At 47.6% G+C, this 104064-nt stretch carries 95 protein-coding genes (1 of these 95 only partly in view); 54 read left to right on the plus strand and 41 right to left on the minus strand.

Annotated elements, in window-relative coordinates; translation table 11 throughout:
* Nucleotides 1–541 carry the 3' portion of an FUSC family protein gene (locus ACFS7Z_RS02485; RefSeq protein WP_377480360.1) on the plus strand. The gene continues 545 nt to the left of window position 1, outside the view, so the window shows 541 of its 1086 coding nt (coding positions 546–1086); its start codon lies beyond the left edge, outside the window; its stop codon occupies nt 539–541.
* An 81-nt stretch (nt 542–622) separates the two neighbouring features.
* Here the strand turns inward: ACFS7Z_RS02485 and ACFS7Z_RS02490 are convergent, their stop codons facing one another.
* Nucleotides 623–1825, minus strand: coding sequence for a GAF domain-containing sensor histidine kinase (locus ACFS7Z_RS02490; RefSeq protein ID WP_377480363.1), 1203 nt, complete (start codon nt 1823–1825; stop codon nt 623–625).
* 535 nt (nt 1826–2360) lie between these two features.
* Here ACFS7Z_RS02490 and ACFS7Z_RS02495 point away from each other — a divergent pair.
* On the plus strand, nt 2361–2675 hold the full coding sequence (locus ACFS7Z_RS02495; RefSeq protein WP_377480365.1) for an antibiotic biosynthesis monooxygenase family protein: 315 nt from the start codon (nt 2361–2363) through the stop codon (nt 2673–2675).
* Nucleotides 2676–2922: 247 nt separating this feature from the next.
* Here the strand turns inward: ACFS7Z_RS02495 and ACFS7Z_RS02500 are convergent, their stop codons facing one another.
* The 3 genes from ACFS7Z_RS02500 to ACFS7Z_RS02510 form a co-directional block, all read right to left on the minus strand.
* The gene (locus ACFS7Z_RS02500) at nt 2923–3513 is read right to left on the minus strand and encodes a dioxygenase family protein (RefSeq protein WP_377480368.1); all 591 of its coding nucleotides are present in this window, start codon (nt 3511–3513) and stop codon (nt 2923–2925) included.
* A gap of 79 nt (nt 3514–3592) precedes the next feature.
* Nucleotides 3593–4267, minus strand: coding sequence for a YceI family protein (locus ACFS7Z_RS02505; protein ID WP_377480371.1), 675 nt, complete (start codon nt 4265–4267; stop codon nt 3593–3595).
* 93 nt (nt 4268–4360) lie between these two features.
* Nucleotides 4361–7327: a TonB-dependent receptor domain-containing protein gene (locus tag ACFS7Z_RS02510; protein WP_377480374.1), complete on the minus strand. Its 2967-nt coding sequence runs from the start codon at nt 7325–7327 to the stop codon at nt 4361–4363.
* A gap of 266 nt (nt 7328–7593) precedes the next feature.
* Between ACFS7Z_RS02510 and ACFS7Z_RS02515 the strand changes: the two genes are divergently transcribed.
* From ACFS7Z_RS02515 to ACFS7Z_RS02535, 5 genes are all read left to right on the plus strand, one after another.
* Nucleotides 7594–8661, plus strand: coding sequence for a sensor histidine kinase (locus tag ACFS7Z_RS02515; protein ID WP_377480377.1), 1068 nt, complete (start codon nt 7594–7596; stop codon nt 8659–8661).
* Entirely contained in the window at nt 8658–9404 is a 747-nt protein-coding gene (locus tag ACFS7Z_RS02520; RefSeq protein ID WP_377480380.1) for a LytR/AlgR family response regulator transcription factor, read from the plus strand. The genes ACFS7Z_RS02515 and ACFS7Z_RS02520 overlap by 4 nt, the downstream gene beginning before the upstream one ends.
* Nucleotides 9405–9711: 307 nt before the next feature.
* Nucleotides 9712–10746, plus strand: coding sequence for an N-acetylmuramoyl-L-alanine amidase family protein (locus ACFS7Z_RS02525; RefSeq protein WP_377480382.1), 1035 nt, complete (start codon nt 9712–9714; stop codon nt 10744–10746).
* Nucleotides 10747–11079: 333 nt separating this feature from the next.
* Nucleotides 11080–12468: an MBL fold metallo-hydrolase gene (locus ACFS7Z_RS02530; protein WP_377480385.1), complete on the plus strand. Its 1389-nt coding sequence runs from the start codon at nt 11080–11082 to the stop codon at nt 12466–12468.
* Nucleotides 12469–12917: 449 nt separating this feature from the next.
* Complete coding sequence (locus ACFS7Z_RS02535; protein ID WP_377480388.1) at nt 12918–13520, plus strand: hypothetical protein; 603 nt, start codon at nt 12918–12920, stop codon at nt 13518–13520.
* Between the two features lie 89 nt (nt 13521–13609).
* On the opposite strand, the gene ACFS7Z_RS02540 is transcribed toward ACFS7Z_RS02535, so the two are convergent.
* The 3 genes from ACFS7Z_RS02540 to parS all read right to left on the minus strand — a co-directional run bounded on the left by ACFS7Z_RS02540 (nt 13610) and on the right by parS (nt 15940).
* Entirely contained in the window at nt 13610–14869 is a 1260-nt protein-coding gene (locus tag ACFS7Z_RS02540; RefSeq protein WP_377480391.1) for an alkaline phosphatase family protein, read from the minus strand.
* Nucleotides 14870–15035: 166 nt separating this feature from the next.
* The gene (locus tag ACFS7Z_RS02545; protein ID WP_377480394.1) at nt 15036–15503 is read right to left on the minus strand and encodes an RES family NAD+ phosphorylase; all 468 of its coding nucleotides are present in this window, start codon (nt 15501–15503) and stop codon (nt 15036–15038) included.
* Nucleotides 15500–15940 (minus strand): type II RES/Xre toxin-antitoxin system antitoxin, encoded by a 441-nt coding sequence (gene parS / locus ACFS7Z_RS02550; RefSeq protein WP_377480396.1) that lies wholly within the window; start codon nt 15938–15940, stop codon nt 15500–15502. The genes ACFS7Z_RS02545 and parS overlap by 4 nt, the downstream gene beginning before the upstream one ends.
* Nucleotides 15941–16106: 166 nt before the next feature.
* On the opposite strand from parS, the gene ACFS7Z_RS02555 reads away from it, so the two are divergent.
* From ACFS7Z_RS02555 to ACFS7Z_RS02570, 4 genes are all read left to right on the plus strand, one after another.
* Nucleotides 16107–16835, plus strand: coding sequence for a tetratricopeptide repeat protein (locus tag ACFS7Z_RS02555; RefSeq protein WP_377480399.1), 729 nt, complete (start codon nt 16107–16109; stop codon nt 16833–16835).
* A 79-nt stretch (nt 16836–16914) separates the two neighbouring features.
* On the plus strand, nt 16915–17634 hold the full coding sequence (locus ACFS7Z_RS02560; RefSeq protein ID WP_377480402.1) for a tetratricopeptide repeat protein: 720 nt from the start codon (nt 16915–16917) through the stop codon (nt 17632–17634).
* A 101-nt stretch (nt 17635–17735) separates the two neighbouring features.
* A complete protein-coding gene (locus tag ACFS7Z_RS02565; protein WP_377480405.1) occupies nt 17736–18608 on the plus strand; it encodes a bifunctional transcriptional activator/DNA repair enzyme AdaA in 873 nt (290 codons plus the stop codon).
* 181 nt (nt 18609–18789) lie between these two features.
* On the plus strand, nt 18790–19668 hold the full coding sequence (locus ACFS7Z_RS02570) for an OmpA family protein (protein ID WP_377480408.1): 879 nt from the start codon (nt 18790–18792) through the stop codon (nt 19666–19668).
* A gap of 131 nt (nt 19669–19799) precedes the next feature.
* Here the strand turns inward: ACFS7Z_RS02570 and ACFS7Z_RS02575 are convergent, their stop codons facing one another.
* Complete coding sequence (locus ACFS7Z_RS02575) at nt 19800–20273, minus strand: DUF2062 domain-containing protein (RefSeq protein ID WP_377480411.1); 474 nt, start codon at nt 20271–20273, stop codon at nt 19800–19802.
* Nucleotides 20274–20781: 508 nt separating this feature from the next.
* Between ACFS7Z_RS02575 and ACFS7Z_RS02580 the strand changes: the two genes are divergently transcribed.
* The gene (locus ACFS7Z_RS02580; RefSeq protein ID WP_377480414.1) at nt 20782–23574 is read left to right on the plus strand and encodes an outer membrane beta-barrel protein; all 2793 of its coding nucleotides are present in this window, start codon (nt 20782–20784) and stop codon (nt 23572–23574) included.
* Between the two features lie 323 nt (nt 23575–23897).
* Complete coding sequence (locus tag ACFS7Z_RS02585; RefSeq protein WP_377480417.1) at nt 23898–24683, plus strand: hypothetical protein; 786 nt, start codon at nt 23898–23900, stop codon at nt 24681–24683.
* Nucleotides 24684–24691: 8 nt separating this feature from the next.
* On the opposite strand, the gene ACFS7Z_RS02590 is transcribed toward ACFS7Z_RS02585, so the two are convergent.
* Nucleotides 24692–25795 carry an AI-2E family transporter gene (locus tag ACFS7Z_RS02590; RefSeq protein WP_377480420.1) on the minus strand — a complete coding sequence of 368 codons (1104 nt, stop codon included), beginning with the start codon at nt 25793–25795 and terminating at the stop codon, nt 24692–24694.
* 230 nt (nt 25796–26025) lie between these two features.
* On the opposite strand from ACFS7Z_RS02590, the gene ACFS7Z_RS02595 reads away from it, so the two are divergent.
* From ACFS7Z_RS02595 to ACFS7Z_RS02610, 4 genes are all read left to right on the plus strand, one after another.
* The gene (locus ACFS7Z_RS02595; RefSeq protein WP_377480423.1) at nt 26026–27405 is read left to right on the plus strand and encodes a DEAD/DEAH box helicase; all 1380 of its coding nucleotides are present in this window, start codon (nt 26026–26028) and stop codon (nt 27403–27405) included.
* Nucleotides 27406–27493: 88 nt separating this feature from the next.
* Nucleotides 27494–28486 carry a zinc dependent phospholipase C family protein gene (locus ACFS7Z_RS02600; RefSeq protein ID WP_377480426.1) on the plus strand — a complete coding sequence of 331 codons (993 nt, stop codon included), beginning with the start codon at nt 27494–27496 and terminating at the stop codon, nt 28484–28486.
* Nucleotides 28487–28719: 233 nt separating this feature from the next.
* Entirely contained in the window at nt 28720–30054 is a 1335-nt protein-coding gene (gene rmuC, locus ACFS7Z_RS02605; protein WP_377480429.1) for a DNA recombination protein RmuC, read from the plus strand.
* Nucleotides 30055–30269: 215 nt separating this feature from the next.
* Nucleotides 30270–32099 carry a M2 family metallopeptidase gene (locus ACFS7Z_RS02610; RefSeq protein ID WP_377480432.1) on the plus strand — a complete coding sequence of 610 codons (1830 nt, stop codon included), beginning with the start codon at nt 30270–30272 and terminating at the stop codon, nt 32097–32099.
* A gap of 105 nt (nt 32100–32204) precedes the next feature.
* Here the strand turns inward: ACFS7Z_RS02610 and ACFS7Z_RS02615 are convergent, their stop codons facing one another.
* From ACFS7Z_RS02615 to ACFS7Z_RS02660, 10 genes are all read right to left on the minus strand, one after another.
* Nucleotides 32205–33464: a pyridoxal phosphate-dependent aminotransferase gene (locus ACFS7Z_RS02615; RefSeq protein WP_377480435.1), complete on the minus strand. Its 1260-nt coding sequence runs from the start codon at nt 33462–33464 to the stop codon at nt 32205–32207.
* A 126-nt stretch (nt 33465–33590) separates the two neighbouring features.
* Entirely contained in the window at nt 33591–34034 is a 444-nt protein-coding gene (locus ACFS7Z_RS02620; RefSeq protein WP_377480438.1) for an AAA family ATPase, read from the minus strand.
* A gap of 184 nt (nt 34035–34218) precedes the next feature.
* Nucleotides 34219–34563: a 50S ribosomal protein L20 gene (gene rplT, locus ACFS7Z_RS02625; RefSeq protein WP_115566742.1), complete on the minus strand. Its 345-nt coding sequence runs from the start codon at nt 34561–34563 to the stop codon at nt 34219–34221.
* An 88-nt stretch (nt 34564–34651) separates the two neighbouring features.
* Nucleotides 34652–34846: a 50S ribosomal protein L35 gene (gene rpmI, locus ACFS7Z_RS02630; protein WP_377480441.1), complete on the minus strand. Its 195-nt coding sequence runs from the start codon at nt 34844–34846 to the stop codon at nt 34652–34654.
* Between the two features lie 24 nt (nt 34847–34870).
* On the minus strand, nt 34871–35395 hold the full coding sequence (gene infC / locus ACFS7Z_RS02635; RefSeq protein WP_377480444.1) for a translation initiation factor IF-3: 525 nt from the start codon (nt 35393–35395) through the stop codon (nt 34871–34873).
* A 119-nt stretch (nt 35396–35514) separates the two neighbouring features.
* Nucleotides 35515–37452 (minus strand): threonine--tRNA ligase, encoded by a 1938-nt coding sequence (thrS, locus tag ACFS7Z_RS02640; RefSeq protein WP_377480447.1) that lies wholly within the window; start codon nt 37450–37452, stop codon nt 35515–35517.
* 2 nt (nt 37453–37454) lie between these two features.
* Entirely contained in the window at nt 37455–38537 is a 1083-nt protein-coding gene (locus ACFS7Z_RS02645) for a tetratricopeptide repeat protein (protein ID WP_377480450.1), read from the minus strand.
* 154 nt (nt 38538–38691) lie between these two features.
* Nucleotides 38692–39438, minus strand: coding sequence for a hypothetical protein (locus ACFS7Z_RS02650; protein WP_377480452.1), 747 nt, complete (start codon nt 39436–39438; stop codon nt 38692–38694).
* A gap of 113 nt (nt 39439–39551) precedes the next feature.
* Nucleotides 39552–42314, minus strand: a complete 2763-nt coding sequence (locus tag ACFS7Z_RS02655; RefSeq protein WP_377480455.1) for a DNA gyrase/topoisomerase IV subunit A — start codon at nt 42312–42314, stop codon at nt 39552–39554.
* Nucleotides 42307–44172: a DNA topoisomerase IV subunit B gene (locus ACFS7Z_RS02660; protein WP_377480458.1), complete on the minus strand. Its 1866-nt coding sequence runs from the start codon at nt 44170–44172 to the stop codon at nt 42307–42309. The genes ACFS7Z_RS02655 and ACFS7Z_RS02660 overlap by 8 nt, the downstream gene beginning before the upstream one ends.
* A 345-nt stretch (nt 44173–44517) precedes the next feature.
* Between ACFS7Z_RS02660 and ACFS7Z_RS02665 the strand changes: the two genes are divergently transcribed.
* From ACFS7Z_RS02665 to fbaA, 5 genes are all read left to right on the plus strand, one after another.
* The gene (locus tag ACFS7Z_RS02665) at nt 44518–45657 is read left to right on the plus strand and encodes an AI-2E family transporter (RefSeq protein ID WP_377480461.1); all 1140 of its coding nucleotides are present in this window, start codon (nt 44518–44520) and stop codon (nt 45655–45657) included.
* 137 nt (nt 45658–45794) lie between these two features.
* Nucleotides 45795–47210 (plus strand): exonuclease domain-containing protein, encoded by a 1416-nt coding sequence (locus tag ACFS7Z_RS02670; protein WP_377480464.1) that lies wholly within the window; start codon nt 45795–45797, stop codon nt 47208–47210.
* A 96-nt stretch (nt 47211–47306) separates the two neighbouring features.
* Nucleotides 47307–48284, plus strand: coding sequence for an ABC transporter ATP-binding protein (locus ACFS7Z_RS02675; RefSeq protein ID WP_377480466.1), 978 nt, complete (start codon nt 47307–47309; stop codon nt 48282–48284).
* On the plus strand, nt 48281–49849 hold the full coding sequence (locus ACFS7Z_RS02680; protein WP_377480470.1) for an ABC transporter permease/substrate-binding protein: 1569 nt from the start codon (nt 48281–48283) through the stop codon (nt 49847–49849). Before ACFS7Z_RS02675 ends, ACFS7Z_RS02680 begins: the two co-directional genes overlap by 4 nt.
* A 196-nt stretch (nt 49850–50045) precedes the next feature.
* A complete protein-coding gene (gene fbaA / locus ACFS7Z_RS02685) occupies nt 50046–51125 on the plus strand; it encodes a class II fructose-bisphosphate aldolase (protein WP_377480473.1) in 1080 nt (359 codons plus the stop codon).
* Nucleotides 51126–51211: 86 nt separating this feature from the next.
* On the opposite strand, the gene ACFS7Z_RS02690 is transcribed toward fbaA, so the two are convergent.
* From ACFS7Z_RS02690 to ACFS7Z_RS02715, 6 genes are all read right to left on the minus strand, one after another.
* The gene (locus tag ACFS7Z_RS02690; RefSeq protein WP_377480477.1) at nt 51212–52171 is read right to left on the minus strand and encodes a 1-phosphofructokinase family hexose kinase; all 960 of its coding nucleotides are present in this window, start codon (nt 52169–52171) and stop codon (nt 51212–51214) included.
* Between the two features lie 69 nt (nt 52172–52240).
* Nucleotides 52241–54643: a glycoside hydrolase family 65 protein gene (locus tag ACFS7Z_RS02695; protein WP_377480481.1), complete on the minus strand. Its 2403-nt coding sequence runs from the start codon at nt 54641–54643 to the stop codon at nt 52241–52243.
* Nucleotides 54636–55469, minus strand: a complete 834-nt coding sequence (gene otsB / locus ACFS7Z_RS02700; protein WP_377480484.1) for a trehalose-phosphatase — start codon at nt 55467–55469, stop codon at nt 54636–54638. The genes ACFS7Z_RS02695 and otsB overlap by 8 nt, the downstream gene beginning before the upstream one ends.
* 6 nt (nt 55470–55475) lie before the next feature.
* The gene (locus ACFS7Z_RS02705; protein WP_377480487.1) at nt 55476–56228 is read right to left on the minus strand and encodes a beta-phosphoglucomutase family hydrolase; all 753 of its coding nucleotides are present in this window, start codon (nt 56226–56228) and stop codon (nt 55476–55478) included.
* Nucleotides 56229–56463: 235 nt separating this feature from the next.
* A complete protein-coding gene (locus tag ACFS7Z_RS02710; RefSeq protein ID WP_377480490.1) occupies nt 56464–57243 on the minus strand; it encodes a beta-phosphoglucomutase family hydrolase in 780 nt (259 codons plus the stop codon).
* A gap of 500 nt (nt 57244–57743) precedes the next feature.
* The gene (locus ACFS7Z_RS02715; protein ID WP_377480493.1) at nt 57744–57920 is read right to left on the minus strand and encodes a hypothetical protein; all 177 of its coding nucleotides are present in this window, start codon (nt 57918–57920) and stop codon (nt 57744–57746) included.
* A gap of 262 nt (nt 57921–58182) precedes the next feature.
* On the opposite strand from ACFS7Z_RS02715, the gene pgi reads away from it, so the two are divergent.
* Together pgi and ACFS7Z_RS02725 are read left to right on the plus strand one after the other, a co-directional pair.
* Nucleotides 58183–59829 (plus strand): glucose-6-phosphate isomerase, encoded by a 1647-nt coding sequence (pgi, locus tag ACFS7Z_RS02720; RefSeq protein ID WP_377480495.1) that lies wholly within the window; start codon nt 58183–58185, stop codon nt 59827–59829.
* Nucleotides 59830–59891: 62 nt separating this feature from the next.
* Nucleotides 59892–61532, plus strand: coding sequence for a hypothetical protein (locus ACFS7Z_RS02725; RefSeq protein WP_377480498.1), 1641 nt, complete (start codon nt 59892–59894; stop codon nt 61530–61532).
* 173 nt (nt 61533–61705) lie between these two features.
* Here ACFS7Z_RS02725 and ACFS7Z_RS02730 read toward each other — a convergent pair whose 3' ends face one another.
* Nucleotides 61706–62788, minus strand: a complete 1083-nt coding sequence (locus ACFS7Z_RS02730) for a DNA topoisomerase IB (protein WP_377480501.1) — start codon at nt 62786–62788, stop codon at nt 61706–61708.
* Between the two features lie 157 nt (nt 62789–62945).
* Between ACFS7Z_RS02730 and ACFS7Z_RS02735 the strand changes: the two genes are divergently transcribed.
* The 5 genes from ACFS7Z_RS02735 to lepB all read left to right on the plus strand — a co-directional run bounded on the left by ACFS7Z_RS02735 (nt 62946) and on the right by lepB (nt 69736).
* Complete coding sequence (locus ACFS7Z_RS02735; protein WP_377480504.1) at nt 62946–63350, plus strand: hypothetical protein; 405 nt, start codon at nt 62946–62948, stop codon at nt 63348–63350.
* A gap of 81 nt (nt 63351–63431) precedes the next feature.
* Complete coding sequence (locus tag ACFS7Z_RS02740) at nt 63432–66281, plus strand: M16 family metallopeptidase (RefSeq protein ID WP_377480507.1); 2850 nt, start codon at nt 63432–63434, stop codon at nt 66279–66281.
* A gap of 220 nt (nt 66282–66501) precedes the next feature.
* The gene (locus tag ACFS7Z_RS02745) at nt 66502–67329 is read left to right on the plus strand and encodes a M48 family metalloprotease (RefSeq protein ID WP_377480510.1); all 828 of its coding nucleotides are present in this window, start codon (nt 66502–66504) and stop codon (nt 67327–67329) included.
* Between the two features lie 52 nt (nt 67330–67381).
* Nucleotides 67382–68512 carry an App1 family protein gene (locus tag ACFS7Z_RS02750; protein ID WP_377480513.1) on the plus strand — a complete coding sequence of 377 codons (1131 nt, stop codon included), beginning with the start codon at nt 67382–67384 and terminating at the stop codon, nt 68510–68512.
* A gap of 123 nt (nt 68513–68635) precedes the next feature.
* Entirely contained in the window at nt 68636–69736 is a 1101-nt protein-coding gene (lepB, locus tag ACFS7Z_RS02755; protein ID WP_377480517.1) for a signal peptidase I, read from the plus strand.
* A gap of 15 nt (nt 69737–69751) precedes the next feature.
* Here lepB and ACFS7Z_RS02760 read toward each other — a convergent pair whose 3' ends face one another.
* Nucleotides 69752–70204 (minus strand): YybH family protein, encoded by a 453-nt coding sequence (locus ACFS7Z_RS02760; protein WP_377480519.1) that lies wholly within the window; start codon nt 70202–70204, stop codon nt 69752–69754.
* The gene (gene mtgA / locus ACFS7Z_RS02765; protein WP_377480522.1) at nt 70194–70928 is read right to left on the minus strand and encodes a monofunctional biosynthetic peptidoglycan transglycosylase; all 735 of its coding nucleotides are present in this window, start codon (nt 70926–70928) and stop codon (nt 70194–70196) included. The genes ACFS7Z_RS02760 and mtgA overlap by 11 nt, the downstream gene beginning before the upstream one ends.
* A gap of 177 nt (nt 70929–71105) precedes the next feature.
* On the opposite strand from mtgA, the gene ACFS7Z_RS02770 reads away from it, so the two are divergent.
* Together ACFS7Z_RS02770 and ACFS7Z_RS02775 are read left to right on the plus strand one after the other, a co-directional pair.
* Entirely contained in the window at nt 71106–71741 is a 636-nt protein-coding gene (locus ACFS7Z_RS02770; RefSeq protein WP_377480525.1) for an LON peptidase substrate-binding domain-containing protein, read from the plus strand.
* 109 nt (nt 71742–71850) lie between these two features.
* Nucleotides 71851–73071, plus strand: coding sequence for a metallophosphoesterase (locus tag ACFS7Z_RS02775; RefSeq protein WP_377480529.1), 1221 nt, complete (start codon nt 71851–71853; stop codon nt 73069–73071).
* 3 nt (nt 73072–73074) lie between these two features.
* On the opposite strand, the gene ACFS7Z_RS02780 is transcribed toward ACFS7Z_RS02775, so the two are convergent.
* The gene (locus tag ACFS7Z_RS02780; RefSeq protein ID WP_377480532.1) at nt 73075–73986 is read right to left on the minus strand and encodes a diacylglycerol/lipid kinase family protein; all 912 of its coding nucleotides are present in this window, start codon (nt 73984–73986) and stop codon (nt 73075–73077) included.
* A 224-nt stretch (nt 73987–74210) separates the two neighbouring features.
* Entirely contained in the window at nt 74211–75020 is an 810-nt protein-coding gene (locus tag ACFS7Z_RS02785) for a M48 family metalloprotease (RefSeq protein WP_377480535.1), read from the minus strand.
* A gap of 293 nt (nt 75021–75313) precedes the next feature.
* Between ACFS7Z_RS02785 and ACFS7Z_RS02790 the strand changes: the two genes are divergently transcribed.
* Nucleotides 75314–75511: a hypothetical protein gene (locus ACFS7Z_RS02790; RefSeq protein ID WP_377480538.1), complete on the plus strand. Its 198-nt coding sequence runs from the start codon at nt 75314–75316 to the stop codon at nt 75509–75511.
* 81 nt (nt 75512–75592) lie between these two features.
* Here the strand turns inward: ACFS7Z_RS02790 and ACFS7Z_RS02795 are convergent, their stop codons facing one another.
* On the minus strand, nt 75593–76408 hold the full coding sequence (locus tag ACFS7Z_RS02795; protein WP_377480541.1) for a murein L,D-transpeptidase catalytic domain family protein: 816 nt from the start codon (nt 76406–76408) through the stop codon (nt 75593–75595).
* A gap of 341 nt (nt 76409–76749) precedes the next feature.
* Here ACFS7Z_RS02795 and ACFS7Z_RS02800 point away from each other — a divergent pair, with 341 nt between their 5' ends.
* Nucleotides 76750–77154 (plus strand): hypothetical protein, encoded by a 405-nt coding sequence (locus tag ACFS7Z_RS02800; RefSeq protein WP_377480544.1) that lies wholly within the window; start codon nt 76750–76752, stop codon nt 77152–77154.
* Nucleotides 77155–77186: 32 nt separating this feature from the next.
* Here the strand turns inward: ACFS7Z_RS02800 and ACFS7Z_RS02805 are convergent, their stop codons facing one another.
* Nucleotides 77187–77585 (minus strand): hypothetical protein, encoded by a 399-nt coding sequence (locus ACFS7Z_RS02805; RefSeq protein WP_377480547.1) that lies wholly within the window; start codon nt 77583–77585, stop codon nt 77187–77189.
* Nucleotides 77586–77901: 316 nt separating this feature from the next.
* Here ACFS7Z_RS02805 and ACFS7Z_RS02810 point away from each other — a divergent pair, with 316 nt between their 5' ends.
* Nucleotides 77902–78135, plus strand: a complete 234-nt coding sequence (locus ACFS7Z_RS02810; RefSeq protein WP_377480549.1) for a hypothetical protein — start codon at nt 77902–77904, stop codon at nt 78133–78135.
* Nucleotides 78136–78222: 87 nt separating this feature from the next.
* On the opposite strand, the gene ACFS7Z_RS02815 is transcribed toward ACFS7Z_RS02810, so the two are convergent.
* Both ACFS7Z_RS02815 and ACFS7Z_RS02820 read right to left on the minus strand, forming a co-directional pair.
* On the minus strand, nt 78223–78681 hold the full coding sequence (locus tag ACFS7Z_RS02815) for a DUF4199 domain-containing protein (protein WP_377480552.1): 459 nt from the start codon (nt 78679–78681) through the stop codon (nt 78223–78225).
* Nucleotides 78682–78735: 54 nt separating this feature from the next.
* Complete coding sequence (locus ACFS7Z_RS02820; protein WP_377480554.1) at nt 78736–79221, minus strand: DUF4199 domain-containing protein; 486 nt, start codon at nt 79219–79221, stop codon at nt 78736–78738.
* Nucleotides 79222–79545: 324 nt separating this feature from the next.
* Here ACFS7Z_RS02820 and ACFS7Z_RS02825 point away from each other — a divergent pair, with 324 nt between their 5' ends.
* On the plus strand, nt 79546–81171 hold the full coding sequence (locus tag ACFS7Z_RS02825) for an ABC-F family ATP-binding cassette domain-containing protein (RefSeq protein WP_377480557.1): 1626 nt from the start codon (nt 79546–79548) through the stop codon (nt 81169–81171).
* A 31-nt stretch (nt 81172–81202) separates the two neighbouring features.
* Nucleotides 81203–81910 (plus strand): SPOR domain-containing protein, encoded by a 708-nt coding sequence (locus ACFS7Z_RS02830; protein WP_377480560.1) that lies wholly within the window; start codon nt 81203–81205, stop codon nt 81908–81910.
* A gap of 73 nt (nt 81911–81983) precedes the next feature.
* On the opposite strand, the gene ACFS7Z_RS02835 is transcribed toward ACFS7Z_RS02830, so the two are convergent.
* Both ACFS7Z_RS02835 and ACFS7Z_RS02840 read right to left on the minus strand, forming a co-directional pair.
* Nucleotides 81984–82133, minus strand: coding sequence for a lmo0937 family membrane protein (locus ACFS7Z_RS02835; RefSeq protein WP_377480564.1), 150 nt, complete (start codon nt 82131–82133; stop codon nt 81984–81986).
* 75 nt (nt 82134–82208) lie between these two features.
* Complete coding sequence (locus ACFS7Z_RS02840; RefSeq protein WP_377480568.1) at nt 82209–82361, minus strand: lmo0937 family membrane protein; 153 nt, start codon at nt 82359–82361, stop codon at nt 82209–82211.
* A gap of 413 nt (nt 82362–82774) precedes the next feature.
* Here ACFS7Z_RS02840 and ACFS7Z_RS02845 point away from each other — a divergent pair, with 413 nt between their 5' ends.
* On the plus strand, nt 82775–83665 hold the full coding sequence (locus tag ACFS7Z_RS02845) for a 3-hydroxybutyryl-CoA dehydrogenase (protein WP_377480571.1): 891 nt from the start codon (nt 82775–82777) through the stop codon (nt 83663–83665).
* Between the two features lie 211 nt (nt 83666–83876).
* On the opposite strand, the gene ACFS7Z_RS02850 is transcribed toward ACFS7Z_RS02845, so the two are convergent.
* Nucleotides 83877–84689, minus strand: coding sequence for a 2,3,4,5-tetrahydropyridine-2,6-dicarboxylate N-succinyltransferase (locus tag ACFS7Z_RS02850; protein WP_377480574.1), 813 nt, complete (start codon nt 84687–84689; stop codon nt 83877–83879).
* Between the two features lie 51 nt (nt 84690–84740).
* Here ACFS7Z_RS02850 and ACFS7Z_RS02855 point away from each other — a divergent pair, with 51 nt between their 5' ends.
* From ACFS7Z_RS02855 to ACFS7Z_RS02925, 15 genes are all read left to right on the plus strand, one after another.
* Entirely contained in the window at nt 84741–85868 is a 1128-nt protein-coding gene (locus ACFS7Z_RS02855; protein WP_377480576.1) for a glycosyltransferase, read from the plus strand.
* Between the two features lie 83 nt (nt 85869–85951).
* Complete coding sequence (locus tag ACFS7Z_RS02860) at nt 85952–86950, plus strand: 3-oxoacyl-ACP synthase III family protein (RefSeq protein WP_377480579.1); 999 nt, start codon at nt 85952–85954, stop codon at nt 86948–86950.
* Nucleotides 86951–87067: 117 nt separating this feature from the next.
* Entirely contained in the window at nt 87068–87724 is a 657-nt protein-coding gene (locus ACFS7Z_RS02865; protein WP_377480652.1) for a metal-dependent transcriptional regulator, read from the plus strand.
* Nucleotides 87725–87795: 71 nt separating this feature from the next.
* Nucleotides 87796–88725 (plus strand): metal ABC transporter solute-binding protein, Zn/Mn family, encoded by a 930-nt coding sequence (locus ACFS7Z_RS02870; protein ID WP_377480581.1) that lies wholly within the window; start codon nt 87796–87798, stop codon nt 88723–88725.
* 12 nt (nt 88726–88737) lie between these two features.
* The gene (locus ACFS7Z_RS02875) at nt 88738–89532 is read left to right on the plus strand and encodes a metal ABC transporter ATP-binding protein (protein ID WP_377480584.1); all 795 of its coding nucleotides are present in this window, start codon (nt 88738–88740) and stop codon (nt 89530–89532) included.
* 7 nt (nt 89533–89539) lie between these two features.
* Entirely contained in the window at nt 89540–90823 is a 1284-nt protein-coding gene (locus ACFS7Z_RS02880) for a metal ABC transporter permease (RefSeq protein WP_377480587.1), read from the plus strand.
* Between the two features lie 107 nt (nt 90824–90930).
* Nucleotides 90931–91803: a metal ABC transporter permease gene (locus tag ACFS7Z_RS02885; RefSeq protein WP_377480589.1), complete on the plus strand. Its 873-nt coding sequence runs from the start codon at nt 90931–90933 to the stop codon at nt 91801–91803.
* 170 nt (nt 91804–91973) lie between these two features.
* Nucleotides 91974–92573: a thioredoxin family protein gene (locus ACFS7Z_RS02890; protein ID WP_377480592.1), complete on the plus strand. Its 600-nt coding sequence runs from the start codon at nt 91974–91976 to the stop codon at nt 92571–92573.
* A 244-nt stretch (nt 92574–92817) separates the two neighbouring features.
* On the plus strand, nt 92818–94197 hold the full coding sequence (gene mnmE / locus ACFS7Z_RS02895) for a tRNA uridine-5-carboxymethylaminomethyl(34) synthesis GTPase MnmE (RefSeq protein ID WP_377480595.1): 1380 nt from the start codon (nt 92818–92820) through the stop codon (nt 94195–94197).
* A 241-nt stretch (nt 94198–94438) separates the two neighbouring features.
* On the plus strand, nt 94439–95029 hold the full coding sequence (locus ACFS7Z_RS02900) for a helix-turn-helix domain-containing protein (RefSeq protein WP_377480598.1): 591 nt from the start codon (nt 94439–94441) through the stop codon (nt 95027–95029).
* A complete protein-coding gene (locus ACFS7Z_RS02905) occupies nt 95026–96144 on the plus strand; it encodes a site-specific integrase (protein WP_377480601.1) in 1119 nt (372 codons plus the stop codon). The genes ACFS7Z_RS02900 and ACFS7Z_RS02905 overlap by 4 nt, the downstream gene beginning before the upstream one ends.
* 259 nt (nt 96145–96403) lie before the next feature.
* Nucleotides 96404–96745, plus strand: a complete 342-nt coding sequence (locus ACFS7Z_RS02910; protein ID WP_377480604.1) for a helix-turn-helix domain-containing protein — start codon at nt 96404–96406, stop codon at nt 96743–96745.
* A gap of 495 nt (nt 96746–97240) precedes the next feature.
* Nucleotides 97241–98251, plus strand: coding sequence for a transposase (locus tag ACFS7Z_RS02915; RefSeq protein ID WP_377480607.1), 1011 nt, complete (start codon nt 97241–97243; stop codon nt 98249–98251).
* On the plus strand, nt 98217–98777 hold the full coding sequence (locus tag ACFS7Z_RS02920) for a transposase (RefSeq protein WP_377480655.1): 561 nt from the start codon (nt 98217–98219) through the stop codon (nt 98775–98777). Before ACFS7Z_RS02915 ends, ACFS7Z_RS02920 begins: the two co-directional genes overlap by 35 nt.
* Nucleotides 98778–99199: 422 nt before the next feature.
* Nucleotides 99200–99982, plus strand: coding sequence for a LuxR C-terminal-related transcriptional regulator (locus tag ACFS7Z_RS02925; RefSeq protein WP_377480609.1), 783 nt, complete (start codon nt 99200–99202; stop codon nt 99980–99982).
* A gap of 318 nt (nt 99983–100300) precedes the next feature.
* Here the strand turns inward: ACFS7Z_RS02925 and ACFS7Z_RS02930 are convergent, their stop codons facing one another.
* On the minus strand, nt 100301–101209 hold the full coding sequence (locus ACFS7Z_RS02930) for an IS3 family transposase (RefSeq protein WP_377480657.1): 909 nt from the start codon (nt 101207–101209) through the stop codon (nt 100301–100303).
* Nucleotides 101206–101583 carry a transposase gene (locus ACFS7Z_RS02935; protein WP_377480612.1) on the minus strand — a complete coding sequence of 126 codons (378 nt, stop codon included), beginning with the start codon at nt 101581–101583 and terminating at the stop codon, nt 101206–101208. The genes ACFS7Z_RS02930 and ACFS7Z_RS02935 overlap by 4 nt, the downstream gene beginning before the upstream one ends.
* 121 nt (nt 101584–101704) lie before the next feature.
* On the opposite strand from ACFS7Z_RS02935, the gene ACFS7Z_RS02940 reads away from it, so the two are divergent.
* Nucleotides 101705–102778: a sensor histidine kinase gene (locus ACFS7Z_RS02940; RefSeq protein WP_377480615.1), complete on the plus strand. Its 1074-nt coding sequence runs from the start codon at nt 101705–101707 to the stop codon at nt 102776–102778.
* Nucleotides 102779–102789: 11 nt separating this feature from the next.
* Nucleotides 102790–103185, plus strand: coding sequence for a response regulator (locus ACFS7Z_RS02945; protein WP_377480619.1), 396 nt, complete (start codon nt 102790–102792; stop codon nt 103183–103185).
* Between the two features lie 121 nt (nt 103186–103306).
* On the opposite strand, the gene ACFS7Z_RS02950 is transcribed toward ACFS7Z_RS02945, so the two are convergent.
* Both ACFS7Z_RS02950 and ACFS7Z_RS02955 read right to left on the minus strand, forming a co-directional pair.
* Nucleotides 103307–103534 (minus strand): hypothetical protein, encoded by a 228-nt coding sequence (locus ACFS7Z_RS02950; protein WP_377480622.1) that lies wholly within the window; start codon nt 103532–103534, stop codon nt 103307–103309.
* 186 nt (nt 103535–103720) lie between these two features.
* On the minus strand, nt 103721–104064 hold a 344-nt coding region (locus ACFS7Z_RS02955; RefSeq protein WP_377480624.1), incomplete at its 5' end, for a hypothetical protein.

Below are 104064 nucleotides of genomic sequence, written 5' to 3' on the forward strand. Positions count from 1 at the left end.
ACTGTTGGATAACCACGGTACAAACAGGAAAACAGGACGCTCCGAAGTGGATGCTCTTATCAAACAAAGGGAGGAAACCCATCAGACACTGGGGCTGGCGGAGCAAAGCCTGAAGTATAACCTGTTCCTGGCGCACAAACGCACCAGGCTGAGCCGCCTTGCCGTCAGTATCAGTAAACTGGAGCACATTGTAGTTCAGATTAGAGGTATACGCAGAGGCCTGGCAGATTTGCAGTTAAACGAGGTATTTCAGCCGGAGTATCAGAATATACTGCAACTCAAAAGAGCCATGGAGGCGACAGCAGACTGTGTGGCAGCATTTGGCGAAACAATGGTCGATCCCTCTGACACTAACCTCCTGCTGCTGAATAAAAAAATACAGCGCGCACGTGTGGAACAGGCATTATGCTTACAGGATATTAAGCGCATTTCTTCGCTGGAGACACTCCGCGACGTAGGAAGCATTCTGACGGACTTAAACCGTATAATTGCTGAAACAGAAAGGCAAAATCCTGAAAAAGAAACTAAGCTGGCTCCATGATAGCATTAGGGAACAACAACTGTCCGCTTTGTAAGGCATAACGGTTCCTTAAGCCACTCTTCAACTTGCTGGTCTGCTCACCTAATCTACGTTGAAAGCTATGACAAATTTTTTGCCGTTCTCTTTCCCCAGGTGTTCAGCCCATATCTTTCCCTGATGAAGCTCAATAATTTTCTTTGCCCTTGGCAACTCTAAACCAGATGCTTCTTCGTTTCCGGTTGGCTTGCCTGAAAGAATAGCATATTTGAGAAAGATTTTACGCAGATCCTGTGTCGTTAGCTCAGAAGCCTCCGTACTGACTTCGATTTTATAGAGGCCATCACTTTCATAGATATCCAAACCTACAGCACTGCCTTTTGGAGTGAACTTTATGGAAGTGCTTACAAGATTGCTGATTGCTTCCCGAATCAGGTCAGGGTCCACGAACAGCTCGCGCCTGCTGGCCACAGTAAAGAACAGTTCCTGGTTCTTTGCCTTGGCAACAGGTTCATACTCAGCTGCAATGGAACGGGCAATTTTTGAGATCGCTACCTGCTGAGGATGTGCCACTATCTCCTCATCCTGTAGTGTAGCCCCCAGCATCGTTTCCAGATTTTCCTGCAGAGCATGTACAGTAGCATGGGCCTTTCTGATGATGTTCGTCCTTTCTGGAGACTTCACTGCTTCACTTAACAGAACATGCTGCTCTTTTATAGGCTCGGCGATGTTGTGGGCAAGATTCGTATAGAGCTCATCATGCCTTCTGGTTGCTTTTCGTGCCAGGGCTCTCAGCTCAATTTGCTCTACTACCAGCGTGGCCAGATCCTTTAGTATGTCTTTCTCCTCATCCAGTATTCTCCGTGGCTCTGTATCTATCACGCACACAGTACCAATATTAAAATTGTCGCGGGTGATTAGGGGTGCTCCGGCATAAAACCGGATACCTTCGGGCGCACTAACATAGGGGCTGTCCGTCAGGCCTGGTATAAGGTGGGTATCCTCAAACACAGTTACGTCAACGTTGTTGATAATTGTTAGCGAGCAAAGACTGTCGTTCCGGTCAACACAAGAAACCTCAAGCGTACTGAAATTCGACTTGTACCAAACCCGTTCCTTATCTACCAGCGATACAAAAGCACTGGGAGCCCGGAGTAACTTAGAGGCAAGCCGGGTGATCTTATCAAAAAAAGCCTCTGGAGGTGTATCCAGAATCTCGTACCGAAATAAAGCTGCCAGGCGATCTTTATCATTTAAGGGGATAATGGACTGGGGTTTGCCGGTGAGCGCGATGTTGTTAGTCTCCAAAATAAGTGCGATATAAAGAAAATAATATCTATCATGACTTTGTCTACTTCCTAATTTAAGAAAAAATATGTTTAGTTAAAACAAATTGGTTATTAACACATGATTTTGCTGTTTCTTATGAGTCCGAAGGCTAAAAAGAGATTGATACCTCTTTTTTTAGCAGATTTCGTCACCTATGTGTCTAATTCAAATAAACTAGGGTTCTGGTATTTTAGCAAGGCTAAAGAAGAAAGGTGCAGATGCATTCAGCACTGCCTCTAAGGCCAGATCTAAGAATTAATGTGGTTACCTTACTCAGCCGAAAGCAAAATCAAGTACCATCATCAGCACAAATCAACCAATAAGCCCAAGAACAGATGAATCTGTATTCTTATCTCGCTGCGTCTCCGGTATTACCTCCTCCACTACTACAAAAACCTTGGCGTACGCTGCAAAAGCTGTAGTCTTGATTTTTTGGCTATTGTACCTGCTGAACATCACAGGACACGCCTCCTTCCGTACAATAGAAGCAGGTACAACATCTTTATAGCTGATTATGATATCCAGACAATGGGCAGGTGTTCTCAAAGCAAAACACGCAGAAGAGTACATGCAGCATCTCAAGGAAGAATTGTTTCCGAAGCTGTCTTCTATCAGTGGTTTCTGTGGAGCATCTATTTTAAGAAAGGACATGGAGGACGCGGTAGAGTTTCTTATCATCACAAACTGGGAATCGATGGAAGCCATCAGGAAATTCGCGGGAGAAAACCCTGACCTTGCGGTTGTTCCTGAGGAGGTGCAGCGCATGGCACTGCAGTATGATAAGCAAGTCCGCCACTACGAAGTTGCTTACTCCTATCCGGATAAATAAAACAGTTGGGTATAAATTCCACCATCAAATGTTGAATGGAATTTATGCTATTTGGTGCAAGCTCAAAACTTGAACAAATTTACACAGCAGAAACATCCTGAAATCTGCAGGTTAAAACCAAAGACTGATAAAGTATATTCTGCTGATATACTTAAAAAGAAAAACCTGACCACAGGTCAGGCTTCTCGTTTAGGAATGTATGAAATAGAAATTCTTTAACAGGTGATAAAATTTTTATCTGCGTCTGTTATGCTTTTAGAACAAATGTAAAGCTGGCATTTGTGATTTCCTTACCTTCAGATACTTTCATCAACAGCGCCTGCTTGAAAATGTAATCCTGCGCATTGCCGGGTTCTCCCGGGAAATAAAGCTGCGTGGTGAGCACGGGCTTATCAGGCCCCTTCACTTTTACATGGAAATGGCGGGTACGACCGGGGTACAGGCCCGGTACTATCGTTTCCAGGCGAAAATTCCCCTGCTTGTCCGTGTACTGGTGACCGCGCAGTTTATTGCCATCATTATCATATTTTCCTGCATCATCAGCATGCCACCAATCCAGCAAAGCCCCACTTACGGGCTGGCACTTTGTATTCAGCACCTGGCCCGTTAGCACCAACGCGGTGCCCTGCATCCCTTTTTCACGCAGATTGCTTCTTTCAGGTGAGCTTGTGGTGTAAAAAGGCCCTTCGGTCTGGGGAGGAGTGGGTTCATCATGGTCATCACACTCCGGTGTAGGCTCCAGCACTTTCCTGCGTTCGAAGAAAGGATATGCAGGTACCAAACCGAAAAGTGGCAAAGCAGCAAAAAAAGAGAAGAAGCGGCGCCTTGTGATGTTCATTTTGAGTTTCGGATAAGGTTAAAAAATAGAACGTTCTACTATAGTTTACGTGCTATTTCCCTACAGGTGCAGAATGCTGTTACTTGCTCTCTACCATTTGCTTACCAGCACCTGCTACTAATTTCAGGTTGATGGTAAAGGTGTCTTCTATCACCTTATCAGCTGCGGTGCCCAGCATACCAGAACGATACTTAATATCCCACTTGGTGCGGTCCAGTTCAATTTTTGCTGCTGCTTCAGCTGACTTGCCATCTATGGCAACTGTAGCCGGGAAAGTAATAGCGTTTGTGATGCCTTTAATCGTAAGGTCGCCTGTAATGGAATAGTTGGGCTCTCCTGCCTTTGGCTTAGAAACAGGAGTAACTTTGGTTATTTTGAATGTAGCGTTTGGATGCTTTTCCACCGAAAAGAAATCTTCAGACTTCAGGTGGTCCGTCAGCTTTTTATTGAAGTTCTCATTGGTGATGTCTGTATCTGTAATAGAAGTCATGTCTATTACGAAGGTGCCTCCAACCAGTTTGCGCCCGCTAACTTCGAGGCTGCCGTTTGCTAATTTCACATTGCCTGAGTGCTCCCCGCCAAACTTCTTCGCATTCCATGTCATGGTGCTGCTGGCAGTGTTTACAGGTAAAGTGGTGGCGGCTACCTCGGCGGTAACTTCTTTTTTGGAAGGAATATCAGCTGCTGCTACGTTAGAGCTGAAAAGCAGTGTGGCCATCGCCAACGCGCTAAAATGTACGTGATACTTTTTCATACAGAATACATATTAAGGTTTAGAATTCTTTATCTGCTACAGATTTCGCCAGCGCACCCCGGGTAACGTTCCAGGGTACACTGGCTCTTTTCTCTACTGTACTTTTATGAATGTTCCTTCCATCACACGTCCCTGATAGTGTGAGGTAATTTTTAAAGTATCGCCAGCTTTTGTTCCTTTTAAAGGTACTGCATTCCCTTCAAACAAAACCGTAAACGTTATTTCATCACCTGTAACAATGCCTTCTGATATAGGCAGTTGGCCCATAGGTGTCTGTACAAAGCCGGTTAAATCAGTGCCATCTGCTACCAGGTCCAGCGTCAGGTCCCGCTCTCCCATTTTCCCTTGCCAGCGGCCAGTCAGGCTTCCTTGCTCTGCTGTCACTGAGGTACTGTCTGTGCCTGCTGCCTTTGTTTCTGGTGCTGGTGCCGTTGTCTGTACTGGCCGCTGTCCTCCGAGCTGCGCTGGTCTTGCACCCTGCGCGCCTGATCCTACAGGCATAGCACCCTGTGGAGCTCCCCCACCCTGTGTTGCACCGGCATCCTGCACACCTCCACCTTCACCGCCACCTTTCAGGTCATCGTTGCTAACAGACTTCTTTTTTCTGCGTGGAGCATCTGACGTCAGTTTACCAATGCGGTAGCTGAAGTTAACCTTAAAGTTCATATTATGCATCACGTTGGTGCTTGTCTGGCTGAATGATGGCGAATTAAGTTCGTTACGAACCTTAATGGTAGGTGACAGGAAGTTTTCTGCTCCAAAGCCAATGCTTCCTCTTCGCTCATTAAACTCTTTCTTCAGGTTCAGGCTGTAGATGCCGAAACCACCCTGCACACCCTGTAGCTGTACCTGGCGACCGCGATAGAAGCCAAAGCCCTGAATGCCCCAGCCCTGGCCCAGGTTATAGTTACCCATCGCACGGATGTTGTAAACAAAGCCGCTGTTACTAGCGCTTTGGTTCGGGTCATTATTACTCAGTACCGCGTAGTAAATGTCTGTACCACCATTCAGCGTCAATTTGTTGTTCAGGTTTATGCTTCCAAACACGCTTCCGCCATAAGCCTCTTCCTGGCCAATATTAAAGTAAGATGTTACCAGCACACCATCTTCTACCGGTACCCTCACCGCCTGAATAGAGTTATTGGTGTTCCGGACGAAAGCCGAGAAATTCAGGGATGTTGTCTTGAAATAAGTACTGTAAGATAATTCATAGTTGTTGGTATACTCCGGGTCCAGTTCCGGGTTACCCACCGTTGGTAAGACTTGGTTCGGATTCTGCACGTTCGGGTTCAGGAACTGTAAAGAAGGCCTTTGAATGCGGCGGTTATACGCCAGTTTGATGGTATTGCCATCCTTCAGCCTTTTAGAAAGGTTCACACTCGGCACCAGCACACCATACGAAGGAATGCTCACCTCATTCTCACTGTTCTCAAAATCAGCATTAATGGTAGTATACTCGTAGCGGGTACCGGCTTTCACGCTATAATTGTTGGCAGTAGTAAGGGTATAAGAGAAATAACCAGCTGATATATTCTGATTATAGTTGAACACATTGCTCAGGTTGGTGCCTTCCACCAGCGTAAAAGGACCTGTCCCATCAGCAGCATATGTCTCATAGTCGCTGATAACCTGGCGCATGATCTGCTTTCCGCCAAACTCAACCATCTGGTTCTTTCCTATCGGGTTTGTATAGTCCAGTTGTATGGTCGACTCCTGGTTAAAGCTTTCGTTGATGTTTTTCAACCTGCTTTCCAGGCTGTTCTCATCGCTGTTGAAGATCTCGTTCAGAAAATTATTTGTGCGGTTGTTGCGGCTGAACTGTGTCAGGATACTAAACTCCTGCTGTGGCCGGAAGGTGTGGGTATAATTCAGGTTTACATCTACTGTTCCTGAATTATCCATTACTTCCACATCCCGGAGGGATCTGCTAAATAAAGAACCTGCCTGGTAGCGCTGCGTGAGCAGGCCATCCTGAAAGTTATGCCCGTTCCGCAAGCCATACTGCACGGAGGCGTTGATATAGTTCTTCTCGTTTATATCATAGTCCCAGCCAAAGGTGTAGCGCCCGAACATCATGTTATTACGCGTATCAGCTTCCTGCCTGATCACGTTCTGCCCCTCATTTGCAGTAGCAGTAGTCTGTGTGTTCTCGAAGCTTCCGGGCATGTTATAGCCTGCTCGACCAAACCCTCCCAACGAGAAGCCCATCTTTCCAATACGGTAACTGCCATTCAGGCCTAAGTTAGAGCCCCTCAAACCAATACCGGTGTCAATGTTCAGGGTACCGCCCTGCAGGGTGTTCTTTTTAGTGACAATGTTGATGATACCGGCAGATCCTTCCGCATCATATTTTGCCGAAGGAGACGTAATCACCTCTACTGACCTGATCATATCGGCAGGAATCTGCTTCAGGGCATCGGCTACGCTGCCGGCTGTGATAGTGGACGGTCGGTTATTGATCAGAACCCGGATGTTCTGGCTGCCGCGCATGGATACATTACCGTCTAAGTCTACAGAAAGCATGGGCACTTTTCGCAATACATCTGCAGCATCCCCTCCTCTGTTCGATTCATCGTTCTCAGCATTATACACCGTACGGTCCACTTTCTCCTCTATCATAGCCCGCTGCCCCTCCACCACTACCTCCTGTAGCGCTTTTGCAGTGGAGCTGATGCCTATCTTACCTAAGTCTATGGAGGCGTTTCTGTCAGTTACCTCTATGTCCAGTGTTTTCGCCTCATAGCCTATGAAGGATATGGCCACTCTGTAAGCACCATTTGCTACTTTCTCGAGCATGAACCTGCCCTGGTCGTCAGCCATGGTACCATCTACCGGTTTGCTTGTAGCTGGGTTAACCAGGGCAATGGTGGCGTAAGGCACAGGCTGCCTGGTGGCAGCGTCTATCACGGTACCAGATATTCGGGCGGCAACATTCATTTGTGCTGTTGCACCAGTAACCTGAGTAGTGGCGTATAAGCTTCCACTCCCGGATGGAGCCTGTGCAACGGCAACCTGGCACAAGCAGGCAAGCACTATGGAAGAAAGGTATGTATTTTTCATGGCGTCGGTTTTTCAATAAGAACTGAACAAAGCAAATCTTTCCTCTCCGGATAAAAAAATGGAATAGATTGTCTGCGGGTAAACACCGACGAGTTGCCTCTGTCAGCCGATGGTTTCAATCCTGCAGAAAACGCCCTCACTTAAACCCAATCTATAGGTAAAAATGCTCAAAACGGTCGGTAAAAATGCCTGAACGGCCGATATATCGGGCTTAACCTGTACATTAATTTTATGTTTGTCTATATTATGATAACTTAACCATTGCAATGGCAAACACCTTTATAAATCGCCACGGTTACCTGCTGATTCAACTGCTGGTATTGTTTGGACTGCTGCTGCTCCTGTGCCAGCCCCTCGCCTGGGACATTGAGCTGCCTGTCCAGTTCTGGGTAAAGCAGGGTATTCTGTTTGCCTTATGGGTGGGCCTGTTTTACCTGAACTCGCACCTGCTGGTGCCCCGGCTCCTGTTTCAGAACAGTATAGGAGGGTTTGCAGCGGCGGCGCTTGGTGCCGTAGTGTTTGTGGTGCTGGCAGTTGTGCTGGTCGATTCGTGGCTTAACCTGCCGGAACTGATGCACCAGGCTTTTAATCCCGACGAGGAGGTGTCGCCGACACATAAACACAAATCCAGTATTAACCCAGTCATCATACTGGCTACCCTTTTAGTGTTAGGCATCAGCACCACCATCAGTGTGGTACAGAAATGGCAGATAGACACGGAGGTCAGGCAGCGCCTGGAGCGACAGAAGATAAGCACCGAACTCTCGTTTCTGAAGGCGCAGATAAATCCGCACTTCTTCTTTAACACCCTGCACAGCATCTACGCCCTCACGATGATCAACATTGAGTCATCGCGCGAAGCACTCCATACCCTTTCCAGAATGATGCGGTATGTGCTGTACGAGACGCAATCAGGCACCACCCTTCTCAGCAAGGAAATAGAGTTTATGCAGGACTACGTGAACCTGATGAAGCTGCGGCTGACTGAGAAAGTAACAGTTACGTTCGATAAACCGACTCCTATACGGGATGTGCCGGTAGCCCCTATGTTGTTTCTCCCGTATGTTGAAAATGCTTTCAAACATGGCGTAAGCGCCCTGTTGCCCAGCAGCATCTACATAGGCATACAGCAGCAGGGGCATGTAGTGGAGCTGGATGTACGTAATACCCTGCTGCCAGAGAAGCGAATGGTGCTGGAGGAGAGCAGCGGCATTGGGCTTGCCAACACCAGCAGGCGGCTCGACCTGCTCTACCCTGGGCAATATACGCTGGCAGTAACAGAAAGAACACCTGAAAACGAGTACCGGGTACAACTTAAGCTGAACGTATCATGACGCTGAAATGCATTGCCGTAGACGATGAACCACTGGCGCTCGGATTGATTGCCGCTTTCATAGAACAGACACCGTTCCTGGAGCTCGTCGGCCGCTATTCCAGTGCGGTGGAAGCGCTGCAGGGGCTTCACAGGCAGCCTGTGGACGTGGTGTTTCTGGATATACAGATGCCCGACCTGAGCGGCATCGAGCTGGCGCGGGTGCTGGATAAAGGGGAGTATGGAATCGGGCCGCGCATCATCTTCACAACTGCTTTCAGCCAGTATGCGCTGGAAGGGTATAAAGTGGATGCACTGGATTATTTGGTAAAGCCTTTCAACTACGCCGATTTTCTGAAGGCAGCCAGCAAGGCACAGGCCTTTGCTGAACTGATACATAAGCCTGAAGCCCCTGCACTACCCGCCTCCAACCAGTTACCTGAAGAACAATACCTGTTTCTAAAAGTGGAGTATCAGCTGGTGCGCATTGCCTTTAGTGACATTCTGTACATTGAGGGACTGAAAGATTATGTAAAGGTGCACCTGGAGAGTGAGTCTAAACCTATCCTGTCACTAACCAGCCTGAAGGCGCTGGAGGAGAAGCTGCCGGCAAGAAAGTTCATGCGTATTCACCGCTCCTATATTGTGGCCCTGGATAAAATAACCGCAGTATCCCGCAACAAGGTACAGATAGGCGAGACAAACATCGCCGTAAGCGATCAATACAAAGAACCTTTTAACCAGTTTCTCAGCCGCTGGGTATAATCCTGCAAGTATTTTTAATTTCAGACACTCCATTTTTTCCCGGCCATGTAGCGAAAGTTCAATAACTGATGCTTTTTATGATTGAATCCTTAAAGCTATCGTCGCTTATTATTAAGCACTCATTTCATGTGTTCATTTGCTGAGCAGCAACGGTAGCTATCCTGCTGATAGCCAAACCCTTCCTTTATGTGATGAGCTACTCCTACGCCTGGTTCAGAAGTCTGTTCAGGGGGAGACGTATTTTACTACCTTGTTTTTTTTTAGTATTATCGCCGGAAATATGTCGTGTGCCGATAACTAAGAAGTTTTGAAAACATATTTAACACTGCTACTCCTGCTCCTTTCCAGCCTGACGACCTTTGGCCAGGATGCTTACCTGAAGGTTATTGCTAAAAAAGGCGATGGAATCTATACCCTGCTCCGCCGGCATGGGCTGGATTACGCAACGCATCTGAATACATTTCTGGAGCTTAATAAAGATAATTTAGGAAAAGATAACAGCCTGTTCACCGGCAGAACCTATGTGCTCCCTTCAGGTTCCTCAGGAACAGAAAGCAGTAGTAAAGCAATTGTTGCAACCGCAAGTAAAACAGCAGCTGCTACAAAAGGAATGGATGTGTCGCTTTTCGGTGAAAAATACGCCCGGGTAGAAATTAGAAACCAGCAACTGAAGGGGGCCGTTTACTATCTGACCTCAGGCCATGGCGGTCCTGATCCGGGTGCTATCGGAAAATTCGGTTCCTATGAGCTAGCCGAGGACGAGTATGCCTATGACGTGACCCTCCGGCTGGCCCGTAGGTTGATGGAGCATGGCGCTACCGTTTATATGATTATACAGGATCCAAATGATGGCATCCGTGATGAACACGTGCTGGTTATGGACTACGATGAGGTAAACCATCCAAACACACCCGTTTCCCGCAGCCAGAGAGAGCGGCTCCGCCAGCGCACCAGGGCCATCAATAACCTGTACGCGCAGCACACAGGCGCCTACCAGCGCATGCTAGCCATACATGTCGACAGCCGCAGTAAAGGCCAGAACATAGATGTATTCTTTTATCACCACGAAAACAGCGCACCGGGAAAAAAAATGGCAGAGACCATTCATCAGACTTTTACCTCGAAGTACAAGCGCAACCAGCCAAACCGCGATTATTCCGGAAACGTATCGCAGCGCAGCAGTCTCTACGTCATCAAATACACCCATCCTCCCACCGTATTCATTGAGCTTGGCAATATCCGGAATGACTTAGACCAAAAGCGTTTTGTGATAGCCAACAACCGGCAGGCACTGGCCAACTGGATTTGCGATGGTATCATTTCTGATTATAAGTCCCGGTAAAGCAGGTGGGCAAGGCTTCGAGCTTTGCCCTTTTTCTTCCTTCACCTTGTAGAGCCTCTTTACCAGTTGCCAATAAAGGCTCTTAGCTAATTGTAGCGCTTAAGATCGTCATCATACGTTTCAACCTTTCTCTTTCTGCTTCCCTTTTATCCTGTCCCTTATAGTGCAACAGCCGCCCTGGCTGTCAGGCCAGAGCCTCAGTTTCAGTTCCAGCACTTTATGAAAAGCAGGAAAAAATTGTCCTGCAGCGGCAGCGGCACGTAAGTATGCATCATACCATCCTGTATGTGAAAGCACCTCTTTAGCATACTTTTTCAATTTTTAACAGCTTCTATGGCAAAAGGACATACCCGCGTGCAGCTGCAGTTTTTAGGTGCGGCTGGCACAGTGACAGGCTCAAAATCGTTGTTACAAACAGATAAACACAAGCTGCTCATTGACTGTGGCCTCTTTCAGGGCAACGAGTCAGAGCGTAAACTTAACAAGCTTAAAATGCTTCCGTTCAGTCCCTCTGAACTTGACGCCATCATTCTCACACACGGGCACCTTGACCACAGCGGTTACCTGCCGGTGATGGTGAAGAAAGGATTTAAAGGCCCTATCTATGCCACCACCCCCACCCGTGCTATTACAGAAGTGATTCTGTTTGACAGTGCGCATATACAGGAAGAAGAAGCCAAAGAGGCAAATAAAAATCGTAGCGAAAGCAAAAAGCCACTCAAGCCGCTTTACAAGGAGAACCATGTGCACCGCACCATGAGCCTTTTCAAGACCTACAGCGACAATGAATGGGTCCGGTTGGATGATGACCTGCAGTTCCGGTTTCAGAAAAGCGGGCATATCTTAGGTTCTGCTATGGTAGAGCTGGAAGTGGCAGGTCGGCGTATTGTTTTCTCTGGAGATGTGGGCCAGCGGGCGCCTCTTATCTTAGATCCCCCCAGTTCTATAGATAAAACCGATTACCTTATACTAGAGGCTACTTATGGCGATAAGTTGCACGATGATATGGTGTCGCCTTATCAGGCTTTAGAAGAAGTGGTGAATAAAACCTTTGAGAAAGGCGGCAACTTAATTATACCCAGTTTTGCCGTGGAGCGTGCCCAAGAGATCATCCTGATTCTGAACACCCTTATGGAAGAGAAAAGCATACCCTCCTTTCCTATCTACCTGGACTCCCCTATGGGAGCCGACGTAACCAGAATATTTCAGCAGCACCGCGACTGGCACAACCTCTCCGACGCAGAATGTGATAAACTGACCAAAAATGTGAACATTGTGAGCGACTTTGAAGAGACGCTGACGGTGCTCGACGAAGACGGTCCTAAAAGCAAGATCATTATAGCAGGCAGTGGCATGATTACGGGCGGCCGTATTTTGTACTATCTCAAACACCTGGTTGGGGATAATAAAAACACGGTGCTACTGGTGGGGCATCAGGCTTCCGGTACCCGCGGCCACCAGTTAAGCGCTGGGGCAAAAGAAATAGAAATTGACGGCGAGAAATATGAGGTAGCTGCTGAAACCAGCCAGATTGGCTCCCTTTCAGCACATGCAGACCAGGGGGACTTGCTCTGGTGGTTAGGGCACTTTAGCAAAACTCCAAAACAGATCTTTTTAAATCATGGAGAGGTAGAGGCTGTAGAAGCGCTGAAAAAGAAAGTAGAGGATATCTACAAGTGCACTGTTACTGCCACAGCGCTCAATAAGGTGTATGAATTATAGTTTCTATTAGCCACAGCAAGAGCAATCCTCCAGCCCATGATCGTATGCGTTTTACTTCTGCATTTCATACGCATCAGCCGCACTTCTACTACCTGTTGTGCCTGCAGCTGTTGCCAGAAAAAAGTATATGCTGAAGCCAATAAAGCCATTTTCCAGAAGATACGTATACGTTGATTACTTTAAATACTAAAGCCCACTCCTGCTATAACAAATTAGCTGCCCTTACCTCCTGTTATTTCACTCCTTATCTACAACAGTAGCAGCAATGATTTAATACAATTCTAATCTTAAATCCCTTCCACTTTATCTCACCATTTATCTATACAACTTGCTCATTATTAAGCTTATCAGCTACAAAATAAAACAATTATGTATGTATGGCGTTTAAAAGGTGTAGTGCAAGACATAAAATATAATACAATTTTTTTTAAACTATGAAACACACAACTATGAAACGACTTTTTTTACTACCAGCATTATTACTAGCATTTACGTTTGGTGCAAACGCGCAAGTTTTAGAAGATGTACAGCGGCCGCAGACTACAGCACCTGTTTCAAGCGATGCAGTGCGTCAGGGAAATTGGCTTGTAGGAGCAGATATTGGTAATATCGGCATGAACTTTAAGTCTGAGACTTTTAGCTTTGACGTTTCTCCTAGAGCAGGTTATTTTATAAGTGACAATGCTGCTCTTGGCGCCTCTGCTCAACTTGGTCTTTCGATTTATGACGGCGGCGAATCATTTCGCTATGGCCTGTACCCTTTTATCCGTTACTACTTCCCGGAGGGAGCTGCCCCCACGCACAGATGGTTTGGTGAGGCTGTTATTGGTTTGGGCGGAAGTTCAGAGGAAGACAGTGAAGGTGATGCCGTACTTTCCAGGGTTTATGGCGTAAGAGCAGGATATGCGCACTTCGTAGCCAGTAATATTGCCTTAGAAGGTACCCTTAACCTGTTAAGAAGTAATGCCAACGTAGATATAGATGATAACGCGCAGACAGGGTTGTCTGTAGCGCTTGGCCTTCAGATTTACCTCCCTGGCAGAAATAACTAATATTGTATCATAAATTAAGCTAAAAAGGGCTCTACTATAAAGTAGAGCCCTTTTTTATATCTGGTCAACACTCTGTTGCAGGTATGGCTTTACCTCAACACCTCTTTTGCCAGCTTCATCTCACCATCAATCTTGTGGTTGTACCTCAAACCCAATATTTCCGTTACCACCGGATACACGTGTACGTTCTGGAAGGTCTGGATCTTTGTCTCCTTTTTGAAAGCTGGTCCCCAGGCGTAAAAGGTGGCATGCATATCTTTCACCCTAGCCGGGTCATAGCCATGTGCTCCCGGAGATGGCTTGCGCTTTGAAAAATGAAATACTTTTGGCGCTTTCGACAGCAGCAGGATATCACCAACGCGTTTAAACGCATCGTCTTTGGCACCATAATGCAGGCGTGTTGGCATATCGGACCTAAGGTAAACATCATACCCGTTTGCCTCTTTCTTCAGCTTTTTGTAGGTGCTTTTGATTACGCTTTTGTCTTTAGCGTGTAACTCCACCACCATACCTCCACCGGACACCAGGAACTTAGCCGTGTCTACAGCAGCTGGTAAAGGAAGTGTGTTTTCTGTATCGATTTGTGTCATTCCATGGTCTGACACAAAAATGTAATTGACCGGGAGCCCTGTTGTAGCCACCGCTTCTGTTAGCTTTTTGATATTTTCGTCCAGTTCCTGCACGGCTGCTTTTGTTTCAGGGGCGTCAGGGCCATAGCTGTGGCCAGCGTGGTCCACCTCCGGCATGTAAAAGGTTATCAGGTGCGGCCGTTGCGCCTCCGGCAGGTTCAGCCAGTTAACCACAGTCTGCACCCGCTCTTCAAAAGGAATGGACTCGTTGTACTGGTAATAATATGTTGGCAGCACACCTTTGATCGGAGCTTCGGAACCGACCCAGTAGAAACTCGCCGTCAGCATCTGCTGTTGCTCCGCCAGTACCCATAGTGGCACACCACCATACCAACTGGCATCCTCTACCTTTTTCCTGTCCCGCATAGTATAACTCTCCTTTCGCTGGGGGTCATAAAAGTAATTGTTGATGAGACCATGCCGGGCAGGATACATGCCTGTGACGAGGGTATAATGATTCGGGAATGTCTTGGAAGGGAAAGACGGCAGCATGGATTCTGCCTGCACGCCCTGCTCCCGCAGCGAAAGCAGGTGCTTTGCCTGGTACTTTTCGGCATAGTCGTAACGGAAGCCATCTGCCGAAATCATGATCACATAAGGCTTCTGCTGTTGCTCCGGGCTGTTCCGCCGGTTAGCTACAACCTGCTGTGTGGTGTCTGCCTGTGCGAAGGCCGTGGCTGCCCCGATGACTATGTATAAAAGAAGAAAGTACTTTTTCATAGAGCAAAGGTAATTTCAAAATTTATCACAAAACCGGGACAAGTGTTAATCTTGAATTAAGAAGCATTTATTAATTGTATACTTTTCTGTAATTTGTTTGATAACCAGATAATGTAACCTGTTTACAGGCAGCTACTCAAGCTATTTCTTCCTGAATGCCACTGTATCAGGACTCTTTCACAAAAAGGCGCTTATCGAATTCAAACGGCACCGCCTCTAAGGCAGCTACTTTGTTAAATTCCGGGTGACGGGGATTCACCAGGTAATTATAATTCCCCTGTACAGTGGCAGAAGGTACTTTCATAATCAGGTATTCGCTCTCCATCACAAAAGCATCCCCTATCTCCTGCGTACTGTTAGCATGTGGAAAGCTTTTCCAGTCAGCAGGTAATTCTTCGTCAGCAAGTTCCTGGAGGGGTACCTCATCCGGGAGGTATATGCGCACGAGAAAGTAATCGGCGGGTACAATGCCCAAAGGCATGTGCACGGCTATTTCAACGGTACAAAGTGCAATGGATTCGCTGGTATAGAGGATAGCGATGCCTTTGCTGTTCCAGCGGCCTCCGGCCAGTTCAGCCCCACGGCCAGACAGATCATTTCTGTATTTCCCCCTGCTGAGGCGGTATACAATCATGCCAGTACGCCGTGCTCAATACGCGTCAGTTCGTCCTTTAGCAGCCCGATGCCAAAGGTGCTATCAAGAAGTTCTTTTGGTCTGATGCCTCCTAAAGCCACATTCTTCGCACCAAGCCAGGCATCAAAGTTTCCTTTATCGCCAAACACTTCCACCCCCTTGTTATATACCAGCGTTATCTCCAGTATCTTTTCTGAGTGCAGCGGGTCGAAAGTGCGCTTGTCTTTTTTATAGCGCTGGAACGTTCGCTCAGACAGGTGCAGGAAGTTAGACCACTCCGTTGTGCTGAAAGGGCTTTTGTCAGCGATGTATTGAAACAAGGCATACTTTATCCCCTCCCGTACCGTGCTGATGAGCATAAACACATCCCGATCATCAATTTGCTTATAGCTAAGGTCGCTGCTGATTGCCTGTCCCATGGTTAAAGTAGTTTGCATGTCAAATATAAGAAACTTGTCATAATTAAAACGCCAATTGTCGCAAAATAGTTTTAGAGCCTCAGAATCAGAAGCTGCACATCTTAAAAGTGAAGAGCATTTTTATGCGCAGCAGCACTTTTTTTGTGAATCAGGCGTTAGGTAAGCCAAACAGTAAAAGAGTCCCATGCGAAATTATATGGTGATGGCAGTTGGCCTAATGTTAGGATCAAGTGCCTGCAACACCCAAAATGCCATTACAGAAAGTAACTTATCACCCACACACCCCAGAATTACCATGGCCGACGTAGTGCCGGTAATAGAGCCACAAACAGCGGAAGACAAAGCAAAGCAGGAGAAACTGCTGCAAAAGCAAGCCTCCCGGTTTAAGAGCAGGGACTTGGCCAGTAAATATTATGTGCTGCAGGCCAAGCGGGCATTCAATGAAGAAAAACTGGATTCTGCCTCTTATCTCTTTGGCCTGGCTTACCAGATGGACAGCACCAACAGCGACATCTACTGGGGCTACGGCATGGTGTATGGCCGGGAACAAAAATATGATGAGGCATTGTTCCTGCTGTATCGTGCGCTGGAGAAGGACACTGAAAACCCACACCTGCTCAACGACGTTGCTACCAGCCATCTGAGCCGCTTTTATTTAAATGCAGACCCGGAAGATTTATTGCAAAGCAAAAAGTTGCTGGAACAGGCGGTAAAGCTATCCCCGAATGAGGCCGATACTTATTATAAGTTAGCCATCAACTGCTATTACCTTCGGGAGTACGGCAACGCCTGGAGTTACCTGCACAAAAGCGTGCGGCGGAACAAAGAAATAGCTGATAAAGCCTTTATAACTGCACTGTTGGAAAAGGAACAGGACCCACAGGGGCTGTATAAACCGCAGCAAGTGCAGTAACTTGCGAAATAGTAGACATTAACTTACTTTTATAGTTCAGCAGCCTTATAAACTGCATCACATCGAATTTGATTTGAAGATGAAGAAATTATTAGTAGCCGTTGTGGCCGTTTTTTGTGCCACCTCCCTGAGTTTTGCACAAGAAAAGCCAGCGGAGCAGAACCCGCAGGTGCTGCCAATGTTTGGTGGAAAAGGGAAAACAGAAGAGCAGCAGAAAAAGGATGAGAAATTCCTGACCAGCTGCGACAAGAGCTTTGCCAGCCGCCAGGAAGCCAGCAGCTTCTTTATGGAGCGCGGCTGGGAATATTTAAACGAAGGACAGTTGGATACGGCAGTATATCGCTTTAACCTGGCGTGGCTTCTGAACCCGGACAACAAGGATACTCATTGGGCTTTTGGGTTGGTTACCTCAGCCAAAGGGCAAAATAACGAGGCCATCAAACATTACGAGAAGGCGCTTAGCTATGATCCGAAGAACTCCCTGCTGCTATCTGACTTAGCTTCCACTTACCTGAAAGTATACAAGGAAGGCAAACAGAAAAAGAAAGACCTTAAAAAAGCAACGGCTTATCTTACAGAGGCTGTGAAGGCAGATACTGCCAATGCTTTCGCGCTTTACAATCTGTCGAAGGTGAAATTCTACGAAAAGAAATACAGCGATGCCTGGGACTACCTCCACAAGAGCCGCTCTATCAACCTGACACAAATCGATTATGATTTTATAGCGGAGTTGACAGCCCAGATGCCAGACCCGAAAGGCTTCTTCCGGTCAGGGGTACCAACCAGCAGCAACGAATAAAAATCAAAGCCTCTGCCTAAAAGCAGGGGCTTTTTTTGTGACATACAGAATCCAGCAAGAATCGGGTTGATAGAGAGGCTTCGTTTTCGGTAATTCACAGCATGAACCACTTTGAAACAGTCGCCAAAGCTTTAAGCTATATCCGGGAACAGGCAAAGCAGCAGCCTGACCTGGAGCAAATCGCGGAGCATGTCTGCATGAGCCCCTTCCATTTTCAGCGCGTGTTCACGGAGTGGGCCGGCGTAAGTCCTAAAAAGTTTCTGCAGTACCTCACACTGCAGCATGCTAAAAGGGCCCTCGCACAAACAGCAACACTTTCAGAGGCGGCAGACGACAGCGGCCTTTCTGGCACCAGCCGCCTGCACGACCTGTTCCTTTCTATAGAAGGCATTACCCCAGGACATTTCAAGAGGCAGGGCGAGGCCTTGCAAATCAGCTACAGCCTGGGAAACTGTCAGTTCGGGAACTACCTGGTGGCCTCCACAGCAAAAGGCATTTGCTATCTGCACTTCTACAAGGCCGCAGACCAGACACTGGCAGAGCTGCAGGCGCAGTGGCCTAAAGCAACGTTAATACACCGGCAGGAGGTCTTGCACCAGCAGGTTTATCAATTCTTCCAGCATCAGCTGCAACCGCAGCAGAAACTAACATTGCATCTGCAGGGCACTCCTTTTCAACTGAAAGTATGGGAAGCACTGCTTCGCATTCCGGAAGGGCATCTCACCTCCTACTCTTCCCTCGCCCACAACATTGGTAATCCTGCAGCTAGCAGAGCGGTTGGTACCGCTATTGGCAGTAACCCGATTGCTTTTCTGATACCTTGCCACCGCGTCATAAAGAATGTTGGCGGTATTGGGGAATACCGTTGGGGCAGCGAGCGCAAAATGGCGATGATAGGCTGGGAAGCCGCACAACGAAAATTTGAACTTCCTGATACCACAGCAGCACTGCAACTGCCTTTGTTTCAAAGATGAGCGAACATATTCTTCATAGTTTCTTTAGTTCCTCTGGTCCTACTGCGCATTACCTTTAGCCTGAGTTGCTGCCTCTACAATTGCTGGAAAGCGAGGCAAAAATGTTGAGGCCATCTCTCCGGGTATATCATATTTTACTATATTTGTTCATCAGCCTTTGATAAACTTTTAGCCAAAATATATGAAACAGAATCTACTGAGAGTATCCGTTTACCTGCTGGCGGGTAGCATGGCACTATCCTCTTGTGTGGTATCCAAAAAGAAGTACGAGGACCTGATGGCCCGTAAAAACGCCCTGGAGGTAGACAAGTCAGGTTTGGAGAAGCAAAAGTCTTCGCTGGAGCAGGAAAAAGCTTCTCTTGAGCAGGCGAAGGCAAGCCTGGAGCAGGAACGTGCGAAGCTGGAACAGGAAAAGGCAGAGTACCAGCAGAGCCTGGCGCAGGCTTTGAAAGAAGGAAAGACGCTGGGTGAGAACCTGAACATGAGCAAGTCTCAGATTGAGCGGCTGAATGCAGACCTGAAAGCACGCGAGCAGCGCCTGGCAGAGTTACAACGCATCCTGGATGAAAAGGAAAAAGCCGTAGCTAACCTTCGCAACAAAGTAAGCAATGCGCTCCTTGGCTTCAACGACAAAGATCTGACCATCGATGTGCGCAATGGAAAAGTATACGTGTCGCTGGCAGAGCAATTGCTGTTTAACTCCGGCTCTACCAAAGTAGATCCTAAAGGGGTGGATGCCCTTAAGAAACTGGCTGCTGTATTGAGAGAGCAGAAAGACGTAAATGTACTGGTGGAAGGACACACAGACGATGTTCCGATCTCGAGAGGTACCGTGGGGATGCAGGATAACTGGGACCTGAGCGTACTTCGTGCTACCGAAATTACACGTATCCTGGCAAACGCTGGTGTTGATCCGCAGCGTGTCACACCTTCCGGCCGCTCTAAATATATACCGGTAGATGAAGGAAACACAAAGGAGGCCCGTCAGAAAAACAGACGCACAGAAATTATCCTGACTCCTAAGTTGGATGAACTCTTCCAGATTCTGGAAACAACCTGATTTCATCAGGAAATTATATCAGTATAAGCACAAAAGGCAGTTCCGACATAGGAGCTGCCTTTTGTATTTAGCATGAGATGAAAACAAGATAAAAATCTCCATTAAAGCGATACCAGAGGCCGCCAGAGATGTTAATCTAAGTGAGAAGGCTCTGTAACAATTACCTCAGCAACGATCATTGCTGGCTTCGGCAGCACGCGGTTAAAAATTGGCCGTAGCAACAGATATAGCATTCCGCCTATAGGCAAGGACAATAAAGCCCACACTGAAATACCTGCTAAGGTGGCCAACCAAAGCTTGTTGAGGGCCTCTACCCAGTCAGCCATAAACATGGCCTGCATTTCTGATAAAGACAAGCGAAGTTCAGAAAGACCGAACAAGCTGATACCCATCCGGATAAAGGGGAGCGCAAGAAGCAACTGCAACGGCTGCACGAGGTAACTTACCAGCACAGTGGCAGCTATATTTAACCGAAAGCGCGCAGCTATGGCTGTACTTAGCACAGTAGTAAGGCCTAATATGGGCATGATACCTACTACAGTGCCTACTGCTACAGTGGCGGCCAGTTTACCAGGCGTCATGCCCTGCTTTAGCAGGTTGAGCACAGGCTGAACCACCCGCCTCTTAAAAAAATCTGAAATGACGCCTAAAATGGACAAAGGGTTATGGGATAAAAAGATATTACTTATAAACGGCAATCTTCTACATTCATTTTAAAGAAGAACGTGGAAATTATACCGAACCGGTACAACAATGTTTATACCTTATCTGCTCAAAAGTAACCTTTCAGCAGCTACTTTGTTTATTACCGGCCGCATACTTTGTGGAAGTAGCAGAATATCAGTTGAAGTGAGTCAATAAGTAACACTGCTGCAAAGGCCTCCTGCGACACGCAAAGAAAAAAACTACTTTTTCATCAGTAGCACGAACAGAATCTGCTCTTTCAAAATAAGGTTAATAAGCCCCTACTACCTTGTAATCAATCACTTAAAGTGTATCGGAGAAAATAGTCAACGTTGAAACAAATATTTTTTTCAAATATTTAGGAACCATTTTAAACTATTGCGAAAATGGCAGGTCTAAACCTCAATCAACTACTAAACTTCAATCTGGATGAAGAAATTATTACTTACACTGGCAATTCTGTTCTCCATACTTAATGCGTATGCACAGAGTGCCGCCGTATTCGGGACAGTAAAGGGAGGATCTGACGCAACAGTTCTACCTGGAGCTACTGTTATTCTGGAGAACAGTGCCGGAAATCCGAATGCTACTGCCACAGACTCTGAAGGAAAATTCCGTTTTGAGCGTGTTGCGCCGGGGCAGTATACGCTGAGGGTAAACTACCTCGGCTTTCAGTCACTAGCGCGGCCTGTGCAGTTGCAGGGGACCTCGCTTGATTTAGGCACCCTGACGTTGCAGGAAGAAGCGACCGCCATAAAAGAGGTACAGGTGATAGGCCGTGTTCCGTTGGGAACCCAGAAAGGCGATACAACACAATATAACGCCGGAGCCTTTAAAACAACTCCCGATGCCAGCGCAGAGGATCTTGTGACCAAAATGCCAGGCGTGACCATTCAGGATGGTAAGGTACAGGCGCAGGGAGAAGATGTAAAACAGGTTTTTGTAGACGGAAAGCGTTTCTTCGGCCAGGACGCAGACGCGGCATTACGAAACCTCCCGGCTGAAGTAATAGAAAGCGTGCAGATATTTGACAGAAGAAGCGACCAATCCCAGATGAGTGGCTTTGACGACGGCAACCGCGAAAAGACAATGAACATTGTCACGAAGAAAGACAAGAGAAGCGGACAATTCGGCAAAATCTCTGCCGGTTACGGCACCGATGACAGATACATGGTGGGTGCCGCTGTCAACTTCTTCAATGGCGACCGGCGCTTAACGGTAACAGCCCTATCCAACAACATCAACATGCTTGACTTCTCGGTGGGTGAAACACCGGGTGGTGGTATGCGGGGCAGAAGAGGCGGCTGGGGTGGCCGTACACCAACGGGCATCATTTCCACTAACATGATAGGCGTGAACTACAGCGACATGTGGGGAGAGAAGATGGAGGTAAGCGGAAATTATTCTTTTATGAACAGGGAGTATGATGAAAGACGCTATAGCTTCCAGGAATTTACACAGCCCACTTTCCCGGGTCAGACATATAACGAGAACAGGAGCAGCATCAACGTCGAGAATGTTCACCGCTTTAACATGCGCCTCGACTATAAAATAAACGAAAAGAACAGGTTGCTCATCACACCAAACATCTCGGTGCAGCAGAACGAGGCAAATGCCAACCTCTTTGGGCAAACAAGGTGGAACGAAGGCCTTCTGAACGAGACAAGTGATGTATCTAACTCAGAAAATGCAAGCATCAATTTCGATAACAGCATTTTCTACAGCCATTCCTTCACTAAGCCAGGCCGCGTATTTTCAACAAGGCTTAACACTGGCTACAACTCTAACAACGGTGACTACTACAGAGTCTCAAACACCATCTACTTCAATGATGAGAGCAGAAACGTTGACCTGAGGCAATACTCTGATACAGACAGAACAGGTTATTCCTGGGAAGGTAACGTTTCTTACACAGAGCCTATCAGCGAGCACGGCCGGGTTCAGTTAGAGTACGAAATCGGAAACCGCGACAATGACTCTGACCGAAGAACTTACAGCTATGCAGAGCAGACAGGCAGATACAGCGAATTGGATACTATCTTTACCAGTACTTTCAGAAGCCAATACCTGACACAGGAGGCCGAAATTGGCTACCAGTATGATACTGAGAAAATCAGGTTACAGGCAGAAGTGGAATACCAGCACGCACAGCTGCAAAACGATCAGCAGTTCCCACGCCTTCTGAACTTTGACCGTACTTTCCACAGTATTCTGCCATCGGCGCAACTGGAGTATAAGTTCTCTAAAACCAGGACACTCTTTTTAGACTATCGCGCGGATACAGACGCACCCTCTGTGGAGCAACTGCAGGATGTGTATGATCCTTCTAACTCTGTGAATGCTCGCATCGGTAATCCTAACCTGGACCAGTCGTCTGAGAACCGGTTTATGATGCGCTACAGAAACTTTGACCCGGAAACGAACAAAGTCTTCTTTGTATTCCTGATGAGTTCTATGACCCAGAACTATATTGCCAACAGCACCTTTACCTTACAGGAAGAGATTAGACTAAGTGATGATTTTGCCTTGGGACAAGGTGCACGCTTAACCCGTCCGGTTAACTTAAATGGATACTGGAATATCCGTTCCTTCTTTAACTATGGCCAGCCGGTGAGCTTCATCAATGCCAACGTGAATGTGAATGGTGGAGTGGGTTATGCCAGAATACCTGGTTTAAACAACGACAGACTAAATTATGCCAACTCTACCAACATGCGTTTAGGACTTGGCTTTAGCAGCAACATCAGCGAGAAGCTTGACTTTAACCTGTCCACCACCTCCAGTTATAACCTGATAGAGAACACGCAGCTAACGAACCAGAACAGTAACTACTTCAACCAGTCCACGCAACTGCGCTACAACTGGATTTTCTGGAAAGGTTTGGTTTACCGCACAGAGCTGAACCACCAGTATAACTCCGGTTTATCTGCCGGACTGGATGCAAACTACCTGCTCTGGAACATGAGCATCAGTAAGAAAGTATTCAAGAATCAGAAAGGCGAGGTTAGCCTGAGCGTAAACGACCTGCTGAACCAGAATGTGAGCGTACAGCGTAACGTCCGCTCAGATTATATAGAGGATGTGCAGACGAACGTGTTGCAACGCTACTTCATGCTGACGTTTACATACAACATCCGTAGTTTTACAGGAAAAGCACCTGAGGGTACGGATGGAAATGAGCAACGACGTGAGTGGGGTGGCGACAGACGCCGTGGCTGGTAATTGTATTATATTGCACTTAAGCAGCAAAAACCTGGCCTGATAAGCCGGGCTTTTGCTGCTTAAGGCCAACCATGCTTACTAAAAACGAGCTTCCATAACCATTGATAATGAGAATGATTTTAACTAAATTAGGTTAACGATGGTCGCAATTAAGGAGGAATTGATTGTTTTGTTTGAGGACAGGACATGTATGACAGTCTTCCTCTTCAGGCAGGATAAGGTGGTATGGTAGGAAGCCGCTGTTCATAAAAAACAAAGCCATTCCGTACGTGTCCTTTTAAAAGTGCAGGTTTAGTTCAATGGTAAATTAAACATGTAAAACAATGGAATCCACCTATTACTTCATTGCAAAGGCAGGCTTTGTTATACTCACCGTGCTCTGCCTAGCATTTGTTCTTTTTGGCGTCAGGCACACGCTCCTCCGTGTGGGCTGGAATGCCAGGCGCAGCAATAAACGAACGTTGCTGGTGACTGCTGCGCTCCTTGGATGGTTAGCATTTGCCAGCATACTGGCGCTACAGGGTGTGCTAAGTAATTTTTCCGCTACTCCTCCCCGTCTGCTACTTATCATTTTGCCCCCGCTCATCGCCATTGTCTGGATAACATTCAGTCCTTCCTTTAAAGCTTTTCTGGCACATGTTCCTGCATCATGGCTCATCAGCCTGCAGTTCTTCCGGGTGCCGGTCGAAATTTTTCTATGGCTGCAGTTTATGGCAGGACTTACACCTGTTCAGATGACTTTTGAAGGCCGAAATTGGGATGTGCTAACTGGTTTATCAGCACCACTTATTGCCTGGCTCTGTTTCAGAGGGGGCCGTAATCTGAAAGGGATTGCCGTGACTTGGAATTTTATTGGCCTGGCTTTGCTGCTCAATATCGTAGTCACTGCTATTCTGTCCGCGCCCACCCCTTTCAGGGTATTTATGAATGAGCCCGCTAACACACTTGTAGCGCTATTTCCTATTGTCTTTTTACCGGCAGTGCTGGTGCCGCTGGCTTACGCGCTGCATTTATTCTCTCTTCGCAAAGCGTACCTGAGCAGCGAAAGCAATGTTACATCTGAACCCATTCCGGCAGCAGCCATTCAGCCAACCTCACCTGCGGTATAGGAGCAGAATCAAAACTTATCCTTTAACCAATTCTTAATCTTCTGAAAGGTAATAGCATGCTCTTCAGTTCCTTCTGATCCGAGCAGAAAAGACCATGCCCTCATATCGTCCTGGTTATCGCAGTATACCTTGAACATGCCTAGAAAGGGAACAACTACAAACATACCGGGTAAGCCCCATATAATGCCACCCACCACAATGCTCAGGATGGTGAACATGGGGTTTATGTTTACCTGACTGCCTGTTATGTTTGGTGTAAGTATATTGTTCTCCGTGAATTGCACCAGCAGGAAAAACAGCAATACCCAAAGTGCTTTCTGAGGAGAGCCTTGCACCAGTAAGGTATAGGTTAAGGGTATGGCTCCTCCTATAAGCGTACCGAAATAAGGTATAAAATTCATCAGAGCCGACATAATCCCCAGCATCACGGCGTACTCAATCCCTATAAGCAGCAGCCCGGAGGTGTTAATAACGCAAAGAATCAGAATAACGATGACTATACCGCGCATGTAGTGCTTTGTTACATCTGAAATTTCATCTATTATCTTCTTAGCTTTTGAATGCTTGTATGAGGGCAACTGGCGGTATATAACATTCTCAAATTTGTTACGGTAATAAAGCAGCAGGAAAATGTACACTGGCATAAGTCCGATTACGGTGAGGGTGCTCGTCATCGTCATCAGCAGGTTGGCAATAAAGCCCCCGCTGACTTCAATCGCATTGTTCACCTGGTGCCGGAGCCACTGCTCATCTTCCGTGTCACTTGCTCCAAACTTTTCTTCTATGGCTTGCTGTAGCCTGTCCACGTTTTTCATGGCGTTCTGCTGCAGCGCCGGGAAATCGCTTAGAAAGGTTGTTAGCTGCTTGTAGAGGAGCAAAACCACGCCTATGAAAAGCGCCATGGCAGTAATAATAGTGATAAAGTTTGCCAGAACCCGGGGTACTCCCCAATCCTCCAGTTTTTTTACCACCGGGTAAAGCAGGTACGAAAACAACACAGCCATAAACACCGGATAAAGGAAATTCCTGGCCTCCACCAGGACATATACGAATAGGATACCAAACAATAAAATTAAGGTGAATTGCTGCAGCCGGCTTTGCTTTTTTTCCATATCCTTTACTACTGCGATTAGGAGTGCTTTTGTTCTATGTTTTGATTTTCCAGGCATTTAAAAGCAGCAGAAATGGTTTCCGGTGCCAGAATTGAGGTCCGATACGTAAATAAGATTGTCACTACGGTAACATTAGAACAACACGCTGCGCTTAAAGTATAGAGCCCGAAATCCTGTATCAGGGAATTAGCCGCTTAAAAGCGTACCTTTGTGCTGAAAAAATCTTACCTATGGCCACTTTTAAAGATCTAAAGCTTAAACCGGAGCTGCTGCAAAGCCTGCAGGACCTTGGTTTTAGTACCCCTACTCCCATACAAGCCAGCGCCATACCCGTGCTACTGCAGGGGCAGGACGTAGTAGGTCAAGCAGAAACAGGCAGCGGTAAGACAGCGGCATTCGGGTTACCCTTACTTCATAACATCGACACAAACCTGCAGCAGGTTCAGGCACTAGTAGTAGTGCCCACACGTGAGCTGGCTGTGCAGGTACGAAAGGAACTGAAGCAGTACGGGAAACAAATAGACAACATGAAGATTGGCGCTTTCTACGGCGGGCATGCTTTTTCTGAGGAGCGTGCATCACTGGCACATCCGCCACAGCTTTTGATTGGAACTCCCGGACGGCTGACGGACCATCTCAACCGCAGAACCTTAGATTTAACCTTTACTAAACAACTGGTTATGGATGAGGGGGATAAACTACTGGAGATGGGCTTTGAAGAAGAGATAGATCAGTTGGTTGCTGCTTTACCATCTCAGCGCCAGACAATCCTTTTTTCAGCTACCATGCCCGAGGGGGTGAAAAAACTAATAGCTGACTCTCTTCACAACCCCCGGTTTATACAGGCCACTTCCACCACCATACCCGACCAGGTAAAGCTGATCGGTATCAGGGCGGACCATGGGCAGCGCCAGGAAATGGTGTTGAAGCTGTTGCGAAGTATAAAAGCAGGGGGCACCGTTGTTTTCGTGAATACCCGTGCCACCGCCGATGAGCTAACCGCTCTGTTACAGGCAAAAGGCTTTTCGGCAAAGCCGCTGCATGGGGGCATGGAACAACCGGAGCGCGACAAAGCCATGACATTGTTCCGAAACGGGACTACCCAGATTCTGGTAGCCACTGATCTGGCAGCCAGAGGACTGGACATAGATGCTCTCCGGAACATTATTCATGTAGAGCTTCCTGATGATGCTGCCTCCTACCTGCACCGGAGCGGGCGCACAGGCCGGGCCGGTAACAGTGGCACTGTTTATACCATTATCTCCTCCCGTGATGAACAGAAACTTCGCGAGTGGAACCTGCAGCATCTGGACGAGTGGCTATTGGTGGCAGCACTTGAAAAAGCAGCTGCAAAGTCTTCTCCGGATAAAGCAGCAGCCTTTGCTACGCTTTACATCAACGGCGGGCGCAAGGACAAGATCAGCCCGAAGGACATAGTAGGTGCTCTGATAGCTGAAGCCAGGCTCAAAGCTGACCAGATTGGCAAAATTGAGGTACAGGACCGGCAGAGCTTTGTAGCTGTTCCTCTTCAAGCTGCCAAGACTGCTGTTGAAAGCTTAAGCAACGGCAAGATCAAAGGCCGCAAGTACAAGGTGGGCCTTGTGAAATAAGGGTGTCTTAGCAATAGTTTTGCACGGCTTTTGCAAAGTATTTCAGCGGATGCACTAAGTTTGCACCCGATTTATCTAATCAAGCATCATGAAAAAGATTTCACTTCTTGCTGTAGCCCTTCTGTTTTGTAGTGCCCTGTCCTATGGTTGGGGATTTTTTGGCCACAAGCTGGTACACCAGCTGGCTATCTACAACCTGCCAAAGCAGCTACAGGGCTTTTATTTCAAACACCAGAACTATATCATCTCCAAATCCATCCGCCCTGATGAGCGCCGCAACAGCGACCCCACGGAGGCACCACGCCATTACATTGATATTGATGTGTATGGAGAAGAAGCAGTAAACACAATGCCTGAAGCCTGGGAAGCAGCGGCCGCACATTACACAGCAGATACGCTATTGAAGTATGGCATTGTGCCGTGGCATGTGGTCGTGATGCAGGAGCGACTGACAAATGCGTTCAAGCAAAAGAATGTAGACAGCATCCTGTACTATTCTGCCGATTTAGGCCATTATATTGCAGATGCCCACGTGCCGCTGCATACTACTTTGAACTATGATGGCCAACTGACAGAGCAAAAGGGCATGCACAGCCTCTGGGAGTCCAAGCTGCCTGAGCTGTTTGCCCAGACCTATAAGCTGAGCGCAAAGCCGGCAGAGTATTTGCCTGATGCCGAAAAGCAGATCTGGAAGGTAGTGCGCAATACCTACTCGCTGATTCCGAACACGCTTGAGTATGAGCGGGAGGTCAGCAAGAACTTCACCGATGAAACAAAGTACGACCGGGTGGAGCGTAACGGTAAAGTACGCCAGTACTATTCAGATGCCTTTGCCAAAGCGTATCAGGAGAAACTGGGAACTATGGTAGAGCAGCAGATGAGTGTTGCCGCACAGCAGGTAGCCAACTTCTGGTACACCGCCTGGGTAGACGGAGGAAAGCCAGACATGGACAAGCTCATGTACCAGCAACTCACTAAAACTGAGAAGAAACAACTGAAGAAGGAAAAGAAGGCCTTTAAGAAAGGTGAACTGTTCCAGAAAGAAATGGTGATAGCTGCAAAGAAAGCAGAACAGGAGTAATTTTTTTTAGGAAAGCTAAAAAGCGGCTATACTTAAAGAAGTATAGCCGCTTTTTCTTGCAACTATACATACCAAACGAATACCACAAGTTAGGTTGCTACTGCCTTTCTTTCTCTCTTATATACCTAAAGGTTTTGTTGTCACGAAATTTTCCTCCGCGAAGAGATATACTTTAAACTAATTTCATTAGCAAAACAGAAGCAGTCTATGCTAAAATCTCTTACCTTTACCTTATGGAAATACTCATTGGAATAGCCGCGTTTTTAGGAGGACTGGTGGTAGCCTTTGTGGTGCTGAAGGGGAAGCAGCATGCACTGCAGCAATCAGCAAACCAGGCAGCAGTAACGCAGGGTGTGCTGGAGGTGCAGGTAAAGCAGAAGGCGGAAGAGTTGGATAGCTTGAAAGTGCTGTTGCGCGAAGCACAGACCGAGACGCTGGAGCTCACGAATGCCCTTACTAAAACGGAAACAGACTATGAGCACCTGAAATCCCGCCTTCAGGAACAGGGCCGCGAGTTGGAACAGCTTCGTGAAAAATTCCTGCAGCAGTTCCAGAGCATTTCAAACCAGGTGCTCATGACGAACGCCGAGCACTTCAACAAAGCCTCCTCCGAAAACCTGGAGCGTATCCTGATGCCGCTGAAAGAACGCATAAAAGACTTTGAAGCAAAGGTTGACCAGACCTACGAGAAATCCCTGAAAGACAGCATTTCCCTGAAAGAACAGATTACGCAGCTCGCTTCCCTGAATCAGCAAATGAGCCAGGATGCTATCAACCTGACGCGTGCACTGAAGGGCGAAAGCAAAACACAGGGAAACTGGGGAGAATACCTTCTGGAGAGCCTGCTGGAGAAGTCCGGCCTGCGCAAAGGTGTGCACTACGAGCGCGAGGAAGTGCGGCAGAATGACGACAGCAAAGTATACCGACCTGACGTTATCGTGCGCCTTCCCGACAGCAAGCACCTCATCATCGACTCCAAAATGTCGCTGGTGGCGTACGAGGCGTATTGCAGCTGTGAAAACGAACATCAGCAGGAAGTATACCTGCGCAGCCACATCAACTCCGTGCGCACACACTTTACTGATCTGGGCCGGAAGAACTACCACCGCCTCAGCGGCATCAACTCTCCCGATTTCGTGATGATGTATATTCCGCTGGAGCCCGCCTTTAGCCTGGCCCTGCAGCACGACCACGATTTGTTTACAGACGCTTTCGACCGGAACATTGTTTTAGTTACTACCTCTACCCTGCTGGCTACCTTACGCACAGTGGCAGGCGTATGGCGCCAGGAAGACCAGAAGCGCAATGTCATCAGGATAGCAGAAGAGAGCGGCAAACTGTACGATAAATTTGTTGGATTTGTAGATGACCTGAAGACTATTGGAAAGCACCTGGATAACAGCCAAAGCTCCTACAATGCCGCCATGAACAAACTCACAGAAGGTAAAGGCAATTTGGTGCGGCGTGTAGAGATTCTGCGCGAGTTAGGCGCGAAGACGAGCAAAACCATAGATGATAATCTACTGCAGGAAGCGCAGGTAACAGAATTGCCCACTGCAATAGAATAACATATCTCGCCCACGCAGCAAGCCAGAAAATGGCGCTGGCGAATAAGCTTTTCGCATAAGTTACCCTGCTACTCTACGCATGCCTGCGGCTGTTAGCCTGAAATAAAACCACAGCTGCAGTGTCGGCGTATGCCCTTCGCCAGGCACAACAGCCGAGCATGATTTTTGCACGACCTCTGCTATCTTTGTAAACGAATTGAACCTTAACATCCTATATGAAAAAGCTTGTTTTCACCGGTCTCACCGCCGCCATACTATTCTCTTCCTGCTCCAGCCAGAAGACAGAAACAGCTGGCACAGAACAAACAGCCGAAGCAACTGCCGTACAGCAGGAGGCACAGGTCTTCCTGGACCAGTACTCTCAGACTTATCAGGATCTGTATACTAAATCTGCGGAGGCAGAGTGGGCATCCAATACCAGGATTGTAGAAGGAGACACCACGAATGCAGCCGCCACACGGCGTGCCAACGAAGCGTTTGCCGCCTTTACAGGAAGTGCCGAAAATATTGAGAAAGCCAAAGCATTTTTGGAGCAGAAAGACCGGCTGACAGACCTGCAGGTAAAACAGTTGGAGGCTGTCCTGTACACCGGTGCCAATAACCCGCAGATAATACCGGATGTAGTGAAGGCCCGCATCAAAGCAGAGACAGAGCAGACAGAAAAGCTGTACGGCTTCAACTACAGGATTTTTGAAAAAGATGTTACTACGAACGACATCGACAACATGCTGCGCACAGAGAAGGACGTGAAGAGACGCCAGGCTGCCTGGGAGGCCAGCAAGGCAGTAGGCCCCGGTCTGAAAGAAGGCCTGCTGGACCTGCGCAAGCTGCGCAACCAAACCGTACAGAGCCTGGGCTACGACGACTACTTCTCTTACCAGGCTTCCGACTATGGCATGACGCGTGAAGAGATGATGGACCTGATGAAGCAGATCAACGAAGAGTTGCGCCCACTTTACCGCGAACTGCATACCTACGCCCGTTACGAGCTGGCAAAGCAGTATGGGGTGAAAGAGGTACCGGATTACCTGCCGGCCCACTGGCTGCCGAACCGCTGGGGCCAGGACTGGAGTTCTATGGTGAATATAGAAGGCATTGACCTGGATGCAGCCCTGAAGCCGAAAGGGTCTGAATGGCTGGTGCAGCAGGGAGAGCGCTTCTATACCAGCTTAGGCTTTCCTGCCTTGCCTCAGACCTTCTACACCAAATCTAGCCTTTACCCGCTGCCGGAGGGAGCAAACTACAAAAAGAACAACCATGCATCTGCCTGGCACATGGACCTGGACAAGGACGTACGCAGCCTGATGAGCGTAGAGCCGAACTCGGAATGGTATGAGACGACACACCATGAGTTAGGCCATATCTACTACTACATGACGTACACGAACCCTGATGTGCCGGTACTCCTGCGTGCAGGTGCCAATCGCGCATACCACGAAGCAATCGGAAGCCTGATGGGACTGGCAGCCATGCAGAAACCGTTCCTGGCGGAGCTGAACCTGATTGATAAAGACGCTAAGACAGATGAAGTGCAGACGCTGCTGAAAGAAGCGCTGAGTTACGTAACGTTTATACCCTTCTCTGCCGGTGTAATGAGCGAGTGGGAGCATGATTTTTATGCCCAGAATCTGCCGGCCGACCAGTTGAACAGTCGCTGGTGGAAACTGGCGAAAAAATATCAGGGAATTGTCCCTCCTACGGAGCGTGGAGAGCAGTTTCTGGACCCTGCTACTAAAACACATATCAACGATGACGCTGCGCAGTACTATGACTATGCCCTGAGCTATGTTATCCTGTTCCAGTTACACGACCACATCGCCAGGAACATCCTGAAGCAGGACCCGCACGCCACAAATTACTATGGCAAGAAAGAGGTAGGTGATTTCCTCCGCGACATCATGTACCCTGGTGCGTCAGCAGATTGGCGGCAGATGCTGAAGGAGAAAACAGGTGAGGAGTTGAGCGCCCGCGCCATGATTGACTATTTTCAACCGCTGATGGACTACTTAAAAGAGCAGAACAAAGGAAGGAAGTACACCATCTAAGAGTATATGCTGTTACATTAACTTGTTCGGCAGAAAAGAGAAGCTCCAGCGCAATTCGCGCCGGGGCTTCTCTTTTGTTTATTCATGTAGCAACAGCGGGCTGCATCACTGCACCGATAAGCTGAGCACCGGCTCCTTTTCCTGAGGTGATTTCGGGGCTTGTTTGTAGGTAGAAAAAAACACAGCCATTTTGTCTATCGTTTTTCTTAATACCTCTACCTCCGGAAGGTACACGATCCGGAAATGGTCCGGCTTATGCCAGTTAAAGCCGCTTCCCTGTACTACGAACACATGTTGTGCAGCCAGCAGATCCAGCACAAACTGTTGGTCGTTATGTACATCAAACTTTTTAATGTCTATTTTCGGAAACATGTAAAAGGCACCCATGGGCTTCACACAAGTTACACCAGGTATAGCAACCAGATTCTCGTAACACACATCGCGCTGCTTCCCCAACCTTCCTGTTGGCAGCACCAGGTCCTGTACCGATGGAACACCCTCCAGTGCTACTTTTATGGCATATTGCGCGGGCACGTTGCTACACACTCGCAGGCTGGCGAGGGTATTCAGACCATTGATATAATCTGCCGCCTTGGACTTGGCTCCGCTTATCAGCATCCATCCGGCACGGAATCCCGCAGCCAGGTAATTTTTGGAAAGACCGCTCATGGTAATGCAAAGCGCCCTATCTGAGAGAGTGGCAGTCGGAACATGCTCTACTCCATCGTATAAAATTTTATCGTAGATCTCATCTGAAAAGATGATTAACTCATGCGCTTCGGCCAGCGCCACAATTTCCTGTAGAATCTCTTTTGGGTAAACAGCACCTGTTGGATTGTTGGGGTTTATGAGAACAATAGCACGTGTCTTTGAAGTAATCTTGCTTTTAATATCAGCTACATCAGGATGCCAACCTGACTCCTCATCGCACAGGTAATGCACAGCTTTACCGCCTGAAAAATTAACCGCAGCCGTCCATAACGGATAGTCCGGAGAGGGCACCAGCATCTCATCCCCATTATTCACAAGCGCCTGCACCGACTGCATGATTAATTCACTCAGACCATTTCCTAAGAAAATATCATCTACATGGATATTATGTACTCCTGCTTTCTCATAGTAATCTTTTACAGCCTCTCTTGCATTTAACAGTCCCTTATGGTCTGAATATCCCTGTGCCAGGCTCAGGTTCTCTATAATATGCTGCAACACCGCCTGTGGCGCATTAAAACCAAAAGGTGCCGGGTTTCCAATATTCAATTTTGTTACCGTGTGCCCTTGTAACTCAAGCTCCTTCGACTTCTCATACACCGGCCCCCGCAGTTCATAAGAAACATTGTGGAGCCTGTCGCTTCGTAGTATCATACTCTTAAAATTTGCACAATATAACATTGCCGCCGTTAAACATTACATGCCGCAACGAATCAATTTTTAAAAAAATTACAATTTCCAAGGAAAGAGAGCACATGTAAACAGTTTTGACAAGGTAACTTACTCCTCCATCAATTGCATGCTATAGGTGCCATCCGGCTTCAGCGCAACATAATACAGCACATCAAATCCCTCTGCCATGGTTGGCTTCTGCATTCTCTTACTGGTACTATATATTCCCTTTTCAGGTACTAAAAAACGCCCACTACGCTGGCTGTTCCGGGAGATGGCATCTTTTGTGTCAGAGTGAAAGTAGTAGCCTACCACCTCATAACGTGCTGCCTTTGCTGTTTCAATATACTTCTGACGCTCTGCTGCTGTAGGGTTGGTGTTGTCTACTACAAAGCGCATCTGCGTACGGAAGCATGATTCCAAAAACAGCCTCTCCCGGTTCCGCGTACGCAGCAGATCCATACTGATGCGCACATGGCTGTTAAAGAAGTGTTCTTTGTAAAAGGTAGACTTACCACTGGCCTGTATACCGCATAAGATAATGGCTTGCATGTGGGTTGATTAATGATTAAGACTATGCAAGTGCGAACGAAAGCAACATCAAATACAGTGAGGTATAAACCGGAATGTCAGGTTCATCAGGAATACCATAAAAAACAACCTTCCTGAGGTAGGTAAAAAAACAAAAAGGGCTTAGCGTCTAGCCAAGCCCTTTCGTTCTATATGTTCAGGTAAATTACTTTACTTTCTCAACAATTGATCTGAACGCTTCCGGGTGGTTCATTGCTAAATCAGCAAGTACCTTGCGGTTAAGGTCGATGTTAGCCTTTTTCAGGGCACCCATCAGCACAGAGTAAGACAAACCGTGCTCACGTGCACCAGCGTTAATACGCTGAATCCAAAGCGCTCTGAAGTCTCTCTTCTTTGCTTTTCTGTCGCGGTACGCGTAGGTTAAACCTTTTTCAACTGCGTTTTTCGCAACTGTCCAAACGTTCTTTCGACGGCCAAAGTAACCTTTGGCCATTTTCATTATTTTTTTTCTTCTGTGTCGTGCTGCTACGACATTGACCGATCTAGGCATTTCTTTTGAGTTTTAGCGACTGGTGATTGTATAATGCTTTTAAAAAGACCAGGCGCCGGGTTCGTACTAAATAATTAACCTTGAATAATTAAATGTTGAGCATAAGTTTTACTCTGTCCGTATCAGCTGAGCTAACAAGGCCTGTTTGAGTAAGGTTACGCTTCTGCTTCGTCGTTTTCTTAGTCAGGATGTGGCTCTTGAAAGCGTGCTTACGCTTTATTTTGCCAGTGCCTGTCAAAGAAAAACGCTTCTTTGCACCAGATTTAGTTTTTACTTTTGGCATGGTTATATAATTGAATAAAAAAAATTACTTCTTAGCTGGCGCAGCAGCTTTAGGAGAAAGAATCAGGAACATTCGCTTTCCTTCTAACTTTGGCAATTGCTCCACCTTTGCTACTTCTTCCAATGCTTGTGCAAACTTAAGAAGCAGGATCTCCCCTCTTTCTTTAAAGACAATAGACCTACCCACAAAGTGAACATAAGACTTCACTTTAAAGCCGCTTTCCAGGAAGCCTTTGGCGTGCTTCAGTTTAAACTCAAAATCGTGATCATCTGTGTTCGGACCGAAACGGATCTCTTTGATGACTACTTTCTGAGCTTTCGCCTTCATCTCGCGTGTTTTCTTCTTCTGCTCGTACTTAAATTTCGAGTAGTCGATGATGCGACATACGGGAGGATTGGCTGTAGGAGAGATCTCAACCAGGTCAAGATTCTGCTCGTTGGCCATTCGCTGTGCATCTCTTGTCGAGAACACACCTTGCTCTACATTGTCTCCAACTACCCGTACTTCTCTGGCAGTTATTTTTTCATTGACTTTGTAAGGCTCCTCCACTTTACCTCGTGGGATGTAGCGCCTGTTTTGCGTAGCTATAGTATTACCTCCTTAAGTTTAGTTTTTACAATCAAGGTGCGAATATCGCACTTTTTATATCAAAAAGAAAATTACTTTCCTTATTTGTTTAGTATATCAGCTATTTTATCCTGGAAGAAGCTGATATATTCATCTACAGAAATCGTACCGATGTCTCCCTCACCGTGCTTACGCACGGATACGGCACCGTTTTCCTGCTCCTTTTCTCCCACAATCAGCATGTAAGGCACCTTCTGCACTTCTGCATCACGTATTTTACGGCCAATTTTCTCGTCCCGGTTATCAACAAAGCCCCTGATGTCGTGCTGCTGCAGGCGGTGGTATACCTCCTGCGCAAACTCCTGGTATTTCTCGGAGATAGGCAGGATAGCGAACTGATCCGGGCTCAGCCACAGCGGGAAATTACCGCCGCAGTGCTCTATCAGCACGGCCACAAAACGCTCCAGCGAACCGAAGGGTGCACGGTGAATCATCACCGGGCGGTGTTTCTGGTTATCAGCACCGATGTACTCTAACTGGAAACGTTCAGGTAACTGGTAATCCACCTGGATAGTTCCAAGCTGCCATTTACGGCCGAGGGCATCCTTTACCATAAAGTCGAGCTTCGGTCCATAGAACGCCGCCTCTCCCAGTTCGGTTACAGTGCGCAGGCCTTTCTCCGCAGCTGCCTCTATAATAGCAGTCTCGGCTTTCTCCCAAGCCTCGTCGCCACCAATGTACTTTTTCTTGTTCTCCGGGTCGCGCAACGAGATCTGCGCTGTGTAATCCTCGAAGCCTAGTGCCTGAAACACGTACAGTACCAGGTCTATAACTTTAATAAATTCTTCCTTCACCTGGTCCGGCCGGCAGAAGATATGCGCATCATCCTGCGTAAAGCCGCGCACGCGTGTTAAGCCATGCAACTCTCCGCTTTGCTCGTAACGATACACTGTTCCGAACTCCGCCAGGCGCACCGGAAGCTCTTTATAGGAGCGTGGTCGGGTCTTGTAAATCTCGCAGTGGTGCGGGCAGTTCATTGGCTTCAGGAAGAACTCCTCCCCTTCGTTCGGCGTCTTGATCGGCTGGAACGAATCTGCTCCGTACTTCTCGTAGTGCCCGGACGTTATGTAAAGCTCCTTGCTGCCAATGTGTGGCGTTACCACCGGCTGATAGCCGGCACGCATCTGTGCCTTGCGCATAAACTGCTCCAGTCGCTCCCGCAGTAAAGTCCCTTTTGGCAACCAGAGGGGCAGGCCCATGCCTACTTTCTCAGAGAAAGCAAACAGCTCCAGTTCCTTGCCTAGCTTTCGGTGATCTCGCTTCTTAGCCTCTTCCAGTCGCTGCAGGTGCTCAGTGAGCTCTTTCTGTTTCGGGAAAGTGACGCCGTATATACGGGTCAGCTGCTTGTTCTTTTCATCGCCGCGCCAGTAAGCACCGGCCACATTCATTATTTTTGCTGCCTTGATGTGGCTTGTATTCGGGATGTGTGGCCCGCGGCAAAGGTCAACGAATTTGCCCTGCTCATAAAAAGAGATAGTGCCGTCCGCTAAATCCTTGATCAGATCCAGCTTATACTCGTCCCCTTTCTGAGTGAAGAACTCTATGGCTTCTGCCTTGGAAACATCACGTCTTTTAAACTCATTTTTGTTGCGGGCCAGCTCCAGCATCTTCTCCTCTACCTTGGCAAAATCTTCCTGCGAGAAAGTCCGATCGCCCAGGTCCACGTCGTAATAAAAGCCGTTCTCTACCGGAGGGCCTATACCAAATTTTATACCAGGGTATAGCTCTTCCAGTGCCTCCGCCAGCAGGTGAGCAGACGAGTGCCAGAAGGCATTCTTTCCCAGATCATCATTCCAGGTGAGCAGCTGTACCGTTGCGTCATCAGTGATGGGGCGCGATAGGTCCCAAACATTATCGTTTACTTTAGCAGCAAGCACGTTTCGGGCAAGGCCTTCGCTGATGCTCTGTGCCACCTCAAAGCTAGTTACGCCGCTTTCATACTGGCGCACTGAACCATCTGGCAGTGTGATGTTGATCATGTCTATAGTTCTTCTATCTGTACCTGTTGCACAACTGTGCTGTCAGGCTTTGGTTTTACTAATTTACTTTTAATCCGGCTGATGGCCTGGTAAGCGTACGTGTAAGTTGGCTCTACCTCCAGTATGCGCTGATACGTAGCCATAGCCATGCCATACTGTCCTGAACGTTCATAAGCACTGGCCAGAGTGCTCAGGTACTTCGGCTTTCGCTTATAGCCCGGAGCAGCTTTCTGCAAATGTACTATTGCCGCTTCATTGTTGCCAATGGAATGCTGCTGAAGTCCAAGCCAATAATGAGCACCCTGTATAGTGTCGTTCAAACTGATGGCCTGGTTGAAGGCCTGCAGCGCACTGTCCGGTTTCTGCTCCGCTTTATACAACAGGCCCTTGTAATACCACAGAAGGGCGTCTGCCGGTGCCACTTGCATTGCACTGGCCAGGTAGGGCTTAGCTGCAGGAATCTCATTTCTGGCCAGCAGCAAACCACTTAGCTCCCGCTTTGCCTCTACAAATGAAGGTGCTTGCTCCAGCGCATTCCTGTAATTATACATGGCCCTCGCTGAGTCGCCGGTAGTTTCCAGCACCCGCCCTTTATAATAGAAGGCAAACTCATCATCCGGCGACAGCTCCTGCGCTTTGTTCAGGTAAGTTAGTGCCTGCTTGTAATCCCTGCGCTGCAGATACAGGTCACCAAGGAGCACATACAGTGAAGAACTCTGGTATGAATTCCGCTCTGCCTGTAACGCCAGGGGCAATGCCTCTTCCGGCTTACCCATCGTGCGCAGCACCTGCGCCTTCACAAAAAGGCTGGAGGGCTCATCCCGTGTCAGCTTTACTGCCTTGTTCGCATCCTGCAGTGCCTGCCTAAGTTCTCCTTTGCGCAGCAGCACTACTGCCCTGCGGGCATACAGGCTACCGTCACTCCCTGTTTGTTCAATAGCAGCATTCAAGTTTACCAGTTGAGCCTCGGGGTCGTCCTTTACCTGCTGCAGGTCAACCATCTGCTCCCTTGCGTCTTTATCAAAACTACAGGAGCAGATAAGAGAAGACACAACCAACAGAAGCAATCCATGAACTCGCAACATTACTCGCTTTAGAGACCTGAAATTATGAGACTGTAACACTTAAGCGCTAAATTAAGACAATTTAGTCAATTTGAAATAACTCTGCCAGATGGCTATAAAAACAGAAAGCCTGCAACCATCCGGAAGCAGGCTTTCTGTTTTTATGTCTGATGCTTTACTGTTGCAGCATAATCTTACAGCGCCTGCTTAATTCTAACTCATCCTTCGTCTCGAAGGTGAGGGCGACTGCTTTCTGCAACGTGTTATTACGGGCCTCTTTGTCCTTCATTTCATCATAGATGCAGGCAAGGTCATAATAATAGCGAATGTTATCTGGCTCATAGGCAACAGCTTTTTCAAGCGCTTCTGCAGCTACTTCGTTAGTAGTTACATCACACACGCCACCAAAGAGCATTTTGGATGCTAACTTTTCAACAACATTTAAGTTAGCCATTTTAAAGTGCCAGCGCCCCATTAAGTGCCAAGCTCCTGCATGCTGGCTATTGGAAGAAAGGGCAGCATCCAGGAAAGACTTCACCTGATTGATGCCTACCAGCCTGTTCCTAGGTCCTGATGCCATTGCTTCGCAACTGTAAGAAAGCGCCATGACATAGTTAGACTCTGCATCTACCGGATTCAAATCATAGGCTTTCTGCGCATAGGCCTTAGCTTTAGCATAGTGCTGCAGCTTTGAAGTTTCATCGCTGCTATAGCGATCCCCTATGCGGCAATGCAGCAGGCTCGCCTTGCAGAGTGCTTCGAAGTTATCTGGTGCAGCTGAAAGCACCTGCTCGTATAAAAGCAGGGCTTCGCTGTCTTTGTAACTGCTTAAAAGTTGCTTTGCCTGTTGCAATAGTTGCTCATTCCCTGAGTAGAAAACTCCTGCCACAGCCATTGGCGCTCCTGCAAAGAGAAAGCTCATTACTAGCAATATGTTTAAAAGTCTTCTCATATATTCTTACCCACACTACAATCTAAGCATTGCAGAAGACTTTAGCAAGTGCAATTCCACAGAAAAAGAGAATTGCATATAATCTAAAACAGATCCAGTTGCTTTTTTCTCTTCAGAGCCTCTTTTTCTAAGCTTTCTGTGCTATCGTCTATGTCTTTCAATACGGGTTCTGCGTCGTTATGTTGGGCTGCACTAATTCTGGCGGCCTCTTCTGCAAGTAACTGTAGCTCAGTTGGAACCGAAACAGATGCTTTTCTTGGGGCTGTCTTCTTTGTCTTCGCTTTATCATCGCCTGGCTGCTCTACTGCTTCCATTTTAGGCATTGACACATCCAGCACCTTGTAGTAGTTCAATTTGTTACCTAATGCTTTCCAGCCTTTCACATCAATGAACTCGCTCAGCAACAGCTTTTCAATCTCTTTTTCGCTGCGTCGATCGCGCTTAAAGGAGATGGTTGCCAGCGGCTCCGGATGGGTTGAGACAGCCTCCAGACGGGAACCTTTAGTTTCCGGGATAAAGGCAAAGCGTTTACCTACGGTGGAGGTTTCTACTTTAAAGCGCTTCACATAATAAAGCTTATTCTCGCCCTCATAATAGATAGAGGAGACAACCAACTCCGGATCAAACTTCTGAAGCACCTTGATCTTCTCAACAGTATAATGGTTTGCCAGGTCAAACGAAGTTAGCTCATAGGAGCCGTCTTCATAAACTACCAGAATGGTGTCTTCTGTATTGAAGGAGCCAAGGTAACGACCACGTCCTTCGGTGTTCAGTCGGCCAATAACCTCGTCGTAGAAAATCTCGCGGCCACCCAAAGTAGACTCTCCCAGGCTCTTCTGCACGACTTTCTTCACCGGGTACTTCGTCACGATGTTCCCATTCGAACCTTTTCCTTTGATCATCAGCTCAGCAAAGTCGTAATCCAGCACTTTAACACGAGCACTTGCCTGAGGTGAAAGAGAGATAGTTACCACTTCAGACTCTGAATTGGGATTGGCCGTCAGGTAATGTACCTTTGAACCTTTGTTGCCTTTGGTCAGGTCATATTCCTTATCGCGGGTGACAGACTTGACAGAGAAACGCTTGGCATAGGATACGCCTGTTTTACCATCCAGGTAAATCATGTTATACACCATGTGTTCATCATTCTTGTTATATACCCCTGCCAGAATGATGTCCTTGCCCACAAAAGTTTTCTCTGCCACTTTCGTCACAGTAAACTTACCATCCCTGCGGAATACGATGATGTCGTCCATGTCAGAGCAGTCGCACACGAACTCGTCTTTACGCAATCCGGTTCCGATGAAGCCGTCTTTTGCATTCATGTAAAGCTTCTGGTTGGCGATGGCAACATTCTGTGCGTTAATGACATCAAACGTCTTAATTTGCGTTTTGCGCTCACGGCCCTGGCCATATTTTTTTAGCAGCGCCTCAAAATAGGAGATAGCATAGCGGATAAGGTGCGCCAGATGGTCTTCTACCTCTGCCATCTCCTCTTCCAGCTTTCTGATGTACTCATCTGCTTTAAAGGAGTCGTACTTTGAGATGCGCTTTATCCTGATTTCAGTCAGGCGGATGATATCCTCTTCTGTCACCTCCCGGCGCAGCAGTGGCTTGTATGGGTCAAGTCCTTTGTCAATTGCCTGCAGTACCGCCTCCCATGTCTCGCATTCTTCAATGTCGCGGTAGATTCGGTTTTCGATGAATATTTTCTCCAGCGATGAGTTGTGCCATTTATCCTCCAGTTCTGCTCTGCGTATTTCCAGTTCTCGCTTCAGCAGGTCTACTGTTTTAAAAGTAGAGATGCGCAGCAACTCGTCCACACTCAGGAAGTGTGGCTTGTCATCTATAATAACGCAGGTGTTAGGAGAAATGGAGACCTCACAGTCAGTGAAGGCATACAGCGCGTCAATGGTCAGGTCAGGTGACACGCCTGTTGGAAGGTGTACCTGTATCTCTACATCGGCCGCCGTGTTATCAATTACTTTCTTTACCTTGATCTTATTGTTCTCGCTCGCTTTCACGATCGACTCCATCAAACTGGTAGTCGTAATGCCGTAAGGAATATCCCGGATGATGAGCATGGTCTTGTCAACCTTCTCAATAGTAGCGCGCACACGGATGCGGCCGCCGCGCATGCCGGAGTTATAGTTCGTTATGTCTACCAGGCCGCCGTTCGGGAAATCTGGCATGAGCTGCGTGCTTCGGCCCTTCAGCACATCGATGGAGCCTTTGATAAGCTCCCGGAAGTTGTGGGGCATTATCTTCGTAGACAAACCTACGGCAATACCCTCTACCCCCTGCGCCAGCAGCAGCGGGAATTTTACCGGCAACGTTACCGGCTCATTTTTGCGGCCGTCATAAGACAATTGCCATAGTGTGGTCTGCGGGTTAAACACCACATCCAGCGCAAATTTAGAAAGGCGCGCTTCAATGTAACGAGGAGCAGCTGCACTGTCACCAGTACGCACGTCTCCCCAGTTACCCTGCGTCTCAATAAGTAAATCTTTCTGGCCCAGGTTCACCATGGCGTCTCCGATGGAAGCATCACCGTGCGGATGGTACTGCATCGTTTGGCCTATTACGTTGGCCACCTTGTTAAAGCGGCCGTCGTCCATCTCTTTCATGGCGTGCAAGATGCGCCGCTGCACCGGCTTCAGGCCATCTTCAATGGCTGGCACCGCACGCTCCAGAATCACATAAGAAGCATAGTCGAGGAACCAGTTCTCATAAAGGCCGGCGACAGGCGTAACGTTATGGATCAGTTCTCCTTCTCCATCGTTGAAGGTTACTTCCAGTTCGTCTTCGTGATTTAATTCTTCGTTATTCAACTCGTCGTTATGCATAAACTTCCTCTACTATGTCTTTCTCTATCTTCAGGTTGTCGATAATAAAATTCTGGCGCTCCGGCGTGTTCTTGCCCATAAAGTAGCTCAGCATTTTCTGTATCGTCGTGTCTTTGTGCAGGATAACCGGCTTCAACTTTATATTGTCACCAATAAACTTACCGAACTCGTCCGGCGAAATCTCGCCCAATCCCTTGAAACGCGTAATCTCAGGGCGCTTGCCCAATTTCTGAATTGCCTCCTGCTTCTCTGTCTCGTTATAACAATAGATGGTTTCCTTCTTGTTGCGCACCCGGAACAGTGGAGTCTCTAAAATGTACACGTGGCCATTTTTTACCAGGTCAGGGAAGAACTGCAGGAAGAACGTCAGCAGCAACAAGCGAATGTGCATGCCATCCACATCAGCATCAGTGGCTACGACCACCCGGTTATAGCGCAAGCCTTCCAGGCCTTCTTCAATGTTTAGCGCGTGCTGCAGCAGGTTGAACTCTTCGTTTTCGTATACCACCTTCTTTTTTAGGCCAAAGCAGTTAAGTGGCTTGCCTCGTAAACTGAATACAGCTTCTGTATCCACGTTGCGGGACTTGGTGATAGAACCACTTGCTGAGTCACCCTCTGTAATGAAAAGCGTAGAAAGCAGCGCGTTCTCATGCTTGTCTTCGTTGAAGTGCATGCGGCAATCGCGTAGCTTGCGGTTGTGCAGGTTGGCTTTCTTGGCGCGCTGGTTTGCCAGCTTCTTCACCCCTGCCATGTCCTTACGCTCGCGCTCACTCTGCTCTATCCGCTTCTTGAGCGCTTCGGCTGTCGTCGCGTTTTTGTGCAGGTAGTTATCGAGATGCTCTTTAATGAAGTCGTTGATATAGGCACGCACCGCCGGACCATCAGGTCCCATATCCACAGAGCCCAGTTTGGTCTTCGTCTGCGATTCGAATACAGGCTCCTGTACACGCAGCGAAATCGCCCCCACGATAGAGCCACGGATATCAGCGGCATCGTAGTCTTTCTTATAGAAGTCGCGCACCGTCTTCACTATTGCCTCCCGGAAAGCCAGCAGGTGCGTACCTCCCATGGTGGTATACTGGCCGTTCACAAACGAGTAATACTCTTCACCATAGTCATTTCCGTGCGTCAGGGCAAGTTCAATGTCTTCTCCTTTCAGGTGAATGATTGGGTAGCGCATGCTTTCTTCGTCTGCCTTATTGCGCAGCAGGTCCAGAAGGCCATTCTCAGAATAGAATTTCTTACCGTTGAAGTTGATGGTCAGCCCCGCGTTCAGGTACACGTAGTTCCAAATCTGGTTCTCAAGGTAATCCGGGTTAAACTGGAAGTTCTTGAAAATCGTCTCGTCCGGAACAAAGGAAGTAAGCGTACCGTTGCGTTGGTTTGTCTCCTGCAGTTCAGAATCCTGGGTGAGTACCCCCTGCTCAAACTCAGCTACCTTCATCTGCCCGTCGCGCACCGACTGCACCCTGAAATGGCTGGAGAGAGCGTTCACTGCTTTCGTACCCACACCATTCAAACCAACTGACTTTTGGAAAGCTTTGCTGTCGTACTTACCACCAGTGTTAATCTTGCTCACGCAGTCGATCACCTTGCCCAGCGGAATGCCACGGCCATAGTCACGCACCTGCACTTTATGGTCAGAAATCTTCACCTCAATGGTTTTACCGTGCCCCATCACATGTTCGTCGATGGAGTTGTCAATAACCTCTTTTACCAGAATATAAATACCGTCATCAGCCGATGACCCGTCGCCCAGTTTGCCAATGTACATGCCAGGGCGGAGCCTGATATGTTCCCTCGGCTCAAGCGACCGGATGCTGTCTTCGTTGTAGTTATTTTGCGCTAACTCTGCCATTCTTTAAGCGTAAGTGTAGTTGTTATGGTAAATTCAACCGGAAATATAGAAAATAATAAGTGAGAAGACACTATATAAAGTTCCGTGTCCCGATCCTAACCACCTATCTACTATATTATTACTAATTTTATTAGTCAAATATACGAAATTAGTGGCTAATTGTCAACTATCAACCCTTGTTTGAAGGGAGAAGTTCACCTAAAAGAAGAAATAACAGCCCTTTTTAAGCTAACATAATTAGCATTTCTGAGTGCTGGTTATTCAATCCTGTTGCCTTACATTTGCTTATACATGGTGCAATAACTGTACCTCAGGAGTTTATGCAGGGAGAAGACATTTAACTAGATGGAAATAAGATTACCTAATTACTTTAAGTTTACTATCATTCTACTGGCGCTGGCGCTGCTCATCCTGGGGCTTCAGGTATTTAAACCCATTCTAATGCCTTTGGCATTCGCCGTGCTTTTTTCTTTGCTGTTGCTGCCCTTGAACCGGGACTTGGAAAGATGGGGTGTACCGCGCCCACTGGCCATTTTATGCAGTATTATCCTGGTAATCGTAGTACTCGGGCTTGTTATCTGGTTTTTGTCGATGCAGTTAATGAGCCTTACTTCTGAGTTAGATACAGTTGGGCAGAACCTGGAAGCGCTCCTGGCTAGAGTCCAGGATTACCTGTATACCCATTTTGAGATACCCCCTTCCAACAGGAATCAAATTATACGAAATGCCATTGGCAGCATACAGGACGTCTCCACTACGTTCCTGGGCAACACAATTTCTATTACAACCGGCGTATTAACGCTGCTCACCATTATCCCCATCTTTGTATTCTGCCTGCTTTATTACCGCGACCACCTCGAGCAGTTTATCTTTAAATTTACCACCAAAGATCATCGAACCGATTTCAGAGTAGCGATGACTGAAATACAGCATGTGGTGCAAAGCTATATCTCTGGCTTGATGATAGTGATTGTGGTAGTGGCGCTGCTAAATTCTGCCGGGCTGTTGATAGTAGGCGTGAAATATGCCATTTTCTTTGGAGTGTTTGCCTCCATCCTGACCATCATCCCCTATATCGGCATCATGATAGGGGCGTTCCTGCCTGCCGTGTTCATACTGGCCACCACTGGTAATTTTCTTAACGCGGTGGTGGTGGTGCTCATTTTTATGTTCGTGCAGTTCCTGGAGGGCAATTTCATCACGCCCTTTGTAGTTGGCTCTAAGGTAAGTATAAATCCTTTTGCGGCTATTATTGCTTTGCTCATTGGTGGGGAAATCTGGGGGGCAGCAGGCATGATTATTTCCATTCCTGTCATCGCGATGCTTAAAGTTATTTTCGACGCTTATGCACCTTTGAAACCGTTTGGGTATTTACTCGCTGACGTAGATGACCTGAAGCCCAGGAAACCGGGGCGTTTCAGGAACTGGTTTGATGAGATAGTGAATGGAATAGGCCGGGGAAAGAAGGAGGATGATGTAAAGTAATCCTGTTTTGCTAATGTTGTTTGCTTAACCTTGTTTAGAGGAGTTGATTTGAAACGTAATACTAATGTTATTGGTTATAGTGAAAGCTTTTGGCACCTGCCACAGCACCAATTCTGTAAGTACTAAACAGCAGCAACTTGTACGCTATCATAGACATCGAGACCACAGGCGGACAGCCTGCTCAGGACAAAATAACCGAAATCGCCATTTTCATTCACGACGGTGAGAAAATTGTAGACAAATACAACACGCTGATTAACCCACAGCGCCCTATCCCCTATTTTATATCTCAACTGACAGGCATCACGGACGAGATGGTGCAGGATGCGCCTAAATTCTACGAGGTAGCCAAAGATATTGTGGAATTTACGGAGGGAAAGGTTTTTGTGGCGCATAACGTGCGCTTCGACTATTCTTTCATGAAGAAAGAATTTGCAGACCTCGGCTTCACCTTTCAGCGCAAGACGCTATGCACGGTGCGCCTGAGCCGATCACTTATACCCGGTCTACCATCTTACAGCTTGGGTAAGCTTTGCAAAAGCATCGACATCGAACTGACACAACGCCACCGCGCCATCGGCGACGCAAAGGCAACGGCCATTCTTTTCGACAAACTCATTAAGTTGAACAGGCCTGTGGTGGATGGTAACATGCACATGGCTGCAGATAACACCGCGCAGGTACTGAAGGAGGAAATCAAAACGTCCCTGCTTCCTCCTAATATCAGGAAGGAGCAGGTGGATGCGCTGCCAATGGTGCCGGGTGTCTACTACTTTCATAATGAAGCCGGCGAGGTCATTTATGTCGGAAAGAGCATTAACATCAAGAAGCGCATTATCCAGCACTTTAACATAGATTACAAAAGCCGCAAGTCGCTTGATTTTAAGAACAGCATCTCCGACATCACCTACGAGACGATGGGAAATGAACTGATAGCGCTGCTGTTTGAGTCTGCTGAAATCAAGCGGATGAAACCACAGTATAACCGGCAGCAGCGCCGTTCTGTATTTAACACGGGCATCTATGTGTATGAGGATGGGAACGGGTATAAACGCCTCTCGTATGGCAGCGTGAACAGAGCCGACAATGTCAGCCTCACACCTATTATAGCCCTGTCAAATCAATTCAAAGCCAAAGGGTTTCTGTACCACAAAGTATCCAAATATAACCTCTGCCAGAAGCTTTGCGACCTGTACAAAACAAACGGCGCCTGCTTCGACTACCAGGTGCACCAGTGCAACGGGGCCTGCATCGGCAAAGAGAATCCTGAAGAATATAACCAGCGGGTGGATGCCGCCATTGAATCATTTTCGTTCGAGCACAACAGCTTCGTCATTTTGGGCAAAGGGCGAGAGCCCGGCGAGAATTCTGTAGTGGTGGTGGAGCATGGCACCTACCTCGGCTTCGGCTTTGTAGACGAGAGCTTTTCAGCCAAAAACATAGAAGACTTTAAAGGAGCCATCAAGCGCTACAACGACAACAAAGACGTGCAGCAGATCATCCGGGGCCACATGCGAAGCAAGCACAAGGACAAGGTCATAGTATTTGATTAAAGGCCGTACATACCTTTGGCAGGCTCAGCAAAGGTATCTGTCAGCTAATAAAACGTACTTCCGTAGAAAGAACATGAAAACAGCACCAACAGCACCATGATCCTACTTTCTAATGTAACGAAACAGTATGGCAACCTGAAGGCTGTGGATGATGTGACACTAGAGGTGAAGGAAGGTGAAACGTTGGTATTGCTCGGCACCAGCGGCTGCGGCAAAACCACCACCCTTAAGCTTATCAACAGGCTGGAGGAACTGACCGATGGCACCATTGAGGTAGCAGGGACAGACATAAAGCATCAGAAACCAGAGGAACTCCGCCGAAAAATTGGTTATGTCATCCAAGGCGCAGGGCTGTTCCCGCATTATACCGTTCAGGAGAATATAGCAGTGGTACCGCGCCTGCTGCACTGGAAGAAAGATAAAACACATTCCCGCACATTAGAGGTACTGGAACTGTTAAAAATGCCGCCTCAGCAATACCTGCACAAATACCCGCATGAACTGAGCGGAGGACAGCAGCAGCGGGTAGGCCTTGCACGTGCACTGGTGGCAAATCCGCCTGTAATCCTGATGGATGAGCCTTTCGGAGCACTGGACCCCATTACACGCAACAGTATACGGCGCGAATTCAAAAACCTGGAGGCGTTGCGGAATAAAACAACAGTGCTCGTGACACACGATGTGCAGGAGGCCTTTGAACTGGGGGACCGTATCTGCCTGATGGATGATGGAGAAGTTCAACAGCTGGGCACTCCGCAGGAACTGATTTTCCGGCCTGCCAATGCTTTTGTAACACACTTCCTGAAAGAGCACCTATTCCAGTTGCAGCTACAAGTGTTGTACCTTCACCAGCTTCGGCCTTTCCTGCCCCCTGCTGCCCAGGATATAGCTTCCAATGTCCTCTCAATTGCGGAAACAGCGAATGTGCTGGAGGCTACACAGCTACTAATAGCCACTGGTGCAATTCAACAAGGCCTCATTTTAGAGGCAACAACAGCCATTCCTGCGCAATCAGCCACTCTAACGGATCTGATGGCTGCTGTAGAGAGACTTACACCCACGCTTCGCCCATGAATATTTTACAGGACTTTTGGGGCTTCGTACAACTGCAAAGTGGGAAGCTGCTGGAGCAGACACTGGAACATATCGGCCTTACCTTTATATCGCTGGCGCTAGCTATTCTTATAGGATTGCCCCTGGGCCTGTTTATCACGAGGTATAAAAAAGCCGTCGGACCTGTGTTTGGTATCACCGGTATCCTTCAAACAATTCCAAGCATCGCACTGCTTGGCTTCCTGATTCCGGTGCTGGGCATTGGCCCGAAACCAGCCATCTTTGCGCTGTTTCTGTACTCTTTGCTGCCGATTATCCGCAATGCCTTTGCAGGTGTTACACAAGTAGATGCCACCGTAAAGGAAGCAGCGCGCGGCATGGGTATGACCAACTGGCAACTGCTGACACGGGTGGAGCTGCCCCTTGCGCTGCCTGTGCTGTTTGCCGGCATCCGCACGGCAGCAGTGCTGAATGTGGGCGTGGCTACTTTGGCAGCTTATATTGCGGCAGGCGGTCTGGGCGAGTTTATCTTTGGTGGCATTGCCCTGAACAACACTCCTATGATATTGGCGGGTGCTGTTCCGGCAGCTCTTCTGGCAATCGGCATTGACTTCCTGCTGGCGCGCCTGCAAAACCTGCGCCTTCCCTTGCTGCGCCCGGCTTCGCTGCTCCTTTTTCTGGCCTTGCCCCTGTTGTCTTCCTTTTACCTTTTTCCAAATGGCAGCGGTTTTATGGCAGGCCTTAGCCCTGAGTTTGCTGGCAGAGCAGATGGCTACCCTGGTCTAAAAGCAACCTATGGGCTCGACCTTAACACAGTGATTATGGCACCAGCACTTGTCTACAAAGCCGTACATGAAGGTGACGTGGATGTGATTGACGGCTACTCCACTGACGGCAAGATAAAGACTTACAAACTGCGGGTGCTCAAGGATGACCAGCATTCTTTTCCGCCCTATCAGGCAGCATTTCTTGTGAGGGAACCAGCGCTGACACAGCACCCGGAGCTGCGGGAAGTGCTGAGCCTGCTCAGCGGCACCATCAACGACTCCACCATGACTGCCCTTAACTACCAGGTAGACTTTGCCAAAGCATCGCCGGCAAAGGTGGCGCAGGAATATCTGCAGCAGCAAGGGCTATGGAAGCCATCCCGAAACGGAACAGGTGAAACTATCCGGCTTGGCTCCAAGATTTTTACAGAGCAATACATTCTGACAGAGATGCTCTCCCAGTTGATTCGGGGCTACACAGACCTGCAGGTGTCAGCTCAAACAGGGTTGGGCGGAACAAAAATTTGTTTTGATGCACTGGCGGCTGGCGAAATTGATGCTTACCCGGAGTACACCGGTACCGGCTTGCAGGTTATCCTTAACACACCTCCGGCAGTTGCCGCCGGTTTATCAAAAAGTAACGACAGCGTTTTTAAGTATGTAACAGATCAGTTCCAGGAGCAATACAACATTGTCTGGCTGCCACCGCTTGGTTTTAACAACACCTATGCCCTGATGATGCGGGAAGAACAGGCCAGAAGTTTGAAGATTCGCAGCATCTCTGATCTGAAAAGACACCTCACGCTTTTAACCAAATAACCTGATCCTGTTTCTTTAGCTTACAGCACCGTAACCTGCATCAGCAGAGGAAGTACAGCTACTGGCAATTTATATTGGGGGCTGATTTTCTTAATTCTAATCAATATAGTAAATTTACCTGTAGATGATGTTTCCTCGGTATCGTATGTATGGCTGAGGCAAATTCATAATGTCAACAATCAAATTAAAATAAACTGTGAGCGAAACTAAAAAAAGATTCAGAGCTGGCGTACTGCACGGTGACGAAGTAACAGAGCTTTTCAAGTATGCCAACGAAAATAACTTTGCCCTTCCGGCTGTAAACGTTATTGGCTCTAACTCTATAAATGCTGTGCTGGAAACAGCACGGGATGTCAATTCTCCTGTCATTATCCAGTTCTCACATAGCGGTGCGCAATTTAATGCTGGCAAAGGTTTGGCAAATGAGCTACAGAAGTCTGCTATTGCAGGTGCTGTTGCCGGTGCCCGCCACGTGCATATAATGGCCGAGGCCTACGGCGTGCCCGTTGTACTGCACACCGACCACGCTGCTAAAAAACTATTACCTTGGATAGACGGCATGTTAGACGCCGGAGAGAAATACTTTGCGGAGCACGGCAAACCATTGTTCAGCTCGCACATGCTGGACTTATCGGAAGAAGAGCTACAGGAAAACATTGAAACCTGCGCTGAATACCTCAGACGCATGGACAAGATGGGTATGACTGTAGAAATTGAATTGGGCGTAACCGGTGGCGAGGAAGACGGTGTCGACAACTCTGATGTAGATTCCTCCCGCCTCTACACACAGCCGGAAGAAGTGGCTTATGCCTACGAGGTGCTGAACCAGATTAGCCACCGCTTTACCATTGCAGCCGCTTTTGGAAATGTACATGGGGTATATAAGCCAGGCAATGTAGAGTTACGCCCGGAAATTCTGAAGAACTCACAGGAGTTTATTCAGCAGAAATACGGCACAGGTCAAAACCCGGTACATTTTGTGTTCCATGGTGGTTCCGGATCTGAAAAGGCTAAAATTACAGAAGCTATCGAGTATGGTGCCATCAAAATGAACATCGACACGGATATGCAGTGGGCTTTCTGGGAAGGTATCAGGGACTACTATGAATCTAAAAAGGCTTACCTTCAAACACAGTTGGGTAACCCGGAGGGAGACGATGTACCAAATAAGAAGTTCTATGATCCACGTGTCTGGCTACGCGAAGGGGAGAAAACTTTTACAAAGCGTTTGAAAGAAGCTTTCGAAGATTTAAATGCTATCAACCGTAACGCATAAGTATACCTATACTAAAACAAAAGAGGTGGGGTCTAATGGCTCCACCTCTTCTGTTTTTTTTAATTCTCCGGAAAAAAGGAATGACTTTAGATATTGGTGAGTTCCCGGTGCTCCAGGAGCCACTGGAAAATCTTTTCTGTGTCTTCTTTTTTGCAGAGTTCAGAACCCGGAGTCATCGTGGCGGCTGTGCCGGCTGCTACTCCATAGCGCACTATTTCATCTAAGCTCATGCCTTTGAGAAGGCTCATCACCATGCCGCCCACCATACTGTCTCCGGCGCCCACTGCGCTTTTTTGCTTAACAGCAGGCGACAAAACATAGCTGATACCTTTTTCTTTAGACGCTACCATGGCACCACGTGGGCCTAATGATACTACCAGCACCTCACATTTCCCTTCAGAGAGAATCTGCATCGCAATCTGCTCCTGTTCGAGTGCCGAGACTTCTTCTTTACCCACCAGCGCTGCAAACTCCAGCAGGTTTGGTTTAAGCAGGTACACCCCCTCTCCGGCCGCTTTCAGCAAAGCATCGCCTGACGTATCTACGATCAATTTGAATCCACGGCGGTTCGCCATTTGGGCTAATTGCAGATAAAAATCATCCGGAACTCCAGGAGGCAAACTACCGCTCGCTACTACGTACTTTGGCAGTTTCTCATCAGGAGTCTCCTCCAGTTTAATTATACACTGCTTCCACTCCTCTTCAGAAACCTCTGGCCCCGGCATACCAAACCGGTACTGATTGCCAGAGTCTTCCTCCATCACCATCAGGTTTTCGCGGGTCCAGTTTTTTGTTTTAATGGCTTTAAAGGATATACCCTCCTCCTTAAGCAGGTTACAGAGCACCTCCCCAGACGGACCACCAGCTAAGAACCAGGCACATGATTCTCCGCCCAGTTTTTTGATGGCACGGGAAACATTGATGCCTCCTCCGCCCGGCTCAAAAAACGGGCTTCGGCAACGTATCTTTTTCTCTGGCTGCACCCGGTTGGCATATGTACTTTTATCTAAAGCCGGGTTAAGTGTTATGGTAATTATATCGTGCATAAGAATTTACTTTAAAGGATGTACGGCAGTGTTGCAAGAGGGGGTGCCAGATATTTACGTCTCTGCCTTCTAACTGTTAGTATTGAATTCCCGCTTCTCCCCTGTTTTGATGGTGTAGACGGTGCCATTCACGCCAATCTGCACTTCTTTCGCCCAGCCTTTGTCGTTGATTACGACCATCTTGTTGTGTGTGAACTGAAGGGAGAGCCAATGGCTGCGGTAGCGGAGTTGGAAGTTCAGGCAGCCTATTTCCTCGGGAAGAACCGGGCTAAACCAAAGTACATTATCCCTTATCTCTAAACCTGTAAAACCACGCTGCACCAAATCAACAGTGCCTGCCATAGCGCCTGTATGTATTCCCTCGGGGGTGGTGCCGCCCTGTACGTCTTCCACATCACTCATCAGCGCCATTTCAAAGTTTTTCCAGGATCGCCTGCGGTCTGAACGCGCCAGCACCCATGCGTGCACAATCTTACTCAGCGTAGAACCATGCGAAGTACGTTCCTCATAGTAGGCAATGTTCTCCAGTATATGGTCTGGCATAAAGGTGTAGCCTAGCTGATTAAAAAGATGAAGCAGTTCCTCTGAAGAGAACAGGTAAAAAAGCATGAGCACGTCTGCCTGTTTACTGGCCTTATACCTGTTCACGTTGTCGCCTTCACTCTCCAGGATACGGTCCAGGCGCATTGACTCCCCGTGTTTTTCTTTGTACTCCTCCCAGGGGAACTCCTTTAGCTGCTCATACCCCTCAAACTGCGCAATGATATTGCTTTGGCCAATAAACGGCACAAACATCTTTGTGCTTACGTCCCGCCAGCGCGCAATGTCTGGCTCCGATATACTCAGCTTCTGGAAGAGCTCCTCCAGGCGCGAATCGTCTATCATATCTAGCAACTGCAGGGCACGGTGAATGACCCAGACTGCCATTACATTGGTGTAGGCGTTGTTGCTCAGCCCAGGATCCTCCGAACCGGGATAATCTGCATGGTACTCGTCTGGGCCAACCACACGATGTATCTCAAAGCGGTCTGTCTTCGTGTTGAGTTCCGCTATTGTGGACCAGAAGAGCGCTATGTCGAAAATCATTTCGGCCCCCACAAAAGCTAGGAAGTCCATGTCATCTGTAGTTTGGTAGTACTGCCACACATTGTAGGCTATTGCCGCGTTAATGTGGCGCTGCAGGTAAGTATTGTCTTCCAGCCAGTTCCCTGATTTTGGGTTTAAGTGCACTGCCTGTGTTTCTTCACGGCCATTGCTGCCACTCTGCCATGGAAACATGGCACCCCGGTAACCTGCCTGTGCAGCTGCAAAACGGGCCTCCCGCAAGCGGCGGAAACGATAAAACAGTAGTTCCCGGGTTAGTTCAGGAAGGTGCAGGTTCAGGAACGGGAAGATGAATAATTCGTCCCAGAATATATGCCCCCGGTAGGCCTCGCCGTGGAGTCCACGTGCAGGAACCCCTACATCCAGGCCGATGGTGTTGGGAGAAACAGTTTGGAGAAGGTGGAAAACATGCAGCCGGAGCACCTCGTGTGCTTTGCTGTTGCAGGCAATCTCAAAATCAGTGCGGTTCCAGAGCCGTTGCCATGCCAGCCTGTGCTTTACAAGCAGGTGAGCGAAACTGCCCTGCCTTTCGATGTTGGTGCATGCATCCAGCAGGGGCTCCGAAATAGCCCTATCACGGGACGTATGCAACTGCACCATTTTCTCAACCCGCAGCGGTCGGTTCTGTTGGCAGTTTATGACAAAACACTGAGCTACATAGCCTTTCTCTGACTGCAGTGTGCTCTGAACCTCCTCCCCTTTTGGCTCCATATAGACACGCGTGCGTGCTGCCTGGGCCATCAGAATATTTGACTGTACCGTTTGCACTTCCAGATAAATGGTATCCGAATTATGCTGCCCCTGCTGCAGTGGCTCCAGGTGCTTGCTTTCGTAGTCGCGGTACCGGGCCACGCCGTTATTGATAATCTGGCCATCCAAAGCAGATTTTATTTCTATTTCCCCGGACCAGTTCTGTGGTGTCAGTTCCCACTCAATAGCCGCCACATGGGGATCGGCCATGCTGACCAGCCGCCTGCTGTAGAGGATGCTTTCACGGTCGCTGCTGTCCCGGAAGCGCACTTTACGCTCGAACAGGCCTTGCCGCATGTCCAGCTCCTGCCGGAAGCTAATCACTTCCACCTGGTTTACATCAAACCACTCTTCTGCCTTGTGCCGGAAGGTAAGCGGAAGCCAGTTCGGCCAGTTTACCAGGTCTTCGTTCTCGACTTTTCTACCCGCTACCTCTGAAACCAGCCTGTTATAGCCACCGGCTAAATAAGTGCCCGGGTAGTGGTATTTTTCATCTGCATTAACCTCTTCGAAGGCGCCCCGGGTAGCAAAATAGCCATTCCCTAAGGTGCAGAGGGCCTCCCGCAGCGGTTGCTCTTCCGGCACCCAGCTGTCATATACATGCTTCCAATCATACATTTTGCTGACGCCTGATGGTTTGGGTAAGTGTCTCCAAGAAAGCCTGCACGTCCTCAACGTCCTCCAACCGGTATTCAGCTGCCGTTTTTTCGTCGTGCTCTCCTACCATGATACCGATTCCCTCACCTTGCAAGGTGGCAAAAGCATCCTCATCCGTCAGATCATCCCCAATGTAAAGCGGCACGATGTCAGGCTTGTTCAGATCTAACTCCTCTATCAGCCACCGCACTGCCTTGCCTTTGTGCCAGTCCAGGTTCGGCTTCAGCTCCATCACTTTCTTACCCGGCCCTTTCTTAAGCTCCGGGTGCTGTCCTATCACTTCGTCCGTTACCTGCAGCACTTTGTTTACCTGGTCATCGGCCACGTTGCGGTAATGTACAGCAATGGCATATCGCTTTCGCTCTACCAGCACCCCCTCTACCTCCTTCAACCGATCATCAAGTGTTTTCTGTGCTTTGTCAAGGGCAGGTACAGCCTCAGAGGCACCACCTGGTTCTGTATGCATGTTGTTAGGCCCGGAAATATCAAAGCCATGGGAGCCGGCATAATAAAGGTTATCTAGTTGCACGAGCTTCTCAACATTGGCGCGGTCGCGGCCACTCACTACTGCTACGCTGCATACATTTGCCAGGCGCTTCAGGGTATCCCGCATCTCTTCCGTCATCACAGCATTTTCCGGGTCTTTCACTATCGGGCTCAGGCAGCCATCGTAGTCCAGGAAAACTGCAGGCTTTTTGCCATTAATCAGATTGGGGATGTCCTGTAAGGCAGAGGGAAGATCTTTTGCTTCGTGTTTCTGCACTATTTTGTTTGATTGGTTTTTCATCTGTTATTAGTCTGTTGGAAATTTATCCAGCACCAGGTCGGCGCCGTGTTTTAAAAGTTCTGATGCCTGATCTGTTCTGTTGATGCCTATTACCAACGCAAAGTTACCTGCCTTGCCTGCCTCCACACCGGCCAGTGCATCCTCAAAAACAGCTGCTTCATATGGCTGCACGCCTAATTGCCTGGCTGCCTCCGTAAAAACATCCGGGGCAGGCTTGCCTCTCAGGCCTAATTTTATGGATATGACGCCATCTACCCTTACCTCAAAAAGCTCCTCGAGACCTGCCGCAGCAAGTATGGCCTGGCAATTCTTACTTGCTGAAATTACAGCTGTACGATAACCCTGTTCTAATTTCTTGTTAATGAAGTCTACAGTATCAGGGTATGCCTTCACCCCACCCTGGCGTAGCAAATCATGAAAATAAGTGTTTTTCAGATTTCCCAAACCGGCCACGGTCTCCAGCCCCGGCGTATCAGCCGCTGTTCCCTCAGGCAAAATAATTTTTCGTGAGGCCAGGAAATTGCGCACACCATCGTATCGTGGAATGCCGTCTATGTACTCCCTATAGTCCGTTTCTATATCGAGCGGCTCGTAAGTTAGCCCCGTTCTTTCGCCGCGTTGCAGCAGGTAATCATCAAACATCTTTTTCCAGGCATACGCATGTACTATGGCTGTTTGGGTAATTACTCCGTCCAAATCGAAAATCAGGGCGATTAACTTTTTTTCTGTAAGCAGTTGTGAGAGATAGGATGGCGGCATAAAACAGGCTTTGGCAGGCTTTCTCTAATATTCACTTAAAATTATACTTACCTGTTTTATACCCTTTAAGTTTTTAGAAGCTGTTTTCTTACAGGATCCTTTTCTCCTGCAGCTAAAAATTGTGCGGGGATGCTTGAAGAGATGCCGGCGCTAAAACAAAGAAAGCCTCCTTTTGATAAAGAGGCTTTCTTTGTTTCGCTTTCTGAAACACGCAACGATGTGCGGGAGAATTGGCTTATGAATTTACTGACGACTCGTCGTCTACTTTAACCTCAGCCGCAAACCCTTTTATCACCAGGTCTGCACCGCTGTTCTCAAACATTTCTCTTTTTTGTGTGTGGTCGACACCCACTACCAGCCCAAAACCAGCGTGCTTCGCTCCTTTTATACTGTCAATAGCATCTTCGAACACGGTGGCTTCCTGCGGCTTCACACCCAGTTGCCGTGCTGCCTCCAGGTATATGTCTGGAGCCGGTTTAGTATGCAGTTTCAACTCTGCCGCCACCACTCTGTCTACCCGAACATCGAAAAGCTTTTCAAGGTTGGCCCGCCGGATAATGGTGAGGCAGTTTCTGCTGGCAGAAACAATGGCTGTTTTTATGCCTTCTTCCTTTTGTTGTTGTATCCACTGCACAGCATTTTCAAACACCACAACGCCGTTCTGCTTCAGTAGCTCATGGAAGTAGAAGTCTTTTCGCTCGCCCAGACCAACAATCGTGTTTTCATTCTCATCATCATTCGGGCTCCCCTCAGGCACTTCCACGCCGCGGGATTTCATGAAACTCCGCATCGCATCCAAACGCGGAACACCGTGAACAAAAGCACGGTAATCTTCCATAAAATTGAAGGGTTCGTAATGTTTGCCTTCATGCTCGCCCCGCTGTCTTAAATAGGAGTCGCATAACGTCTTCCACGCTTCCGCATGTAATGCCGCTGTGTTCGTAACAACACCATCCATGTCCAGAATAAGGGCTTTAATATTTTTTTCTTTTATAAGATTGTTCAGACTACTCATATTTATCTATTTTTTTCTTTGCCGTTTTTTCAAGCTTTATGTCAGACAAGTTCTTTCGCTTATGGCTCCACCTCAAGGAATACTTTTGCACCACATGTGTCAGAAGCACCTGATTTCTGCATGATTTGATGCTTTACACCACTCATTGAAATTAGTTGTTTACAAAAGATTTTTTATCACGTTCCGCTGTTCACTATTACAGCCACAGTTGCATGAAGCATACCTGCTTTCGTTTCACCAGCTCCTGCAGAACCGCATACAGAGAGGTTCCCTTACTTCACATGCATTTCAAATATAAGCAGATATCTTTTAAATGTGGTTTTTAAACGATAGAAATTAGCCTCTGACCCATGCTACCTCAAGTGGGCAGCCAAAGCCAGCTGTTATCACCGTTTGTGCTCCTTCTGGTCTGCTTTTCGTGCATAAGGCAGCATCACAGAAAACAAAACTGCTGAAGAGCCTTTCTGATAGCATCTGAAACATCCGCCGCCTGGTATGTGTCAGGGGTTGCCCCGCGTCTGCTCTTCCGGGGGAGTATCATCTTTGTCTGGAATCCGAACAGTGTCCTCACTACTGGTGATATGACCTACGGGCGCCTCGGGTTGCACAGGACCTTTGTGTTGTTTTTGTGCTTCAGCCTTCTCCTCCGTAGAATGATGCGCTTTTTTTTCCTTCATTCCTATACTTTTTTTCCATTCATGGGTATATCCATGTTACCTACGTTACCTACGAAAAATAAAAAACTGAGACTGTTTTGACGACGCTCAAATGTATAACAGAGAAAAGCAAAGCAGGTTAAGAATATTTTCTATACCCGTTTTTGATTCTTTACCCTTATAAAGTTATCATTGCAGGGATAACCTATACAGGTTCCTGGCACAACCTTTTAGCTGCTTATACCTGGAGGGGTGCTATAGAAACAGTGAAAAAAGAAATGTTATGTTGAAAAATTATTCCCCTACTCAAGCCAAAGCCTGGCAAAAACTTGAAAAGCATTATCGTGAGGTCTCTCCGAAACACCTTCGGGAGCTTTTCGCGCAGGACCCGCAACGTTTCGAAACGTTTTCGCTGCAGTTGGAAGACATGCTCTTTGACCTCTCTAAAAACCGCATCACAGAAGAAACACTTCTTTTGTTAACGGAACTGGCGGAAGAAGTGGAATTGCCAGCTGCCATAGAAAGTATGTTCCGCGGTGAGCCAATCAACGCGACAGAGGGAAGAGCTGTGCTGCATACGGCGCTCCGCAACTTCTCTGATGAGTCCCTGCAAGTGGATGGAGAAAACATACTGCCTGAAGTGCGCGAGGTGCAACAACAAATGAAAGCCTTCTGCCATAAGCTGCACAGCGGAGAGTGGACTGGCTATACAGGGAAACAAATAAACCATGTTGTGAACATAGGCATCGGCGGATCAGACCTTGGCCCGCAGATGGTGTGCGAGGCGCTGAAAAGCTATAAAAAGGAAAACATTGACATCAGCTTTATCTCCAACGTGGACGGCACGGATGCGGCCGAAACGCTGCGCCACCTCAACCCGGAGACGACACTGTTCATCATTGCCTCTAAAACTTTTACAACAAAAGAGACCATTACTAACGCAAACACGGCGCGCGAGTGGTTCCTGAAAAAGGCGGAAGACAAAGCGCATGTAAAGAAGCACTTTGTAGCCTTGTCTACCAATGTAGAAGCGGTGGTAGAGTTTGGTATTGCTTCTGAAAACATATTCCGTTTCTGGGACTGGGTTGGCGGCCGTTTCTCCCTATGGTCTGCCATTGGACTTTCTATAGCCTGCGCCCTGGGTTACGATAGGTTTGAGGAACTCCTGAAAGGTGCAGAGGCCATGGACAAGCACTTCCGCCAGGCCCCGCTGCGCCAGAACATACCGGTGCAACTGGCCTTGCTGAGCATCTGGTACACCAACTTCTTTGGCTGCCAGACACATGCTGTGCTGCCATACGACCAGTACCTCCACCTGCTTCCTGACTACCTGCAGCAGCTCATGATGGAGAGCAACGGCAAAAGCACCGACCGCAACGGCCAGCCAGTTAAGTACCAGACACAGCCTGTTATCTGGGGAGCCGCCGGCACCAACAGCCAGCACTCCTTCTTTCAGCTTATTCACCAGGGCACCGTGCTCATTCCTTCCGACTTTATAGCGCCCGCTGTTAGCCAGAACCCACTCGGACAGCACCATGCACTGCTGCTATCTAATTTCTTTGCCCAGACCGAAGCCTTGATGAAAGGTAAAACTGAGGAGGAAGTGCGTGATGAATTAAGCAGGAAAAACATGAGCAGTGAAGCTCTGGAGCAACTGGTGCCGCACAAAGTCTTTGCTGGAAACAAGCCGTCTACCTCCATCATGTTCAAACAAATGACTCCATATGTTTTGGGCAATCTGATTGCAATGTACGAGCATAAAACGTTTGTGCAGGGAGTAGTATGGAACGTATATAGCTTTGACCAGTGGGGTGTGGAGCTAGGGAAGCAGCTGGCAGGCACGATAGAAGGGGAACTGTTGCAGGACAAACAAGAGAACCACGACAGCTCTACAACTGGCTTGATCGACTACTATAGGATTAACCGCTAACCACAACAAGCCTGTCACGTTAAAAGCGAGGTACGCCACAGATGTTGGTGTAACTCGCTTATATGTTTCAGATCTACTCTTACACTACATTTGCTTTTCCTCTTCAGAAGAAGTGGATATACCTCGCAACCCTTCTCCTGGCTTTCATAAGTCTAAGTGGCTGCGCAAATGAAAACTTCTTTCAAGAGGATGCATTGGCTACAGAAGCCGAACTGGACGGCAAAGCCCCCGCAGGACCTGATAGTGTCTGGGTAGTGGCAGGACGCCACTATGACCGCAGTGGACTTCACCGCTTTTTCTGGGGCGACCACCACCGTAAGATATGGGCTACACCTGTTAAACTTCCTGTCTTTAAACTAGACTCTGTTGAAGGTGGGCTTCGGGTGGTTGAAAAAGGCGGTGGTTTTCAAACTACCAGCTTTGAATTGCTGGATAGCGCAGGCCGCTTGTACGCTTTCCGATCCGTGGATAAGGATCCGGTTTCGGTTGTGCCCCCGTTCTGGCAAAAGACCTTTGTGGGCAACGTGTTGCGGGACCAGACTTCCGCTGCTAATCCCTATGGAGCCCTTATAGTACCTGTACTAGCGGAGGCAGCGGGTGTACGCCATGTTAACCCTACCCTTTATTACGTTCCCAGCAACGACACGAGCTTTGGTGAATATGCAGCCGCTGTGCAGGGAAAAGTTTTCATGCTACAGGAAAAGTTTGAGAAAAAAGCGGACCTTACTCCTGCCTTTGAGGATGCCGTGGGTTTCAAAGATACGGACAAAGCCCTGCGTCTCCGCTACGAACACAACACACACCACTTTGTTCAGAAGGAATTTGCCCGGGCACGGCTTTTAGACCTGCTCGTTGGCGATTGGGACCGCCACAAGGGGCAATGGGAATGGGCTGTCCAGAAACAAGGGCCTGATACCTACTACCTCCCTATTCCAAAAGATCGCGACCAGGTCTTCCTGCAGATGGGTGACGGATTGATTCCGTCTATTTTAACAAGTAAGTTTGCAGTGCGCAAATTTCATTCTTTTGATGAGGACTTCAGTGATGTAAAAGCCTACATGATCAATGCAGCATTCATTGATGAACGCTTTCTAAATGAACTGTCGCTGCAGGAGTGGCAGCAGATAGCACAGGACATGCAGGAAAAAATAACGGATGAGGTGATAGAAAAAGCCGTTCGTCAGTTGCCAGATCCCATATACAACCTGAGGGGAGAAAGTCTTATATACAGGTTAAAAAGCAGGCGCGATTTACTTCCAAAAGCAGCCACCCGCATGTATCAGATATTAGCCAAAGAAGTAACCGTGGCTGGTTCTGATGCTGAGGAGCATTTTGTAGTTAACCGCCTCGCCGATAACCGCACAGAAGTCATAGTTAGGAGGCCGGCCACCCCGGGCATTCCTGCAAAACAGCTCTACCACCGCATCTTCCAAAAGAAGGAAACAGAGCTTATTGTGCTGTACGGGCTGGCAGGAGATGATGTGTTTCAGGTAAAAGGCAAAGTGGATGATGCTATTCCTATTAAGATTTACGGTGGCCTGGGTGAAGATGTGATGTCAGACAGTTCCTCCGTTTCAGGCTGGAAAAAGCTGACCAGGATTTACGATACCGAACGAGGCAATGAAATTTACTTCGGCTCAGAGGCACAAGACCGTACCACCCGCGATGTGCGCGTGCACGCCTATGACCGGGAAGGAAACTGATTTAATTAAGAATTCCGAATTACAAATCGTGAAGAAGCATGTTTTATAAATCAGCTTCAAGAGAATTTGGCATACTTTCAGAAACTATGAGCATATACAAAGTTTCGATTTTTACTGTAATTCGATTTTTACTGTAATAAGAAGAAATTCATAATTTGGAATTCTTAATTAATTTAACCCACCTTCTTTTCCCTTGCTACCCGCTTCAGCATTTTAAGCACGAGTTCTTCTGTACCTGACAGGTACTTTTTCTCAGAATCCTCTGCGTCGTGGTGCTTCAGGTATTTGAGGAGTTTATCTTCTTTGAACAGGTTTACTACCTCCGGGTGAATATAGTATTTGCTGCAAACGCTGGGAGTGTTACCCAAACCCCTGGCTACTTCCTTTACCGCTTCTTTTATACTTTTGTCTTTGCTCAGTTCCGGCTTTTCCTCCAGCACATCTTCCAGGCACTCTACCATCCGCACGGTGCCTCCCCAGGTGCGGAAGTCTTTGGCCGTGAAGTCTTCTTCCGTTACCTCGCGCAGGTATTCATTTACATCCCCTGATTCCAGCGTCTGCCGCTCCCCGTTTTCATCATAGTACTGGAACAGGTCATAACCAGGTATGTCCCTGCATTTTTTCACCAAGCGTGCCATCGTTTTATTTTCGAGCTCTATCTCGTGCTCTACTCCTTTCTTCCCCCTGAAAGCGAAGCGGATGTTGTTGCCGTTGATCTTCACATGCTTGTCGCGCAGTGTGGTGAGGCCATAGGACTTATTGGATTTGGCGTAATGACGGTTCCCTATCCGAATCAATGCATTATCCATGAGAGAAAGGACAAGTGCTGTGACTTTGCGCCTGTTCAGCTTTTGAGAATTTATATCCTCCTGAATACGCTCCCGCAGCTTTGGCAGCTGCTCCCCGAATTCAATCATGCGGCCAAACTTGGTCAGGCTGCGGGCTTTCTGCCAGTCCGAATGGTAAATGTATTGCTTGCGCCCTTTCTCGTCACGTCCCGTTACCTGCAGGTGTCCCTTCGGAGATTTACATATCCATACATCCTTCCAGGCAGGCGGGATAACCAGCGATTTCAGTCGCTCGAGTATTTTCTCGTCTGAGATCCGCTCCCCTTTTTCATCCAGAAAATAATAGCCTTTTCCGGCACCCTTGCGGGTATAGCCAGGTTTTTCATCTGTTGTATAACGCAAGCCGGCCCATGCTGCAGATTTGGATGGGTCGGCGTATAGTTCGTGATAGTCGTTCTTCTTTGCCATTGTATAAGGCTTCCTCTTCTCTATTACCCCTGCACATCATACTTTACTTTCAAGCAAAAGTTGTACAATTGGGCAGGCATTAAATAAGCAGGTACAACTTGTTTTTGTTTTAACTTATCTTTGTTGCACTTCATTTAACTATTGTAATGTTGATATCATGCACAAAAACATATCCTACCTCTACGCTTTCTTCGGCTTTTTTATGCTCGCCTGTGGTGTTGTGGCCGTCGATCTGGCGGGTGAGCAGGCCAACACAGCTCTTATAACGGGCGCAGTGGGTGGACTCATGGGGCTTACTGCGGGTCATTTTCTGAACAGGGGAAAGCGGTGGGGCTTTTTGCTTGGCACTGTGGAGGCCGGGCTGTTAACACTGCTGCTGGGCTGGCGGTCTGCTACCTATTTTTTAAAGCTGCTGGGCCAAATGCAACAGTCTCAGGACACAATATCCACTGAGACCGCAGGCATGGCCTTTCTTCTGACTACTGCCATGCTGGTAATCGCCTTCCTTACACTGGCAGTATCTGTTATGTTTGGCAAGCAAGTGTTGAGAGAGACAAAATAGGCGTTTGTCTATTAAATTTTACCGTCTGCAACTCTTCACATATCTTGTTTTTTTATATACATCTACCATAACTAAACAAACATGATTCAGAAAGCTGGATTGAGCTTTGTACTGACAGCAAGCCTGGTTAGTGCGGCTGAGGCTCAGACAAAACTAGTAGAAAAGGTAACCAGGCAAGGCGACGAACTGGTAATTCCTTACAGCAAGTATAAGCTGGCTAATGGCCTCACCCTTATCGTACATGAAGATCATTCCGATCCAGTGGTGCATGTGGATGTGACGTACCATGTAGGTTCCGCCCGCGAAGAAGTAGGAAAATCAGGATTCGCACACTTCTTTGAGCACATGATGTTCCAGGGCTCCGATAACGTAGCCGATGAGGAGCACTTTAAAATTGTATCTGAGTCTGGTGGCACTTTGAATGGCACAACCAACCGCGACCGCACCAACTATTTTGAAACAGTGCCGAGCAACCAGCTGGAGACAGCCATGTGGCTGGAAGCAGACCGCATGGGCTTCTTACTTGATGCCGTAACGCAGCCAAAGTTTGAGGTACAGCGCGAAACGGTAAAGAACGAGCGAGGTCAGAACTACGACAACCGACCATACGGGCTGGTGTATGAGATGACATCTAAAAACCTCTATCCCTACGGGCACCCCTACTCCTGGACAACCATCGGTTACCTGGAGGACTTGAACCGCGTGGATGTAAACGACCTGAAGAACTTCTTCCTGCGCTGGTACGGCCCGAACAATGCCACCTTAACAGTAGGGGGCGATGTGAAGCCTGAAGAGGTAGTAAAGCTGGCAGAAAAATACTTCGGCTCCATACCGGCAGGCCCGGCTGTGCAGGACATGAAGCCGATGGTGCCGAAGCTGACGCAGGACCGTTACGTGTCTTATGAGGACAACGTGCGTTTCCCGATGCTGCGTATGACCTTTCCGGCACCAGAGGCAGGACATAAAGACGAGCCGGCGCTGGATGTGCTGGCAGAAGTAATGGGCCAGGGCAAGAACTCTATCTTCTACAAGAACTTTGTGAAACCAGGCAAGGCAATGAACGCCTCTACCTATAACTCTACTTCTGAGTTAGCTGGTGAATTCGGTATCACTGTGATGGCATACCCGGATACAAAGCTGTCAGAAACTGAAGAACTGGTGCGCAAGTCTTTAGCTGAGTTTGAGACACGCGGCATCAACGACGAAGACCTGACCCGCTACAAAGCCTCTGCAGAGTCCAATCTTATTAATAGTCTCTCCAGCGTGAGCGGTAAGGTATCGCAGCTTGCCTCTTACGAAACTTTCCGCAACAACCCGAACTACATCCAGGAAGAGCTGAAGCGCATCCAGTCGGTAACGAAGGAAGACGTAATGCGGGTGTATAACCAATACATCAAAGGCAACAACAGCGTTATACTGAGTGTAGTGCCGAAAGGCAAAACTGATTTACTGGCTAAAGCCGATAACTACACTATCTCTAAGGAAGGCTTCACGCCGGCGGCAGATGAATACAGCGGCCTGAAGTATACAAAAGCAGTTGACACCTTCGACCGCAGCAAGCGGCCAGCCGCAGGTGCCAACCCTTTTATTAACGTACCTAATTACTATACCAACAAGTTAAAGAATGGATTAAAGGTAATTGGCGCAAAATCCGATGAGGTACCTACCGTCACGTTGCAGCTGACGATACAGGGAGGCCACCGCTTATCTGCCAACGACCCGGGCAAAGCAGGTATCAGCGCATTGACTGCTGACATGATGAACGAGGACACCAAGAACTATACCTCTGAGCAATTGAGCAATGAGCTCGACAAGCTGGGTTCCTCTATCCGCATCAGTTCTGGCACAGAAGAGACAAACATTTATGTGCAGTCGCTGAAAAAGAACCTGGATAAGACGCTGGCGTTGTTGCAGGAGCGCCTGTTCAACCCAAAATTCAACCAGGAAGATTTCGATCGCCTGAAGAAGCAGCAACTGGAAGGTATAGCCAACCAGGCAACGCAGCCAACAGCCATCGCCAACAAAGTATACAACAAGCTTCTTTATGGCGAGAACAACATCATGGCTATCCCTACTTCCGGCACAACACAGACAGTAGAGAACATTACGCTGCAGGACGTTCAGAACTTCTATGAGAAGAACTATTCCCCGTCGGTATCCAGCCTCGTTGTAGTGGGTGATATCTCTGAAAAAGAGATCATGAACAAGCTGGCCTTCCTTAAAAACTGGAAGAAGAAGGATGTAAAGATTCCTGCTGACATTAAAGCGCCATCCATTGAGAAGACACGCATCTATTTCGTGGACAAGCCGGATGCAGCCCAATCTGAAATCAGAATTGGTTACCTTTCTATGCCATACGATGCGACTGGTGAGTTTTACAAAGCCGGTTTAATGAACTATGCCCTGGGTGGGGCCTTCAACAGCCGCATCAACCTGAACCTCCGTGAGGACAAAGGCTATACCTATGGCGCCCGTTCTTACTTTGGAGGCAGCAAGTTCGCTGGTCCGTTCACAGCTTCTGCCGGTGTACGTGCCGATGCTTCTGCTGAGTCGGTAACAGAGTTCATGAAGGAGCTAACCAACTTCAAGACGGAAGGTATCTCGGAAGAGGAGGTTAAGTTTATGAAGAGTTCTATCGGCCAGTCTGATGCGCGAAAGTATGAGACACCTTACCAGAAAGCAGGTTTCTTAGGCCGCATCATTGACTATAACCTGAACAAGGACTTTGTGAAAAAGCAAACTGATATTCTGAACAACATCACCAAGAAAGACATCGATGCGTTGGCAGCTAAAAACCTGCCGGTAGAGAACATGCACATTGTGGTGGTGGGCGACAAGAAAACAGTACTGCCGAAGTTGGAGGCTATGCCGTATGAGGTCATAGAGTTAGACACTGACGGCAATCCTATCGGAAGCTCATCAGTTAAATAATCCATTGATTTTCACTCTGAAGAGAGCCCTTGCAATTGCAAGGGCTCTCTTGTTTTGTACTGTTCGTGATGCGTCGCTATGCATACAGTTGTAACCGTACCTGCCTATAAAGTCGTAATGCAGGATGCACGGGACGTTGTTTTGCTCGTGGATTAATAATTGCCAGAACCACCGGAATAAAGGCACACGTAACGATGCACTACAATACGCTTACAAATTCATGATAAAGATTAAAAATACTTTTTGTTTGATGGCTGTACTGGGCATGTTCATGTTCAGCGGCTGCAAAGACAATGACGGTGTCATTTTTTCGATACAGGATGATATCATGCTGGGGCAGCAGGTTTCAGAGGAAGTAGACTCCACTTATAGGGCACAGGGCAAACTATTAGAGCGTGACAGCAATGCCAGCACACAGCAGGCTTACCAGAACCTGGACCGCATCGTGAGCCGCATCCTTTCTTCCGGTGCCGTAAAGTACAAGCAGGAGTTTCCGTGGACGGTAAAAATCATCCGGGATGATGAAACACTCAATGCCTTTGCCACACCCGGCGGGCATATCTATGTTTTTACCGGCCTCCTTAAATATTTAGAGGATGAAGACCACTTTGCCGGTGTACTCGCGCACGAAATTGCCCACGCTGATAAGCGCCATAGTGTAAAGCAGCTGCAGCGGGACTATGGTATAGCACTGCTTCTATCCGTAGCCTTGGGTAACGACCCTGGAGTTCTGCAGCAGATAGCTGCACAGCTGGCGGGAAACCTGACAGGACTGAAGTTTGGCCGTGACGCTGAAACGGAAGCCGACAATGCCTCCGTAGAATACCTGGGAGGGACAGATTATTATGCCTGTGATGGCGCAGCTGGCTTCTTTATTAAGTTAGAACAGGAACAGCAGCAACCGGGCGTACCTGAATTCTTAAGCACCCATCCTAACCCTGGCAACCGCATCCAGAACATTCAGCAGCTGGCAGCACAGAAAGGATGCAAGACCAGCTCGGCCCCTGACACTGACTTCAACCAGCTTAAGAACGCACTCAAACTTTAAATTGTAAATGCCTGCCCAACCCGCAGGCATTTTATTTTGAAACATGAAAAAGATGAAAGAGAAAGCAATCAGAACCATATTAAAGGCAGAGGATAAAATAGACAACCTAACCTATGAGCTCAAAAACAAGCTCGGTTTAAACCGCCCCCTGCACATCGTTACGTACCGAAGCTACGGCACCCCCAACCGGCTTTATGTAAAGGGGCGGGTGATGGTAAACAAAGGTATAACCCGATCAGAGGAGAATGATACACTCTGGGAAAACATCCTGAACATGTATCGCCGGTTCGAGAGTGATGAGATTCCGAACGCGCGCGTACAACTTACGCAGGAGGGGCAGCAGCATGAAATTACTACGGATGGTGAAGGCTATTTTGTGCTGAACATTGAGCCGACGGTGCCGCTGCAGTTAGATGATATCTGGCACAAAATAGATATCAAACTGTTAGAGGCACCAGTGAATTTTGAGGGAGACATAACTGAGCCCGCATACGTACTGGTACCTCCGCCCGACGCTGAATACGGTATCATTTCCGACATCGACGACACCATTGTGCGCACCGGGGCAACCAGCCTCTTGGAAACGGGCCGCAACGTGCTGCTAAACAACGCGCACACCCGCATCCCTTTTCATGGGGTGTCACAGTTTTATCGCTCCCTGCAGTTGGGTCGAAACGGCAAGCGGAACAACCCTTTCTTCTACGTTTCCAGCAGCCCCTGGAATACCTACGACCTGCTGTACCATTACCTGGAACTGAACGAAATCCCGCAGGGTCCCCTCCTGCTCCGCGACTTTGGAATTGATGAGCAGAAGTTTGGTTCCTCTGACCACATGAGCCACAAGTACAAAGAGATTGCCAACTTACTGGTGACGTACCCTAAGCTGAACTTTATACTGATAGGTGACAGCGGGCAGCAGGATGCTCAGATATACAGCGAAGTGGTAAAGAACCATCCGGGCCGCATTATGGCCATCTACATCCGTGATGTGAACATTGAAGCACGCACCAAAGCCGTGACCACTATAGCAGACGAGCTAAAGCAGAGCGGTGAGGTTGAAATGTTACTGGTGAAAGACACTGCTGCTGCCGCTGAACATGCAGCAGAAAATGGGTTTATATTTACAGAGCAGGTGCAGGAAGTGAAACGTGAAGTGGAGATAGACGAAGAAGGGGACGCTTAAAACTTTCACCTGTAGTTACAGGTAGTGTAGGAATGCTAAAATATTTTAGAAGGAATATACTTTAGCAGCGGAAGGAACGGTTATATATACAACTTGTATATACCTGAACCTCATCCTGTACCAATGAAGTTAAACTTCCGGAACAAAAAACCTGTAGTGAAGTCGCCTGTAAAAAAGAGCTTGGCCAGAGAGTGGGGTGACGCCATTATGTTCGCAGTGGTCTTTGCCAGCATTATCCGGTGGGCAACGTTTGAGGCCTATGCCATTCCAACGCCCTCTATGGAGAAATCGCTTCTGGTGGGTGATTACCTGTTTGTCAGCAAACTCCATTACGGCTCCCGCACACCTGCTACGCCCCTTCAGGTTCCGCTTACGCACCAGACCATTTGGGGAACAGAAATCCCTTCTTATTCTAATGCCCTGCAGCTAAAGTCTTTCCGGTTGCCTGGTTTTTCAGAAATCAAGTATAATGATGCTGTCGTTTTCAATTACCCTGTCGAGGAAGGGCGGCCGCTGGACTTAAAAACATACTATATCAAACGATGTGTCGGTTTAGCCGGTGACACTATTTCGATACGTGACACACAGATTTACATCAACGGCAAAGTTATGGTAAACCCGGGGGAGAGACAGTTTGCCTATTTTCTGAAAACGGATAGGGTTTTAAACGACAGCTTCTTCAGAGAACGCGATATTACAGAAACCCACCAAACTCCTGATGGTTATGTGATCCTCACGAGTCCTGCTAAAGCGCAGCAGCTGGCCTCCATCGATTTCATCCAGGAGGTAACACAAAAGAAGGAGCTTCTGGGGGTTGCAGGTGCCGGCATTTTCCCACATGCACCTGAACGCTACAAGTGGAACGAAGACAACTTCGGGCCCCTGTACCTGCCTGAAAAAGGAGCTACAGTTGCCATCACACCTAAAACCCTTCCCCTGTACCAAAAGGTGATCCTGGAGTATGAGCAAAACGAAAAAGCTGAGGTGCAGAACGGAAAACTTTATTTGAATGGCAATGAGGTAAAGCAGTATACATTCAAGCAGAACTACTACTTCATGATGGGAGACAACCGCCATAACTCCCTCGACTCCCGTTACTGGGGCTTTGTTCCCGAGGATCATGTGGTGGGGAAAGCGGTCTTCGTATGGATGTCGGTGTATGCAGATGGTGATGGACTATTAGATAAAGTTCGTTGGAACCGCCTGTTCAGTGCCATCAGATAAACCAGCGCTTCCTTTTTAACTGGAGTGGTCGGCAATAATTCTCCAGCCGTCACTAAACTTTCTGAAGATAACTGAGAAATGGCCTTCCAGGTCACCTGCAGCAACCTTGCGGTTCAGGCGCCACTTCCCTACTACCAGCATCGTCTCCGGCGATAGCTGCCGCATTTCTTTTATGTTGAATGATAGTTGGCCCATGGCAGAAGCATCCGGATAGCCACGCTTGTAATTGTCTAAGGTATGCTGCCAGCCGTAAGTGAGCCCGCGGGAACCAATAAACAGCAGGGAGTCAGATTTCCAGTAGCCCTGCATATAACACTCCAGGTCACCCCGGCTCCAGCAGATGCTCTGCTCCTCCAACACAGCACGTACATCCTTTTTAGCAGTAGAAGCCTGGAGCGCCAGTTTATTTGTGCAGGCTGTAGTGCAGGCAAGGCTAAAACTAAGCAACAAACACAGGCTATTTCTCATCTTTCTCCGGAAGTATGTCTTTAATATAAACAGTTCCGCCCAGGCTTCCCATGGCCCGGGCAATACGGCCACGGCGTTTCCGGATGTAGGCAGAGGGGTTCTGCGCTGAAAACTTAATGGGGTTTGGAAGCACGGCTGCCAGTAATGCCGCCTGCTGGCGCCCAACCTCTTTGGCTGGCTTTTTGAAGAACTTCTGAGAGGCAGCTTCTACCCCAAACACGCCATCGCCCATTTCGGCTATGTTCAGGTATACTTCTATGATGCGTTCTTTCCCCCAGAGCACTTCTATCAACATGGTGAAGTAGGCTTCTACTGCTTTTCTGAAGTAGCTGCGACCATGCCATAGGAACACATTTTTAGCCACCTGTTGGCTGATGGTGCTTCCGCCCCGGATATTACCTCCTTTGCGGTTTCGCTTTACTGCATCTAAGATGGCATCTACATCAAAGCCATTGTGTATCAGAAAACGCTGATCTTCTGAGGCCACAACAGCCAAAGGCAACTGCTCCGACATCTCCTCCAGCGATACATATTTATAGTTGATATTTGGTTCTCCCTTGCCAGTAGAACCGGCCTGAGCACGTCGTTGCACCATGTGCAGGGTAGCGGGCGGCGCAACCCATCTGTACAGCAAAACCCACACAACACTCAGCAGGAACAGGCACAGTAACAGCTTCACGATAAGCAGCCTTACTGTCCGGAATCCCAAACCCTTTTTTGCCATTTTTGTACAATTGTCCTAAGGCCGCAAAGGTAAGCAGTTTAAGAAACTTAGCAAGCCGGAATTTCCGATCTCGCCCGCCTTCTGCTAACACTACTGCACTGCTTGCGTAATAAATTTTAAACAGATGATGCCCAACAAACACGCTTGTATTTAGTTAAAGTATTAGAAAATTACCAAATGAAGAAGTACCTCCCGCTTTTCCCCCTGAGTATTGTCGTGTTTCCGGGCGAGAAACTGAACCTGCATGTTTTCGAGCCGCGTTATAAACAACTCGTACTGGATTGCACGGAGAACAACAAAACATTTGGTATACCTGCCTATATACAAAGTGGTGTGGGAGTATATGGCACCGAAGTAGAAATACTTAATATCGAAAAGAAGTATGACAACGGTGAGATGGATATCCGGACAAGGGGCCTGAAGATCTTTAGAATTCTGCACTTTGACAGGATGGCTCCGGGCAGGCTTTACGCAGGCGGCGAGGTAGAGGAAGTAGAGAACAATGGTGATGGCGATATCATCAGGAAACTGAACATAACCGAGTGCCTGAAACTACTGTATGATGCCCTCGGTGTCAGCAAGTTGTTTCTTGAACTGCCTGAAAACTACAAAAGCTTTGACATTGCACACCACCTGGGCCTTACAACGGAACAGGAATATGCACTGCTGCAACTGGAAAGCGAGACTGAGCGGCAGGAGGCTATTTACCTGCACTTACAGCAAATTCTGCCGGTGGTGCAGGAAACTGAGCGGCTAAAAGACAGGGTCCGGCTGAACGGGCACTTTAAACACCTGCTGCCGCCTGACTTTTAACCCTGAGCCACAACTCAGGCAAAAGTCAAGACTTGAAGGATGTGCATCTCTTTTGTCTCTCGGCTCTGTTCCGCTTGCTCACCCTCTTTCTATACAACAACAGACAATTATGCTGACATACTTTCTCATTATTATACCGACACTGCTTTTCTCGTTTATAGCATTCAGCTATTGGCAGGAGCGAAAGTACAGGCGCAAGGCATTTTATAAGCTGTCTGATGTTGGCTGGCAACGCTTTTCTCCACCCGCTGATGCCGAGCTGGTGCATTCTGTTGCCATGGTAGGAGACCCTGGTGCTGTAGCCACCGATGGCTCAGACCCTGTCATGCAGTTACTGGAGGTATGGAAGGAAAGTGCAGGGGAAGCAGGTACTGTCGTTTTCTTGGGAGACATTATCTATCCGATTGGTTTACCGGCTCCGGGGCATCGCCAACGCGACACTGCCACCAAACGCTTGGATGTACTCTTGGAAAGCATTTTGAATTTCCAGGGCAAGGGCATTTTTCTTAGCGGCAACCACGACTGGCTGAAAGGTCGTGAGGGTGGTTATGAGCAGATGCTGCGCCAGGAACATTACGTGCGGGAAAAGACACAGGACGAAAACAGCTACCTTCCCCGAAACGGCTGCCCGGGGCCTGTCAGCATGCAGTTAGCAGAGGGGCTGCTGCTGGTTGTCATTAACACCCAATGGTTTGTTCAGCGCGGAAAAAAGCCCTTAGGAAGCAAATACGGTTGCCCCTATGAAGATATTGAAGAGTTTTTTATCTCCTTCAACAGTATCCTGCGCAAAAACAGGCACCAGCGGGTATTAGTAGCAGCACACCACCCGCTTTACAGCAATGCCATGCATGGTGGCAAGTTTACCATGAAGCAACACATTTTTCCCCTGACAGCAGCACATAAGCGAATATATATTCCCCTGCCAATTTTTGGGTCGCTTTACCCCTTTTACCGCAAAATGTTTGGTGCCTATGAAGACATGTCGCACCGCAAGTACAAGAAAATGCGCAAAAGACTGTTGCGCATCATGAACAGGTACAGCAACGTGATTTATGTTGCTGGCCACGACCATAATCTACAGCATTTCGAGATACAGCAAAACCACTATATAGTGAGCGGCTCTGGCAGCAAAACAGCTTTTGTGAAGAAAGGCGGTCGTGCAACTTTCACGCTGGAGGAACTTGGCTTCTTTGTGATAAACTACTACAACAATGGTGATGTATGGATGGAGGCTCTTGCCGTAGCGGAGCCAAACGAAGAAATGGTTGTGTTCCGGAAAAGACTGGACAGCGTGTTACATCCAAAGCAGCAGGTAACTGCCGATGCCTGATGCTTAAAGTTCCGCATCATCTTGGTACTCCGGCAAAATAACTTTCAGGCTCTTAGGGTGCATCTGCACTTCAATTTTCTCTCCAAGGTCAATGGGCTCCCCGTCTATGTGCAGCACTTCATGCTCCAGGTTATAGATAGTAGCTGTCTTACAGGAAAGGCGGCGTGTATATACGGAGGTGTCAATACTGTCGGTATACAGTTTATAAAGGATGGCTATACCTGCTGCTTTCGGGAAAGGCTCTATCAGGCAGATTTCAAAGCGTCCATCGTTTAGGACTCCGTTCGGGTTGATACTGGCATTGCTTCCGAAGGCATTAGCATTGGCAATGGTCACCATAAAAGCCTTGCCCTCAAACGTCTCTAAATCCGTTTCTATCCGATATACTTTAGACTCATATCCAAGGTATTCCTGCAGTGCAACACGGGCGTAAGCACCCGGACCGCGTGTTCCGCCTTCACAAAAGCCTTTTACAACAAGCGCATTAAAACCAAGATCACTCAGGTGGATGGAAGGGTGCCCGTTTAAGGTAACGGTGTCAATGTTCCGGATAATGTTCTGGTGAATCAGTTCCAGCGCCTCTTCTGTATCCTGAGGAATACCAAGGTCCTTAGACAGGCCATTGCCCGAGCCAAGCGGAATAATGCCCAGGGGAGTGTCTGTTTCAATCAGCAGCGAAGCAACTATACTCACTGTTCCGTCTCCTCCGGCAGTAAAAACACCATCATACTGGTTCTTTGCCAGTAAGGCTTTTACAACCTCCTTATCTTTCTCACCAGTTGTCCGGTAGATGTCATAGGCCACGTTGTGTTCGTTGCAAATCGTTATAATTTCCTCCTGTAGCTCATCTTTATCTATATCTCCGGCAATAGGATTTATGACGAAGAGCAGGTTCTTGAGCTTTTTTATTTCCATTGCATTGGGTGTTGTGCATGTTATACCTGCCTCTTGATACGGAAAATGTCAGGGAAAGTATTCTATAATATAAGAACCTGTGGCATAGAACAGATGTACCTGTTCTCATTGGTTACCTAACCTGCCTTTAAACTTCAAGCGTGACAAAAGACTGCATCAGGAATGTATCAGGTAAAGCAGGTAAAACGGGAGATACAGCCTGTTTAATTATTTGCTGAAGTTCATTACTGTTTCAGGCCTTCCGGCACCCCCTCTGGGTACTCTTCTTGTATGGCCTGCTCAATTTTACTGATGCGGTTGCCTGGGTTTGGGTGCGTTTGCATAAACTCCGGGCCACCTGCCCCGCCACTCGCTTCCTCTAATATGCGCATCACCTCCATCATAGCACGTGGGTCATAGCCAGCGGAGCCTGTTAACTGTACCGCAAGCCTGTCTGACTCCAGCTCGTCCTCACGGCCATAGCTCATATTAAGTAGTTTGCCTACCATAGCTGCCACCACGGCTCCTCCCCTGCTGGCGGGGTTTCCCGGGTCGTAAGTGGCAATGGCGGCGGCACCTGTCAGGTCCTGCGTCAGTTTTGCTTTAGCCAACTGCTCAGCAGAGTGCCTCGCTACTACGTGCCCGATTTCGTGCCCCAGCACTCCAGCTAACTGGCCCTCCGAGTTCAGCCTTTTCAGCATTCCGCCGGTAATAAAAATCTGTCCTCCTGGCAAGGCAAAAGCATTAACGGTTTCTTCATCAGCCAACAAATGGAAATCAAATTCATAAGGGGAATTGCTTATCCTGGAGTTCTGTATCAGTTGGTGACCGATATCCTTTACCGCCTGCGCCGCTTCTCTGTCCGGGTGCAAGCCACCATATTGGTCGGCCATCTGGGGTGCTGCCTGCAGTCCAAGGGCTATTTCCTGTTCCACAGTCATGTCTACATGCTGCTTTTCGCCTGTAAATTCATTTTCCTGTGTGTTACACCAATATGTTACCAGCGACACAGCTGCCACAAGTAGGGCTATTATAAATTTGATGATTCCTCCCATCGCTTCATTTCTTTAAAAGGCATAATAGAGCATACAAATTCTTTATAGTATGAGAGAGAGAACGGCACATGCAAGGAAGTAGTTGCAAAGCAGGCAAACCAGAAACTTTAAGCCATCATTCTATCAGTAACATTCGCAGCACACCTCAAAACAAGTTATACTTGAGGAATCCTGCATTGTACTCAACGCATCAAATACAGCTAAATATACCCTTTTAATAGGACTATCGTAATAATATTGCAAAACTGCACAGTTGGCAGTGTATCTTAAATCTTGAATGTGATAAAATGAACATGAAGCGAACATTCGGTGCTGTGCTGACCATTTTGGGTATTATTGGCATCATATGGGGAGCCTATGCCTTCCTGATGGGAGGAGACGGAGCCATGGTAGGTAAATTCTCATCTGCCGTACCTTTTGTGATAGGCTTGATTTTTTTCTTTTCAGGTATCAACCTGGTGAAGACCATAAAAGATACAGACACGCCATAAGATAAGTTGATGAATCCTTTTAAATAAGAAAAGCCCCTGCTGAACTCAGCAGGGGCTTTTCTTATTTAAAAGGATTCACTTTTATAAAGTAGCAACAGTACTCTCAAAAGCTTCATGAGCAAAGGCCTCTATAGCAAGTGTTGAGTTCAGGTAATCTGAAGAATATTTTTTATCGTTTCCGTGAATGTACATTACCGTTTTATCTTTGATGGCCATGATAATGTCCTTAGACAGTTCCTGAGGCACTGCAGGGCATCCGAGGCTCCTACCCAGGCGGCCATGCTGCCGGGCAAAAGCAGGAGTTGCGTAATCAGCCCCATGCATGACAATGGCACGGGCCATGGCATTTGAGTTAAAATCATTATCCTTGCCGCTTAATCGAAGCGAAAGGCCATGCTTGCCAAAGTAAGTAGCATCAGTTAAGTAAAAACCTAGGCTGCTCATGTAAGAGTTGGGTGTGTTAGAGAATTTCACAGCTTTGTCTTGGCCGGTATTGCGGCCGTGCGCCACAACTGTATTGAAAAGTATTTTCTTAGCATTCAGGTCGATAATCCAAAGGCGTTTCTCTCTGCTGGATTTGGTGAAGTCGATTACTGTCAGCACAGATTTAGCAGGTGACACTAATCCCTTCTGCTTGAAGTTGTGAAACCCTATCATTGCTTTCTGATACACTTCGTAAGAAAGCCCCTTGCTTTTTAATTCTGCTTCGTTGTAAATGCTCAGAAGATGATCATCAAAAGCAGCCTGCTTTTCCGCAAAGGTGATGGTAGCGTTACGGGTAAGGGCTGTCTCCGAAATTTCAAGGGCAGTTTCCGACGCAAAGTCGTTGGAAGTGGCTACGGGAGAGGTAAAGGACAAAAGGCCGAGGGCTAACGAAGTTAGGGTTACTCTTAACATAGGTTTCTTTGGCTTCAGTTGGTACAGTACGCTTTGCAACAGGCAAGCAGAAGCAAATTGTTCCTTTCACCTGAACATATTGCAAAATAATAGCTGCTGCTTCACTAAAATAGCTGATACATTCCAATTTATCAAACGTTTAAACGCGGCAGAATATTTTACTTTGAATGCTCCCTCTCCTTTTGAATGCTCCCTCTCCTTTTGAATGCTCCCTCTCCTTTTGAATGCTCCCTCTCCTTTTGAATGCTCCCTCTCCTGCAGAAGCCAACAATTCTGTTTTTTTGAAGTTATGCTTGTGTGGCAAAGATTGAGGCTGCAACTTTATGTGTCAATACAAAACTATGCTAAAACGCTTATTTATATTACAGGGAGTAATTGTGGTAGGGCTGCTGCATGCCTGTGGTACACCCGAAAGCCTGAAAGATTTTGACAGTGATTCCTGGAAAGAAGATCGCTATGCCTGTGGAGGCAAACGTGGAGAACTGGTAAATGATTTTGAAAAGATAAGGAAAGATCTCTACGGCAAGAAAGAGTATGTGCTCCGCAACTTGTTAGGAAAGCCAGATAGTGAGGAACTGCTGGAACGCAGCCAGCGTATCTACTTCTACTATGTAGAGCCGGGAGGGCAATGCTCCGACAGGTCGAAGTTATCTGAGGCAAATCGCGTTGAAGTACGAATCAATTCATTGGGTAAAGTATCGGAGGTAACATACCATGAGCCTATAAACGCAGCAAAGCCCGAGTAAACCCGGGCTTTGCTGCGTTATAAAGTTACAGTTTACTCTGCCTCGTTTTCAGTAATTAGCTGCATATGAAAACGGCCTTCCAGTTCCAGGAATTGGCGCATCTGCTGTTCACTTAGTACTTCTTTCAGTTTCTGATCACTTGAAATATGTATTTTTCGCAGCGAGCTTGAGCGAAGTACATCATTGGCAGCATACATATGCTCTGCCTCTATTAGTTTTTGAAACCGCTGCTGGTTGGCTTGTTCCACTTTAGTGAATTGTTCTTCTGAAAGGTTCAGTTCCTGCTTCATTTCCAGGTTAGCCATACCAACACCATCCAGATCAACTGCAAGCACCACCTTATCCAGGTTATCATCTGTAACCTTCAAGGCCTGTGCAAAACCTGCGGTGCCAAGTGCCATAAAAAATAGTATAAGTAAAATGTTTTTCATATCTCTCCCTTTGGTTAAACTACATCATCAACAACTTCTTATATTAACTTTGGTCTTTAACGAAAAAAGGAGAAACAAGTTGATTGATAATTCATATATTTAATATTATTTATATATAAAATATAAATAACAGATTCACTAGCTAAATTAATTATCCTTATTAAACATTTCTCCGCAAATTTATTTAAGTATCTATTCCAATGTGCAACAATAGCATTTCTAAGGGGTATACTTATATATAAAATACTATTTTGAAAATTTGAAAATTGGAACCACAGAATACCTGAAGAGGAAGTTTTGTATCATAAAAAGAAACATGAAAACTACGTACTATAACCCAAGCCCACTTGAAGTTAAATTTGCACAGGCATTGGAAGAACTAACACCACAGCTGGAAGGAAAACTGGATGAAGGTGAGCGTGTAATTGAAATAGAATCTGTTTTAGACGCTGACAACCCAATGGTTATATACAGATTAGAGGACAAAGAGGGTGATGTGCATGAGGTTGTAGTACAGATAATTCAGAGGCCCGACCACATTATAAAGTGAATTATTCCTGATAAAAGAAATCCGGCTGCATTAGTTATGCCGCCGGCTTTCTTTTAGATTATTGTGCTTTCAAGCCAAACCCAGACGCTATGGGCTGTTGGGGCTTTTGAAGTCATCTCTTTTAAAGTATTGCATCGCAATGAATGAAATCAGGAAACCAGATATAAGACCTTCCAGCATCAGCACTGAAAAAATTACAACTCCCGGAGTAGACTCCACCCTTTCACCAAAATACCGCTCTGACGTTAGCATCTCTATCATTTCAGCTCCTGCTATAGTCACATAAGCAACCATGAAGGAAGCAAAAAGCACCGTTCCTACAACAGCCGTAATCACACCGGTTCCGAGTCCCTTAAAATAACCGATTTCACCGGCAGAGACTATTTTATAAGACCTAATGGCCATTACAACACCTATTGCCATAATAACACCATTCAGGAAGCGGAGTTCCGTTATATGGATAAGCCCTAACAGCTTCATCAAAAAAAAGTAAAGGATTAAGCCGGCAGCTGTTAACAAACCATACTTCAGGCCTATTTTTTCCATAATTTTGTTAATGGTAGGGTGTATACTGGTTGTGGCGTTAAATGGAAGCAGGCGTTAATCCTGCCCCGGCATGGTATTGTGGTCCCTCCGCTTGAACCACTGCATGGCGATAAAGGCAATTAAAGCTCCAGGAATGGTACCATACAGAATCGTGAGCACAAAAAGCGATAGCAAGGTAAGACTCTCAGGGAAAAGCCCACTTGCCTGCAGGTTCTCCAGGTACCCTGTTCTGAGTGTTCCAAGGAAAACCATTAAAAAAAGCGCTAAAATCGCAGAAGATACCGCACCAACTGTAGCACCGATGCCAAACCCTTCTAGATACCGGATTCCACCCCTCCTAACCCGCTTATAGCTGGATATTGCTACCACAATGCCTATCACAAGGAATATGCCGCTTAAAAAGGACAGTTCTATAATTTCAAGTAGCCCAAGCGCCCACATAACCAGAAAGAAAACAATGTGCACTATCCCTACCAGAATACCATATTTTACTGCCACATTTTGATAAGATACGTCAGAAGAAGCCATTTTATGTTCCATAATTAAGATGAATCAATTGTTCGTTTATAATGAACAGATTAGCCGTGCAAATGGTTAATACTTTATGATGCAAAGCGATAAGTGCATCCTATCTTGCTCGCTATCTGTATATTACTAAAACTATATACTAAAGAAAGAGGCATGGCGTTGTGCTTTGCGGGATGTTTTTTAATTCGAGGAGCTCAAGCCCCTGAATCTGAAACACATGCATAGTGCTTAATGTAAAGCATAATCTAGCCGTGATGAAGGTATCAGGTGCCAAACCATACTTTAATTTCGTAGCTTTGCAGGCAAATCAAATTTTCATATTCTTACATAAATTTTATGATCAGTACGAACAATGTCAGCTTGGCTTACGGCAAGCGCACATTATTTGAAGATGTAACGATAAAGTTTGTTCCCGGTAACTGCTATGGCCTGATTGGTGCCAACGGTGCCGGTAAATCTACTTTTCTGAAGATACTTTCCGGAGATATAGACCCAAACACAGGTACGGTCGAGATTCCGGCCAACGCCCGCCTGGCTGTACTGAAGCAGAACCAGTTTGAGTATGACGAAGAACAGGTGCTGCAAACAGTTATTATTGGCCACAAGCGCCTGTATGAGATAATGCAGGAGAAAGATGTTATTTACGCGAAGCCTGATTTCTCTGAGGCTGACGGACTGCGGGCTGCTGAATTAGAAGGCGAGTTTGCTGACCTTGAAGGCTGGAATGCAGAGTATGAGGCAGCTGAATTGCTGAGTGGCCTTGGTATTAGCGAAAGCCTGCACTACTCGTTGATGAAAGACTTGAGCGGTAGCGAGAAAGTTCGTGTGTTGCTGGCTCAGGCCCTGTTTGGTAACCCGGATATCCTGCTACTCGATGAGCCTACCAACCACCTGGATGCTGAATCCATTATATGGCTGGAAAACTTCCTCGACAGTTTCCCTAACACTGTCATAGTAGTCTCTCACGACCGTCACTTCCTGGATTCAGTGTGTACGCATGTAGCAGATATCGACTTTGGTAAAATTCAGCTATACGCCGGTAACTATTCCTTCTGGTACCAGTCCAGCCAACTAGCACTGAAGCAGCGCTCTGACGCCAACAAGAAGACAGAAGATAAGCGTAAAGAACTGGAGGAGTTTATCCGCCGCTTCAGTGCCAACGCCTCCAAGTCGAAGCAGGCTACTTCCCGTGCCAAACTGCTGGAGAAACTGACGGTGGATGACATCAAGCCGTCGTCACGAAAGTACCCATACATTGCTTTCAAGCCGGAGCGTGAAGCTGGTAACCAATTGCTGAATGTAGAGAACATGAGCAAGTCCATTGATGGTGTGCCTATCTTCAGTGATGTGAACCTGATGGTGAACAAAGGCGATAAGATCGCGGTAATCGGCCGGAATGATATTGCTGCTTCTACTTTCTTTAAAGTCATTATGAGCGAGGAAAAACCTGATACCGGAACCTATACCTGGGGAACCACTATCACAGCTTCTTTTTTCCCTAAAGACAATGCAGAATTTTTTGATACGGACCTGAACCTGGTGGATTGGCTTCGGCAGTTCTCTACAGAGAAAGACGAGAGTTTTATCCGTGGCTTCCTGGGCCGAATGCTGTTCTCAGGAGAAGAGTCACTGAAAAAAGCTGATGTGCTGTCGGGTGGTGAGAAAGTACGCTGCATGTTCTCACGCATGATGCTTCAGTCCGGTAACGTACTGGTGTTTGATGAACCGACCAACCACCTGGACCTGGAGTCAATTACTGCCCTCAACAATGCATTGAGAGACTTTGACGGCACCATCCTTTTTTCCTCTCATGACTTACAATTTGTGGATACCATCGCTAACAGGATTCTGGAGCTGACGCCTAACGGCATCATTGACAAGCGCATGTCTTATGAAGAGTATTTATCTGATGACACCATCAGAGAGTTGCGAAAGAAGATGTATGCCACAGAAATGGTCTAAAATATTTTCTTGATAATCTCTGAACCAGCCTATGTTAAAGAATAATCAGCGCCTTATTTATTCCTTCCTCCTCACGCTGCTGTTTTTGTTTTTCTCCGGCACTATTGCGCAGGCGCAGGTAGAGCCGGATACAACCCAGCCAAGCAAGCCTGTGTTGCCTACAGGGCCTCCTATGCCAACGGAGCGGCGGGAACCAAAGCCCACCGAGCAGCCAAGACCAGAGCAGCAGCCGGCGAGGATGCCATCTTCTGCCAGACAGGAACCTATCGCGGAGCAGGCACTTCGTCCCATCGATCGCATGTATACGGGAGGCAGCTTTGGATTGCAGTTTGGCACCTTCACCAATATATCCCTGCTGCCTATACTCGGCTACAGGTTAACAGATAAATTCAGCTTGGGTGTAGGAGGTGTATATCACTTCTCGAAGTTTGGGAGCTTTTCGTATAGCAGTTATGGGGCCCGTGCCTTCACGCAGTTAGAGCTATTCAATATAGGAGAAGGCGCTATACTGGGTCACGCGGAAGTAGAGTTTCTGAACACGAAGTATGAAGACAGAGGAGACCTTTTCACCACAAATATCACTCTTCCCCTTGTAGGTGTCGGCTACAGGCAACGCATCAGCGACAAAGCATCTGTTGACATGCTGCTGCTGTACAACGTGAATGACCAGGAAAGAGGAAACCCTTATAACAACCCGGTATTCAGGGTAGGTTTCAATATTCCTTTCACCAGCAGGTGACCTTGAAAAGTACTACATAAAAAAGCGGCTGCCTTAATTAAGGCAGCCGCTTTTTTATGTAGTAAATGGTTTATCAGCCTCTTATGAGTCTTAATAGTACCACAATGATTGCAATTACAAGAAGTATGTGGATAAGTCCGCCTACAGCATCAGGGAATCCTAAGAATCCAATCAGCCATACAATCACTAATACCACTGCTATAATATACAATAGATTTCCCATAGTTTTATTTGTTTTTAGTTTTGTGTGTTCAAATATTTCGTATTCATGTTATAATACGCATTATGTTTATACAAGTTAAGCACTACGTATTAAACGCAGTATAACAGCAATTACTGCTAGCACTAATAGTACGTGTATAATACCGCCAACGGAATCTGAGAATCCCAGAAAACCTATCAGCCAGAAAATCACAAGTACTACAGCTATTAAATAAAGTAAATTTCCCATTGTTCCTTTTTCAGTTTTTTATTTGAGCCGACTGCCTGCCTTAACTATTTTAACCTTAGTTGGAAGTCTGCCTTTATTGTATTTTTAAATAATTAAGGCTTTTTACGGTCCTCCTATATAAAAGATTAGTAATTTTCAATTATGCTCTATAATTAATAAATCACAAGATAATCAAATACAGTTGATTTCATACTTATTACTTTTGTATTCAGATACTTACGATTTACAAACGCTTTAAAAAAAATTCTGACTACTTAAATAAAGTTCTATTCATAATTCTAAATTCATACAAAGCTAAAGTCGGCTTGTGCTAAAGTTTTATTTAAGAATTTAAAGAAGCGGAAGCCTTAGCAGAAGATTAGCTCCTTTTCTTTTAGCTTTGTATATAACCAAATCTACTTACATAGAGCAGTATGAAAAAAGTTGCAGTTATTGGATCAGGCACCATGGGGAACGGTATCGCACATGTATTCGCACAAAATGGCTTTCCTGTTTCACTTATAGATATTTCTGAGGAGGCGCTGCAAAAGGCAGTCGGTACAATCAGCAAAAACCTGGACCGCATTATTTCAAAAGGGAACCTGACGGAAAAGCAAAAAAACCAGACACTTCAAAACATCACCACTTATACCAGCATGCAGGAAGGTGTGGAGGAGGTTGACTTGGTTGTGGAAGCCGCCACAGAAAACTCTGATCTAAAGCTCAAAATCTTCCGCGACCTCAGCTCATTCACAAAGCCTGAGGCTATACTTGCTTCCAACACTTCTTCTATCTCTATCACTAAAATCGCATCGGTAACAGATCGCCCTGACAAAGTAATTGGGATGCATTTTATGAACCCTGTACCGGTGATGAAGCTGGTAGAGGTAATAAGAGGTTACTCTACATCTGATGAGGTAACTACAAGGATAGTAGAACTATCGAAGCAGCTGGGCAAAGTACCGGCAGAGGCAAACGATTATCCTGGGTTTGTAGCCAACCGAATCCTGATGCCAATGATAAACGAGGCTATCTACAGCCTGTATGAAGGAGTGGCCGGAGTAGAGGAAATAGACACTATCATGAAGTTAGGAATGGCGCACCCAATGGGGCCGCTTCAACTGGCTGACTTTATTGGGCTGGATGTATGCCTGTCTATCCTGAATGTGCTGCACGATGGCTTTGGCAACCCGAAATATGCGCCATGCCCGTTGCTAGTGAATATGGTACAGGCCGGCCACAAAGGCATTAAGTCTGGCAACGGGTTTTACTCCTGGAGCCATGGCACAAAAGAATTAGTGGTGGCAGATAGGTTTAAGAAGTAATTTTTCTGCACCAGGATTTTCAGGATTTATCATGAGTTTAAGGATTGAAAATCGAGATGGACGTAAGTGGCAGGACAAATAGTAGCAAATAAAGTATTCTTCAATCCTAGTCCTGTCCATTTCTACTAATCCTGAAAATCCTGATACAGAAAAACAAAAGCGTCCTCTGCCGTATCAACAGCAGAGGACGCTTTTTTATCGAACAACAAACCTACACCGCTACTGCATGGTCGCGCAGTACATCATTTAATGAAGTCTTCAGATCGGTGCTTTCCTTGCGCTGGCCAATGATTAGGGCGCATGGGACCTGAAACTCACCTGCGGGAAACTTTTTAGTATAGGAACCCGGAATTACCACTGAGCGGGGCGGCACATACCCTTTGTAGATTTTCTCTTCGCTGCTGGTCACATCAATTATCTTGGAGCTGCCGGTGATGGTAACACCTGCTCCAATCACCGCTTCTTTTCCAATGTGGCAACCCTCCACCAGAATGCTTCTTGAACCAATAAAGGCACCATCTTCTATAATCACAGGGGCTGCCTGCACTGGCTCCAGCACGCCTCCCAGGCCAACACCGCCGCTCAAGTGCACATTTTTGCCCACCTGCGCACAACTGCCTACTGTAGCCCAAGTATCCACCATTGTTCCGGAGTCTACATAAGCACCTATGTTTACATAAGAAGGCATCATCACTACACCCCTGGCTAGGAAAGCACCATAACGAGCCACTGCATGCGGCACTACACGCACACCTAGCTGCTCATAGTTGCGCTTCAAATCCATTTTGTCATGAAACTCAAAAGGGCCTACCTCCATCGTCTTCATCTGCTGGATGGGAAAGTACAGTAATACTGCCTTTTTCACCCACTCGTTTACCTGCCACTCCTCTCCTTTCGGCTCTGCCACACGTAGCCTGCCCTTGTCAAGTTCCTCGATTACAGACCGAATGGCTTCTACAGTATTATTTTCTTTTAGTAACTCCCGGTTCTCCCAGGCCTGCTCTATTATTTGTCTAAGCTCCATATCTCGTTTGGTTGAATTAAAAATGATGCGTAAAAGTATTAAATTTATGCGATGTCTGAAAAGAGAATCCTGATTGCCTCCCTGCTGAAGCCAATTAACGACACCCGCATGTATGAGAAACTAGGGGTTTCGCTGAGCAAGCTTCCGGAGGTGCAGGTACACATATGTGGTTTTGCAGCCCCTACTCCTACTGGCGCTCCTGCGTCTGTTTTCTTTCACCCGACTTTTTCTTTCGGTCGCCTCACCCTGGACAGGGTCAAAGCACAACGCAGCTATTATCGGCTGCTGCAGAAGCTACAGCCGGATATCATTGTCTCCTGCACACATGAGCTGCTGCCCGCCAGCGTGCTCTACTGCCGGCGGCACAGATGCAAACTGGTTTATGATGTGCAGGAAAATTACGCGCTGAATATACGGGCACAGGATAATTATCCGGCCCTGCTAAAACAAGCGATGGCCATCGGACTAAGAAGCATGGAAAGGGGGTTATCCAGCCAGATTGCGCATTTTCTGGTAGCTGAACAGAATTATGTAGAGGAGCTTCCTTTTTTAAGAGATAAATTCACTGTTATTGAAAACAAGTACAAACCAGCAGTAGAATATATCCTGCCCGCTACTCCTGTTAAGCTACAGCACGAGCCCCTGCGCCTGCTTTATACTGGTACCATTGGCCGGGTATATGGTGTCTTTGAGGCCATTGCCCTCGCTGCTAAATTACACCAACAGGAGGCCAAAACTACCCTGACTGTTATAGGTTATTGCGCAGACAAAACAACGCACCAGCAGTTACTCCGCGAGCTACAGGATAAACCTTTTATTTCGTTAGTGGGAGGCGACAGACTGGTACCGCACCAGCAAATTATAAAGGCTATAGAAGAGAGTAAAGTCGGGCTGTTGCCTTACCAACCAAATGAAAGTACTTTTCGCTGTATCCCAACCAAGCTCTACGAGTATGCAGCGCATGCCTTGCCCATGATTACGCAGTATAACCCGCTATGGCAGGATTTTCTGCTCCGCTATAACGCCGGAGTTTCAATCGATTACCTCCACCCGGATGCCGTCCTGCTCCTCCAAAAAATCAGGAATACACAATTTTACAAACCCGGCGTGCCTGCAGGCGTATTTTGGGAGAGTGAGGAGATAAAACTACTAGAGCTGTTTAAGGCCTTATTAACCTGAAACCCAATGTAGGTTAATTTTATTTTTAGACTTGCCTAAAATCATTTTTAAATTATTATATTTGTTAAATTAATTGAACACATATGCGTCAATCAAAAATTGCAGGTGTAGGCCACTATGTGCCTGAGAACGTGGTAACAAACAAGGATCTGGAGAAAATAATGGACACCTCTGATGATTGGATCCGGGAAAGAACAGGGATTGTGGAGCGGCGATATTTTCAGGAAGGTGTAGACACAACTGCAAACATGGGTGCGGAGGCTGCCCGAAGAGCCTTAAAAAATGCGGGCGTTGAGGCAAAGGAGGTAAACATGATCATTTTTGCCACCCTGAGCCCTGATTATGTTTTCCCGGGCTCCGGTGTGCTCATGCAACGGGAATTGGGTCTTAAGGAAATACCAGCGCTGGACGTGCGTAACCAATGTTCCGGCTTTATTTATGCCCTGTCTGTTGGTGACCAGTTTATTAAAACAGGCATGTATGATACCATATTAGTGGTAGGTGCCGAAATCCACTCCAGCGGCCTTGACTTCTCCACACGTGGACGTGGCGTATCGGTTATTTTCGGAGACGGTGCCGGTGCCGTGGTGCTAACGCCAGCAGAAAGCAATGACAAGGGAATCCTGTCGACGCACCTGCACTCTGATGGCGAGTTTGCAGAAGAACTGGCAGTATTAGCCCCGGATACAAACAAAAAAGAGCGACTGACACATGAGATGATAGACAATGGCTCTATTTATCCTTACATGAATGGTAACACAGTATTCAAACACGCAGTAACGAGATTTCCGGAGGTAATAGAAGAGGCGCTGCATAAGAATGGGTACAGGCCGGAGGACATAGACATGCTGGTGCCGCACCAGGCGAACCTGCGCATCACCTCATACATCCAGCAGAAAATGGGGCTGCCGTCTGAAAAAGTCATGAGTAACATCCATAAGTATGGAAATACAACTGCTGCCTCTGTGCCAATTGCCTTGAGCGAAGCTGTACAGGAAGGCCGCATAAAAGAAGGAGACCTAGTATGCCTGGCTGCTTTCGGTAGTGGCTTTACCTGGGCCTCTGCCCTGATTCGATGGTAGTTAAGAAGAATCTTGAATGGCTGAAATTTGAATGATTGAACCATGGAAACAGAGAATAAACTGACCATAAAACCACCTATTCATAATTCAGTCATTCATTCATTCAAAATTGGACACGTGCACAGCTTTACTGAAGAAAATTACATCAAGGCTATTTATAAACTCTCTGCTAATGGAACGCAGGAGGTAAACACAAATGCCATTGCCGAAGTGATGGAGACTAAAGCCGCATCAGTCACAGACATGCTCCGCAAGCTAAGCTCTAAAAACCTGGTGCATTATGTAAAATACCGGGGTGTGTCGCTTACGAAAGAAGGAGAACGGGTTGCATTGCAGGTAATCCGGAAGCACCGCCTCTGGGAGGTGTTCCTGGTAGAAAAGCTAAAGTTTAACTGGGACGAGGTACATGACGTTGCGGAGGAGTTGGAGCATATAGGGTCTCCCCTGCTCACCCAGCGCCTCGATGAGTTTTTGGGTCACCCCCGGTTCGATCCGCACGGTGATCCGATTCCAACAGAAAACGGTGAGATAAAACAGAAAAAGCAGCGTCTCCTGGCAGAGATGGATGTAAATGAAGACGGAGTGGTAGTGGGCGTAAATGATTCCCAGCCGCTTTTTCTGCAGTACCTGGATAAGATGGGTATTTCACTTGGCTCCAGAATAAAGGTAATTGACCGGATTGCATATGATAACTCCTACGAGATAACACTGGAGAATAAGAAGAACCTGTTGCTCTCAAGTGAAGTAACAAAAAATATTTTTTTATCCGCCTGAGCAAAAAGATTTTAAAGAAGCAAGCCTCTTGAAAGTGCTTCTAAAAGAATGCATGGAATATCCTAACACAAATGAAAGCGACATACCACCTACTACTACTGCTCACCGCATTTTTTTTCGGTGCCTGTGCACAAACAGACAGTAAAGCGGTTTTGCCAGCCAGTGAACGTTTAAAAGTGGTTACTACCACCAGCATTCTGGGTGATGCGGTGCAGCACATTGTGGGAGATGCGGCCGATGTTGTTTCTATTATGGGAAGTGGCGTGGACCCGCACCTTTACAAGGCTACACAGGGAGACCTGCAGAAGCTTACAGAAGCTGATGTTGTGGTATATAATGGGCTTCACCTGGAGGGAAAGATGGGAGAAGTGATGGAAAAACTGAGTCGCCAGAAAACGATAGTCACAGCTACGGCAGGCATACCGAAAACATCACTGCGCCAATCTCCGCAGTTCCAGAGCAGCCATGACCCGCACGTATGGTTTGATGTGGAACTGTGGCAACAGGTAGTACAGCACCTGAGCCAGGAACTTCAAAAAAAAGATCCTTCCAGGGCCACAATTTATCAGCAGAACACACAGGCGTATATACAGGAACTGAAGGAGCTTGACCAGTGGGTGACACAGCAGATTCATTCCATACCTGAGCAGCAGCGCATCCTGATTACTGCACATGACGCCTTCGGTTATTTTGGCGATGCCTATACTATAGAGGTGCGGGGGCTTCAGGGTATTTCCACTGTGTCGGAATTTGGCCTGCAAGATGTGTCTTCCCTGGTCAATTTCATAGTGGATAATCAGGTGAAGGCTGTTTTTGTAGAGTCTTCCGTATCGCCCAAGGCCATAGAAGCGGTAGTAGTTGGAAGTGAACAAAAAGGACACCCATTAAAAATCGGGGGCACCTTATTCTCAGATGCCTTAGGAGAGGCGGGCACACCAGAAGGCACATTTACAGGTATGGTCCGGCACAACGTGAACACAATTGTATCTTCCTTAAAATAATTACGATTTATCATGATACTTCAAGTAGACAATCCGGTAGTAGAGGTACATGACCTAACTGTCAGCTACGACCGTAAGCCGGTGCTCTGGGGTATTGACCTGACTCTACCGGCAGGAGCATTGGTAGGTGTTATAGGTCCAAATGGCGCCGGAAAATCTACCTTGATTAAAGCAATGATGGACCTGCTGCCAACTGGCAGCGGCTACGTGCGCATATTTGGTGAGCCGATAAACGAGGTGCGCAAACGTATCAGCTATGTGCCGCAGCGGGAGTCAGTGGACTGGGATTTCCCGGCTTCTGTTTTTGACGTGGTACTGATGGGCCGCTATGGAAAACTCGGGCTTTTCAGCCGCCCCCGTAAAGCAGACAAAGAAGCCGCCATGGAAGCACTCCAAAAGGTAGGTATGGAGTCCTTTGCCTCACGCCAGATATCCCAACTCTCGGGGGGGCAGCAGCAACGTGTTTTCCTGGCAAGGGCACTGGCACAGAACGCCGACATATATTTCATGGATGAGCCCTTTGCAGGAGTAGATATCGCCACTGAAACAGCTATTATTGATCTGCTCCGCATCATGCGTGAACAAGGCAAAACCGTCATCGTGGTGCACCACGACCTGCAGTCTGCTGCAGAATATTTTGACTGGGTAGTGCTCCTGAACATGCGCCTTGTAGCCTCCGGGCCCACTGAGCATGCCCTGACACAGGAACTGTTGGAGCAGACGTACGGTGGCAAACTGACGGTGCTGTCTAAGGTAGGCGACCTGTTGCGGAAGCAGGAATTCCCCACAAGAGAAGTCAAAAGCTGATACGGCTATGGAAGCATTTTTCGAGTTCTTTTCTTTTGCCGATGCAAACGTGCGGTATGTTACGATTGGTTCTGTGCTGCTGGCTTCCAGTTCCGCTGTGGTGGGCTGCTTTACTTACCTCCGGAAAAGAGCGCTGGTGGGCGACGCAGTGGCGCATGCCGTGCTGCCGGGTGTATGCCTTGCTTTTATGCTTTCAGGCACCAAGAACCCATTTGTCCTACTTATAGGCGCCTTCATCACCGGATGGCTCTCCCTTATCTGCATCGATTTTATTACCTCCCGCTCCCGCATAAAAGAAGACACGGCCATTGGGCTGGTACTGTCAGTGTTTTTTGGCATTGGCATACTACTGCTCACGGCCATACAACACTCTGGTAATGCAGCACAAAGTGGTCTGGATAAGTTCCTGTTCGGAAAAGCAGCTTCACTGGTGGGAGAAGACCTCATTGCTTTCAGTGTTGTGGCGGTGGTGCTTCTTATCTCTACCATTCTTTTTTACAAAGAACTCACGCTCCTTTGTTTCGACCAGGCTTTTGCCAGAACAATAGGCTTTCCGGTGCGGGCACTCGAACTGCTCCTCACCACCCTCACAGTATTTGCTGTGGTAGTGGGAATACAGGCAGTGGGTGTGGTCTTGATGGCTGCCATGCTAATAACGCCCGCTGCCGCCGCGCGCTTCTGGACAGACAGGCTTCCAGTGATGCTTCTGCTTGCTGCCCTGATGGGTGCTTTTTCTGGTGTTGCTGGTGCCTTTGTCTCTTATACCGCACCAGCTATGCCAACGGGCCCATGGATTGTGCTCATCATCTCCATGATAGCCATTCTTTCTTTTGCGCTGGCACCAGGCAAAGGATGGGTTGCACGTATAATCCGGCAGCGCCGCAACCGTGCGCTGGTGCTGGAAGAGAACCTGCTGAAGCTGCTCTATCACCTAGGAGAAAAAAAACAGGCTTATGCGGTTGCGCACACACTGCAGGAGCTTCTGGAGCATCGTGCCATTCCAGAAAAACAAGCCAAAGCAGGACTGCACAAGCTCAGGAACCAGGGTTATGTGACAAAATCAGCTGCAGGCTGGCAACTCACTACCCAGGGCCAGCGACGCGGGCAACGTGTCGTACGGCTGCACCGCCTTTGGGAACTCTATCTTACACAGTACCTGCACCTGGCCACAGACCACGTTCATGAAGACGCAGAAACAATAGAGCACATCATCACCCCGGAACTGGAGCAAAAACTAATGGAAGAACTCAGCTTCCCGGTGCTCGACCCGCATAGTGCCCGGATACCTTAATGAAAGTGTTTCTGTCTGATAAAGATGAGGGAATTAAAATTACGAAAAACTTAAAAGAATAAGAACTACACCCCTCCGCTGCAAAGGAAATAAATGCATTTTAAACTATGAACGCGTTCTGGATTATTTTAACAGGTTCTTTAGTAGCCACCTGCTGCAGTCTGCTGGGTTGCTACCTCATACTGCGCCGCATGGCCATGGTCGGCGATGCTATCTCCCATGCTGTCCTGCCAGGAATTGTCATTGCTTTTCTGCTGACAGGCTCCAGGGACACGATACCGATGTTGATCGGTGCAGGCCTGTTGGGTGTACTCACCACGCTCCTGATTGAGTTCTTTCACCGCTACGCCCGGGTACAGGCAGATGCCTCCATCGGAGTTACATTTACGTGGCTTTTTGCAATCGGCATTATACTACTCTCCGTTTTTGCAGGACAGGTAGACCTGGATCAGGATTGTGTGCTTTACGGAGAAATAGCTTATGTACCCCTCGACCTCTGGATAACAGAGAGTGGTCTCAGCCTTGGCCCCCGCACAGTCTGGACATTGAGTATAGTTGCAACCCTAATCCTGTTGTTCATCGTGCTGGGTTACAAAGAACTGTTCCTGACTGCTTTCGACCCTGGCTACGCTGCAGCCATTGGCATTTCTACCTCTGCCTGGTACTACGCCCTTATGACGGCCGTGTCACTAACAACGGTTGCATCTTTCGAATCAGTGGGCGCTATTTTAGTGGTGGCATTACTTGTAGGCCCTCCTGCTACAGCGTATCTTTTAACCGATAACTTCAAGACAATGCTGGTGCTCTCGGTGTTGGCAGGTATCTTGGCCTCTTTTGCAGGCTATTACCTGGCAGTATGGATGGATGGCTCTATAGCTGGAGCGATAGCTACATTTATAGGTTTTGAATTTGTGCTGGCTTTTTTGTTCTCACCTGCAAGGGGCATACTAATTAGACGAAAGCAATTACAGCCAGTTTAATAGATTTTGAAGCTGTCATTTTTTAGGTCGCTTCAGGCATGGTTTATGATAAGAGCCAAAGGAGTTACTGGAAAACAAAAGACATAATTAAAATAGTATCTCTAGTTTGGCTGATGGTTTTTTAGCCTCCTCACTGATTTAAAAAGAAGATAAAAATTTTGCCTGTACCTATGTATAAAAAGACGCTGCTACTCCCCCTGTTTGCCACTTTTTTATTCTCGGCTTGTCAGCCGAACACGCAGCCTGAAGCAAAGACAGCAAGTGCTGATAATCCTGTAGTTATCCCATTCGCTTTCACATCCGCTGTTGAACCCAACTCCGCCGCAGAGAAAATTCAATGGCTCACAATGGAGCAGGCGGCAGAAAAGATGAAACAGGAGCCACGTAAAATCATGGTCGACGTGTACACAGACTGGTGTGGCTGGTGTAAAAAAATGGATAAAAACACCTTCACTGATCCGGAAGTGGCCGCCATCATCAACAAACATTATTACGCTGTAAAGCTTGATGCTGAAGGCAAGGCACCCATTACCCTAAAGGGCCAGACATTTAAGTTTAACCCAGAATACAAGTCTCACGAACTGGCCGTAGCACTTCTGAACGGCCAGATGAGCTTTCCTACGACTGTATACTTGGACGAGCAGATGAACATGCTCACACCCGTACCAGGTTACCTTGATGCTAAAACTATGGCGCCTATCCTCCGATACTTTGGAGAAGATCATCATAAAAAGATGAACTGGCAGGAGTACGAGAAAAAGGCGAAGTAAAGTCTTTTTACCTCTTCCCGGCCCTCTTCTAAAAACAGGAGAGGGTGTTTTTTTCTTGTGAAGGTTTTTTTAAACATTCACGCTTCTTCAATCAGCATCTACAGAACACATTCCTAGCTAATATACTAGCAGGGACTCCCTCTCCTGTTTTTAGAAGAGGGTTGGGGAGAGATAATATTCTCCCCTATCATATCCCTTATTTAAATTGTAAATTTGCTTCTTAACTCAAGAGGGATTTACTGAATTGACACATCATCATTTTTCAAACGATACAATTGTGGCCGTGGCTACTGCACCGGGTGTGGGCGCGATTGCTGTAATAAGGCTTTCGGGCCCTGAGGCCATAACAATAACAAATCATGTCTTCAAAGGAAAAGACCTTAGCAAACAGACCAGCCACACGATCCACTTCGGCACTATCCGCAGTGAGGAAAAGGTGCTGGACGAAGTGCTAGTGTCGCTGTTTGTGGCCCCTCATTCCTATACAAAAGAAAACGTGGTGGAGATTTCCTGCCACGGCTCCGACTTTATTGTGCAGCAGATTATACAGCTGCTCCTGAAACAGGGTGCCCGCCTGGCCAGTGCCGGGGAATTTACCAAACGTGCTTTCCTGAACGGCCAGTTTGACCTTGCTCAGGCCGAAGCTGTAGCTGATTTGATTGCGTCCGACTCTGCCCTCTCCCATGAAGTGGCCATGAAGCAGATGCGCGGCGGCTTTTCGCAGGAAATCAAGAGACTGCGCGGGGAACTGGTACATTTTGCCTCCATGATTGAACTGGAACTAGACTTTGGAGAAGAAGACGTGGAGTTTGCAGACCGTGACCAGTTGCGCGACCTGATTGGAAATATACAGCGCATCATTCGGGAGTTGCTCAAATCTTTTGAACTGGGCAATGTCATCAAGAACGGTGTACCGACGGTGATAGTGGGGAATCCCAATGCCGGTAAATCCACCCTCCTGAACAAGCTGCTGAACGAGGAAAAAGCCATCGTGTCGGATGTACCCGGCACCACCCGCGACTTTATTGAAGACGAAATCAACATCGAAGGCATCACCTTCCGTTTCATCGACACCGCCGGCCTCCGCGAAACAACCGATAAGGTAGAAGCCATGGGTGTGGAGCGTACCATGCAGAAGCTTAGCCAGTCGTCGCTGATTATTTACCTGTTTGATATCACAGAAGTAACAGCAAAAGAAGTGCAGACAGAGTTGGACAGGCTCAACCCAAAGAGATTGCCTTTGGTGGCTGTGGCCAACAAAATAGACCTTGCCACTGCCGAAAAAGTAGCTGCTTTCGAAAGTATAGAAGGGCTGGTAACCATTTCCGCCGCAGAAGGTGCGAACCTGGACGAACTGAAGCAGGCGCTGGTTGAGAAAGTAAACCTGGGCAAGCTCAACACCAAAAACCAGACCATCGTCACCAACCTCCGCCACGTCGACAGCCTGAACAAAACTTACGCGGCCCTCGACGATGTGCTCAACGGTATTGCCCTCGGGGTCAGCAACGATCTCGTAGCCGCCGATATTCGCCGGGCTCTCTATTCTTTAGGAGAAATAACAGGAGAGATTACAACAGACGATCTACTAGATAATATTTTCACGAAATTTTGCATCGGCAAATAAGACCTCGAAAAATACCAAATCACCACTACCTTAAAAAGACCGTATACGGCTCGTATACGGTCTTTTTTTATACTTAAAAGACTTATCCGAATTCCTGCCATCTTCGTATATTTCAACTACATCTGTACCTCGCTTGTATCGGGTACAGGAATTTTGTACCTCAAAACATGTATAAGGGGAAATAATGCAACATTGCGCAACAATTTGCTACTAAAAGCAACAAGGAGAAACAGCAGGCTTTATGAGTTCCAACATCACCATTCAGCGGATATGCCAGCACTGCGGCAAAGAATTCACCGCCAGGACCACGGTCACGCAGTACTGCGGGGATGCCTGCGCCAAGCGGGCCTATAAGGCAAGGCAGAAGGCAGCCAAGGTGGAAACCAGCAACCGGCAGACAAAGGCTATCAAAGAAAAGCCGATGGAGGACCTGAAGGCAAAAGCTTTCCTGAGCGTCGCGGACACCTGTCAGCTCCTGGGCATCAGCAGGTGGACATTGTGGCGCCTCATCAAGAGAGGCAAGCTTCCAGCTGCGAAATTTGGGAGAAGCATCCTTATAAAACGCGCAGATATTGACCGCCTCTTCCAACTCACCCCGCTCCAGCGTCCAGCCGAAGAGCAAGCTCAGTACACCTTCAATCCGGACGAGTGCTACAGCTTATCGGAAGTACAGGCCCTGTACCGCATTTCCGAGAAGGCCCTGCATGAACTGATCAAACGCAACAGTATCCCCAGGTACAAGCAGGGGATTTATGCCTATGTGCCCAAGGCTCAAATAAGGAGCTTGCTTGGACCCCAATCAGATAAGGAAACAAAAACAAGAGAGCTATGACAAAAGTTAAGCTACGCCGCAAGCCCATCTCCCAGGGGCGCCAGACGCTCTACCTGGACTTCTATCCTCCCATCCCGCACCCGGACACAGGCAAGCTGACTCGCAGGGAATTTCTGAGCCTTTACGTGTACGAGAACCCAAAGGCCCCATTTGACAAGCAGCACAACAAGGAAACGCTGCTCCTGGCAGAGAATGTGCGCGCCCAGCGGCAGCTTGAAGTGCAGCATAGGCAGTACGGCTTCCTGTCGGCCGAGCAGCGGAACCGCCGGCTGCTGGATTACTACCGGGAACAGGCTGACAAGCGAACGGGATCGAACAGCGGCAACTGGCAAAGCTCCATTTATTATGTGGAGCAGTTTTTTAATGAGGGGGTCAAGCTCTCTGAACTGAATGTGGCTGCCTGCGATGATTATAAACGATACCTGCTTACCGCTAAAAGCCAGCGCAGCCGGAAAAGAACCCTGTCCCGGAACACGGCCCTCTCCTATTTCAATAAGTTCAAGGCAACCCTGCGCCAGGCCTACAAAGATGACCTGCTCAAGACAGACCTAAACTTTAAGATTTCCTCCATCAGGGCCGCTGAGACAAAGCGGGAATACCTGACGCTGGAGGAGCTGCAGGCGCTTAGCGACACCGAATGTACCCTTCCTATTTTGAAGCAGGCAGCAGTCTTCTCGGCCCTAACCGGGCTGCGTTTCTCCGACATCCGGAATTTAATCTGGGGGGAGCTCCAGGAAAGTAAGGCCGAAGGGCACTACCTGCAATTCAGGCAGCAGAAGACAAAAGGCATGGAAGTGCTGCCCATCCCGGAGCAGGCCGTACGCCTTTTAGGCGAGAAGGGAGCGCCAACAGAAAGAATATTCAAGGGACTTGAATACTCCGCTTACAACAACACCCTCCTAAGGGAATGGGTGAAAGAAGCGGGAATTACCAAGTATATTACCTTCCACTGCTTCCGCCACACCTATGCCACCCTGCAGCTGTCCCTGGGGACAGACATTTACACGGTATCAAAGCTCCTGGGCCACCGGGAACTGAAGACGACACAGATTTATGCTAAAGTCATAGACAAAGTAAAACGGGAAGCTGCTGACAAAATTAAGCTGGATTTTTGAAGAAAGGTGATGTGGATAGGTTTTATATTCTATCGCAAAAATGGGTGGCAGCATGTTATAGGCACGTTGATCGGCTGTATCTAAAAATCCTGCCACCAAGCTACTTCAACGCCATCAATGCTCTCAACGTTGAGCTTTTTCATTCACAATCCTGGTATCAGGAAAAACCCCAGTATCAGCTGGTAAAGGGTGAGAAAGCCTGAAGCTATCGCTAAAAGAATATTACCAATGCAGTTTTAACTCTTAATTAAAATCAGTTATGGAAACGTACACATTCGAACAGTTGCCGCAGGCCGTGAGCCTGCTGCATGAAAAACTAAACCAGATCGAGCGACTCCTGCTGGAGCGGCAGGAGCAGCAGAAGACAGACGAAATTTTTGATACGGCACAGGCCGCGGCATTTCTCAACGTGTCAGTTGCCACAATGTACACCAAAGTCTGCAACCAGGAGTTGCCGGTAAACAAAAGGGGCAAGCGGCTTTACTTTTACAAATCTGAGCTGGAGGAGTGGATCAAGGGGGGCAGAAAGAGAACTTCAGATGAACTGCGCTTGGAAGCACAGGAACATATAAACAAAGATAAGAAGTATAGACGGTACTGATGATTTACCAAAGCCTGTAGGCTTTAAATAAAAGGTTCTGTTTTAAAGCACTATAGTTCGATTCCCCTACGGGCTACACAAAAGGCCTTCAGTTAACGCTGAAGGCCTTTTTTCATTTGCTTCGGACACTATTCGGACACTAAAACCGCCACCTGTCAATTTAATACCTCTCGATTCGGCTAATAATTACTTTTTTAGAGGAGGTAAAGCTTCTGTTGTTAGCCTTATTCTTTTTGGTGCCCTCCCCTATTCTTTGCCTTTAGGTGAACCTATCACTTAGCTTATGAACACACTGTTCATGATATCATTAACGGTCTCAGCTACTCATCTCTTAAAACAAATTTTAGTTTGATTTGTGAGATGGCAAAATGAGACGACATATAGGCTGCAGGGGCAGATACCGCTGCAGGTTCCACGATCCCATCATTCCCACGTGGCTGTTGCACAACCGGCTGCAGATAGCCGTTCAAGGATAATGACCTATTGCTTGTAGCTATGCAGGGCAAGAAAACTTTCAAAGATGAGAAGGAGCTGCTCTTCTCGCTCTCGGCGCACGTGCCGGAGCACAACTTTTACCGCCGGCTCAAGCAGCAGTTGGACCTGAGCTTCCTTACCGAACTGACGCGGGGTTACTACGGTAAGTGTGGTCAGCAGAGCGTTGACCCGGTGGTGTTCTTCAAGCTCTGCCTGGTGGGCTACCTGGAGAACATCACCTCGGACAGAAAGCTCATCGAGCACTGCAGCCTCCGCCTGGACCTTTTGTATTTTCTGGATTATCAGCTTGACGAGCCCCTGCCCTGGCACTCCACCGTATCCCGCACCCGCCAGCTTTACCCCGAGGCCCTGTTCGAGTCGCTCTTTGACAGGGTCTTCAGCCTTTGCGTGGAGAAGGGCATGGTCAGGGGTGACACACAGGCCGTAGACTCAGCGCCTGTGAAGGCCAATGCCTCCATGGACAGCCTGCTGCTAAAGCAGCCACTGGAGTCAGTACAACAGCAGGAGGCAGACAAACAGCGGATGCTTCAGAAAAACAGCAAACCAGCACAGCCTATCACAGCTCCCGCCCATCAGCTCAGGAAGCTGGAGAAGCACCACGAGAATCTCAGGGGCACATTCACCTCATTAGGCTCAACCCATGAGAAGGCACAGCTGGTCAGTAACAAAACGCACTACTCCCCGCATGATCCCGATGCCCGCATATCAGTGAAACCGGGAAAGGCCCGGAAACTCAACTACCATTGCAGCATGGTGGTCGATACGGCCAAAGGTTTTATCTCCCATGTCCGGGCAGACTTTGCCGACGGCAGGGACAGCCAGCACCTGCCGTCCCTCGTGACGCAGGTACAAGGAAGGCTGAGGGAGAATGGACTGCTCATGCAGGAGTTGCTGGCTGATACCGGCTACTCCAACGGCTCCAACTATTTCATGCTCCGAGCAGCAGGGCATCACAGGCTGGATTCCCGTGTTCGGGATGTACAAGCCCGAGATAGCGGGCTTCCCCTATGACAAAGAGAACGACTGCTACATCTGCCCCATGGGCAAGCCGCTCCCCTTCAAGGGCTTTGACCGCACTGCGGACGGCAGGCTGCAGAGAAACTACTGGACGGCGCCCAGTGACTGCAGGCAGTGCTCCTCTAAACCTACGTGTGCCCCCAAGGCCCGGTGCAGGAAGATTACCCGCACAGCGTACGACGAGCAGTACCTGAGAGCTTACGCCCGGCAGCACAGCAGGCGGGGCAAACGAATGAAAAAGCTTCGCCAGAGCACGGTGGAGCCGGTCTTCGGGAGCCTGGTACACCACTATGGCCTGCGCAACATTAATGTGCTGGGGAAATCGGGTGCTCATAAAGTCATGCTCCTGGCTGCCGTTGCCTTCAACATAAGAAAGTACATGAGGAACAAGCCGAAAAAGTCTTTGAGTATGGCAAAAGCAATGGAAGCGGAACAGCCACATGCTCATATCTTCAACTGTTGGCTTACCCCTGTCGCTTGTACACAATCCAAGAGAGAAGCATTAGAAGCTATCTCATAAATAAAAAGTACAACTATCATGACAAGCAAGGAGGCTGCAAAATGAGCCAAATTAGCTTGTTTGAATGCTTCCAAAAATTGCTTCTTATGTGTTTGAGGTATTTATGAGATAGCTTCTAGTAATCTTATTCCCAATAGAGGCTGCTTGGAAGTATGCTAAAAGATGAGTTGTGCAACAGCCACCCACGTTTTCTGATAACAGGATAGCAGCAAGGTCTTTCATTCCTACCAATAGCTAAGAACAGGTTTATTTAGTGGCTTCTTCTGGGCAAGAGCTGGAAGATTAGCCTCTCAAGAGGCGCCTCATTTACAGAATGAACGTATATGCTTTTTGTCAACTTTCTAACCGCCACTATTATTGGATGCACCTGCAGCATGCAACCCACTAAAGAAATGTGGCTTGCACATAAAAGCTAAAAGCCAATGAAGCCAGTTATACATGAACAGGCGCAAAGAATATGGAAAGTAATCTCAGAGAGGAATGGGAATGAAAGAGCCATTACTGCAGCGGACGCCAGGTTTGAGCTTGAGCTTCATAAAAGGCTCCTTTCCTTCTTTCAGGTAGGGGAATACTTCTATTATATTTTCAATGTCAGAGCCTCTGCCTTCGAGCTGATGAGTGCAGAAGTGGCCTCCGTGCTCGGGTATGCGCCTGATGAAGTAGACGTTGCTTTTCTACTGAGCATCATACATCCCGAAGATCAGCTCTGGTTTCTGTCTTTTGAGAAAAAAGCGGTGGAGTTCTTCTCCGGGTTGACTTTAGAGCAGATACCGAACTGTAAAGTCCGTTATGACTACCGCATCAGGAAAAAGAACGGTGATTATATCCGGATTCTGCAGCAGGTGGTAACAGTAGAGTTTAATGAGCAGGGGCATATTTTGCGCACCCTTGGCATACACACAGATATTTCTCATCTCAAGCAGGAAGGAGCTCCCTTGCTATCATTCATTGGGCTTAATGGGGAGCCTTCCTACATCGACATTACAGTTGAGAAAGTCCAGTTTCCCGCTCACTCTCTACTTTCCGCAAGGGAAAGAGATGTACTACTTTTACTCGTCCAGGGCTACAACAGCGAGGAAATAGGCGATAAGCTCTTTATAAGCAAAAATACAGTGCAGACGCACCGCAAGAACATGCTGCACAAAACCGGTTGCAGAAGCACTCCGGCACTAATTTCCTTTGCTGTCAAATCAGGAGTGGTATAGCGTTCTAATCGTTGTTTAAAAATCTCGAAATTCCCACGTTTTTTGGGATCAGCAGTTATGACCCGTCCTGAAAAGTGTTGACCGTTGGTCTCGTCCTGGAAAAAGTTGACGATTTTGAATGAATGATAAAATCAATAAAGCAATACCGGCTATAGCTTGTCAAATTGTATTCATTTACTCTTCGATTGTCTAGTTGAGTACGGAATTAGCTTGACGCTAGCGCTCCTTCTTTTTCATTTTACTACTACTACTACTACTACAGCTGTTGACTTGTGGGTAACTCTGCAGGAGTTATCCATAAATCCACAGCTTTTTAGCTTATGTGCCATCAGCTTCTCTGACTGATGCCTTACTCTTCCACTGCTTCACTAAAGGCTCTTCCACCTGGTGAGCCTGTGAGGGAGTCAGATAGCTACAGCTCATGTGAGGGCGAAGGGTATTGTAGTTGCTTATACCTTTTTCAACAGCCAGCAGGGCCTCCATATGGGACTTAAACACCTGGTTCAGCCTAAACTCATGCTTCAGTATCCCGTTCACCCTTTCGGCTATTTGATTCTCGTACGCCTCGCCGCTGTCTGTCATGCTGATAGCAATGCCTGCTGCTTTTAGCTGCTTTACATACTCGAAGCTGCAGTACTGCACGCCCCGGTCAGAATGGTGAATAAGCTTGCACTCCTGTTTACTACGTGTGGCAAGCGCCATTTCTAAAGCTCTCAGGCAGCCTTCCGTGCTCAGGAACTGATGCAGGCAGTAGCCCACAATCTTCTTGGAATAGGCATCGGTAATCAGAGACAGGTAGTTGAAGTCAAAGCCCACATAGATGTAGGTCATGTCGCATACCCAGACCTGCTCGGTCTCCAGGACAGGGAGCTGCTTTATCAAGTTAGGGTACTTCCTCAGAAGATGGTTAGAGTGTGTGGTTTTTGGCACAGACCTTCCATGTCGGATGAGCAGACGGTGTGCCCGGAGCAACTCATGCAGCCGGTCTCTGCCCATCGCAATGCCGCTTTTCTGCAGGGGCTCCCGCAGCAGAAGATACAGCTTCTTTGTCCCCAGCCCGGGAATTTCCCTTCTGATGGCAGTCACCAGATCCAATGCCAGCATGGACTGGGCAGTACGCTGGTCCAGGAATATTCTCCGCTGGTGAAACGCTTGACGGCTTTTACCAAACAATCGGCAAAGGCTACCGACACTAACCTTTGCTGCTCCCTTATGCTGCAGGGTCAGGACCGTTTGGTACCAGGCTTTTTTCGAATCGGAATCTTCAGGTCCTTTTCAGCCACTTCTATCATCGTATGCAGGGCCAAAATCATGAGGTTAGCCTCTTCCAGGGCTTTCTCCAGCTGCTTGTTTCGCTGCTTCAGGGCTTCCAGGTTTTGCTTTTGCTTCTCATTCATGGGTGGTAAAGATATAAGTCCTTGCTCAATCTTACGCTGGTAGTCCGTAACCCAGTGATGAATTGTTTTGACGCTGTGTACGCCAAGCTCCTGCATCACTTGCCTGGCATCTTCGCCTCCAAAAAGCACGCGAAAGGCAGCGGCCTCCTTGACTTCCTCGCTATACTGATAGCGGTTAAGTAGTTCTTTAATGTGGTCTTCCATAGGGATAGTTTGTTTAAAAACTGTCAACCTATTTCAGGAGAAGACCTATATTTAGAAAAGTTTTAACTTCTGCTGCCAAGTTAGCGTTTTCAATAATGTTTCATTAATAACAAGGATGTCTATGGAAAATGATTTCCCAAGCCCTGCAAGAGACATTCGGTTTCGTTCTTTATTCGAAACTACCCCTGAGCTGATTCTGTATCAGAACGAAGAGTCCATTATACTGGATGCTAACCCTGCCTTTCTCATGCTGGTCCAGGAACCAAAGGAAAATGTAATTAACCGCAACTACAATGAGTTTCTGTCTGAGGATGTTCAGCTCCTTTATAAAGAAAAACTCATAGAAGCATTCACAGGCAAAACAGTTAGGTTTGATCTTTATACCCCTCAGGGGAACTCTGCTCCCCGACACTGGGATGTAGTAAAAATACCGGTGATGGAGAATGAAAAAGTGGTAGGGGTGCATATGATTGCAAGGGACATTACAGAGAAAATGCAGGCGCAGCAGGAAATATTGGAGAAAAACAAAGATTTACAGCAGTTCACGTATGTGGTCTCTCACAACCTGCGTAGCCCCTTGACCAATGCCTTAGGCTTAGTAGAAGTGCTGGAAATTTTAGACCCAGGCTCTTCTGACTTCGAATCCACGCTGACATACTTGGGAACCAGCCTTAGGCAGCTTGATCAGGTTGTTCGTGATATAAATACAATTTTGTCAATACGCGACAAGGAAGGCCTTGTGCAAATTGAATCCGTTCCGCTAGCCCAAGTCGTTCAGCAAGTCGTTCAAAACTTTCAAGAAGCTCTTAATGAATGCGGAGGAACTCCACGGGTGGCCATCCCTGAGGGTATTCAGGTATTGGGGAACAGGGCCTATCTTTACAGCATATTCTCTAACCTACTGTCCAATGCGATAAAGTTCCGATCGGAACAGCGGCCGTTGCAGGTCGATCTGACTGTAGCAGTAAAGGACGGTCAATATAAGGAGATTTCATTTGCTGATAATGGCTCAGGAGTTGATCTTGACAAGGCAGGCGCGGATATGTTCAAGCTATACAAGCGGTTCCATCCACAACTTTCCGGCCGTGGCCTGGGCTTGTATTTGGTCAAGGCTCATGTGGAGAGCATCGGAGGCCAAATTGAGGTAAGCAGCAGGCCCAATGAAGGGACAGTTTTTAAGATTTCACTACATTAACTTAGCTAGTTGTGGATTTTTTACTAATTGATGATGAGTCAATTACTTTGTTTTTATACAAAAAGCTTTTCCAACTTGAGGGCCTTTCCGACAAAGTGATTGCCTTTGATGATCCTGAGGAAGCCCTGGAGTTTCTCCAACAACAAATATCTTCCGGCCAGGTCCCCCAAGTTATTTTCCTGGATTTGAATATGCCTAAAATTTCAGGATGGGACCTTTTGCGGGCTCTTGAACCATATGAAGAACAACTACAAGCAAAATGCCTCATTTACCTGTTAACCTCATCGCTGGACCCTTCAGACATAGCGCGGGCAAAGGAGCACCCACTGGTGACAGAACTAATTCACAAACCCCTAGATAGGCATATCATACATAAAGTTCAGAAAAATATGAGGGGAAGCCGCTGAGAACACCAGTTAGTTCAGGTTCTGTGGCAAATAAGAGATATAGTCATTATAATTTTAACACCTGCAATTTTCTCGTCTTGTTCCTTCGGGTTAGTGATATGCCGCGAGAGATACATCAGTTTCAGCAGGGCCATGTCCGAGCCGCCCCCTCCGTCTTGCTCACCTTCCTGACCTGGCGGTGAAAGTCCTCGATGGCGTTGGTGAACACAATTTCATGCCCATCCTTCGCTATCGCTTCAGGCTTCGCATGCAAGCGGCCGTTACAGACGTTCCAGTTGAACATAACGCCCGTTATTGGCTTGCTCAGAACCTGTTCTAAACGACTACTGCCACACTTATCTCTCATCATTTACCCCTCTTATGGGACAGTGGGACAGCATGTGAAATAGCTATAGCATGTTTGTGTTCAGTAGCTAGAGCTAAACATCATAAAGCAGTGTCCCCACATGAGCAGAAAAGGCTATTGAACTAACTGAGCCGCCTTATTTCAAAACCGTTGTTGGAAAATCACCAACAACCGTTTTGTTTGTTGTATTTAGCGTGCTGAGGCAAACTTCTGTTCTACCCTGACGGAGCGGATAATCTTGCCTCCTGAACCTTTCACTTTGGCTAAGGGGTGTTGTTTCTGGGCATCAACCTTCTGTAATAACTGTGTAAAGATTGCTATCGCTTCTGCCTCTGTAAAAGTACAATGTCCATAGCGTTGTACTGGAATTGCCTCAAATAATGAGCTTTTGCCTGGAGGCACTTTATCCTGGTACGATGTCATGTTCCAAAACAGGGAGATAGGATCCGAGGTGGTATGCGATTTGACGAGGGGCTTCTTGAGGATGCCTTTGGTCTCATAATATTTCTTGATGTTTTTGGTGGCTTCCTTGT

It is taken from the genome of Pontibacter toksunensis (genome assembly GCF_042686245.1).
Classification (GTDB): Bacteria; Bacteroidota; Bacteroidia; order Cytophagales; family Hymenobacteraceae; genus Pontibacter; species Pontibacter toksunensis.

Excerpts from the sequence above, each read along its gene's own strand:
- ACFS7Z_RS02845 (WP_377480571.1), top strand. The coding sequence starts at position 82,775 with ATGAAAAAAGTTGCAGTTATTGGATCAGGCACCATGGGGAACGGTATC.
- ACFS7Z_RS02695 (WP_377480481.1), bottom strand. The coding sequence starts at position 54,643 with ATGTATGATTGGAAGCATGTATATGACAGCTGGGTGCCGGAAGAGCAA.
- lepB (WP_377480517.1), top strand. The coding sequence starts at position 68,636 with ATGAAGTTAAACTTCCGGAACAAAAAACCTGTAGTGAAGTCGCCTGTA.
- ACFS7Z_RS02875 (WP_377480584.1), top strand. The coding sequence starts at position 88,738 with ATGATACTTCAAGTAGACAATCCGGTAGTAGAGGTACATGACCTAACT.
- ACFS7Z_RS02620 (WP_377480438.1), bottom strand. The coding sequence starts at position 34,034 with ATGCAAGCCATTATCTTATGCGGTATACAGGCCAGTGGTAAGTCTACC.
- ACFS7Z_RS02835 (WP_377480564.1), bottom strand. The coding sequence starts at position 82,133 with ATGGGAAATCTATTGTATATTATAGCAGTGGTATTAGTGATTGTATGG.
- ACFS7Z_RS02585 (WP_377480417.1), top strand. The coding sequence starts at position 23,898 with ATGGAATCCACCTATTACTTCATTGCAAAGGCAGGCTTTGTTATACTC.
- ACFS7Z_RS02905 (WP_377480601.1), top strand. The coding sequence starts at position 95,026 with ATGACAAAAGTTAAGCTACGCCGCAAGCCCATCTCCCAGGGGCGCCAG.
- ACFS7Z_RS02545 (WP_377480394.1), bottom strand. The coding sequence starts at position 15,503 with ATGATTGTATACCGCCTCAGCAGGGGGAAATACAGAAATGATCTGTCT.
- ACFS7Z_RS02570 (WP_377480408.1), top strand. The coding sequence starts at position 18,790 with ATGAAACAGAATCTACTGAGAGTATCCGTTTACCTGCTGGCGGGTAGC.
- ACFS7Z_RS02495 (WP_377480365.1), top strand. The coding sequence starts at position 2,361 with ATGATATCCAGACAATGGGCAGGTGTTCTCAAAGCAAAACACGCAGAA.
- ACFS7Z_RS02510 (WP_377480374.1), bottom strand. The coding sequence starts at position 7,327 with ATGAAAAATACATACCTTTCTTCCATAGTGCTTGCCTGCTTGTGCCAG.
- ACFS7Z_RS02565 (WP_377480405.1), top strand. The coding sequence starts at position 17,736 with ATGAACCACTTTGAAACAGTCGCCAAAGCTTTAAGCTATATCCGGGAA.
- ACFS7Z_RS02915 (WP_377480607.1), top strand. The coding sequence starts at position 97,241 with ATGCAGGGCAAGAAAACTTTCAAAGATGAGAAGGAGCTGCTCTTCTCG.
- ACFS7Z_RS02520 (WP_377480380.1), top strand. The coding sequence starts at position 8,658 with ATGACGCTGAAATGCATTGCCGTAGACGATGAACCACTGGCGCTCGGA.
- ACFS7Z_RS02795 (WP_377480541.1), bottom strand. The coding sequence starts at position 76,408 with ATGTTAAGAGTAACCCTAACTTCGTTAGCCCTCGGCCTTTTGTCCTTT.
- ACFS7Z_RS02680 (WP_377480470.1), top strand. The coding sequence starts at position 48,281 with ATGAATATTTTACAGGACTTTTGGGGCTTCGTACAACTGCAAAGTGGG.
- ACFS7Z_RS02690 (WP_377480477.1), bottom strand. The coding sequence starts at position 52,171 with ATGCACGATATAATTACCATAACACTTAACCCGGCTTTAGATAAAAGT.
- ACFS7Z_RS02825 (WP_377480557.1), top strand. The coding sequence starts at position 79,546 with ATGATCAGTACGAACAATGTCAGCTTGGCTTACGGCAAGCGCACATTA.
- ACFS7Z_RS02850 (WP_377480574.1), bottom strand. The coding sequence starts at position 84,689 with ATGGAGCTTAGACAAATAATAGAGCAGGCCTGGGAGAACCGGGAGTTA.
- ACFS7Z_RS02910 (WP_377480604.1), top strand. The coding sequence starts at position 96,404 with ATGGAAACGTACACATTCGAACAGTTGCCGCAGGCCGTGAGCCTGCTG.
- ACFS7Z_RS02890 (WP_377480592.1), top strand. The coding sequence starts at position 91,974 with ATGTATAAAAAGACGCTGCTACTCCCCCTGTTTGCCACTTTTTTATTC.
- ACFS7Z_RS02660 (WP_377480458.1), bottom strand. The coding sequence starts at position 44,172 with ATGGCAGAGTTAGCGCAAAATAACTACAACGAAGACAGCATCCGGTCG.
- ACFS7Z_RS02860 (WP_377480579.1), top strand. The coding sequence starts at position 85,952 with ATGCGTCAATCAAAAATTGCAGGTGTAGGCCACTATGTGCCTGAGAAC.
- ACFS7Z_RS02855 (WP_377480576.1), top strand. The coding sequence starts at position 84,741 with ATGTCTGAAAAGAGAATCCTGATTGCCTCCCTGCTGAAGCCAATTAAC.
- ACFS7Z_RS02715 (WP_377480493.1), bottom strand. The coding sequence starts at position 57,920 with ATGAAGGAAAAAAAAGCGCATCATTCTACGGAGGAGAAGGCTGAAGCA.
- ACFS7Z_RS02675 (WP_377480466.1), top strand. The coding sequence starts at position 47,307 with ATGATCCTACTTTCTAATGTAACGAAACAGTATGGCAACCTGAAGGCT.
- ACFS7Z_RS02775 (WP_377480529.1), top strand. The coding sequence starts at position 71,851 with ATGCTGACATACTTTCTCATTATTATACCGACACTGCTTTTCTCGTTT.
- ACFS7Z_RS02750 (WP_377480513.1), top strand. The coding sequence starts at position 67,382 with ATGAAAGAGAAAGCAATCAGAACCATATTAAAGGCAGAGGATAAAATA.
- ACFS7Z_RS02735 (WP_377480504.1), top strand. The coding sequence starts at position 62,946 with ATGCACAAAAACATATCCTACCTCTACGCTTTCTTCGGCTTTTTTATG.
- ACFS7Z_RS02820 (WP_377480554.1), bottom strand. The coding sequence starts at position 79,221 with ATGGAACATAAAATGGCTTCTTCTGACGTATCTTATCAAAATGTGGCA.
- otsB (WP_377480484.1), bottom strand. The coding sequence starts at position 55,469 with ATGAAAAACCAATCAAACAAAATAGTGCAGAAACACGAAGCAAAAGAT.
- ACFS7Z_RS02935 (WP_377480612.1), bottom strand. The coding sequence starts at position 101,583 with ATGGAAGACCACATTAAAGAACTACTTAACCGCTATCAGTATAGCGAG.
- ACFS7Z_RS02515 (WP_377480377.1), top strand. The coding sequence starts at position 7,594 with ATGGCAAACACCTTTATAAATCGCCACGGTTACCTGCTGATTCAACTG.
- ACFS7Z_RS02780 (WP_377480532.1), bottom strand. The coding sequence starts at position 73,986 with ATGGAAATAAAAAAGCTCAAGAACCTGCTCTTCGTCATAAATCCTATT.
- ACFS7Z_RS02840 (WP_377480568.1), bottom strand. The coding sequence starts at position 82,361 with ATGGGAAATTTACTTTATTTAATAGCTGTAGTACTTGTGATTTTCTGG.
- ACFS7Z_RS02665 (WP_377480461.1), top strand. The coding sequence starts at position 44,518 with ATGGAAATAAGATTACCTAATTACTTTAAGTTTACTATCATTCTACTG.
- pgi (WP_377480495.1), top strand. The coding sequence starts at position 58,183 with ATGTTGAAAAATTATTCCCCTACTCAAGCCAAAGCCTGGCAAAAACTT.
- ACFS7Z_RS02830 (WP_377480560.1), top strand. The coding sequence starts at position 81,203 with ATGTTAAAGAATAATCAGCGCCTTATTTATTCCTTCCTCCTCACGCTG.
- ACFS7Z_RS02810 (WP_377480549.1), top strand. The coding sequence starts at position 77,902 with ATGAAAACTACGTACTATAACCCAAGCCCACTTGAAGTTAAATTTGCA.
- ACFS7Z_RS02900 (WP_377480598.1), top strand. The coding sequence starts at position 94,439 with ATGAGTTCCAACATCACCATTCAGCGGATATGCCAGCACTGCGGCAAA.
- ACFS7Z_RS02645 (WP_377480450.1), bottom strand. The coding sequence starts at position 38,537 with ATGTTGCGAGTTCATGGATTGCTTCTGTTGGTTGTGTCTTCTCTTATC.
- ACFS7Z_RS02770 (WP_377480525.1), top strand. The coding sequence starts at position 71,106 with ATGAAGAAGTACCTCCCGCTTTTCCCCCTGAGTATTGTCGTGTTTCCG.
- ACFS7Z_RS02880 (WP_377480587.1), top strand. The coding sequence starts at position 89,540 with ATGGAAGCATTTTTCGAGTTCTTTTCTTTTGCCGATGCAAACGTGCGG.
- ACFS7Z_RS02740 (WP_377480507.1), top strand. The coding sequence starts at position 63,432 with ATGATTCAGAAAGCTGGATTGAGCTTTGTACTGACAGCAAGCCTGGTT.
- ACFS7Z_RS02940 (WP_377480615.1), top strand. The coding sequence starts at position 101,705 with ATGGAAAATGATTTCCCAAGCCCTGCAAGAGACATTCGGTTTCGTTCT.
- ACFS7Z_RS02925 (WP_377480609.1), top strand. The coding sequence starts at position 99,200 with ATGAAGCCAGTTATACATGAACAGGCGCAAAGAATATGGAAAGTAATC.
- ACFS7Z_RS02500 (WP_377480368.1), bottom strand. The coding sequence starts at position 3,513 with ATGAACATCACAAGGCGCCGCTTCTTCTCTTTTTTTGCTGCTTTGCCA.
- parS (WP_377480396.1), bottom strand. The coding sequence starts at position 15,940 with ATGCAAACTACTTTAACCATGGGACAGGCAATCAGCAGCGACCTTAGC.
- ACFS7Z_RS02535 (WP_377480388.1), top strand. The coding sequence starts at position 12,918 with ATGAAACGACTTTTTTTACTACCAGCATTATTACTAGCATTTACGTTT.
- ACFS7Z_RS02590 (WP_377480420.1), bottom strand. The coding sequence starts at position 25,795 with ATGGAAAAAAAGCAAAGCCGGCTGCAGCAATTCACCTTAATTTTATTG.
- ACFS7Z_RS02815 (WP_377480552.1), bottom strand. The coding sequence starts at position 78,681 with ATGGAAAAAATAGGCCTGAAGTATGGTTTGTTAACAGCTGCCGGCTTA.
- ACFS7Z_RS02785 (WP_377480535.1), bottom strand. The coding sequence starts at position 75,020 with ATGGGAGGAATCATCAAATTTATAATAGCCCTACTTGTGGCAGCTGTG.
- ACFS7Z_RS02920 (WP_377480655.1), top strand. The coding sequence starts at position 98,217 with ATGTACAAGCCCGAGATAGCGGGCTTCCCCTATGACAAAGAGAACGAC.
- ACFS7Z_RS02555 (WP_377480399.1), top strand. The coding sequence starts at position 16,107 with ATGCGAAATTATATGGTGATGGCAGTTGGCCTAATGTTAGGATCAAGT.
- thrS (WP_377480447.1), bottom strand. The coding sequence starts at position 37,452 with ATGATCAACATCACACTGCCAGATGGTTCAGTGCGCCAGTATGAAAGC.
- ACFS7Z_RS02885 (WP_377480589.1), top strand. The coding sequence starts at position 90,931 with ATGAACGCGTTCTGGATTATTTTAACAGGTTCTTTAGTAGCCACCTGC.
- ACFS7Z_RS02595 (WP_377480423.1), top strand. The coding sequence starts at position 26,026 with ATGGCCACTTTTAAAGATCTAAAGCTTAAACCGGAGCTGCTGCAAAGC.
- ACFS7Z_RS02580 (WP_377480414.1), top strand. The coding sequence starts at position 20,782 with ATGAAGAAATTATTACTTACACTGGCAATTCTGTTCTCCATACTTAAT.
- ACFS7Z_RS02710 (WP_377480490.1), bottom strand. The coding sequence starts at position 57,243 with ATGAGTAGTCTGAACAATCTTATAAAAGAAAAAAATATTAAAGCCCTT.
- ACFS7Z_RS02790 (WP_377480538.1), top strand. The coding sequence starts at position 75,314 with ATGAAGCGAACATTCGGTGCTGTGCTGACCATTTTGGGTATTATTGGC.
- ACFS7Z_RS02540 (WP_377480391.1), bottom strand. The coding sequence starts at position 14,869 with ATGAAAAAGTACTTTCTTCTTTTATACATAGTCATCGGGGCAGCCACG.
- ACFS7Z_RS02610 (WP_377480432.1), top strand. The coding sequence starts at position 30,270 with ATGAAAAAGCTTGTTTTCACCGGTCTCACCGCCGCCATACTATTCTCT.
- ACFS7Z_RS02655 (WP_377480455.1), bottom strand. The coding sequence starts at position 42,314 with ATGCATAACGACGAGTTGAATAACGAAGAATTAAATCACGAAGACGAA.
- ACFS7Z_RS02760 (WP_377480519.1), bottom strand. The coding sequence starts at position 70,204 with ATGAGAAATAGCCTGTGTTTGTTGCTTAGTTTTAGCCTTGCCTGCACT.
- ACFS7Z_RS02950 (WP_377480622.1), bottom strand. The coding sequence starts at position 103,534 with ATGATGAGAGATAAGTGTGGCAGTAGTCGTTTAGAACAGGTTCTGAGC.
- ACFS7Z_RS02615 (WP_377480435.1), bottom strand. The coding sequence starts at position 33,464 with ATGATACTACGAAGCGACAGGCTCCACAATGTTTCTTATGAACTGCGG.
- ACFS7Z_RS02650 (WP_377480452.1), bottom strand. The coding sequence starts at position 39,438 with ATGAGCTTTCTCTTTGCAGGAGCGCCAATGGCTGTGGCAGGAGTTTTC.
- ACFS7Z_RS02600 (WP_377480426.1), top strand. The coding sequence starts at position 27,494 with ATGAAAAAGATTTCACTTCTTGCTGTAGCCCTTCTGTTTTGTAGTGCC.
- ACFS7Z_RS02870 (WP_377480581.1), top strand. The coding sequence starts at position 87,796 with ATGAAAGCGACATACCACCTACTACTACTGCTCACCGCATTTTTTTTC.
- rmuC (WP_377480429.1), top strand. The coding sequence starts at position 28,720 with ATGGAAATACTCATTGGAATAGCCGCGTTTTTAGGAGGACTGGTGGTA.
- ACFS7Z_RS02730 (WP_377480501.1), bottom strand. The coding sequence starts at position 62,788 with ATGGCAAAGAAGAACGACTATCACGAACTATACGCCGACCCATCCAAA.
- mtgA (WP_377480522.1), bottom strand. The coding sequence starts at position 70,928 with ATGGCAAAAAAGGGTTTGGGATTCCGGACAGTAAGGCTGCTTATCGTG.
- rpmI (WP_377480441.1), bottom strand. The coding sequence starts at position 34,846 with ATGCCAAAAGTAAAAACTAAATCTGGTGCAAAGAAGCGTTTTTCTTTG.
- ACFS7Z_RS02725 (WP_377480498.1), top strand. The coding sequence starts at position 59,892 with ATGTTTCAGATCTACTCTTACACTACATTTGCTTTTCCTCTTCAGAAG.
- ACFS7Z_RS02800 (WP_377480544.1), top strand. The coding sequence starts at position 76,750 with ATGCTAAAACGCTTATTTATATTACAGGGAGTAATTGTGGTAGGGCTG.
- ACFS7Z_RS02805 (WP_377480547.1), bottom strand. The coding sequence starts at position 77,585 with ATGAAAAACATTTTACTTATACTATTTTTTATGGCACTTGGCACCGCA.
- ACFS7Z_RS02705 (WP_377480487.1), bottom strand. The coding sequence starts at position 56,228 with ATGCCGCCATCCTATCTCTCACAACTGCTTACAGAAAAAAAGTTAATC.
- ACFS7Z_RS02505 (WP_377480371.1), bottom strand. The coding sequence starts at position 4,267 with ATGAAAAAGTATCACGTACATTTTAGCGCGTTGGCGATGGCCACACTG.
- ACFS7Z_RS02530 (WP_377480385.1), top strand. The coding sequence starts at position 11,080 with ATGGCAAAAGGACATACCCGCGTGCAGCTGCAGTTTTTAGGTGCGGCT.
- rplT (WP_115566742.1), bottom strand. The coding sequence starts at position 34,563 with ATGCCTAGATCGGTCAATGTCGTAGCAGCACGACACAGAAGAAAAAAA.
- ACFS7Z_RS02745 (WP_377480510.1), top strand. The coding sequence starts at position 66,502 with ATGATAAAGATTAAAAATACTTTTTGTTTGATGGCTGTACTGGGCATG.
- ACFS7Z_RS02560 (WP_377480402.1), top strand. The coding sequence starts at position 16,915 with ATGAAGAAATTATTAGTAGCCGTTGTGGCCGTTTTTTGTGCCACCTCC.